Annotated in this window: 99 protein-coding genes, 5 pseudogenes and 1 CRISPR repeat array (1 of these 105 running past the window's edge); of the genes and pseudogenes, 64 read left to right on the forward strand and 40 right to left on the reverse strand. The window is 36.1% G+C overall.

Annotated elements, in window-relative coordinates; all coding sequences use genetic code 11:
- The 10 genes from SAGCYANO_RS41615 to rpsN all read left to right on the forward strand — a co-directional run.
- Nucleotides 1–423, forward strand: partial view of a transposase gene (locus tag SAGCYANO_RS41615; protein ID WP_202225371.1) — the 3' portion only. It extends 366 nt beyond the left edge of the window; the window shows 423 of its 789 coding nt (coding positions 367–789); its start codon lies beyond the left edge, outside the window; its stop codon occupies nucleotides 421–423.
- 81 nt (nucleotides 424–504) lie between these two features.
- The gene (locus tag SAGCYANO_RS41620; RefSeq protein ID WP_202225372.1) at nucleotides 505–1,068 is read left to right on the forward strand and encodes a hypothetical protein; all 564 of its coding nucleotides are present in this window, start codon (nucleotides 505–507) and stop codon (nucleotides 1,066–1,068) included.
- Nucleotides 1,069–1,702: 634 nt separating this feature from the next.
- The gene (locus SAGCYANO_RS48690; RefSeq protein WP_255502895.1) at nucleotides 1,703–1,837 is read left to right on the forward strand and encodes a hypothetical protein; all 135 of its coding nucleotides are present in this window, start codon (nucleotides 1,703–1,705) and stop codon (nucleotides 1,835–1,837) included.
- Nucleotides 1,838–1,974: 137 nt separating this feature from the next.
- Complete coding sequence (locus SAGCYANO_RS41625) at nucleotides 1,975–4,509, forward strand: GAF domain-containing protein (RefSeq protein WP_237397207.1); 2,535 nt, start codon at nucleotides 1,975–1,977, stop codon at nucleotides 4,507–4,509.
- A 97-nt stretch (nucleotides 4,510–4,606) separates the two neighbouring features.
- Complete coding sequence (locus SAGCYANO_RS41630; RefSeq protein ID WP_202225373.1) at nucleotides 4,607–5,005, forward strand: response regulator; 399 nt, start codon at nucleotides 4,607–4,609, stop codon at nucleotides 5,003–5,005.
- Nucleotides 5,006–6,224: 1,219 nt separating this feature from the next.
- Nucleotides 6,225–6,710: a response regulator gene (locus SAGCYANO_RS49810; RefSeq protein WP_202225374.1), complete on the forward strand. Its 486-nt coding sequence runs from the start codon at nucleotides 6,225–6,227 to the stop codon at nucleotides 6,708–6,710.
- A gap of 62 nt (nucleotides 6,711–6,772) precedes the next feature.
- On the forward strand, nucleotides 6,773–7,555 hold the full coding sequence (locus SAGCYANO_RS49815) for an adenylate/guanylate cyclase domain-containing protein (protein ID WP_307786318.1): 783 nt from the start codon (nucleotides 6,773–6,775) through the stop codon (nucleotides 7,553–7,555).
- Nucleotides 7,556–7,638: 83 nt separating this feature from the next.
- Entirely contained in the window at nucleotides 7,639–8,736 is a 1,098-nt protein-coding gene (gene rseP, locus SAGCYANO_RS41645) for an RIP metalloprotease RseP (protein ID WP_202225375.1), read from the forward strand.
- A gap of 751 nt (nucleotides 8,737–9,487) precedes the next feature.
- Nucleotides 9,488–10,150 carry an endonuclease III gene (gene nth, locus SAGCYANO_RS41650; protein ID WP_202225376.1) on the forward strand — a complete coding sequence of 221 codons (663 nt, stop codon included), beginning with the start codon at nucleotides 9,488–9,490 and terminating at the stop codon, nucleotides 10,148–10,150.
- A 739-nt stretch (nucleotides 10,151–10,889) separates the two neighbouring features.
- Nucleotides 10,890–11,192, forward strand: coding sequence for a 30S ribosomal protein S14 (gene rpsN, locus SAGCYANO_RS41655; protein WP_202225449.1), 303 nt, complete (start codon nucleotides 10,890–10,892; stop codon nucleotides 11,190–11,192).
- 262 nt (nucleotides 11,193–11,454) lie between these two features.
- On the opposite strand, the gene SAGCYANO_RS41660 is transcribed toward rpsN, so the two are convergent.
- Nucleotides 11,455–11,784: a hypothetical protein gene (locus tag SAGCYANO_RS41660; protein WP_202225377.1), complete on the reverse strand. Its 330-nt coding sequence runs from the start codon at nucleotides 11,782–11,784 to the stop codon at nucleotides 11,455–11,457.
- A gap of 40 nt (nucleotides 11,785–11,824) precedes the next feature.
- Here SAGCYANO_RS41660 and aat point away from each other — a divergent pair, with 40 nt between their 5' ends.
- Nucleotides 11,825–12,406 carry a leucyl/phenylalanyl-tRNA--protein transferase gene (gene aat, locus SAGCYANO_RS41665; RefSeq protein ID WP_202225378.1) on the forward strand — a complete coding sequence of 194 codons (582 nt, stop codon included), beginning with the start codon at nucleotides 11,825–11,827 and terminating at the stop codon, nucleotides 12,404–12,406.
- A gap of 201 nt (nucleotides 12,407–12,607) precedes the next feature.
- Nucleotides 12,608–12,739: a hypothetical protein gene (locus SAGCYANO_RS48695; RefSeq protein WP_255502896.1), complete on the forward strand. Its 132-nt coding sequence runs from the start codon at nucleotides 12,608–12,610 to the stop codon at nucleotides 12,737–12,739.
- Nucleotides 12,740–14,456: 1,717 nt separating this feature from the next.
- On the opposite strand, the gene SAGCYANO_RS41675 is transcribed toward SAGCYANO_RS48695, so the two are convergent.
- Entirely contained in the window at nucleotides 14,457–15,308 is an 852-nt protein-coding gene (locus tag SAGCYANO_RS41675) for a DUF3598 family protein (protein ID WP_202225380.1), read from the reverse strand.
- Nucleotides 15,309–15,747: 439 nt separating this feature from the next.
- Complete coding sequence (locus SAGCYANO_RS41680) at nucleotides 15,748–16,140, reverse strand: DoxX family protein (RefSeq protein WP_202225381.1); 393 nt, start codon at nucleotides 16,138–16,140, stop codon at nucleotides 15,748–15,750.
- A 1,005-nt stretch (nucleotides 16,141–17,145) separates the two neighbouring features.
- Here SAGCYANO_RS41680 and SAGCYANO_RS41690 point away from each other — a divergent pair.
- From SAGCYANO_RS41690 to SAGCYANO_RS41710, 5 genes are all read left to right on the forward strand, one after another.
- Nucleotides 17,146–17,613: a hypothetical protein gene (locus SAGCYANO_RS41690; RefSeq protein WP_202225383.1), complete on the forward strand. Its 468-nt coding sequence runs from the start codon at nucleotides 17,146–17,148 to the stop codon at nucleotides 17,611–17,613.
- 200 nt (nucleotides 17,614–17,813) lie between these two features.
- Nucleotides 17,814–18,275 (forward strand): hypothetical protein, encoded by a 462-nt coding sequence (locus SAGCYANO_RS41695; protein ID WP_202225384.1) that lies wholly within the window; start codon nucleotides 17,814–17,816, stop codon nucleotides 18,273–18,275.
- Nucleotides 18,276–19,309: 1,034 nt separating this feature from the next.
- Nucleotides 19,310–20,575 carry an aspartate aminotransferase family protein gene (locus SAGCYANO_RS41700; RefSeq protein WP_202225385.1) on the forward strand — a complete coding sequence of 422 codons (1,266 nt, stop codon included), beginning with the start codon at nucleotides 19,310–19,312 and terminating at the stop codon, nucleotides 20,573–20,575.
- A gap of 319 nt (nucleotides 20,576–20,894) precedes the next feature.
- On the forward strand, nucleotides 20,895–21,152 hold the full coding sequence (locus SAGCYANO_RS41705) for a type II toxin-antitoxin system ParD family antitoxin (RefSeq protein WP_202225386.1): 258 nt from the start codon (nucleotides 20,895–20,897) through the stop codon (nucleotides 21,150–21,152).
- Nucleotides 21,143–21,562, forward strand: coding sequence for a type II toxin-antitoxin system VapC family toxin (locus SAGCYANO_RS41710; RefSeq protein WP_202225387.1), 420 nt, complete (start codon nucleotides 21,143–21,145; stop codon nucleotides 21,560–21,562). Before SAGCYANO_RS41705 ends, SAGCYANO_RS41710 begins: the two co-directional genes overlap by 10 nt.
- A gap of 60 nt (nucleotides 21,563–21,622) precedes the next feature.
- Here SAGCYANO_RS41710 and SAGCYANO_RS48700 read toward each other — a convergent pair whose 3' ends face one another.
- Complete coding sequence (locus tag SAGCYANO_RS48700) at nucleotides 21,623–21,745, reverse strand: hypothetical protein (protein ID WP_255502897.1); 123 nt, start codon at nucleotides 21,743–21,745, stop codon at nucleotides 21,623–21,625.
- 252 nt (nucleotides 21,746–21,997) lie between these two features.
- Between SAGCYANO_RS48700 and SAGCYANO_RS41715 the strand changes: the two genes are divergently transcribed.
- The gene (locus SAGCYANO_RS41715; RefSeq protein WP_237397208.1) at nucleotides 21,998–23,296 is read left to right on the forward strand and encodes a glycoside hydrolase family 10 protein; all 1,299 of its coding nucleotides are present in this window, start codon (nucleotides 21,998–22,000) and stop codon (nucleotides 23,294–23,296) included.
- A gap of 247 nt (nucleotides 23,297–23,543) precedes the next feature.
- On the opposite strand, the gene SAGCYANO_RS41720 is transcribed toward SAGCYANO_RS41715, so the two are convergent.
- Nucleotides 23,544–23,780: a hypothetical protein gene (locus SAGCYANO_RS41720; RefSeq protein ID WP_202225388.1), complete on the reverse strand. Its 237-nt coding sequence runs from the start codon at nucleotides 23,778–23,780 to the stop codon at nucleotides 23,544–23,546.
- Between the two features lie 890 nt (nucleotides 23,781–24,670).
- On the opposite strand from SAGCYANO_RS41720, the gene SAGCYANO_RS46920 reads away from it, so the two are divergent.
- From SAGCYANO_RS46920 to SAGCYANO_RS41790, 13 genes are all read left to right on the forward strand, one after another.
- On the forward strand, nucleotides 24,671–24,931 hold the full coding sequence (locus SAGCYANO_RS46920) for a hypothetical protein (protein WP_237397209.1): 261 nt from the start codon (nucleotides 24,671–24,673) through the stop codon (nucleotides 24,929–24,931).
- A gap of 327 nt (nucleotides 24,932–25,258) precedes the next feature.
- Nucleotides 25,259–25,468 (forward strand): hypothetical protein, encoded by a 210-nt coding sequence (locus tag SAGCYANO_RS41735; protein WP_202225391.1) that lies wholly within the window; start codon nucleotides 25,259–25,261, stop codon nucleotides 25,466–25,468.
- A 495-nt stretch (nucleotides 25,469–25,963) separates the two neighbouring features.
- Entirely contained in the window at nucleotides 25,964–26,587 is a 624-nt protein-coding gene (locus SAGCYANO_RS41740) for a hypothetical protein (RefSeq protein ID WP_237397210.1), read from the forward strand.
- A 365-nt stretch (nucleotides 26,588–26,952) separates the two neighbouring features.
- The gene (locus SAGCYANO_RS41745) at nucleotides 26,953–28,755 is read left to right on the forward strand and encodes a tetratricopeptide repeat protein (protein WP_202225392.1); all 1,803 of its coding nucleotides are present in this window, start codon (nucleotides 26,953–26,955) and stop codon (nucleotides 28,753–28,755) included.
- 346 nt (nucleotides 28,756–29,101) lie between these two features.
- Nucleotides 29,102–31,090 (forward strand): LamG domain-containing protein, encoded by a 1,989-nt coding sequence (locus SAGCYANO_RS41750; RefSeq protein ID WP_202225393.1) that lies wholly within the window; start codon nucleotides 29,102–29,104, stop codon nucleotides 31,088–31,090.
- Between the two features lie 21 nt (nucleotides 31,091–31,111).
- Nucleotides 31,112–31,756 carry a discoidin domain-containing protein gene (locus SAGCYANO_RS41755; RefSeq protein WP_202225394.1) on the forward strand — a complete coding sequence of 215 codons (645 nt, stop codon included), beginning with the start codon at nucleotides 31,112–31,114 and terminating at the stop codon, nucleotides 31,754–31,756.
- 119 nt (nucleotides 31,757–31,875) lie between these two features.
- Nucleotides 31,876–32,025 carry a hypothetical protein gene (locus SAGCYANO_RS41760; RefSeq protein WP_202225395.1) on the forward strand — a complete coding sequence of 50 codons (150 nt, stop codon included), beginning with the start codon at nucleotides 31,876–31,878 and terminating at the stop codon, nucleotides 32,023–32,025.
- A gap of 11 nt (nucleotides 32,026–32,036) precedes the next feature.
- A complete protein-coding gene (locus SAGCYANO_RS41765) occupies nucleotides 32,037–33,344 on the forward strand; it encodes a discoidin domain-containing protein (protein WP_202225396.1) in 1,308 nt (435 codons plus the stop codon).
- A gap of 119 nt (nucleotides 33,345–33,463) precedes the next feature.
- The gene (locus SAGCYANO_RS41770; protein ID WP_202225397.1) at nucleotides 33,464–34,165 is read left to right on the forward strand and encodes a hypothetical protein; all 702 of its coding nucleotides are present in this window, start codon (nucleotides 33,464–33,466) and stop codon (nucleotides 34,163–34,165) included.
- Between the two features lie 45 nt (nucleotides 34,166–34,210).
- On the forward strand, nucleotides 34,211–34,942 hold the full coding sequence (locus tag SAGCYANO_RS41775) for a discoidin domain-containing protein (RefSeq protein ID WP_202225398.1): 732 nt from the start codon (nucleotides 34,211–34,213) through the stop codon (nucleotides 34,940–34,942).
- The gene (locus tag SAGCYANO_RS41780; RefSeq protein ID WP_375340096.1) at nucleotides 34,897–35,610 is read left to right on the forward strand and encodes an FkbM family methyltransferase; all 714 of its coding nucleotides are present in this window, start codon (nucleotides 34,897–34,899) and stop codon (nucleotides 35,608–35,610) included. The genes SAGCYANO_RS41775 and SAGCYANO_RS41780 overlap by 46 nt, the downstream gene beginning before the upstream one ends.
- Nucleotides 35,611–35,747: 137 nt before the next feature.
- Nucleotides 35,748–36,905: an FkbM family methyltransferase gene (locus SAGCYANO_RS46925; RefSeq protein ID WP_237397211.1), complete on the forward strand. Its 1,158-nt coding sequence runs from the start codon at nucleotides 35,748–35,750 to the stop codon at nucleotides 36,903–36,905.
- A 149-nt stretch (nucleotides 36,906–37,054) separates the two neighbouring features.
- Nucleotides 37,055–38,635: a discoidin domain-containing protein gene (locus tag SAGCYANO_RS41790; protein WP_202225400.1), complete on the forward strand. Its 1,581-nt coding sequence runs from the start codon at nucleotides 37,055–37,057 to the stop codon at nucleotides 38,633–38,635.
- Nucleotides 38,636–38,820: 185 nt separating this feature from the next.
- Here SAGCYANO_RS41790 and SAGCYANO_RS41795 read toward each other — a convergent pair whose 3' ends face one another.
- Both SAGCYANO_RS41795 and SAGCYANO_RS41800 read right to left on the reverse strand, forming a co-directional pair.
- A complete protein-coding gene (locus tag SAGCYANO_RS41795) occupies nucleotides 38,821–40,137 on the reverse strand; it encodes a tetratricopeptide repeat protein (RefSeq protein ID WP_237397212.1) in 1,317 nt (438 codons plus the stop codon).
- Nucleotides 40,138–40,157: 20 nt separating this feature from the next.
- On the reverse strand, nucleotides 40,158–41,276 hold the full coding sequence (locus SAGCYANO_RS41800; protein WP_237397213.1) for a protein arginine N-methyltransferase: 1,119 nt from the start codon (nucleotides 41,274–41,276) through the stop codon (nucleotides 40,158–40,160).
- Nucleotides 41,277–41,432: 156 nt separating this feature from the next.
- Here SAGCYANO_RS41800 and SAGCYANO_RS46930 point away from each other — a divergent pair, with 156 nt between their 5' ends.
- From SAGCYANO_RS46930 to SAGCYANO_RS41810, 3 genes are all read left to right on the forward strand, one after another.
- On the forward strand, nucleotides 41,433–41,603 hold the full coding sequence (locus SAGCYANO_RS46930; protein WP_237397214.1) for a hypothetical protein: 171 nt from the start codon (nucleotides 41,433–41,435) through the stop codon (nucleotides 41,601–41,603).
- 2 nt (nucleotides 41,604–41,605) lie between these two features.
- Nucleotides 41,606–41,992: a hypothetical protein gene (locus SAGCYANO_RS41805; RefSeq protein ID WP_202225402.1), complete on the forward strand. Its 387-nt coding sequence runs from the start codon at nucleotides 41,606–41,608 to the stop codon at nucleotides 41,990–41,992.
- Between the two features lie 400 nt (nucleotides 41,993–42,392).
- Entirely contained in the window at nucleotides 42,393–42,950 is a 558-nt protein-coding gene (locus SAGCYANO_RS41810; protein WP_202225403.1) for a Uma2 family endonuclease, read from the forward strand.
- A gap of 30 nt (nucleotides 42,951–42,980) precedes the next feature.
- Here the strand turns inward: SAGCYANO_RS41810 and SAGCYANO_RS41815 are convergent, their stop codons facing one another.
- Together SAGCYANO_RS41815 and fabG are read right to left on the reverse strand one after the other, a co-directional pair.
- Entirely contained in the window at nucleotides 42,981–43,607 is a 627-nt protein-coding gene (locus SAGCYANO_RS41815) for a Uma2 family endonuclease (RefSeq protein WP_202225404.1), read from the reverse strand.
- A 533-nt stretch (nucleotides 43,608–44,140) separates the two neighbouring features.
- On the reverse strand, nucleotides 44,141–44,908 hold the full coding sequence (gene fabG / locus SAGCYANO_RS41820; RefSeq protein WP_202225405.1) for a 3-oxoacyl-[acyl-carrier-protein] reductase: 768 nt from the start codon (nucleotides 44,906–44,908) through the stop codon (nucleotides 44,141–44,143).
- A 240-nt stretch (nucleotides 44,909–45,148) separates the two neighbouring features.
- On the opposite strand from fabG, the gene trxA reads away from it, so the two are divergent.
- The 6 genes and pseudogenes from trxA to SAGCYANO_RS41840 all read left to right on the forward strand — a co-directional run bounded on the left by trxA (nucleotide 45,149) and on the right by SAGCYANO_RS41840 (nucleotide 48,850).
- Entirely contained in the window at nucleotides 45,149–45,466 is a 318-nt protein-coding gene (gene trxA, locus SAGCYANO_RS41825) for a thioredoxin (RefSeq protein ID WP_202225406.1), read from the forward strand.
- 222 nt (nucleotides 45,467–45,688) lie between these two features.
- Nucleotides 45,689–45,919 carry a helix-turn-helix domain-containing protein gene (locus tag SAGCYANO_RS51165; protein ID WP_375340097.1) on the forward strand — a complete coding sequence of 77 codons (231 nt, stop codon included), beginning with the start codon at nucleotides 45,689–45,691 and terminating at the stop codon, nucleotides 45,917–45,919.
- Nucleotides 45,906–46,085, forward strand: a complete 180-nt coding sequence (locus SAGCYANO_RS51170) for a hypothetical protein (protein WP_375340098.1) — start codon at nucleotides 45,906–45,908, stop codon at nucleotides 46,083–46,085. The genes SAGCYANO_RS51165 and SAGCYANO_RS51170 overlap by 14 nt, the downstream gene beginning before the upstream one ends.
- A 192-nt stretch (nucleotides 46,086–46,277) precedes the next feature.
- Nucleotides 46,278–46,631, forward strand: a complete 354-nt coding sequence (locus SAGCYANO_RS51175; protein WP_375340099.1) for a transposase — start codon at nucleotides 46,278–46,280, stop codon at nucleotides 46,629–46,631.
- A 137-nt stretch (nucleotides 46,632–46,768) separates the two neighbouring features.
- Nucleotides 46,769–46,948, forward strand: coding sequence for a zinc ribbon domain-containing protein (locus SAGCYANO_RS51180; RefSeq protein WP_375340100.1), 180 nt, complete (start codon nucleotides 46,769–46,771; stop codon nucleotides 46,946–46,948).
- 919 nt (nucleotides 46,949–47,867) lie between these two features.
- Nucleotides 47,868–48,850, forward strand: a pseudogene (locus SAGCYANO_RS41840) (hypothetical protein).
- A 159-nt stretch (nucleotides 48,851–49,009) separates the two neighbouring features.
- Here SAGCYANO_RS41840 and hpsU read toward each other — a convergent pair.
- From hpsU to SAGCYANO_RS41880, 5 genes and pseudogenes are all read right to left on the reverse strand, one after another.
- Entirely contained in the window at nucleotides 49,010–49,585 is a 576-nt protein-coding gene (gene hpsU, locus SAGCYANO_RS41845; protein WP_202225407.1) for a hormogonium polysaccharide biosynthesis acetyltransferase HpsU, read from the reverse strand.
- A gap of 1,799 nt (nucleotides 49,586–51,384) precedes the next feature.
- Nucleotides 51,385–51,639 (reverse strand): type ISP restriction/modification enzyme, encoded by a 255-nt coding sequence (locus SAGCYANO_RS51185; protein ID WP_202225453.1) that lies wholly within the window; start codon nucleotides 51,637–51,639, stop codon nucleotides 51,385–51,387.
- Between the two features lie 206 nt (nucleotides 51,640–51,845).
- Nucleotides 51,846–52,463, reverse strand: a pseudogene (locus SAGCYANO_RS46935) (type ISP restriction/modification enzyme).
- A gap of 896 nt (nucleotides 52,464–53,359) precedes the next feature.
- Nucleotides 53,360–54,310, reverse strand: a complete 951-nt coding sequence (locus SAGCYANO_RS41875) for a glycosyltransferase family 2 protein (RefSeq protein ID WP_202225411.1) — start codon at nucleotides 54,308–54,310, stop codon at nucleotides 53,360–53,362.
- Nucleotides 54,311–55,999: 1,689 nt separating this feature from the next.
- Nucleotides 56,000–56,917, reverse strand: coding sequence for a glycosyltransferase family 2 protein (locus SAGCYANO_RS41880; protein ID WP_202225412.1), 918 nt, complete (start codon nucleotides 56,915–56,917; stop codon nucleotides 56,000–56,002).
- 546 nt (nucleotides 56,918–57,463) lie between these two features.
- On the opposite strand from SAGCYANO_RS41880, the gene SAGCYANO_RS41885 reads away from it, so the two are divergent.
- The 5 genes from SAGCYANO_RS41885 (at nucleotide 57,464) to SAGCYANO_RS41905 (ending at nucleotide 60,195) form a co-directional block, all read left to right on the forward strand.
- Nucleotides 57,464–58,033 carry a reverse transcriptase domain-containing protein gene (locus SAGCYANO_RS41885; protein ID WP_255502899.1) on the forward strand — a complete coding sequence of 190 codons (570 nt, stop codon included), beginning with the start codon at nucleotides 57,464–57,466 and terminating at the stop codon, nucleotides 58,031–58,033.
- Nucleotides 58,005–58,538 carry an HNH endonuclease gene (locus SAGCYANO_RS41890; protein WP_202225455.1) on the forward strand — a complete coding sequence of 178 codons (534 nt, stop codon included), beginning with the start codon at nucleotides 58,005–58,007 and terminating at the stop codon, nucleotides 58,536–58,538. The genes SAGCYANO_RS41885 and SAGCYANO_RS41890 overlap by 29 nt, the downstream gene beginning before the upstream one ends.
- 110 nt (nucleotides 58,539–58,648) lie before the next feature.
- A complete protein-coding gene (locus SAGCYANO_RS41895; protein WP_202225414.1) occupies nucleotides 58,649–58,909 on the forward strand; it encodes a hypothetical protein in 261 nt (86 codons plus the stop codon).
- 100 nt (nucleotides 58,910–59,009) lie between these two features.
- Nucleotides 59,010–59,573, forward strand: a complete 564-nt coding sequence (gene cobU / locus SAGCYANO_RS41900; protein ID WP_202225415.1) for a bifunctional adenosylcobinamide kinase/adenosylcobinamide-phosphate guanylyltransferase — start codon at nucleotides 59,010–59,012, stop codon at nucleotides 59,571–59,573.
- A gap of 172 nt (nucleotides 59,574–59,745) precedes the next feature.
- Nucleotides 59,746–60,195: a hypothetical protein gene (locus tag SAGCYANO_RS41905; protein WP_202225416.1), complete on the forward strand. Its 450-nt coding sequence runs from the start codon at nucleotides 59,746–59,748 to the stop codon at nucleotides 60,193–60,195.
- A gap of 469 nt (nucleotides 60,196–60,664) precedes the next feature.
- Here the strand turns inward: SAGCYANO_RS41905 and SAGCYANO_RS49820 are convergent, their stop codons facing one another.
- The 6 genes from SAGCYANO_RS49820 to SAGCYANO_RS46945 all read right to left on the reverse strand — a co-directional run bounded on the left by SAGCYANO_RS49820 (nucleotide 60,665) and on the right by SAGCYANO_RS46945 (nucleotide 67,430).
- Nucleotides 60,665–61,975 (reverse strand): hypothetical protein, encoded by a 1,311-nt coding sequence (locus SAGCYANO_RS49820; protein WP_307786315.1) that lies wholly within the window; start codon nucleotides 61,973–61,975, stop codon nucleotides 60,665–60,667.
- The gene (locus SAGCYANO_RS49825) at nucleotides 61,962–63,521 is read right to left on the reverse strand and encodes an alpha-amylase family glycosyl hydrolase (protein ID WP_307786316.1); all 1,560 of its coding nucleotides are present in this window, start codon (nucleotides 63,519–63,521) and stop codon (nucleotides 61,962–61,964) included. The genes SAGCYANO_RS49820 and SAGCYANO_RS49825 overlap by 14 nt, the downstream gene beginning before the upstream one ends.
- A 545-nt stretch (nucleotides 63,522–64,066) precedes the next feature.
- Nucleotides 64,067–65,890, reverse strand: a complete 1,824-nt coding sequence (treZ, locus tag SAGCYANO_RS41915; RefSeq protein ID WP_202225417.1) for a malto-oligosyltrehalose trehalohydrolase — start codon at nucleotides 65,888–65,890, stop codon at nucleotides 64,067–64,069.
- Between the two features lie 259 nt (nucleotides 65,891–66,149).
- Nucleotides 66,150–66,380 (reverse strand): transposase, encoded by a 231-nt coding sequence (locus SAGCYANO_RS46940; RefSeq protein ID WP_237397215.1) that lies wholly within the window; start codon nucleotides 66,378–66,380, stop codon nucleotides 66,150–66,152.
- Nucleotides 66,296–67,258 carry a transposase gene (locus SAGCYANO_RS41920; RefSeq protein WP_237397216.1) on the reverse strand — a complete coding sequence of 321 codons (963 nt, stop codon included), beginning with the start codon at nucleotides 67,256–67,258 and terminating at the stop codon, nucleotides 66,296–66,298. Before SAGCYANO_RS41920 ends, SAGCYANO_RS46940 begins: the two co-directional genes overlap by 85 nt.
- The gene (locus tag SAGCYANO_RS46945) at nucleotides 67,146–67,430 is read right to left on the reverse strand and encodes a helix-turn-helix domain-containing protein (RefSeq protein ID WP_237397217.1); all 285 of its coding nucleotides are present in this window, start codon (nucleotides 67,428–67,430) and stop codon (nucleotides 67,146–67,148) included. The genes SAGCYANO_RS41920 and SAGCYANO_RS46945 overlap by 113 nt, the downstream gene beginning before the upstream one ends.
- A gap of 126 nt (nucleotides 67,431–67,556) precedes the next feature.
- Between SAGCYANO_RS46945 and SAGCYANO_RS41925 the strand changes: the two genes are divergently transcribed.
- The gene (locus tag SAGCYANO_RS41925; protein ID WP_202225418.1) at nucleotides 67,557–68,099 is read left to right on the forward strand and encodes a DNA-binding protein; all 543 of its coding nucleotides are present in this window, start codon (nucleotides 67,557–67,559) and stop codon (nucleotides 68,097–68,099) included.
- A 173-nt stretch (nucleotides 68,100–68,272) separates the two neighbouring features.
- Here the strand turns inward: SAGCYANO_RS41925 and SAGCYANO_RS41930 are convergent, their stop codons facing one another.
- From SAGCYANO_RS41930 to glgX, 7 genes are all read right to left on the reverse strand, one after another.
- On the reverse strand, nucleotides 68,273–71,506 hold the full coding sequence (locus SAGCYANO_RS41930) for an SPFH domain-containing protein (RefSeq protein WP_202225419.1): 3,234 nt from the start codon (nucleotides 71,504–71,506) through the stop codon (nucleotides 68,273–68,275).
- A 50-nt stretch (nucleotides 71,507–71,556) separates the two neighbouring features.
- Nucleotides 71,557–71,904, reverse strand: a complete 348-nt coding sequence (locus tag SAGCYANO_RS41935) for a hypothetical protein (protein WP_202225420.1) — start codon at nucleotides 71,902–71,904, stop codon at nucleotides 71,557–71,559.
- 531 nt (nucleotides 71,905–72,435) lie between these two features.
- Complete coding sequence (locus SAGCYANO_RS41940) at nucleotides 72,436–73,344, reverse strand: GUN4 domain-containing protein (RefSeq protein ID WP_202225421.1); 909 nt, start codon at nucleotides 73,342–73,344, stop codon at nucleotides 72,436–72,438.
- A 182-nt stretch (nucleotides 73,345–73,526) separates the two neighbouring features.
- Nucleotides 73,527–74,159, reverse strand: coding sequence for a hypothetical protein (locus SAGCYANO_RS41945; RefSeq protein WP_202225422.1), 633 nt, complete (start codon nucleotides 74,157–74,159; stop codon nucleotides 73,527–73,529).
- 70 nt (nucleotides 74,160–74,229) lie between these two features.
- Nucleotides 74,230–75,327, reverse strand: coding sequence for a helix-hairpin-helix domain-containing protein (locus tag SAGCYANO_RS41950; protein ID WP_202225423.1), 1,098 nt, complete (start codon nucleotides 75,325–75,327; stop codon nucleotides 74,230–74,232).
- An 82-nt stretch (nucleotides 75,328–75,409) separates the two neighbouring features.
- Nucleotides 75,410–76,075 carry a VWA domain-containing protein gene (locus tag SAGCYANO_RS41955; RefSeq protein ID WP_202225424.1) on the reverse strand — a complete coding sequence of 222 codons (666 nt, stop codon included), beginning with the start codon at nucleotides 76,073–76,075 and terminating at the stop codon, nucleotides 75,410–75,412.
- 416 nt (nucleotides 76,076–76,491) lie between these two features.
- The gene (glgX, locus tag SAGCYANO_RS41960; protein ID WP_202225425.1) at nucleotides 76,492–78,615 is read right to left on the reverse strand and encodes a glycogen debranching protein GlgX; all 2,124 of its coding nucleotides are present in this window, start codon (nucleotides 78,613–78,615) and stop codon (nucleotides 76,492–76,494) included.
- A 647-nt stretch (nucleotides 78,616–79,262) separates the two neighbouring features.
- Between glgX and SAGCYANO_RS41965 the strand changes: the two genes are divergently transcribed.
- Both SAGCYANO_RS41965 and SAGCYANO_RS46950 read left to right on the forward strand, forming a co-directional pair.
- On the forward strand, nucleotides 79,263–79,757 hold the full coding sequence (locus tag SAGCYANO_RS41965; protein WP_237397218.1) for a transposase: 495 nt from the start codon (nucleotides 79,263–79,265) through the stop codon (nucleotides 79,755–79,757).
- 816 nt (nucleotides 79,758–80,573) lie between these two features.
- Complete coding sequence (locus tag SAGCYANO_RS46950) at nucleotides 80,574–82,763, forward strand: protein kinase (protein ID WP_237397219.1); 2,190 nt, start codon at nucleotides 80,574–80,576, stop codon at nucleotides 82,761–82,763.
- Between the two features lie 383 nt (nucleotides 82,764–83,146).
- Here SAGCYANO_RS46950 and SAGCYANO_RS48705 read toward each other — a convergent pair whose 3' ends face one another.
- The 11 genes and pseudogenes from SAGCYANO_RS48705 to SAGCYANO_RS42020 form a co-directional block, all read right to left on the reverse strand.
- Nucleotides 83,147–83,278 carry a hypothetical protein gene (locus SAGCYANO_RS48705; protein ID WP_255502898.1) on the reverse strand — a complete coding sequence of 44 codons (132 nt, stop codon included), beginning with the start codon at nucleotides 83,276–83,278 and terminating at the stop codon, nucleotides 83,147–83,149.
- A gap of 884 nt (nucleotides 83,279–84,162) precedes the next feature.
- Nucleotides 84,163–85,923 (reverse strand): AarF/ABC1/UbiB kinase family protein, encoded by a 1,761-nt coding sequence (locus tag SAGCYANO_RS41975; RefSeq protein WP_202225427.1) that lies wholly within the window; start codon nucleotides 85,921–85,923, stop codon nucleotides 84,163–84,165.
- A 78-nt stretch (nucleotides 85,924–86,001) separates the two neighbouring features.
- Entirely contained in the window at nucleotides 86,002–86,319 is a 318-nt protein-coding gene (locus tag SAGCYANO_RS41980; RefSeq protein ID WP_202225428.1) for a DUF6825 family protein, read from the reverse strand.
- 458 nt (nucleotides 86,320–86,777) lie between these two features.
- The gene (locus tag SAGCYANO_RS51190) at nucleotides 86,778–87,044 is read right to left on the reverse strand and encodes an RNA-guided endonuclease InsQ/TnpB family protein (protein WP_375340101.1); all 267 of its coding nucleotides are present in this window, start codon (nucleotides 87,042–87,044) and stop codon (nucleotides 86,778–86,780) included.
- Between the two features lie 272 nt (nucleotides 87,045–87,316).
- A complete protein-coding gene (locus tag SAGCYANO_RS51195; protein ID WP_202225457.1) occupies nucleotides 87,317–87,556 on the reverse strand; it encodes an HNH endonuclease signature motif containing protein in 240 nt (79 codons plus the stop codon).
- A 258-nt stretch (nucleotides 87,557–87,814) separates the two neighbouring features.
- The gene (locus tag SAGCYANO_RS41995; RefSeq protein WP_237397220.1) at nucleotides 87,815–88,255 is read right to left on the reverse strand and encodes a group II intron maturase-specific domain-containing protein; all 441 of its coding nucleotides are present in this window, start codon (nucleotides 88,253–88,255) and stop codon (nucleotides 87,815–87,817) included.
- Between the two features lie 186 nt (nucleotides 88,256–88,441).
- Nucleotides 88,442–88,916: pseudogene (locus tag SAGCYANO_RS42000) on the reverse strand (RNA-guided endonuclease InsQ/TnpB family protein); the annotation flags it as partial.
- A gap of 130 nt (nucleotides 88,917–89,046) precedes the next feature.
- Complete coding sequence (locus SAGCYANO_RS42005) at nucleotides 89,047–89,589, reverse strand: hypothetical protein (protein ID WP_202225429.1); 543 nt, start codon at nucleotides 89,587–89,589, stop codon at nucleotides 89,047–89,049.
- 29 nt (nucleotides 89,590–89,618) lie between these two features.
- A complete protein-coding gene (locus tag SAGCYANO_RS42010; RefSeq protein ID WP_202225430.1) occupies nucleotides 89,619–90,611 on the reverse strand; it encodes a serine/threonine-protein kinase in 993 nt (330 codons plus the stop codon).
- Nucleotides 90,612–90,865: 254 nt separating this feature from the next.
- Nucleotides 90,866–91,147, reverse strand: coding sequence for a hypothetical protein (locus SAGCYANO_RS42015; RefSeq protein ID WP_202225431.1), 282 nt, complete (start codon nucleotides 91,145–91,147; stop codon nucleotides 90,866–90,868).
- Nucleotides 91,148–91,395: 248 nt separating this feature from the next.
- Nucleotides 91,396–91,992 carry a transposase gene (locus tag SAGCYANO_RS42020; RefSeq protein WP_237397221.1) on the reverse strand — a complete coding sequence of 199 codons (597 nt, stop codon included), beginning with the start codon at nucleotides 91,990–91,992 and terminating at the stop codon, nucleotides 91,396–91,398.
- Between the two features lie 451 nt (nucleotides 91,993–92,443).
- Between SAGCYANO_RS42020 and SAGCYANO_RS46960 the strand changes: the two genes are divergently transcribed.
- The 5 genes and pseudogenes from SAGCYANO_RS46960 to SAGCYANO_RS42035 all read left to right on the forward strand — a co-directional run bounded on the left by SAGCYANO_RS46960 (nucleotide 92,444) and on the right by SAGCYANO_RS42035 (nucleotide 97,078).
- Nucleotides 92,444–92,635 carry a hypothetical protein gene (locus SAGCYANO_RS46960; RefSeq protein ID WP_237397222.1) on the forward strand — a complete coding sequence of 64 codons (192 nt, stop codon included), beginning with the start codon at nucleotides 92,444–92,446 and terminating at the stop codon, nucleotides 92,633–92,635.
- A gap of 326 nt (nucleotides 92,636–92,961) precedes the next feature.
- Nucleotides 92,962–93,464 (forward strand): annotated as a pseudogene (locus SAGCYANO_RS51200) (RNA-guided endonuclease InsQ/TnpB family protein).
- 27 nt (nucleotides 93,465–93,491) lie between these two features.
- Nucleotides 93,492–93,770: a transposase gene (locus tag SAGCYANO_RS46975; RefSeq protein WP_237397224.1), complete on the forward strand. Its 279-nt coding sequence runs from the start codon at nucleotides 93,492–93,494 to the stop codon at nucleotides 93,768–93,770.
- 297 nt (nucleotides 93,771–94,067) lie between these two features.
- Nucleotides 94,068–94,823, forward strand: a complete 756-nt coding sequence (locus tag SAGCYANO_RS42030) for a WecB/TagA/CpsF family glycosyltransferase (protein ID WP_202225432.1) — start codon at nucleotides 94,068–94,070, stop codon at nucleotides 94,821–94,823.
- A gap of 854 nt (nucleotides 94,824–95,677) precedes the next feature.
- Nucleotides 95,678–97,078 carry a hypothetical protein gene (locus tag SAGCYANO_RS42035; RefSeq protein ID WP_202225433.1) on the forward strand — a complete coding sequence of 467 codons (1,401 nt, stop codon included), beginning with the start codon at nucleotides 95,678–95,680 and terminating at the stop codon, nucleotides 97,076–97,078.
- Between the two features lie 1,207 nt (nucleotides 97,079–98,285).
- Here the strand turns inward: SAGCYANO_RS42035 and SAGCYANO_RS42040 are convergent.
- Nucleotides 98,286–98,456, reverse strand: coding sequence for a hypothetical protein (locus SAGCYANO_RS42040; RefSeq protein ID WP_202225434.1), 171 nt, complete (start codon nucleotides 98,454–98,456; stop codon nucleotides 98,286–98,288).
- A 259-nt stretch (nucleotides 98,457–98,715) separates the two neighbouring features.
- On the opposite strand from SAGCYANO_RS42040, the gene SAGCYANO_RS42045 reads away from it, so the two are divergent.
- From SAGCYANO_RS42045 to SAGCYANO_RS42055, 3 genes are all read left to right on the forward strand, one after another.
- Complete coding sequence (locus SAGCYANO_RS42045) at nucleotides 98,716–99,891, forward strand: pentapeptide repeat-containing protein (protein WP_202225435.1); 1,176 nt, start codon at nucleotides 98,716–98,718, stop codon at nucleotides 99,889–99,891.
- A gap of 402 nt (nucleotides 99,892–100,293) precedes the next feature.
- The gene (locus SAGCYANO_RS42050) at nucleotides 100,294–101,115 is read left to right on the forward strand and encodes a pentapeptide repeat-containing protein (protein WP_237397225.1); all 822 of its coding nucleotides are present in this window, start codon (nucleotides 100,294–100,296) and stop codon (nucleotides 101,113–101,115) included.
- 576 nt (nucleotides 101,116–101,691) lie between these two features.
- Nucleotides 101,692–103,014 (forward strand): pentapeptide repeat-containing protein, encoded by a 1,323-nt coding sequence (locus tag SAGCYANO_RS42055; protein ID WP_202225436.1) that lies wholly within the window; start codon nucleotides 101,692–101,694, stop codon nucleotides 103,012–103,014.
- An 805-nt stretch (nucleotides 103,015–103,819) separates the two neighbouring features.
- On the opposite strand, the gene SAGCYANO_RS42060 is transcribed toward SAGCYANO_RS42055, so the two are convergent.
- Complete coding sequence (locus tag SAGCYANO_RS42060) at nucleotides 103,820–105,199, reverse strand: aminopeptidase P family protein (RefSeq protein ID WP_202225437.1); 1,380 nt, start codon at nucleotides 105,197–105,199, stop codon at nucleotides 103,820–103,822.
- Between the two features lie 944 nt (nucleotides 105,200–106,143).
- Between SAGCYANO_RS42060 and SAGCYANO_RS46980 the strand changes: the two genes are divergently transcribed.
- From SAGCYANO_RS46980 to SAGCYANO_RS42100, 8 genes and pseudogenes are all read left to right on the forward strand, one after another.
- Nucleotides 106,144–106,434, forward strand: coding sequence for a hypothetical protein (locus tag SAGCYANO_RS46980; protein WP_237397226.1), 291 nt, complete (start codon nucleotides 106,144–106,146; stop codon nucleotides 106,432–106,434).
- Between the two features lie 72 nt (nucleotides 106,435–106,506).
- A pseudogene (locus SAGCYANO_RS46985) lies at nucleotides 106,507–106,722 on the forward strand (SMP-30/gluconolactonase/LRE family protein); the annotation flags it as partial.
- A gap of 133 nt (nucleotides 106,723–106,855) precedes the next feature.
- Nucleotides 106,856–107,281: an SMP-30/gluconolactonase/LRE family protein gene (locus SAGCYANO_RS42070; protein WP_237397230.1), complete on the forward strand. Its 426-nt coding sequence runs from the start codon at nucleotides 106,856–106,858 to the stop codon at nucleotides 107,279–107,281.
- Nucleotides 107,282–108,650: 1,369 nt separating this feature from the next.
- Nucleotides 108,651–109,541, forward strand: a complete 891-nt coding sequence (locus tag SAGCYANO_RS42075; protein WP_202225438.1) for an alpha/beta hydrolase — start codon at nucleotides 108,651–108,653, stop codon at nucleotides 109,539–109,541.
- Between the two features lie 179 nt (nucleotides 109,542–109,720).
- Nucleotides 109,721–110,179, forward strand: coding sequence for a DUF5684 domain-containing protein (locus tag SAGCYANO_RS42080; protein WP_202225439.1), 459 nt, complete (start codon nucleotides 109,721–109,723; stop codon nucleotides 110,177–110,179).
- 52 nt (nucleotides 110,180–110,231) lie between these two features.
- A complete protein-coding gene (locus SAGCYANO_RS42085; protein WP_202225440.1) occupies nucleotides 110,232–110,426 on the forward strand; it encodes a hypothetical protein in 195 nt (64 codons plus the stop codon).
- 198 nt (nucleotides 110,427–110,624) lie between these two features.
- Nucleotides 110,625–111,110, forward strand: coding sequence for a DUF2752 domain-containing protein (locus tag SAGCYANO_RS42095; protein WP_202225442.1), 486 nt, complete (start codon nucleotides 110,625–110,627; stop codon nucleotides 111,108–111,110).
- 393 nt (nucleotides 111,111–111,503) lie between these two features.
- Complete coding sequence (locus SAGCYANO_RS42100; protein WP_202225443.1) at nucleotides 111,504–112,292, forward strand: DUF3598 family protein; 789 nt, start codon at nucleotides 111,504–111,506, stop codon at nucleotides 112,290–112,292.
- Between the two features lie 251 nt (nucleotides 112,293–112,543).
- Nucleotides 112,544–113,026: direct repeats of the CRISPR family, unit length 36 nt; unit sequence GTTTCAATCCCTAATTAGGGATTAGGGTTCGGAAAG.
- The last annotated feature ends 47 nt before the right edge of the window (nucleotides 113,027–113,073 follow it).

Raw genomic sequence — 113,073 nt, forward strand, 5'->3', positions numbered from 1 at the left:
CAGGCTGATGCATTAGCTTTAGCTGCTTATGCCTGGAAACATTGGGAACAGTCAGAATATTTTTTAGATTTCCAGCCTAACCCTATTGCTGAGATTAGAAATTTGTATTATCAAATGAATTCTTTGATTAGAGTTCAGTCGCCGCTGATTAACAGAATTAGGCAGCAATTGGCTGAGGAGTTTCCTGAAGCTGCAATTGCCAGCTTAGAAACTTCTCTCATAGATGGCTTACAACCATTACTTGCTTGGATAGCTGGTTATCCTAGAAAAACACTCAAAACAAATAGCGCTTGGAAAAACAGGTATAACAAAAGCTGTTTACTAAAATATGATGTAACAATCTCGCAATTTACAAAGGATTTTAGTTGGTTACTTTGCCGGGTGCATGAGTTAGAGTTTAATTACCGTTCAAGGTTAGTTTAGTAAGTTTACAATGAACTTGTCAAAAACTATAACTTAGTCTTTGACCAATTTAATTTCAACTACAAGCTCCGAGCTATTATCTTGATTCAAATTTATCCTCTTACTAGATTTTCCAGTCGGGCTGCTTTTAAAAGACGACTAGGAATGGGGAAAGACCAGTACCAATCTGGAGATGTTCAATATTTTAGAAATTCTGGCAGTTCTGAGGCTAGAAGTCAATTGTTGTTGTGGTGTCGGCAGTGCATTGTTTATTCTCCACGTCGTCCAACCTCTTTAGTTGGCAAAGAGTTGGGTGCTAAATATAATGAGTTACTGGCTAAATATTCTAGTGATGGAAACTTGGGGAAGATTCAGGCTATTGCTAAATACTTTGATAAGCAGATTGAGGCGATCGCTAAAATCGAAAGTTCAATGGCTGAAACTCCTAACAGTCCGGCACTTTTGCAAATTAAGGCTGTTAAGTTAGCCACAATTCAAAGCAAGGATGCTTTGATTTTGGCTGCTCAGTCTGGAGTTAATGTAGATTTACCAAGTGATGGAACATCTCAAAAAGCTAAAGGATTTAAGACTTTAATTGCCTTTAAAGTTATTTCTTTGGCCCTTAGAAGATTGTGGCCAATGCTTCAAAAGGCCAATTGTACTTAAAAGGCGATCGCTACAATTGTCCCTGATAGTTTAGGAGATAAGTAAAACTTTTTCTCCTTTTTTCTTCAGAGTGAAGCTAATAATTCTCAGACAGAAGAGCAAAGAGTTGGAGAGCGTATTTTTCAATATTTATTTGGTTAATTAAGTTGTCAATTTTTATAGTTTGAGTTATTATTAAATTGGAGTACAAATTTAATCTCAAACTTTAGTTTAAACCGTACAAATATTATAGTGTCAGTTCGATTCTGACCTTCATTCCATAAACGAAGTAGCCCAAGTAAACATCTGCGACAATTCACTTGAGAGCCTTACGAAAAGGTAATCTAATCTTTAATGTCCGGAGAGATACAACTAGGTAGAGGCGATACTTTGTACATTTTCAATATGAAGCTATTACTCCAAGCTGAATATTCATCACTGTCGCGAGAACGAATTTCGAGGAAAAATATCATTGAAATGCTGGCTCGCATCCGGCTCCTGGCTTCAATATTGTACGCAAGTTTATATGCCGGGATAGTTTAACTGGAAAAACCCAATGATGAAAAATTAAAACCGAGAATTAAAAGCGATCGCGTGTACAATTGAGTGATAACATGAGGCCCTAAGTAAGGACAGAACTTAGGGCTTCACTTTTATGGCAGAAGGAAGAAGGAAGAAGGAAGAAGGAAGAAGGAAGAAGGAAGAAGGAAAAACGGTAGTGCGTCAAGGAAGTGTGGGGAGGGTGGGAAGTGTGGGAAGTGTGGGAAGACGCTCGAAAGTAGGAGGATAAAAAAAGAAGATTCCGTATTTTCGTAGCCTCCTTATTGCAAAAGGTACTGATAACTGATAACTGATAACTGATAACTGAAATGACTCCTGACTGCTCCATAATAAATAATAATCAGAATTAAGATCGTAAAAATGAAAATGTGGGAACTATTAAAAACAATTTTTTCTCCAACTCAATATATGCCTCACGGTAGTTGTTATTTATGGCAAACTTCATTAGTATGGCTCCATCTTTTGAGCGATCTACTAATAGCGATCGCCTATTTTTCTATACCAACAATGTTGCTGTATTTTCTCTATAAACGTAAAAATGAAGTTCCATTTTTAGGGGTATTTATTTTATTTGGAGCATTCATTATTTTATGTGGGTTTGGTCATTTATTAGAAGTCTGGACCTTGTGGCATCCTGCTTACTGGTTTTCAGGTGTGGAACAAGCATTAACTGCTTTAGTTTCTTGTTGTACAGCTTTACAAATGGCGACACTTTTGCCTAAATTTCTGGCTTTAAAAACGCCGGAACAACTAGAAGCAGTTAATCGAGAATTACAACATCAAATAGTAGAACGTCAACAGGCGGAACAGATATTACAAAATATTGTTGTTGCGACTTCTTCTGTTACAGGGGAAGAATTTTTTCCAGCTTTAGTAGAAAATTTAGCAAAAGCTTTAGATGTTACTTATGTAATTGTTAGTGAAAGAATTAAGGACTCTTTTGAGTTAAAAACATTAGCTATTTGGGGAGAGGGAAAAATTCGAGATAATATTGAATATAATTTCCTAAATTTACCCTGTGGATCGGTTATTAATGAAGAAGAATTATTCTGTTATCCCCAAAAAATTCAGGAAATTTTTCCTGACAAAACTATTTTACAAAATATGAAAGCTGAATCTTATCTAGGAATGCCATTGTTAGATGAAAATCAGCAAGTAATTGGGGTGTTGTATGTGGTTAGTAATAAAATTTTAGCTGACCCAGAAAGTGCCATAGCAATGATGAAAGTTTTTGCTACTAGAGCAACTTCTGAACTACTACGCCAAAGAGCAGAAATAGCACGCCGTCAAGCTTATGATGAGTTAGAAATTCGGGTTCAAAAAGCTACAGAAGGGTTGCATTTGCGTACTGCTGAGTTAGTAGAAGCAAATACTGTTTTAGAAAAAGAAATCAAAGAAAAAGTTGCAGCAGGTTTGGCAATACAAGCTAGAGAAAATCGTCTCAAAAAACAACAAACTGGATTGTTAAAACTAGCTAAGAGCAAAAATTTATATGAAGGAAATTTGCAGGCTGCTTTACAAGAAATTACAGAATTAGCAAGTAATATTCTTAATGTAGAAAAGACAAGTGTGTGGTTCTACAATGAGGATAAATCAGAACTTAAATGTGCAGATTTATATGAAATATCGACTACACAACATAGTCAAGAAAATTCACTATTTACTGGGGAAATTTCTCTGTTATATCAAAATGTTAACGATCGAGATATAAATCTGGAAGATAATATTGATAACCACCTCAATACTCAAGAAAAATTAGTAGATTATTTTTCTCCTATCTCAGTTAGCAGCACTTTGAATATCCCAATTAATTTTAAGGGACAAATAACTGGTTTTATTTGTCTAGATAATAAAGGATATTATAGAAATTGGGAAGTAGAAGAACAGAATTTTGGCAGTTATTTAGCATATATGACTGCTCTGGCAATGGAATCTCGCGATCGCCTGCAGGCGGAGTTAAATCTACGTCAAAAAAATCAGGAGTTAGCTACTACTCTTGAGCAACTACAAACAGCTCAACAAGAATTAATTCAATCAGAAAAAATGGTAGCTCTCGGACAATTAGTGGCTGGAGTAGCTCATGAAATTAATACTCCTTTAGGAGCCATTAATTCCTCAATTAATAGTATTGCTAATTTCTGGGAAACTTATCTAGAAAAGTTACCTATTTTTTTCAAAGAACTTTCTCCTGAGCGACAGGAAGACTTTTTTGGTCTACTTAAAAAATCAAACTCTGGACGCATTTCTTTATCTACTAGAGAGCAGCGTCAAATTAAAAGAAATTTAGTTAGTCAACTCAAGACACATTTAGTAGAGCGGGGTACTACTATTGCTAACTATTTGCTAGGAATAGGAGTCTATGATAATTTAGAAGAATTTTTACCATTATTGAGAGACTCAAACAGTGAAGAAATTCTCAAAATTGCTTATCAATTTGCTAATGTTCAAACCAGTAGTAAAACTATTCGTACTGCCGCAGAAAGAGCTGCAAAAGTAGTATTTGCCCTCAAAACTTATGCTCGTTATGACTCTACAGGGGAGAAAATAAAAGCCAATATTCTAGAAGGTATTGAAACAGTTTTAACCCTATATCATAATAAAATTAAGCATGGTGTCGAAGTTATTAAAGAATTTGATAATTCTTTGCCTCTTATCCAATGTTATCCTGACGAGTTAAATCAAGTTTGGACAAATTTAATTCACAACGCTTTACAAGCAATGGAATATCACGGTAGTTTAACTATTCAAGCAACTCAGTCAGATGCAGATATTAAAGTAAGTATTACTGATAGTGGTCAGGGAATACAACCAGAGATTATGTCAAAAATATTTCAACCATTTTTTACAACTAAACCACGAGGAGAAGGTAGTGGTTTAGGATTAGATATTGTGAAAAAATAATTAAAAAGCATGATGGTAATATAGAAGTGAAATCTGTGCCTGGTCAAACTACTTTTACAGTATATTTACCGAGAAATAGAATGGAGATAAAGTTAAAATGAGTGAAATGGCGATTGTATGTGTGGATGATGAATTATCAATTTTAAAAAGTTTAGAAATAGAACTTATAGAAGCCTTTGAAGATCGATATATTTACGAATTTGCAGAAACAGCAAATGAAGCTCTAGAAATTATTGACGAATTAGAAAGAGAAGGAACCAGAATTTTTATCATAGTTTCTGATTGGTTAATGCCAGGAATTAAAGGAGATGAACTTCTGATTAGAGTTCATAATAAATATCCTCAAATTATCAAAATAATGTTGACTGGACAAGCTGATGAAGAGTCTATTGAAAGAGTGATAAAAGAAGCTAATTTATATCGTTGCTTGACTAAACCTTGGAATAATGAGGAATTAGTATCAACCATTGAAAATGCTCAGATTAATACTAATTAATTTAAGCATTTCCTACGGAATGCTGCGCAAACAGCCATTAGCTATCAGCTATCAGCTAGCCTCCTATAATCGGAACTACCTTATCAGCTAATTTAAGCATTTCCTACGGAATGCTGCGCAAACAGCCATCAGCTATCAGCTATCAGCTAGTCTCCTATAATCGGAACTGCCTTATCAGCTAATTTAAGCATTTCCTACGGAATGCTGCGCAAACAGCCATCAGCTATCAGCTATCAGCTAGTCTCCTATAATCGGAACTACCTTATCAGCTAATTTAAGCATTTCCTACGGAATGCTGCGCAAACAGCCATCAGCTATCAGCTATCAGCTAGTCTCCTATAATCGGAACTGCCTTATCAGCTAATTTAAGCATTTCCTACGGAATGCTGCGCAAACAGCCATCAGCTATCAGCTATCAGCTAGTCTCCTATAATCGGAACTGCCTTATCAGCTAATTTAAGCATTTCCTACGGAATGCTGCGCAAACAGCCATCAGCTATCAGCTATCAGCTAGCCTCCTATAATCGGAACTGCCTTATCAGCTATTGAATAGAAGAGGAGGTCATTTCAGTTATCAGTTATCAGTTATCAGTTAGCCTCCTCCGGAGGAGCTACGCTTTTTCCGTTTGTCATGCTCCGCAAACATGTCCCGGAGCGTTAACGTTTGCGCCCTTCATTCCGTTAGGAAAGTTCTGCGCTAGCAAAACAGTACCTCTGCAATAAGGAGGCTTGACATTAGGAATATGCTCTTTTTTTGTCCCCTTAAAAAGAGGCTTTAGACCAGAATTTTTTGGTAAAAGCAATTGAAAAATTGAGAAAGAATTAAAAGTTACTACCAATGTACGATCCTTCAACCTTAGAAAGAATTATTCATTATTTGTTGTTTGCGTAGCATCCCGCAGGGAAGGGCTGACTGCTAAGAGCTGAATACTTACTAATACCATGCATGAAAAAAGAATGTTACGAATAATAAGCATGAGAAAAATACTTTACAGCAGGTCTTCCTTTGACAAAAAATAGAATTTACTAGCTCAAAACTGGTATTGAAGTTATTCCCATACGACTCCTGACTCCTGACTTCCCCTCCCCTCCACGGTCGGGGTTAGGGGTGGGTTGTGAGGGGAGAGGCGAGGGGTGGGTTGACTCCTAAGAAATAGCCTAACTATTTGTAGCAAACATTTATCAAATTGGTATAATTAACTAAAAAAAAGCAAAGGTGATGAATCAAATAGTTATTATCTGCGTTGATGACGAACCTATGATTTTAGATAGTCTCCGCATAGAATTAGAAGGAAATTTAGGAGATGATTGTTTGATTGAATTAGCCCAAAGTGGAGAAGAAGCTTTAGAAATATTTATAGAATTACGAGAAGATAATTATAAAATTCCAATAGTAATTGCTGATTATATTATGCCGGATATGAAAGGAGATGAACTACTTAAACGTATTCATTCTATATCTCCTCAAACTCTAAAAATAATGCTGACTGGTCAAGCAGATGTAGCAGGAGTAGGAAATGCTATTAACTATGCAAACTTATATCGTTATATTCCTAAACCTTGGGAATCTGAAGACCTGAAATTAACAGTAAAAGAAGCTTTGAATAGCTATTTTAGAAAACAGGAAATCGAGCAAAAAATGCAGATTTATATAGAATTAATCAGGAACTACTTCAGGCTAATCAGAATTTACAAAAAGCTTTAGAAGCTGAATCAAAATTAACTGCTGCTGCAACTAAATTTGTACCTCATCAATTTTTATCTTTGATGGGGTATCAAAATATTACAGATGTCAAATTAGGAGATAGTGTCGAGCAGAAAATGTCAGTTTTATTTGCTGATATTCGCAACTTTACCACAATTTTAGAATCCATGACTCCAGAAGAGAGTTTTAAGTTTATCAATGGATATCTCTCAATCATGGAACCGGCAATAATTGAAAATCAAGGCTTCATTGATAAATACATTGGCGATGCAATAATGGCACTATTTCCTAGTAAACCAGATGACGCTATTCATGCAGCTATTTCAATGTTAAAACGACTAGATGAATATAATAAAACTAGACAAAGACCAGAAAGACAACCATTAAAAATTGGCATTGGAATTAATACAGGAGATTTGATTTTAGGTACAGTAGGAGGCGCTCAAAGAATAGATGGTACAGTTATTGGCGATACAGTAAACTTAGCATCTCGTTTAGAAGAATTAACCAAACAATATGATGTGTCTTTATTCATAAGTAATTCTACATTTATATCATTAGAAAATCCTGGAAAATATTCTATTAGATTAATTGACAGAGTTAAGGTAAAGGGAAAAGCAGACATGGTGACAGTATTTGAAGTTTTTGATGCAGATCCACCTGAATGTTTAGAGGGTAAAACAATGACAAAACATATATATGAAGAAGCAATAATATTGTATTATCAAAGAAAATTCAGTCAAGCTGCTCAACGATTTCAAGATTGTTTGAATAAAAACCCTAACGACCGAGTAGCTCGAATTTATTTAGAACGTTGTCAACAAAATTTAGAATTTAGAATTTAGAATTTAGAATTCTTAATTCTAAATTCTAGATTGATTTATAATAAAAATTTAACCTCAATATAATTGGAAACTTAACAGAACTAATGTCCGTATTGTTAGCGATCGCAGTTTTAGGCGCACTCATTGTAGTTCACGAGTTAGGCCATTTTCTGGCAGCTCGACTCCAAAAAATCCACGTTAATCGTTTTTCCATTGGTTTATTTGGCCCGATATTATGGAAGTATCAAGGGCCAGAAACAGAATATGCTATCCGCAGCTTTCTATTTGGCGGTTTTGTGGGTTTTCCCGATAATGACCCCGATAGTACAATTCCCAAAGATGACCCAGACCTATTACGCAACCGCCCTATCCTCGACCGAGCGATCGTTCTCAGTGCGGGAGTCATTGCTAACTTGATATTTGCTTACTTTCTATTAGTTACTCAAGTGAGCATCATTGGCATACCAGAATTTAACTATGCTCCAGGAGTAACAGTTCCAGCAGTTGCTACAGAAGTTAGCTCTGCAGCTACAAAAGCAGGCATTAAAGCAAATGATATTATTTTATCCGTTAACGACCAACAATTAGGCCCAAACAAAGAAGCTATTACCACCCTAGTAGAAACAATTCAAAATAGTCCGAATAAACCTTTGGATATGGAACTTGAGCGTGACGGACAAAAGCTATTTGTTGAAGTTACACCAGACCTAGGAGATGATGGCAAAGGTCGTATTGGAGTACAACTAATATCCAATGGAGACGTAGTGCGACATCGCCCTGACAATATTTTTGCAGCTTTTAGCGTCGGTGCTAATGAATTTCAAAGGATTGTAGTTTTAACACTTCAAGGTTTTGGGCAACTCATTAGTAACTTTAGTCAGACAGCAGGACAACTTGCTGGGCCTGTGGCCATTGTAGATATGGGGGCCAAAATTGCTGAAGATAATGTGGGGGAATTATTTCAATTTGCTGCATTGATTAGTATTAACTTAGCAGTGATTAATATTTTACCTTTACCAGCTTTAGACGGCGGTCAGTTAGCATTTTTACTAATAGAGGGAGTAAGAGGTAAACCCTTACCTATGAATATTCAGGAAAATGTGATGCAGACAGGTTTAGTTGTATTGTTAGGTTTAGGAATTTTCTTAATTATTAGAGATACTGCTAATCTGGAAGGAGTGCGGTCGTTACTCCAAAGATAAAAGATAGTATCATGTCCGGTTGAATATTTAGGAGAATTTAGAATTTAGAATTCAGAATTTAGAATTTAGAATTCAGAATTTAGAATTTAGAATTTAGAATTTAGAATTTAGAATTCAGCAGAAGAAGAACCTATCCCACTATTTTTAACAAGCTTATTTGTTTAAGTAGAATGTGTTGAAAAAGCTGAATTTTTGGTTTTTAACTCTCAAAATATTTAGGATTTTGAGCAAAAATATTATTAGTGGGATAGGTTCAAAGTTTTTGTTCATAGCGTAAGCGGAACGGAGTTCTATCGCGCAATTAAACGGATTAGAATTTAGAATTTAGAATTTAGAATTTAGAATTCATATCAAATCCGGTTAAATACCCTCACAATCAATAGCTTAAAACCCTGATTATTACCTTATTGGATCTATGTGTAATTAGGCGGGTTTGATATCAGGAGAAGAAAGTTTTTGTTCATCGCGTAAAGTTCTTGAGTAAACAAGTAAAGATATAGATGGAAAAAGTGGTTGATTTTTCTTTCCTTCCTGCCTCTTCCTTACTTATATAATGTTCGGTAGAAAAGTTATAATCAGGCTCGTAGTTGGGCTTTGCCCTCATATAAGTATTGCAAAGGCTCAAGCCCAACTACAAACAAAAAATTTATTATAAGTAATTATCTTAACTAGATTATTACCTCTTCCTTCTTCCTTCTACTATAAATTATTCCTTCCTTCTTCCCTCTTCCCTCTTCCTTCTTCCTTCCCAATGGTAACAACTCGTAAATTTTCAGTAAAGCGACAGCGATCGCTCGAAATACTCCTTCGTCTCAAACGTCTATATCCAGATGCCACCTGTACCCTCAGTTATCAAACCCCAGTACAGTTACTTGTGGCGACTATCCTTTCTGCTCAATGTACAGATGAACGAGTGAATAAAGTTACACCTTCCCTATTTGAAAAATTCCCGGATGCTGTAGCACTGGCAAATGCAGATATTGAAGAATTAGAAAACCTAGTACGCTCCACAGGATTTTATCGTAATAAAGCCAAAAATATTAAAGCTGCTTGCCAAATGATAGTTGAAAAGTTCGACTACCAAGTGCCAAAGCAGATGGAGCAAATGTTACAACTACCAGGAGTAGCAAGGAAAACAGCTAATGTCGTTTTAGCTCATGCCTACGGAATTATTGTAGGAGTAACAGTAGATACTCATGTTAAACGGTTAAGTCAAAGATTGGGTTTAACAGAACATTCCGATCCAATTAAAATAGAGCGAGATTTAATGCGGTTACTACCTCAACCTGATTGGGAAAATTGGTCAATCAGATTAATTTATCATGGCCGGGCAGTTTGTAAGGCCAAAAATCCAGCCTGCGATAAATGTTTATTAGCTGACTTATGTCCTTCGGTCGGAGGAGTAGGGGAGTAGGGGAGTAGGGGAGTAGGGGAGTAGGGGAGTAGGGGAGCGGGGAATAGTAAAATTTCTAGCAATACTAAACGTTTAAGGGTTTAACATCCTCTACTGACTACTAATACCAACTTTATAAATGTTTGTTACAAATGGTAGGGACGTTGCATAGTCCGTACGAAAGAAGGAAGAAGGAAGAAGGAAGAAGGGGAAAATATTGAAAAAAAGGGAAAAACGATAGAAATAACTATCTAAAATGAACTGGAGCAGCTATTTTTCAGCATATCCGATCAATACCTACCTTTTTGTAGCATTCTTTTTTAAAATTGGTATAACTATTAGACATCTGGTAAAAATCAAAAATAAAATCAATTCTTATCCATAAATTATCAATTATTCCCCTCTTGGGAGGGGTTAGGGGTGGGTTCCCTTTTGCCAGAAGAGCTGTTGCCTGTTGCCTCTTTTCTGGAGATGTCTATTGACTACTACATTTATAGCAATGTGCGCTGGCATATTTACAAATTGCAGGAGATGTCCAATAGCTAAAAGTCTTATATTATCGGTTTTTTATTCCCCCAGATGAGCTGTTGCTTTCTGGAGCTGTTGCCTGCGCACAGCGCTATAAGTGAGGTTGTTCAACCGGACATGATATAACTCAATGTTTGCCATGCCCGAAAAAATCTATGGTACTATTAGAGATTGGGTAAATACCTTAAAAATTAAAAATATCAATTATCTGGAGCAATTACAGAAACTAATCATGGCAAAAAAGAGCATGATCGAGCGTGAGAAAAAACGCAAAAAATTAGTAGAAAAATATGCTGCTAAACGTGCAGAACTTAAACTTCAATTTGAAGAAGCAGAAGACTTAGAGGAGAAAATAGAAATCCATCGTCAAATCCAGAGATTACCTCGTAACAGCGCCCCTTCTCGCGTGCGAAACCGTTGTTGGTTAACTGGGCGTCCAAGAGGTTATTATCGAGACTTTGGACTATCTCGTAACGTTATCCGAGAAATGGCTCACGAAGGTCTCCTACCAGGAGTTGTTAAATCTAGCTGGTAGTTACCAGTTTTGGGTGGGTTTAATTTAGTCGATTATTCAGCCCACCATTAATGCAGTCAGAAGTCCGTAGGGGCGAATGGCCATTCGCCCGCACAGAAGTCAGAAGTGATTTTTGTAATGGGGATGTTGAGTAACCCTACAAAAATATTTCGCCTTAAAAAAGGGGAAGTTTATATCATGTTTTGATATAACCGCATTCTCTGTCCTAGTATTACGGGGTAATAGCCATTCACCCTGACTCCAGACTCCAGACTCCTTTCAATTATTGCCCACAACAGCGCTCTATTCCCAGACTATCTAATAGCAAGTCACTAACAGCATTAGCGATCGCGAACTCTCCGTAAAAACTTTGAGAAAAATCAAAGGCTTGCATTTCTGTCACAATAGCAATTACCAATGAGCCTAAATCATTTTCTCCTTCCATACGATGGCGAACAAATATTTGAGCCGCTCTTTGAGCAATATCCTCATTTACTTTTTCCGGGATAAACTCTTGATTAAGCCATTTGTGTAAAGAAGCTCGCAACCATTCCCCTTCCTGTTCGGGGTTTTCTGCTGTGGGTAAAGTAATTGGTTTTATTGGTTCAGCCATGATTCTAAATTTTCTATTATAAATTGTAAATAGTCATTCCATGATAGAATACGATATTAACTCAATCATACAAGGATATGCTCAAGGCTACTTCCTCATGGCCAATGATGGAGAGAATAGTTTAGAATGGTATGGTAGTCGTAAACGAGCTTTGATTCCTTTGGATGAAAGATTTCGCTACCCACGGTCCCTACGTCGTGTGATTAATCAAAATCGTTTTACTGTTGCTGTTAATCGGGATTTTGAGGCAGTAGTTGAAGGTTGTGCGGATAGAGATACAACTTGGATTTCTGGGGAGTTGAAACAGATTTATAAAGCACTGAATTTAGCAGGATGGGCGTATAGTTTTGAGACTTGGCAAGGAGATGAACTTGCTGGTGGAATTTTGGGTATTGTCATTGGTGGTGGTTTTATTGGAGAGTCAATGTTTTTCAATATTCCAGATGGGTCGAAGGTGGCGATGGTAAAGTTAGTGGAGCGACTACGAGAGAGAGAGTTTGTGTTTTTTGATGCTCAGATGAATAACCCTCATTTGGAAAGATTTGGAGCTTATACTATCAGCGATAAAAAGTATAAAGCACTTTTGAAATTGGCGTTAAGTCGTCGATGTAATTTAATGTAGGGTGATGTTCAACAATTAATAATTAACAATTAATAATTAATAATTACCTCTTTTTAATAAAGAAGAGAATTGGCTAAAAGGTTTTTTTCTTCTCTTGGTCGATTGGATATGGCGAGGGGACCTCGCCATCCCTCGACCGCTTTTTTCTCCATTAATTTTTCGGTACATTTTGACATACTCTCCGACCTAAAGGTTTCGTCATTGAATATATATAGAAGAGATACTCACACCATCAAAGCACCAGAAAAATTATCATCCTGTGAAGTACTCAAAAAAGATGTGGCGACACCGAAAAATTTTCACCCCATCAACAGATCGATATTACTCATGTAGAAGCGATGTAGCTAACGCACTTGCTCCGCCAACGCTATCTTCACAAATCAAAAAAATCATCATCCTGTGAAGCTCAAAAAAACGGCAAGAATTTTCCCCTTGCATCCCCAAAAAGCGAGTGTGTAATTCCGAGGTCTCCTCGGAATGAAAGACACACTCAAGACAAATCATGATAGTATGTAATTATTGGGATTTACTCGCCCCTACACATGACTTTTTATTCAACCCCAAAACAGCATTTAGCCACTGAATACATATAGAAGGGATGCTCACACCATCAAAACACCAGGAAAAATTATCATCCTGTGAAGCTCACTTAAAAATTTTTACCCCATCAACAGGCAACAGACATATTTACAACCCCCAATCATCATTTTGTGAAGCTCAAAAAAAACAGCAAGAATTTTCCCCTTGCATCCCCAAAAAAATCATGATAGTATGTAATTATTGGGGTGTATTCGCCCCTACGCATGACTTTTTATTCAACCCCAAAACAGCATTTAGCCACTGAATACATATAGAAGGGATGCTCACACCATCAAAACACCAGGAAAAATTATCATCCTGTGAAGCACTTAAAAAGTAACCACACCGAAAAATTTTCACCCCATCAACAGATCGATATTACTCATGTAGAAGCGATGTAGCTAACGCACTTGCTCCGCCAACGCTATATTGGCAACCCCAAAATATCATTTTGTGAAGCTCAAAAAAAACGGCAAGAATTTTTCCCTTGCATCCCCAAAAAAATCATGATAGTATGTAATTATTGGGATGTACTCGCCTCTACGCATGACTTTTTATTCAACCCCAAAACAGCATTTAGCCACTGAATACTTATAGAAGGGATACTCAGAAATCAAAACACCAGAAAAATCATCATTCTGTGAAGCTCACTTAAAAAAGAAGTGGCGACACCGAAAAATTTTCATCCCATCAACAGATAGATATTACTCATGTAGAAGCGATCACTATATTGGCAACCCCAAAATATCATTTTGTGAAGCTCAAAAAAACGGCAAGAATTTCCCCCTTGCATCCCCAAAAAAACCATGATAGTATGTAATCATTGGGATGTACTCGCCCCTACGCATGACTTTTTATTCAACCCCAAAACAGCATTTAGCCACTGAATACTTATAGAAGGGATACTCAGAAATCAAAACACCAGAAAAATCATCATTCTGTGAAGCTCACTTAAAAAAGAAGTGGCGACACCGAAAAATTTTCATCCCATCAACAGATAGATATTACTCATGTAGAAGCGATGTAGCTAACGCACTTGCTCCGCCAACGCTATATTGACAACCCCAAAATATCATTTTGTGAAGCTCAAAAAACGGCAAGGGAAAAATCCTTGCATCCCCAAAAAAACCATGATAGTATGTAATTATTAGGATGCACTCGCCCCTACGCATGACTTTTTATTCAACCCCAGAACAGCATTTCCCCACCGAATAGATATAGAAGGGATAGTCAGAAACCAAAGCACCAGAAAAATTTTAGCGTTGCTTAAATGTAAGAGTAAGTAGCTGAAGGTCATTTCAGTTATCAGTTGTAAAATTGAAAAACCTATGTTTTGCATTAATACTTATCAGCAGCCAATTTTTCGGTAATGGTCGTGCATTGTCCGACAATGTTTGTTATCAGAACAGTAGAAGCATCTTGCTCCCATGCCAGGTATTCCTTTTAGCGGTATACCATTACGCGAGCAGGACTACCCATTAATTTTATGTTCAGTAACTAAAGTTAAACTAACCCATTCACCTTTGTCATTGTAAGTACGAATAAGTCGTTGACGAAGGTCAGGTTTAATTAACCAACCAGCTTCAAAAAATATAGGTTTTCTCAACTCAACTTTAATCGGCAAAGTAGCAGAAGCACCATCAGGAAGAAGTAAGACTTTTACAGGTTGAGAACCTTGGTCGAAGTGCAAAATAGAACCTTCAATTATCGCAGTAGAAGTAATTATTTTCTGATTAGAATTACCAAAAGTAATTTGGTGAAATAATCTACCTGTATTCTCAATCTTTAACTCCATTTCAGTTGGATAAATATCTGGTTTCCGCAAATCAGGATAAATAGTAATAGCTTCTCCCTGCCACTTTCCTAATAAAGCATCTACTGTGAGATTCGTATTTTCTAAAGCATTTGTACCTGCTCGTTTTTCTCTAATTAAAGTTAATGTTTTAAAACTTCCATCCTGGTTAAATAATTCTACTAAACGGAGACGACGATTTTGATGAATAAAACCGAACTCAGCACCATTAATTGAAATTGGTGATATTTGAATTGAACCTTGAGAAAAAGCGCCATCTTCAAAAAACATAATATCTTTGCCAAGGGTTTGATATTCTCTGACTAATTCATTAACTTTTTGCTGAGAACTATCCCCTGAAGAAGTAAAGCGACGAAGAGTGAGACGAACTGTTTTATTCTGCTCATCCAAACTTTCTAAAATCAGAATACTAGGTGTATCTTCAACTATCTCTCCTTGAGCAGAAATTTGAGTAAATGAGCCATGCCATTCACCAAGATTTTGTAAAAAATTTTCCCATTGTGTTTTCATATTTTCTAACAAATTTATTTATAGAAGAAGGAAGAAGGAAGAGGGAAGAAGGAAGAAGGAAGAAGGGAAAATTTGACTTTGTATGAATTTTCAGCTTTTGATATAGCAATTTACCGAAATATTGTGGTTTAAAGCGTCCCCTTGATCGGGGATAATAAATAAAAATTTTCATAATTAGTCAATCCTCTTCTTTTCAAGGAGAGGTAATTCTAAATTCGCGCATTCTAAATTCTAAATTCTGAAATACTATATTTGTGTATAAACCTAGGAAATTATTAAGTTTATTTTTTACTTTTTTCCTCAATAAATCTAGTATTATCTTTTCTTTTGCGAGTTTAATACCCCACCGTCAACAGGGGTGCTTAAAATTGTTTGCGGTTATAAAACACGAAGTGACCTGTCGGAGACTATTCATAAGCAACTAGACCTTCTGCCTTATTTAATCATAATTAATATTTTTCTCATCAAAACTAATTGAACCAGGACCAAAAGAATAAACTATTAACAATCCTCCGATTAATCCAAGATTTTTCATAAAAGCAATTTCCTGGGAAGGATCTGCAAAAAGATTGTGGAAAATCAGAGTACTTGGAATTAAAAATCCTATTAATAAAAGTGCGCCATAACGAGCTTTATAACCTACTAAAACAGATAATCCACCTATTAATAAAACAGCAATTGTCGGAAATAAAAGCCAACCAGGAATTCCTGCAGATGCCATATATTGTTGATTACTTGCTGGGTCGAAAATTTTACCAATACCTGACTTGATAAAAATCGCAGAGAGGAATATTCTGCCTAAGAGTGAAGTCCACGGTTGTAAATTATTCATATTGCTTTGGCTAGTATATTTTTTCGTTTACTATTTTATTTGATATTTCCAATATTGATATTTATTTTTTGTAAAACTTCATACAATATATAGGGAATAGGAAATTTAGAAACATCGCAACAATATTAGGGTAAGCATTTCCTGCGGAATGCTGCGCAAACAGCTATTAGCTGTCAGCTCTCAGCTCTGATAAGGAGATTTTAATATATAGACTTTAAAACTAGCTTTTAGGCGTAAAATTTAATTCTCATTCAATTAGTAAAGCTTTTATCTAGAACTAAAAGCTGATGGCTGATAGCTGACGGCTGAATGCTTACATATTAGGAATGATTTATATCATGTCTGTTTGAATACACACTATACAAAATTTAAGGAATAGGGAACAGGGAATAGGAAGAGATTTATCAGAGAAAACATTTTTATTATGGCTAATTAATGAGACTTGATATTAGGATTGTTATTTGAAGAAGCAAGAAAGAAAAAGTGTCTGGGGATACTAATAAAAATGGCCATTATTTTACCGATATCAACTTTATAGAATTACAAGAATTGGTTAGGACATTTTTCAATCCTAAAACCCTTTTACAGTTCGCTATTTTCTGTTCCCTAGCCCATAGCGCTATAGATTTTTTTATCCTTGATACTGTTAATTATCTAACACTAATTATCTAGAGAATATAATATAGTGGTAAGCATTTACCAGGGAATGTTGCGCAAACAGCTATTAGCATTCAGCAAACAGATTTTAAAAGTACAATATTTAGTAAAGTTAGCTAAAGGCGACCAATTTATTCATAAGTTTGAATTTTCCTTGGAGACTAATTCCTCTTGAGCGTGCGATCATCAGTTAATAACTCATAGCTGAAGTTAATAACTCATAGCTGATAGCTGACGGCTGAATGCTGAATGCTTACATATAGTGTAGGTTTATTAGAGCTAATATATAAAAAGCTTTAGTCAATCTGATTAAGTACTGATTAAGTATTAATTCACTACATTAAGAATATGAAAAAAATTGCTATTTTTATATCTATTGCTACAGTTGTTTTGAGTAACAACCAGGCTTTAGCCGGAGAACATGGCGCTCACTGCCTGAATATTATTAGTGGTGAAATGAAACAGTGTAGAGTTATTATCTCAGACCGAAATAATAGCCTAGAAATGAATTTTAAATCTGAAAAATTTCAAGATGTTAATATGAAGTTGAGAGGTGATCAGATTACTGAAATTTCAACTGGTGAATATGCTAAAAAAAGAGCAAAAGAAACTATTGGGGCAAGTTTAGTTCTCGGTCCTTTAGGAGCATTAGTTGGTCTCTTTGCTAAACAGGATAGGACTCAGTTAGCTATTGAATATGTAGATGTTCAAAACAATAAAAATGTCACGATGATTGATATTCCTACAAAACATAGCGAACCTCTAATGAAAGATTTAGAAATTTTGACTGGTTTACAAATTCGTAGTTCTGAATAAGATCAAATCTCAAAAACTTTGTTGGGGTTTGTAGACTGGGAGGGGCAACTTTTCAGTATCTATTTCTTCCTTCTCTCCTAGATAACTAATATCATGTCCGTTTAATAACGTGATAAAAAACTTTCTTCTTCTCTTCCTTCTTTCTTCCTCCTGACTCCTGACTCCTGACTCCTCCTTTGTTAATTAGTATGGCTAAAATTATGCAAAAACAATTAATTGCTTTTGTCTCTATTGCTTCATTATTTATTCCAGCTAATATTGCCTTAGCTAGAACTCATGGCGCTCATTGTTTAAATAATAATAATGGGGAGTTAAATCAATGCAAAGTCAACGTAGATATTTCGGGTAAGCGTCTGGATATAGCATTTGATAAAGAAGAATATCAAGATGCTAACTTTACTTTAAAGAAAGAACAAATTACAGAACTTTCTACAGGAGATTATGCAAAAACTCAAGTCAGAAAAAGTATTGCTAAAGGTATTCTTTCTCCTGTAGGTGGAATAATTAGTGCTATAGATAAACAAGCTAGGATTCAAATAGCAATTGTTTATTTGGATGCACAAAATAATGAAAATGTTACCTTGGTTGATATCCCTAGTCGATATGCTTTATTGTTTAGACAAGAACTTGAAACTATGACTGGATTAAAAGTTAGCAAATAAGAAGGTGTTCAATAATTAATAATTAATAATTAATTATTACCTCTCCTTGAAAATGGATAGGATTGACGCAAAAGGGAAAATTTTTTATTCTCTTGGTCGATTGATATGGCTCCGAGACCTCGCCATCCCACCCTACGGGAAGCTCCGCTAACGACCGCTTTTTTATTCTTTAAAGGAGAGGCTTTAAACCTTAATTATTTGGTAAGGTGATAGGTGATATATTTGATACCAATTTCATAAAATACTGCTACAGTCATGACACAGGGAACAGGGAACAGGGAAATAAAAACATAAGAAAAAAGATGAAAAAAGGGTTTAATTTTTATATTTTATCGCATTTAGATTTTTTCTTATAGGAATAAATCACAAATTAAGATGTAACTACCTTTTTTGAATTTGGTATTAGGTGGTGAAAAAAAACTTACTTCTGTTTGTTACCGAATAATTATTAATTATTAATTAAATTCAGCTAATTGCCTACCCTTGGCTGCGCCGCGAGCTGTCGCTCTACAAGGGGGAAAAAAAGAAATAATATTTCCTTATGTTCAATTCCATTTCTGTTACAACCAGAGGTAATTATCCATTATCCATTATCCATTATCCATTAATGAATCCCCCTACTCTCCCGTTCAAAAAAGAAAGTTTAAAAGAATCTAAAAAAACAAGGCAAAAGCAATAAAAATCAATATGGCGAAAAACTTTAGAGAAAATATTATAGCAGTCGAAGCAAAGGGCGCGGACATATCAAAAGCTTAAAAATCAGACAACGCAAGATTTTTCCTTCTCCCTTCTTCCTTCTTACCAAAAAACGAGGTCCAAAGCCTACTCTTTTAAGGGGATGAAAAAATATTCAGTTCAGTATTTTCTTGCCTCCGGCTTTAGTGGTCGGTACTGATAACTGATAACTGATAACTAATAACTGAAATGACTTCTCCCTTCTTCCTTCTGCTATATAAATTAAAAAAACCTACAAATTCCATAAGTTCTTTTGAAATCAAATTAATATTGAGGTTAATTTTGAGGATTTATGATTTATGACCCCTGAAACAATAATCAAGCAATCTTTAGGAACAACAGGCGGATATACAACATTTAGTGCTGACAACTTCAACACTTATGTAATGAACACTTACGGGCGTTTTCCCATTGCCCTCGAACATGGTGAAGGTTGTCGTGTTTGGGATACCGAAGGAAAAGAATATCTAGATTTTGTGGCCGGAATTGCTACCTGTACCCTCGGTCACGCTCACCCCGTAATGATGGCAACAGTCTCCCAACAAATTCAACGACTACACCATGTATCCAATCTATACTATATCCCAGTTCAGGGAGAATTAGCACAGTGGTTGACAGAACATTCCTGTGCAGACAAAGCATTTTTCTGTAATTCTGGAGCAGAAGCTAACGAAGGAGCAATAAAATTAGCCCGCAAATATGCTCACGAAAAATTAGATATTGAAAATCCGATAATTTTGACTGCCAATGCTAGTTTCCACGGAAGAACTCTAGCAACTATTACCGCAACAGGGCAACCAAAATATCATAAAGGTTTTAGCCCCTTAATGCCAGGATTTTATTATGTCCCCTACAATGATATTGCTGCTATAGAAAGCGCGATCGCCGAACTAGACAAAGACAAACGACAAGTTGCAGCTATTATGCTAGAACCACTCCAGGGAGAAGGAGGGGTTCGCCCTGGTGATGTAGCTTACTTTCAAAGAATTAGAGAAATTTGTGACGAGAAAGGCATTCTTTTAATATTAGATGAAGTACAAGTAGGGATGGGTCGTAGTGGCAAACTTTGGGGATATGAAAATCTGGATATTGAGCCAGATATTTTTACTTCCGCTAAAGGACTAGGTGGAGGTATTCCCATCGGAGCAATGTTATGTAAATCTCACTGTGATGTTTTTGAACCAGGCAGTCATGCTAGCACTTTTGGTGGAAACCCCTTTGTTTGTTCAGTAGCGCTCGCTGTTTGTCAAACTTTGGAACAGGAAAATTTGTTGACAAATGTACAGCAGAGAGGCGAACAGTTACGAGTAGGGTTAAATGCTATTGCCACTAAATATCCCGACCTATTTACCGAAGTGCGCGGTTGGGGTTTGATTAATGGTATGGAGTTGAAAGCAGATGTAGAGTTGACTTCTATTGATATAGTCAAAGCTGCCATGAATGAAGGTTTATTAATCGTACCTGCGGGTCCGAAAGTATTGCGTTTTGTGCCTCCACTTATTGTAACTGCTGCCGAAGTTACTATAGCTGTGGATGCCTTGGCAAGAGCGATCGCTAGGGAGTAGGGAAGTAGGGGAGTAGGGAAGTAGGGGAGTAGGGGAGTAGGGGAGTAGGGTGTGTGAGCGGAACGAAGTGGAGTATCACGCACCATTTTTCCCACTAGACATCTCCAATAATCAAAAATAAAATCAATTATCCCACTGTTATTGATCAATTCTTTTTCCCAACTCCCTCTTTTGGAAGAGATATCTAATAGGAGTAGACGTGGGTTACGCTGTCGCTAACGACTGTAAAATCTTTTAATCACTCTTATTATTCAAACATATTATTTTTTAAAATTGGTATTGTAGAATTATAATATTAAGTAGCTTATGAAATGTAACTATGAATATTACTTTAAATCCAGAACAAGAAAAATTTATTCAATCCCAAATTGCTAAGGGAAAATATACTAACATTCAACAAGCAGTCGATGCAGCTTTAAAGTTGTTAGAAAAACAAGAGATTACTCCTACAGAGTTAGAGAAAAAATCAACTCATCAACTGGATAAGTTAGCTGGAACTTGGACAGAAACTGATGAAATTGAATTTTTAGAGAATACTAAGCCTTTTAGAAAGATTGAGACAAATTTATGGAAATAAAACCGATTTTATTAGATACTAATGCTTATACTGCTTTTAAACGTAATGTATCTGATGCAGTAGAAGTTATTAACAATACTCCTTTAATCGGCCTTAATAGTGTTATTTTAGGAGAATTATTAGGAGGATTTGCTGTAGGAACGAAAGAAGCGATAAATCGCGATGAATTAAAACTATTTCTGAGTATTGAGAAGGTAAAAGTTTTTGTTATTGATAATGATACTGCTGAATATTATGCCATGGTTTATCGTAGTTTAAGAACAAAGGGAAACCCTATTCCTACCAATGATATGTGGATTGCATCCACAGCATTACAGCATAATTTATCATTGTTTAGTTATGACAAGCATTTTCAAGCTGTAAATGGATTAGTTACAGGTACTTGTTTATCTGATTTGATGGTTAAATAAGTTTTGAAGAAGAAAGTTTTTCCTAATTAGAAAAGATTTATTTACTAGAGATATGAGCAACTAACTAATTGTTAAACAGTAGTAGGGTGTGTGAGCGGAACGAAGTGGAGTATCACGCACCATTTTTCCCATGAGACATCTCCAATAATCAAAAATAAAATAAATTATCCCACTGTTATTCATAAATTTTTTCTCCCTGCTCCCTACTTCCTACTCCCTTTTTTGGAGGAGATGTCTAATAGGGGTAGAGGTGCCTTACGCTGTCGCTAACGACACCCTACTCACTTCTTTTCAAGGAGAGGTAATTCTAAATTCTAAATTCTAAATTCTAAATTCTTGAAACATCTCCAATAATCAAAAATAAAATTAATTGTCGTACAGAAATCATAAATTATTGCCACCTACTCCCTACTCCCTACTCCCTACTCCCTAATAATGAATAAAATTAATCATCAATTCAAACAATTAAAAATCTGGCTAGGAATAGGAGTAGCGATCGCTTTTCTTTCTATTTCCCTATACGCAATAGTAAGCTCACCAAAATTAGTCACTGCAAAAGCTATACCTGAAAAAAAAGAGGTGCGTGGAGTCTGGATAACTAATGTTAGTAGTACCGTATTATTCGCTCCCTGGGGAATAAACCGCGCTCTCCGTCAACTTTCTCAACTCAACTTCAACACTGTTTATCCCGTAACCTGGAATAGAGGTAACACATTTTATCCCAGTGACCTTGCTCGAAAAGTTACAGGTCAACCTCAAGACCCTACCCTTGCCACATTTCGCCTTGGTGGAGATGTACTCAGAGAAATATTTACACAGTCGCACCGCCAAGGTTTACGAGTCATCCCTTGGTTTGAATATGGTTTCATGGCACCAATAAATTCTCTGTTAGTCAAACGCCATCCCCACTGGGTGACAACCAGTCTTGACAAAAATAGAAATTTTTCCGAAGACATATTTGAATTAGAACTTAAAGACCTGCTCCCAGAATCAGATGAACAGTCCTTATTAACAATACTAAAACAGTCTCTCTCTATCAATAATGTTTGGCTTAACCCCATTCACCCCCAAGTACAAAAATTTTTTATCGACCTGGTATTAGAGGTTGTCAAAACATACGATGTCGATGGAATTCAAATAGACGATCGCTTTGCCATGCCAGTACAATTAGGCTACGATCCAATTACAGTCCGCCTCTACAGGGAACAACATCAAGGTAAAATGCCACCAGAAGATTTTACAGACCCAGAATGGATGCAGTGGCGGGCAAATCAAATAACCGCTTTAATGGAAAGACTTTATAAAGCTGTCAAAGCAGTAAAACCTAATTGTATTGTATCCTTGTCTTCTAATCCTGATGACTTTGCTTATAAATTATATCTGCAAGACTGGCCAACTTGGATAAAGCGAGGTATAGTAGACGAATTTGTTTTGCAAGTGTATCGAAATAATTTACCTTCATTTTTAGCAGAATTGGAACAACCAGAGGTAAAATTGGCCAAAAGTAAAATTCCTTTCAGTATAGGTATTCTCACAGGTACCACGAAAACACCCATAAAAATAGAGCAAATTCAACAACAAGTAAAAGCAGTACGCGATCGCCACTTTGCAGGAGTATCTTTTTTCTATTGGGAAACCTTGTGGGGTTATATGACTCCAAATTCACCCCAAGAGCGGCGGACTCGTTTCAAGCAAATGTTTCCGACCTCCGTATCTCGCCCTAGAGGGGAGTAGGGGAGTGGGGAGTGAGGGAGTGGGGGAGTAGGGGGGTAGACCGTAGGTTGGGTTGACGCAGGAAACCCAACAAATTTAGATAGCTATCAGTATTTTCCGTACCGGAATGCTCTGCAAACAGCACTCAGCTTTCAGTCAGTCCAGTAGGGTGCGTTAATGAAATGTAACGCACCGTCCCACAGAACGTGGTGCGCGAGGTGTAAAACCGACCATTATTCCAGAAATAGAGTTAGTCCAGTAGGGTGCGTTAATGAAATGTAACGCACCATCCCACAGAACGCGGTGCGTGAGGTGTAAAACCGACCATTATTCCAGCAATAGTAACCGTAACATCACACACTCTACTTAATCTTTTGTTTTTGACATCCTCCCGACGCTGACCTGACGGTACAGCCAGGGATTCCCATCCATCACTCGAACAGACTGTAGGGGCGAACGGCCGTTTGCCCCTACTGAAATGACTCAGGGCGGGTTGACACCTCACTGGAAAATGCTGGCAAAGCTAGTGCAACATTTAACCTACTCAAAGCTATATACCTTGAATCTGTATAGCATCACCAGTTAAAGTGATGGCTGTTGCCCGCAAAGTCTTGTTGTCAAGCAACAAGACGCATAGTTTTTTTAAGGTTTGGAGGCCCGTAGCCTACTCGTTCCCCGCACTGTGGCGTCTCACAGTCCATTATTTAATGTCGCTTAACATCAGACCATTTATCTTTGGATAAATTTTAGTTCTTGGCCGGGCGGGAGCGTTCGCTTGTTAAACAAGTTACTAGCCATAGGAGATTATACTTTATTTAATAGTTTTTGTCAAAGAATTGATTGAGCTTTCGACGAACCCAATTAATGCTACATAACTACATATAATAAGCCTTGAAAAGGCTTATAGAGGTTTTTAGTCAACTATTACTCCTCTAACACTTCCTCCGTGTCCGTTTAACTTCTCCGAGTGCCCCTCGGCGACTTGATTGAACAGTTACAGTAATCTTAACCTTGGTTTTTGGCCAGAGCAATATTTGTATGTTAACAGATTATCTGTAAAACCGCAACATTGATTGGCATTCATCCCGACGCTCCCCTACGGGAGAACGCGGGTCTGCTGCCAACATTTTGATCAACTCCCGAAAATTTGTGTCCATTATCGAAAAGCGACGTTGAAGGCCCCCGTGTTTTAACCGGTGGATGAAAACAAGGGAGTCGTTTAGACTAGACAACTTTAGTTGTCCTGTGCTATTATTATCTGTAATAACTTTTCGGTCTGCCCGTTTCAAATGTACTGTTGTCAGCAAGTTTTAGTAGGTAAAAATCCTGAATTAATTCCCATTTTAACATTCTTGTGCGAACAGTCTCACAAACTCACTAACATGGGCATATATTATGGTCGGCAATTATATTTTAAAGCCAGGATTGGCATGGGCAAATATGACTTGGAAAAAGTCTATAAACACAACTATCATTACAAAGTTTTATATTCGCTCTTCAGCACAACAAATATTGAGAACAGTAGCTGAATCATTTCGCTCTTATTATGGTCTTATTATTGCCTATAGTCAAGGAAAAATCTCAGACAGACCAAGGATTCCTAACTACAGAAAAAAAGGGGAATGGCTACAGTTAGTTACCCAATTCATGCATTAAAACTTAAAGGTAATCAAATCAGAGTACCATTAGGGAATACTTGTAAGCCCTGGTTTGGTTTGGATTGCTTTTTAATTCCCATGCCTAGTAATCTAGAATTCTCTACTCTCAAAGAACTGAGGCTATTACCGAGAAACAAATGTTTTTATTGGGAATTTATCTATGAAAAAGAAGTGGTAATTAAACCCCAATAAAATCAAGAAAATGTATTAGGAATAGACCATGGTTTAAATAATTGGTTGACCTGTGTATCGAATGTAGGTACAAGCGCGGGTTGTAGATGGGAAACACCCACCCCTATCCCCTCCCGGGAGGGGAACTAAAGGGGTGGGTTGGTACAACAAACAAGTATCAACTCTTAAAGAAAATCAACCGACTGGATTTTGGTCAAATAAACTAGCTACAATTACAGAAAAGCGTAACCGCCAAATGCGTAACGGTATAAATAAAGCAGCCAGAATAGTCATTAACCATTGCTTAAAAAAATCTATTGGTACAATTGTTTTGGTTGGAATAAAGGTCAGAAAAATCAAATAGAATTAGGAAAAAAAGTAATTCTGAGTTTGTACCAATTCCGACAGCTAGACTCAAAGAAAGAATAGCTCAATTATCTGAAGAGTATGGAATTGTATTTATAGAAACTGAGGAAAGTTATACTTGTAGGGGCGAATGGCCATTCGCCCCTTCATTTTTAGATGGTGACGATCTACCTAATTATGGTGAGAAACCCAATGATTGGAAACCGTCAGGAAAAAGAATAAAGCGATGCAGCGCGGTCTTGGGGGTTCCCCCCATGAGCGACTGCATCAAGAAGCGTGGTTTGTATAGGAGTGGTAATAATTGTTTTGTGAATGCAGACTGTAAGGTCGCTGCAAATATCATCGCAAAAGTAAGCAGAAAGCTAGGGTTAAACTTAAGCCGACTGTGTAGGGGCACTTTGACTTGTCCCCAGAGAGTGTATCTTTGGTCAGCGCTCGAAAAAACGAAGCAACATGGATTTATCCTGTTGCGTAGTATCAACTTAGAATCCCCGTGACTGACCTCCGGGGAGTAGTCAATAAACCATACTATTATCCATCCCATACTAAATCCAAAACTATCGGCTGGGGTTTTTGGTTGCAGTGGGTATTTTTCACCGTTGTTGGCTTTTTGGTCAGTTTAATATTTGTAGAAATAGGTGTTAGACCTTATATTGGTGCTTTTTCGGGAGTGATCGGCGGTGGCATCATCGGATTGGCCCAATGGTTAGTGCTGAGAAATTATATCTTCCGAAGTAGATGGTGGGTTGTAGTAAATATTGTGACATGGTTATTAATCGGGGCCAGTAGTTTAGGAGCATTAGGTTGGGTGGCCCCGCGAACAGAACAAATTTTAGTCAGGCTATTTCATGGGTTGATTAATGGAGCTATTGTGGGGGCAATTTTAGGATTAGGCCAATGGTTTGTACTCAGGAAGCAAATTTATTGGGAAGAATGGTGGATAATTACTAATATTATTGCTTGGGCTGTAGGTTTATCCCTTGGTTGGGCAGTGGGTGGATTTATTTATAGGGCGATCGGTCTATTTATTAGTGAAGTAATAGGTCTGTTAGTGACATGGTTGTTTGTAGCTGTTGTTACTGGTATTGCTTTGGTGCGATTATATTCAGGTCGCTGAAGAATTAACTAGCTATCAGCTACTAGCAGTCAGCGCGGATAGTTCAAATAACGCGCTACATCTAAAAGCTTGGGTTGAAATTCCCCTTCTAATATCAAATCCTTTGACTACGGTTCCCGAGAAATCGGAGTAATATAATTCCGTCGATCTTTATAAAATGTGTAGGGGCATACAGTGTGTAAGGGCGAATGGCCATTCGCCCCTACAGCTTTTAATAATTAATAATTACCTCTCCTTGAAAACGGATAGGATTGACCAAGAGAAGAAAAAAAATCCTTTTAACCAATCCTCTTACCCTTATAAGAAGGGGTAATTCTAAATTCTTGAATTCTAAATTCTAAATTCTAAATTCTAAATTCTTGAATATGGTTCAAACTAATTTCAAAACTGCTAATCAATTGTTACGGGAGGGCAAGCTCGATGATGCTGTAGCTGCTTACCGTGAGGCGATCGCTCTTAATCCTGGTTTTTCCTATGGTCATCATAATTTGGGGGAGGCTTTAGTTAAGGTGGGGCGGATAGAAGAGGCGATCGCTGCTTTTCGTCAGGCTGTGGCCATAAATCCTCAAGCTTCCTGGTCTCTCTACAAGTTAGGAGTTTTGTTACGGGGTGAAGGTCAATTTCAGGAGGCTGTGGGTTATTTTCGTCGGGCAGTGGAGCAGAAGACCGATGTGCCGGAGTTTTATCTTGGTTTGGGAGCGGTGTTGCTGAAGTTGGGGCAATGGTCGGAGGCAGAGCAGTGTCTTGACAAAGTGGTAAATATGTTGTATCCAAATGTGGGTAAGTTCCATGGAACGTCCCTACAGACAGAAGCTTATTATTATTTGGGGGCGGCTAAGTCTGGGCAGGAGCAATGGTCTGAGGCGCTGGAGTTTTATCGTCGGAGTTGGGAGATGAGTCCCGGTGGGGTTGATTGTTGTTTGGGTTTGGCTGAGGCTTTGGGTAAGTTGGGGCAATGGTCGGAGGCGGTGGAATTTTATCGTCAGGCGGTGGTTTTGTCTGGGGAGTCTGGTGAGGTTTTGTTTGGTTTGGGTCAGGCTTTGGGGCAGTTGGGTAGATGGGAAGAGGCTGTTGTTGAGTATGGGCGAGCGATTAGTTTGGGTTTTGCTGGCGCTGAGGTGAGGCATCATTTGGGGTATGCTTTGGGGCAGTTGGGTAGATGGGAGGAGGCTGTTGTTGAGTATCGGTTGGTGGTGGAGGTTAATCCTAAGTCTGCTGTGGTTAGGCATCAGTTGGGGTATGGGTTGATGCAGTTGGGTAGGTGGCGGGAGGCGGAAGTTGAGTTGCGGAAGGCGGTGGAGTTGCATCCTGGGTCTGCTGTGGTTTGGCAGCAGTTGGGGGACGTTTTGCGGGAGTTGGGGAAGAAGGATGAGGCGGTTGAGGTTTATCAGAGGGCGATCGCTCAGAACCAAAATTCTTATCAACTTTACCACAATTTGGGAAAAGCCCTCGAGGAGTTGGGGCGTTTTGATGAAGCCATTGAGTCTTATCAAGGTGCGCTCAAACTTCAACCGGAGGCGACTGAAACTGTTCTACAACTGAATAGAATCTTGCAACCGGCGGTAAAGTTTGAGGATGCTGAAAACCTATACCCGAATCTTAAAAATAAGAAGATTATTGTTTACACCTGTAACTTTGGTAATTATGAGTCTATCAAAGAGCCACTAGCTGTAGACCCTAGAGTTGAATATATTCTGTTTACAGATAACACACATATTAAGTCAGAAATCTGGAATGTTATTCACATTAACGAATTAGCAGAAAATCCGAGGCGTGCTTCGAGGTTAGCAAAAATTTTACCTCATAAATACTTACCTACACATGACATTAGTGTCTATATAGATTCGAGTTTTACACTCAAAGAAAGTGATGTTTATAAAATGGTTAATCAGTGCATGGAAGAAAATGATATTGCACTATATAAACATAGCGAAAGAAACTGCGTTTACGATGAAATTGATTTTTGTGAGCAGTCAGAACTTAGAAATGTAGATTCGGAAATCTGCTCAAAGGTGCGGTTAAAATATGAATCTATTAACTATCCCCAAAATAATGGTTTGTTTGAAAACGGATTTATTTTTAGAAAAATACTTCAAAAATTCAAGATCTTAATGAGTTATGGTGGGATGAGTATTTATCTGGAGCAGAAAGAGATCAGTTTAGTTTAATGTATTGCTTGTACGTTTTAAATATTCAACCAAATTCCATTAAAATTGGTAGACAAATGCGAAAAAATCCATTTGTGAAATGGACAAAACACCAATATAAGGATTACAAGGATTACATTGACACCAGTGAGTTTTATATTGTATACATGGACAAATTTCACAACTGGGGAACAACTAGATTGAGAGGAGAGCAAGTATATGAACGATTAAAAAATATTTAAACTTACAAATGATTCCCTACTCGAAAGCAGTCAATCTTTACAACAAACATATGCTTTTTTTAAAGATTTATGACTATAACGTGCTTATTCCAATAATTAAAAATAATAATAAGGTCTATCTTGATATGGTAGACTGTAACTCAAAATATATAAATCCTAAAATACAAATTTTTAAAGGCGTAGAGTTCGGAATTTTTACAACAAAAAGTTCCCTAGATTTTTATAAAAACCTATTCAAACATCCTGACAAGTGCAAAACAATTTATCATCATTGGGATATTACTCTAGAAAAGTTTAAACCTAACGATACGAATACAGTAAAAATAGGTTATTTTGGAGTCCAGCCAAAGGGTTTTCTCTATGGGGAAATTCCAGGAATAGATTTTTATGAGGTAACTTCAACGAATTTTGATGATACTCTTAAAAGTAAAATGAGTAACTATAATGTTCAATATGTTGTGAGGCCACTTGAAGAACAAAAAGAGTTTCCTGCTTTAACTAAGATATCAACGGCAAGTGTTTTTTCTGCTCCTGTGATTTCTTCAAAAACTAATGAAATGGAGTTACTCGGTGAGGATTACCCTTATTATATTGATGATTTGAATCTGGAGTCAGTTTTAAAAACGATTGAGAAAGTCAAAACTACTTTCCAAAAAGAAGAGTGGAATCGTGCTGTTGATATTATGAAGTCTATTAGGGATCAAACATCTATAAATTCCATCGTGGAAGACTATCTTAATGTGTTTCAAAATTTAGAAGAAATTCCCTCTTTTTATACATACGCAAAAAGCAAAAAAAGAGCTATATACACAGCCAATATAGGGGGTTACGATCGACCTATTCCTCTCGAACCTGAGCTAACAGAAGGTTGGGATGCTTATTATTTTTCAGACAACCCTAATTTTGAATGTCCGGGTTGGAAACATATTTATGTTGACACTGAAAAAATTAGACTAGACTCTAAAGTTGCCTATGCAAGAGAGATTAAAGCTCGTCCCCATCTACACTTGCCTAATTATGATGTTACACTTTGGATTGATAGTAACTTCACTGTCAAAAGAAAGCTAAATGATTTTTTAAAAAATCTTCCAGATGAGGATTTTATTGTGACAAAGCATCCTAAAAGAAGCTGTATCTATGAAGAGTTACAACAACCCAGAGTAATTGTTAAAACTGGACAATCTATTCTTGATGAAGTTAAAGCCAAGCTTGAAAGACAGTGCTTTCCCAAGAATTTTGGTCTTCAGGAAACCAACTTTCTTTTGAGAAAGAACAGGGAGTCATGCAGAATAATAGGGGAGCTTTGGTGGGATTATATGGAGACATATCATGCTTATAGAGATCAGCTTTGGCTGTCTTATGTGCTATTTAAAACAGAGTTAAATATCAGTTGTGTTCACAGAGAAGTTAGAAATCGATATTTTAATATTAAGGAACATCCTAACCTAGTTACAACAACAAAAAAATATGCTTTAGACTTTGCGCCTAATAATCAAGCCTATGTGGAAATTCCGCATCAGAAAGGCTTATCATTAACAGGTGACTTAACAGTTGAATTTTGGCTAAATCTCAAGGAATGGCCTACGACATGGACTAATATTATATCAAAGCAGCTAGACGACCATAGAAATGAGTTCTGTCTCCGGATAAAAAGTACCAAAGTAGGTCAGTTTTATTACACTTCTGAAAATGAACTTGTGGTGTTAAATTGGAATCCTAAAAATGTTCTAAAATTAAGCTCCTGGACACACATTGCCTGTGTACGAAAAATAGGTGAGTTCCTAAAAATTTACTTTAATGGGTCACTAATGGCCGAAATCGACACTCCGCAAAAGAGAAAAGCAACAGAGACAGAAGTTCCTATTTTGTTGATGACCAATGCGCAACATAGTCAGTTTGCTAATGCTCAAATGTGCGATCTTCGTATTTGGCGCAAAGCTTTGAGCAATGAGGAGATTGTAGCTCAAATGAATGAGAATCTTCGAGGGAATGAAGAGGGTTTAATTGGGTATTGGAAATTTGATTCAGGTGAAGGAAATCAGCTAATTGATATTAACTTATGTTATGACGGCCTCATTCACAAAGCAACCTGGAAAAACCTTGGTTTTATTTAATTAATAATTCAAAAAACAAGCATGAATATCCTAAATTTTCAACAAGAATCTAATCTCAACCGAGCATTAAACAAACCAACGGCCCAGAGTTCAGTTTATCAACCCGAAAAATATGGTTACAATCCTCATGGTGCTTGTAACGGTCAAAAAACAGGAGAATTTGGCTTTTGTACTCTGAAAGAAAATAAGCCTTGGTGGCAAATTGACTTACAAGGAAACTATGAGATTTCTGAGATAGAGATTTATAATCGCATAGATTCTTGTCAGGAACGCGCCTCAACATTAAATGTATTGTTGTCTCAAGATGCGCTAAATTGGGAATTATGTTACTCAAATCCTCAAGAAAATATATTTGGTGGCATTGATGGGAAACCTCTTATAGTAAATGGTAAAAACAGATTAGCACGTTATATACGATTGCAGTTACGAGATAATGAGTATTTTCATCTGGATGAAGTGGAAATCTATGGTATTCCTTTCTCAGCAAAAGGTTCAAACTTCAAATTTAATCAAGATGAAACTACTCTGTCTGCTAACTTTTATGGTGACTTACTAGATGACTTAGAATTAGAGAAGCGGTTTGCAGTACAAACTGGATTAAGTTTTTTATCAATGAAGAGTTTAGTTGGCAACCCAAAATCTAAATTATCTAAAAAAACAAATTAAAGGTATTAAAGTTACTTCGGTTTGTAGATTTTGACCAACTGAACAAAGAGCGCCTGATCTGTGACATTACGGCAATAAGTATTGAAAGAGCCGGAAGATTTGGTAATAGTATACGGCAATTGTCTCATGCATACCATATTGCTAAATCAATAGGAGTAGATAGAATATATTTACCACAATTTTGGTATATAAAAGAAGGTGAATTAACTACACCATCAGGAATACTAATCGTCAATCTCAATCAGCCTAATTTTTTAGGGAAAAAATAGTATTAGAAGGGATGTTTTTTAATCACAAAACTTTGGCTCCGCTGTCTAAAACCACTCCAGAACATTATCTAAACATGATTGATTTAATAGGGGCAGGAGCATTTAATTTTCAACACTCTGAACCATTAGGCGAGCAAGATTTGGTAATACACATACGTTCTGGCGACATTTTCAAAAATAACGTACACTTAGGTTATGGTCAACCACCGTTTTCCTTTTATGCAAAGATAATAGAACTTCAGAGCTGGCATTCAATTTCGTTGGTTTTTGAAGACAAATCAAATCCCATCATCGATCCACTAATTGATTTTTGCAGGCGACGTTGCTCCCAGGTGCAGGAAATTAGTGGCGATCTAAAGTCAGATATAGAGTATTTGCTCAGAGCCAGAAAATTAGTAGTTAGTAATGGAACTTTTTGTCCTGCCATTGCATTAATTTCCAAGAGTTTAAATACAGTTTATTCTTTTGAAAATGAGTTTTCAATCAAGTATAACCCAAACATTTCCCAGATCGTAAGAGTTGTCGATCGACAGGGTGTTTATAAATCAGAAATCTTAAGCAGCAACTGGCAAAACACTGAATTGCAGCGAAAACTTATGCTTGAGTATCCAACAAATGTGTTGGATTTTGATTCAGATAACGACCAGCAAATCAAACCTACTAAAAAAACAAACATAGGCAGCATAAACATCGATCAAAATGCCAATACTAACTTAGCACTAAACAAACCAACGGTTCAAAGTTCGATTTACGGAGCTGAAAAACATGGTTACGACCCTCATGGTGCGTGTAATGGCAAGAAAACAAGAGCATTTGGCTTTTGTACTATGAAAGAAGATCGACCTTGGTGGCAGATTGACTTGCAACGAAACTATGAGATTTATGAGATCAAGATTTATAATCGCATGGATTCTTGTCAGGAACGTGCCTCGACATTAAATGTGTTGTTGTCTCAAGATGCGCTAAATTGGGAATTATGTTACTCAAATCCTCAAGATAACCTATTTGGTGGGATTGATGGGAAACCTCTTATAGTAAATGGTCAAAATCGGTTGGCACGTTATATACGATTGCAGTTACGAGATAATGAGTATTTTCATCTGGATGAAGTGGAAATATATGGTATTCCTTTCTCAGCAAAAGGTTCAAACTTCAAATTTAATCAAGATGAAACTACCCTGTCTGCTAACTTTTATGGTGACTTACTAGACAACTTAGAATTAGAGAAGCAGTTTGCAATACAAACTGGATTGAGTTTTTCATCAATGAAAAGCTTAGTTTGCAACCCAAAATCTAAATTATCTAAAAAAACAATTTAGATATGTTAAAATTACTTCGGTTTGTAAACCTTGACCAATTGAACAAAGAACACCTTATACATGATATTACGGCAATAAGTATTGAAAGATCCGGAAGATTTGGTAATAGTATACGGCAATTGTCTCATGCATACCATATTGCTAAATCAATAGGAGTAGATAGAATATATTTACCACAATTTTGGTATATAAAAGAAGGTGAATTAACTACACCATCAGGAATACTAATCTTCAATCTCAATCAGCCTAATTTTTTTAGGGAAAAAATAGTATTAGAAGGGGTGTTTTGTGATTACAAAACTTTGGCTCCGCTGTCTAAAACCACTCCAGAACATTATCTAAACATGATTGATTTAATAGGGGCAGGAGCATTTAATTTTCAACACTCTGAACCATTAGGCGAGCAAGATTTAGTAATACACATACGTTCTGGCGACATTTTCAAAAATAACGTACACTTAGGTTATGGTCAACCACCGTTTTCCTTTTATGCAAAGATAATAGAACTTCAGAGCTGGCATTCAATTTCGTTGGTTTTTGAAGACAAATCAAATCCCATCATCGATCCACTAATTGATTTTTGCAGGCAACGTTGCTCCCAGGTACAGGAAATTAGTAGCGATCTAAAGTCAGATATAGAGTATTTGCTTAAAGCAAGAAAATTAGTAGTTAGTAATGGAACTTTTTGTCCTGCCATTGCATTAATTTCAAAGAGTTTAAATACAGTTTATTCTTTTGAAAATGAGTTTTCAATCAAGTATAACCCAAACATTTCCCAGATCGTAAGAGTTGTCGATCGACAGGGTGTTTATAAATCATAAATCTTAAGCAGCAACTGGCAAAACACTGAATTGCAGCGAAAACTTATGCTTGAGTATCCAACAAATGTGTTGGATTTTGATTCAGATAACGACCACCAAATCAAACCTACTAAAAAAACAAACATAGGCAACATGAACATCAATCAAAATACTAATACTAACTTAGCGTTAAACAAACCAACGGCTCAAAGTTCGGTTTATCAACCTGAAAAACATGGTTACGACCCTCATGGTGCGTGTAATGGCAAGAAAACAGGATCGTTCGGCTTTTGTACTACGAAAGAAGATCGACCTTGGTGGCAGATTGACTTGCAACGAACCTGCCATATTTCTGAGGTCAAGATTTATAACCGCATAGATTGTTGTCAGGAACGTGCCTCGACATTAAATGTGTTGTTGTCTCAAGATGCGCTAAATTGGGAATTATGTTACTCAAATCCTCAAGAAAATATATTTGGCAGTATTGATGGGAAACCTCTCACAGTAAATGTGCAACATCAGGTCGCACGGTTTGTGCGGTTACAATTGCGAGAAAACGATTACCTTCATCTCAATCAAGTAGAAATCTATGGCATTCCTGTCGAAACTGATGGTTCAGAGCCAGACCATAATCAGGATGAAGCAACTCTATCTGCTAATTTTTATAGTGGTAGTGAAGTAAGTTTACTTCGCTTTTCCCTAGACCCCTCAAATAATTTTGTTAATTATAGAGGCCAATTGCGTCAAGACAAATGGTGCGTTATGATGACCAAAGGCAAGCAAAGGGCGTTTTTCTAGAAATAGGCTCTACGGATGGAGTGGGACTCAATAATACTTTTTGCTTAGAAAAAAACTTTTCTTGGTCTGGTATTTGTGTAGAGCCTAATCCAGATTTTTTTCAAAGACTTTGTGTAAACCGCACTGCTATAACTCTTCCGTATGCTTTTTATAAGCAATCAGGTCAAATAGTAGAATTTGTACCTCATGCTACTTTGGGAACAATTTCAGATTTTTTATCAACTGATAGTCACGCTTCAGCCAGAGAAAATTTTATTTCTCAAAAGGGCACTATTAAGGTTATAACAGCATGTCCAGAAGATATTTTAAATCTTTACAAATTTCCTGAAAATTTTGACTTTCTAAGCTTAGATGTAGAAGGTGCAGAGCTTGATGTTTTGGAATCTTTCAATTTATCTAAATACCGTCCTGCTTTGGCTTGCATTGAACATAACCATGTTGCTGATAAGCGATTAGCTATTTTTCAACTTCTTTCTAGCCACGGCTACCAGCGTATACAGTGCAGGTTTGATGACTGGTACTATAACTTGGATATTCTTCAAACTTTGAATCCTGAAATTCCTCTCAGTCACTATCAACAAGTATTAGAGTATTTTTGCACCTATCACAACTGTAAATTCGTTGATAAAGTGAGTCTTGATACTGGTAAATTAGCAAAAAAAAAGTAAATGATGCAGTAATAATAAATGAAATTAATCCTGACTCAGCTTCACCTCCAGCCAGCTCAAATTCTACTTTTTCAGATATTAGCAAAGATGGCATCAATCTTAACTCAAACCCCAATATTACTAAGATAAACTTAGCCTTGAATAAACCAACAGCTCAAAGTTCCATTTATCAACCCGATAAATATGGTTACGATCCTCAAGGAGGCTGTAACGGAGAGAAAACAAAAGCATTTAGCTTTTGTACTATGAAAGAAAATCAACCTTGGTGGCAAATTGACTTGCAAGGAACCTATCACATTTCTGAGATCGAGATTTATAATCGTATGGATTGTTGCCAGGAACGTGCCTCGACGTTAAATGTATTTTTGTCTCAAGATGCCCTCAATTGGGAATTATGTTACTCAAATCCTCAAGAAAATATATTTGGTGGCACTAATGGGAAATCTCTTATAGTAGATGGTCAAAACCGACTAGCACGTTATGTGAAATTACAATTGCGGGAAAATGAATATCTTCATCTGGATGAAGTGGAAATCTATGGTATTCCTTTAAAAGCTAATGGCTCGGATTTCAAATGTAGTCAAGATGAGGAGACTCTATCTTCCAACTTTTATGCTCAAGCCACCAGTTTGTCATTCTGTCCATCTCCCGAACAAATTAAGCAAATTGCCTTAAAATCATCCCAGGGCATTATTCATGTCGGAGCCCATAAAGGTCAAGAGGCTGAATTTTATGCAACTCATAACAAGTCAGTAATATGGATTGAAGCTTTACCTAAAGTGTTTCAATTCCTACAAAAAAAGATTGCTAAGTATCCAAGCCAAAAAGCAATTAATGCCTTGGTAACAGATACTGATGGTAAAGAGTATAAGTTTAATATTTCTAATAATTCTGTTTCTTCCTCTTTATTTGAATTTGGTGATGCTAAAGGTAAGTTATATCCTAGGTTAACAATGGTCAATTCTGTATATTTAATTGGTAAAACACTCGGCACAATTTATGGCGAATTTAATATAGACGCGAGTGAGTTTGATTTTCTATTGTTGGATGTTCAAGGTGCTGAATTAATGGTACTAAAAGGTGCTGAATCTGTTTTGCATAATTTCAAGTATATTCTGACAGAAGTCAGTACAGTCGATATTTATAAAGACGGAGTATTATGGGATGAGTTAAAAGCTTTTTTAAACAATAAAGGCTTTAAAGAGGTTTTATCTGGTGTTCCAAGGAGGCATTGCGACGTATTATTTGTGAATGAAACAAAAGAATCAGACAATTTTTATCAGCAATATTCCTAAATTTGTAGGTAGCAAACACATTCACCAAAACGATATCGCCTATTCAGTCAGTAAAGCCAAAACTAGGTAAAAAATCAACAGTCTACTTTCTCCTACATCCTGAGAATAATTTTGTAAGATGTTTATTAAGTTTAAAGTAATAAGTAGGTATGAACGGCAATAATCTTCAACATACTAATGTTAACTTAGCATTAAACAAACCAACGGCTCAAAGTTCTATTTATAGTCCAGAAAAATATGGTTACGATCCTCATGGTGCATGTAATGGCAAGAAAAATGGAAAATTTGGTTTTTCCACTTGTAAAGAAAATCAGCCTTGGTGGCAGATTGACTTGCAAGGAATGTATCAGCTTTCTGAGATTAAAATTTATAATCGCCTTGATTTTGAAAAACGTGCCTCGGCCTTGAATATCTTATTGTCCCAAGATGCAATGAATTGGGAGTTATGTTATTCCAATCCTCAAGAGAACCTATTTGGTGGCATTGATGGGAAACCTCTTATAGTAGATGGTCAAAACCGGTTAGCACGTTATGTGAAATTACAATTGCGGGAAAATGAGCATTTTCATTTAGATGAAGTCGAAATCTATGGCATTCCCTTCAGAGCAGATGCTTCAGAGTTGACACCTAATCAAGATGAAGCGACTCTAGCTGCAAACTTTTATAGTCAAGCTAGTCTACCCTCCTCTCCTCCTATTATTAAAATGATTATCTCGCGACGGATTGATGGAATAGGCACAAGATTAATGTCTGTTTTGTCAGCTAGATATGCGTGCCAATACTTTGGTTGCAATCTGTATATAACTTGGCCGAGCATTAAGAGCAGGTATTACTCTTCAAATATCCTTCAAGCTGACAGTATTGCAGAGATTTTTGATGGGGGAAAAGTATTCAAAGATATTGATGCTCATATACTAAGTGAAGAAGAATTTTCCAAATTAAATACAAGATCGTTGAGTAACCTTAAAAATGGGTTTAAGCGGAAAGGATACTTTTTTATTTTAAATCAAAATGACATTGAAAATTTTTCCCAGTGTGAATTCCTGACTTACGATGAACCTTGGGCAATTCTCCCCTATGGCATTCAATATAAGCAAGTCTATAAAAAAGTCAAAGAATACTGGAAACAATTAAACTGGCATGAGTCTATTGTTAATAGCATTAAAAATTTTGAAAAGCAAATACATGGTAAGCCTTATGTCGTAGTACACATAAGGCGAGGAGATATTATTGATAGACTTCTGTATGATAACATTAAACTTTTAGATCGGGATATGTCGGCGATATTTGGACGGTTTCTGCCAATTGCAACTGCTGTTAGATTAATCCTAGATTGTGGTTTTAAAGATGTTGTTCTGTGTTCTGAGTGCCAGGAATCAAGTCAAATAATTGTAAAACGTGTTAATCAATACAGTAATGAATTTAATTTTTATATAACATCTGAGCTTACGCAATCTCTTAGTGAAACTCAGGTAGCAACTTTCGATCTTATTATCATGTCTGCTGCTATCAAGATACTTACATCATCCAGCAGTAGTTTTTCAAAGTGTGCAGAATTTGCTGGCAATGCTCATAGATTCAGCAATGACACAGACTGGGAGAATGTTGCCCAGGAATTAATTGCATACCTTGATAGTAATGATAATGAAATGACGGATGAGAGAAAAAGTTTAGTTTATCTTAATATAAGTAAAAAATTCAAAACAAAGAGCTTGCTGATTATTATGTAAGTCTTTCTAAACAATTTTCATCTGATACCTTTGCGAGGTTTGGTAGATGAGTTTGGCAAAGTTGAGTAGAGCTTACCTATCTGCCCATTTTCACTTTCAATTGTGAGACACTGAGAAACCTTGATTGCGGTAAGCCTCAAGAGCTAATTTACTTTGCTACCTTGTATTTAAGTTTTCTGTAACTGTTATTTTCCAACAGCTAGATGCTTTTGGACAAAATTAGCAAACTGATAGTAATTTTTATGAGTTATGTTATCCATTAAAGTTAAATAATTTTTGGCTTGTATTGGCAATTTATGATAAAGTTCTTGAAACTCTCTACTTTTTGTAATTTCTACAAATTTTTCCAAGAAAGAAGGACTTATCCCCCATCCAGGTCTAACCCCTTCTCCACGATCTTTGAATATACCAAAAGGGTTTCTATGAGGGCTAATATGAATACCGTGAACTGGACGGTAAGAAGCACTTTCAGGAACCATTATGCCTTTTCTGCTCATTATAGTGTACAATAACTGCTCGTCGTTCATTGTGAGAACTGGCAAATCAGAAACGTCTGGTAAAGGATACTGAACATCCCAACGTGCAAAGTGTAGTCCTGTCAAGTGTGGTATTTCGTTGGAAAGCGTATGAGATCTAATTACATTGCTAAAGGGTAAATTGTTACATTTAATGTTCTTAATATGTTGTTTTCCTATATTTTCTTCTAAAATCAAAATGTCTATATCCCCTATATAAACATAATCGCACTTGTACTTGACCGGAGTTTCAATGAATCGAACCGAGTGTGGCAAAGTGTTGGTGAAATTGTTAGTGCTTCTTAAATGAAAACGATTGGGAAAAATTTCGTTTAAAAACTTAATACAATCCCTGTTTTCCTCTATAAATCTATCGCTATCTTCTAAGCAAATTTCAACCCACGCATTATGATTGTGGTAAAGAGTAAAGAAAATATATAGGGGGGCAAAATGTTCGTAAGGTTGGTTAGCTGCTGTGAAAAATAAAACGGAGTATGGTTCTTTATTAATTGGATCTGCTGTTCTAAAATTCCGTGGCTTTTTCTTATCGCCTCCTAATAAATCTGGACTAATTTGATAAGCTTTCTGGTAATAATCCATAGCTTGGTCTAGCTGTTTTTTCTCAGCTAGCACCTCTCCTAGATTGTAGTAAAACCAGGCAGAGTTTGGGTTAATCTCTATCGCTCGATGATACGCCTCAACTGCAGCATCAGCTTTTCCTTGGCTAGCTAAAGCTTCTCCTAAATAAAAGTAAGCCCAACTAAATTGAGGATTAATTTCTATTGCCTTTCTGTAGCAAGCGATCGCCTCATCCAACTTCGCAGCTCGCTTCAACTGATTTGCCTGTTTTAAAAGTCTATCACCATTCATATTTCTTTCCTCCGTGTTAGTGTAGTTATTTGCTATTCTATCAGAGTTCATAAAATACTCCTTAAATCGAGCTAAATTACCATAATTTGGTAGTTGCCACTTATGTTGACACCACAAACATACTGCAATCTTCCGCCTCAAGCAGAACCTAATAGCTTTCTATTTACCTGAATTGATTTTAAAACATTTTCTCTTATCGTCTTGTAATCGCTTGCTTTTCCATGAATACCCATATCTTGACTGTCCCACTCTTCAATTTCAATCAAATTTTGAAGTTGGGTGGTTAATCTATCATGCCTTTTCTTAGGAATATTCACTTTCCGCCAATGAAACTCGCAGTATAGTTTATCAAGGTAACGAACAGTTCTTTCTTGCAGCATCTTTTCAAGGATGTCATATTCTGCACCTTCTACGTCCAACTTTAAGATAATATTAGAATAGATTTGGGATACTTGAGAAATAAAGGCAGATAAATCAATACAATCAATAGTCAGTACAGGACAATCTGCATTACTGACCTTTCCATAAAAATCAATTTTTTTGTCTTTCAATAACGAACTACCATCACCATCTAGAGGATCGACCGTAAATTCAATTTGGCCATCGTATGTGAAAACTGCTTTTTTGATTAACTTTGTTGGGAGTTCTTTATAGTAATCCCATAGATCGGGGTTAGGTTCAAAAGTAATACAATCATAGTTTAAGTGGGTCATTAAAAACTTGATAGCAGAACATCCGTCATATCCCCCACAATCAATAAACAAGCATCGTTCTTTTCTTGAAGCTTTATTATTTTGAATGCTATATTTTTCGTCAATAAGACTTAGATAGTTTTTCCCAAGCAACCTATCTCTTTCTGCCAATACTTGACTTAAGCTTCTCTGTAGTTTCCTAATATTTGGTTGAGTCTCAACAGCCTTTTGTAAATACTCAACAGCAACTTCTAAATCTCCTTTTTGTGTAAAAACGCTCCCCAAGCTATACAAATATAAAGCTGAGTTAGGGTTGATTTTTAAACTTTCTAAATAGCAAGCGATCGCCTCATCCAACTTTCCCTGTTTAACAAAAGCATCACCTAAATTAGAATATAACCAAGCAAAATTCGGATTAATTTCAATAGCCTGATGATAAAGAGCGATCGCCTCATCCAATCTCCCCGCTCTCTTCAACTGATTAGCCTGCTTCAAAAACTGGCCAGCACTCGTACCTTCATTACCCATAACAACCCAACCAATAAATCTACTCAAAAACATCATTCTATCCCAAAAATTACCGTTTCATCTCAGTCAAAGAAACTTTCTTATTTCAGGAATAGAGAATAGGGCATAGTCTTTAACTTCCATTATTTTTAATTTACTAAAATTTTAAAATGCTATATGATAGAAAGTTAATAGAAAAAATTAGCTCTATACATGACTAAAAAAGAGGAAAATCGTCACTCTGCCACCAATAAAGAACAATGTAAAAAAATGGCAAAGTTGAACGGGTGGAAACTAATTAGAATAGAAGAAACAAAAGACAAAATACTCAAAGTCGATTGTATTTTTGAAGGTGAACAAACAACTTTCACGGAGGAAAAATAAAAATGAGTGAAACATGGATAATCTTTATTGCTGAACCAGACCAACCCGGATGGGAAAATCGCAAACTACCAATGGGTGGCTTAACAGACATTTTAGACGAACAATGGGATTACACCAGCACAGGAGCAAAGCCTAAAATAGGCGATCGCCTCAGACAATTTTTGCAAGTAGAAGAATTCATCGACCCCAAATTCCCTGGAAGTTCTACCCACGTTAGAGAAGGAGACTGGGTAATAAGTAGAGTAGAAGAGTACCTTCCTGGTGGGGACGATAGCTCGAAAAAAGCAATAATCCTGTGTTATTGTCGCCTCGATCCCATCATTTCTCCCTTGGAACCCTTATCAAGGGCAAGCCAGGAGATAGAGAGTGTGGGAGGTTTAGGCAGATAAAGATCCTAAATCAATATTTTGCAGCTACAAACTAAAGAGCAATGTAGCTGCCGAACTTGCTCCGCCCTCTTCAACTGATTAGCCTGCTTCAACAACTGACCAGCACTCATACCCTCATTACCCATAACAACCCAACCATAAATCTACTCAAAAATATTATTCTACCCCAAAAATTCCCGTTTCATCTCAGCCAAAGAAACTATTATCTGCAAAAAAGTTAAAAATTAAACAACACAATCTAATTCTAGCCATAAAATTTCAGCTAAAATCAATAATAATAGGATTTTCATCATTAAACTTAACTCTCAGTCATTTAGTTGGCAGTAGGGGAGCAGGGGAGTAGGGGAGATTAAAGTCTTGAAGTAATTATAGAAATTATCAAAAACAGGAAATTAAACTAATGACAACAAGCAAAATTCGTTTGTGGACAGTAGCAGAGTATCATCAAATGATAGATTGTGGTATTCTGACACCAGAATCCTATGTCGAACTATTAGAAGGTCGTATTGTCGAAATTAATCCCCAACGTGCCCCTCATGCTGCAACAACTCAACGGACATCAGATTATTTAAAATCTCAATTAACTCAAGAAGCTCATATTAGGATGCATTTACCAGTTACATTATTAACTTCAGAACCAGAACCGGATATTGCGGTAGTTCAGATCGACCCGAAAGCTTATGGCGTTCACCACCCTACTCCAGAGGAAATATTCTTTTTAATCGAAATTTCTGACACTACCTTGAGAATAGATCGACAAGAAAAAGCACTTATTTATGCTCGGGCAAATATTCCCGAATATTGGGTTTTAGATGTAAGCGATCGCCAAGCTTATATATATCGTCATCCTACACAAGAAGGTTATAAATCTGAAACTGTTTTGTCCGATAGCGGGAAGATCGAACCCTTGAATTTTCCATCAGTTTCTTTATCCCTGACAGAAATGTTTTTGCCTTGATATTCTGCTATTGATAATAACTATTCTCAACTACTTCCCCACTTGAAATATTTGTTTTGCACTCAAATTAAGTTCTGGAAAAGTCGGGGAAACTACCACATCTTGACCTCTAAATAAATTAATCACATATTCACTTTCAACTAAATTATAAACCGAAATAGTTGGTTGCTTCGGGTCTCCAATATAGCGCCGACCTCCTAACCCTAAATAATCAACTATCCAATACTCATTTATCCCTAATTTTTCAAACTCTCCCAACTTCATTAAATAATCATCTTGCCAATTGGTACTTACTACTTCTATAGCTAATTTAACACTCGTACCTTGAGTAATAGTCGATCGCTTATTCCACATTGGCTCGTTTTCCATAGCATTATCATCCAATACCATCACGTCTGGAATATAAGCTGATTTATCCGAATCTATGGCTTTAATTAATCCCTGTCGAGGGATAAAAAATGGCAAATTCAGACGCTCAATATAAACTGATAGTTTTGATGCCAGAAAACCAGCTACTTTTTCGTGAGTTCCAGTAGGTTGCACTTCAAAAATTTCTCCATTATGTAATTCAAACCGACCATTATCATCAGGATACCAGTCCCAAAATTCCTCTAAAGTCATTAACTTAATATCTTGTTTTTCTGCGGGAATAAGCATCTTAAATACTCCTAATAATTTCTAATTTCGGTTCTAACTCTATCGGGTTGCATTGTTAATTAGGGCTTGCTGATTAAATATCAAAGCATTGACTGATATTGGTTTTATGCTTTTTATGCCTTTAATAAAGTATGAGCTTTTCGGTAGCTTAGGTTAAAAAAGTGAGGATTTTCACCGAAGCAAAAGTTGAAAAATCACTCTGACAATTCTTACTCCTACCTCCTCGCTCATTCCCCGTTCCTCCTGTCTCCCCCTCCTGGGAGGGGTTAGGGGTGGGTTGTCTCCTACCCCAGCAAAAAGACTTTAATGAAGTTATGTGTAAGTCATTTGAGAGGCTTTTTCCTCAGAAAAGTGTATTGAAAAATATGTTTTTTTGAATATTCTTACTCCCCACACTCCCCACCCTCCCATCAAGGTTTCAGGAGTTCCTTATAAGGGATACATCATCGGGGGGCTGGGGGAGATTTTCCGCTGCCTTTTAACTTTTGATTTTTTTTGACTTTTGCCTTTTAACTTTTAACTTTTGACTTTAATTAAGCCATCACCATCCCCCCATCCACATTAAATACTTGACCTGTAATATAGTTAGCCGCACTATCAGCAGCTAAAAATTTAATCATACCTGCTACTTCTTCTGGTGTACCATAACGACCGAGAGGAATAAACTTGATAATTTCCTCAGAATTTTTCAAGTCCTTAGTCATATCAGTCTCTATAAACCCAGGGGCAACCGCATTTGCTGTAATACCACGATTAGCAAGTTCTTTTGCTACACTTTTAGTAAAGCCAATAACTCCTGCTTTAGCTGCGCTATAATTAGACTGACCGGGATTACCCATTTGTCCAGTTACTGAAGCAATATTAATAATACGACCACTCTTTTGTTTGAGCATAATTTTGCTAACCGCACGGGTACAAAGAAAAACCCCCGTCAAATTTAGGTCTATTACCGACTGCCAGTCATTGGGTTTCATCCGCAAAAGTAGAGTATCCCGGGTAATACCAGCATTATTAACCAAAATATCAATGCGACTCCATTTTTCCATCACTTCTTTGACGAGGGTATCAACCTCCTCAGCTTTAGAAACATCTGCTTGAAGTGCCATCCCATTGCCACCCGCAGCAACTATTTCTGCCACTACTTCCACAGCCGCACCACTAGAGTTAGCATAGTTAACAACTACATTTGCCCCTTCCATTGCTAATGCTAAAGCTGCTGCCCGACCAATTCCTCTAGATGCACCTGTGATTATTGCTACTTGTCCCTTCAAACGCTGTAATGTTTCGGGTAATGCCTCCATAATCAAATCCTTTCCTATATGGTTTAAACTTATCTATCTTAGGGGATTATGGCTTGTTGAGTTAAGCTAATATAGCGCTACGCGCAAGGCAACAGGCAACAGGCAACAGGCAATAGGGGAATACAACAGGGTTTTCCTACGGAATGCTGCGCAAACAGCTTCTATTCATGTCAAACACCTTAATCCGTAGCGCTATAATTTATAGATTAAGTATAGATTAAGTATATATATTTTCTCAAGATGGCAATTAAAAAGCAGTTTAATAGTTTTGATGAATTACTCGCTAATTCAGAAATGCCTGTTCTGGTAGATTTTTATGCTACTTGGTGTGGCCCTTGTCAAATGATGGCCCCTATTCTGGAACAGGTCAATCAAAAAATGAAAGACCGACTGCGGATAGTTAAAATTGATACAGATAAATATCCCCAGTTAGCCTCAAAGTATGGCATTCAAGCTTTGCCAACTTTGGTCTTGTTTAAAAATGGTCAGGCAGTAGAAAATATAGAAGGGGTTGTACAAACACAACAGTTAGTTGAACGCTTAGATAATATTGTCTAATTTTAATTAACATAATGTCGGGCAGAATTCCCTTATCCTCTACAGGTTAGCTAAACCGCCCTTGAGCCTCACACCATAATTTTAAAGAGGAGTGTGAGATGAATCGGCGGCCAATTGAATAGGTTCGATGCCCATTCAATTTGCCAACATCTCAGCATAAGCTTTTGCCCTAGTTGAAAAACTTGTATTATTATCTTGCTATAACCCCGGAAATTTTCCACCATGGGGACTGCCTACCAATATAAATTAAGGCCCAATAAAAAACAGTTAGCCATCATAGAAATGTGGTTGGAATTGTTGCGTCGGCAGTACAACTATCGGTTAGGTGAAAGATTCTCATGGTGGTCAGAAAATCGCTGCCCAGTTAACGCCTGCCCCAAGGTGCATGCCAATTCCTCAACTAAGAGACCATCCAGATTATTACTCTCAAAAAAAAGATTTGGTCAATACTAAAGACAAGTTTCCTGACTACAAGTTAATTCATTCTCAGGTGCTACAAGATTGCATAAAACGGGTAAAACTTGCCTTTGATAGATGGTTGAAAGCCGACAAAAATGGAACTAGATTAGGAAAACCAAGGTTTAATGGAAAAGGACGTTACCGAATAATTAATAATTAATAATTAATAATTAAATAATTCTGGTTTCAAGGGGATGAAAAAGCGGTCGAGGGATGACTCCGAAACCTGCGCCATATCCAATCGACCAAGAGAAAATCAAGTTCAATATTTCAGTCCCTATGCTTGACCTTTGTCATGCTGCGCAAACAGCCAGAGGTACTGATAACTGATAACTGATAACTGATAACTGAAATGACTTTATCCCTAGAAGAAAAATCAGTTCCAGCTTTAACAACTAAAGTTGAACCTACATTAAAAAATACTCTGGGAATTGATATGGGACTGAAGGAATTCTTAGTAACAAGTGAAGGAGAATCAGTCCCCATCCCTCAATACTATCGAAAATCTCAGCAGGGATTAAAGACTCTACAAAAACGCTTATCCCGTAAAAAGAAAGGTAGCAAAAGATGGTTAAAAGCTGTCAAAGCTTTAGCGAAGCAACATAAAAAGGTTGCCGATCGACGTAAAGATTTTCATTTCAAAACAGCCAATGAATTATTATTAAAAGCTGAAGTTATTGCCCAGACGCGGAGCGGCGTGCCGTAGGCAAACTTAAATATCAAAGGGCTAGCAAAGACCCGTTTGAGTAAATCAATTAACGATGCGATTTGGGGGACAATTCCTGTCTATTTTGACTGTCAAAGCTGTTAGCGCAGCTCCGACCCAGGAGGCAAATGCTGGAGGTGAAAACTATAGCAGTGAACCCCAGAAATACTAGCCAAGATTGCTCAAATTGTGGTGAAAAAGTCCCTAAAGAATTAAACATACGAACTCATTCTTGTCCGCATTGCGGTGTTGTAATAGACCGCGACTTGTTTGCGCAGCATGACAAACGGAAATGCGGCGATAAATATCAAAAATAGGGAGGCAGGGCCCAGACGTCCTTAAAGCACGCGCTTGCCCGACGGAATACCGGGGCTGGGAAACGAGAGAGCTTACACTATAGCGCCAGCGAGCGTGTGGGAGTATGTCACGTTAGTAGAAGATTTATGCTTACATTAGAGGCCAAAATCTGCTAAGATACCAGCTAAGTAGTCGTGTAAAAATAACTTGAACAGTTTTTTTAATGGAAGCTATATTTCACAATTTATCCCAGATAAAATTTGTACAACTTATTCTTACATGGCTCCTAAGTTGATAATAAAAGGTAATAAAGCTGATAGCTGATAGCTGACCGCTGAATGCTTACGTAGAAAGATATTATTTTTAAGTGAAAATTGCTTATTATCAACTATACAAATGTTCATTATTCGCTCTTTAACTACTACTGATGAGATTACCATATCTAAATTTAATAAATAGTTACGAGCTGATTGAACTTATCAGAAAATAATCAATATGGCTATTTACTCCTGGAAGCAATTTAAACTCTCTGTTCTGAGTGCTAATGAGTGGTTTCGACAAACTCCTGAAAGAGCTTTGGATATGGCTTATGATGCTGCTCTCAATATTAAGGCTATGGAAGAAAAACATTTTGGAGGCCAAAAGATTTCTTTAGCATCAGCTAGTTATGGTGATAGTGTTAAGTCTTATTTTAATTCTGAATTGAAGCGATATTTAAAAGTTATTCAAACTAGATTAGCTGAGTTTAATACCAGTGTTTCAGTTGTAGGTATTTTTGAGAAAAAGAAGTTTGCCGATGGGGAGAATAAACTCAATAAATATTATCAGCAAGAATTTCAGGACCGACCATCAATTATTTTGGAAAAATTAGAGTTTATTGATGAAGTAGCTAGTCGATATCGTAAACAAACAAAATCTCCAATTCAAAAATCTAATTCAATGGTAGAAGTGCCTGATGCTTCACCCTCTTTGGCTATAATATCTAGTCAAGATAATATTAATAATTCTATTAATAATATATCCTCTAATTCTTCTATAGATACTACAGAAACACTAAAAAGAGATCAACCTGAAACTAGCTTTTTACCCCGTTCATTATTAAGTACTTTCAAAAGAATCAAGAAAGAGTTAGACCCAGAAGCAGAAGAAGATGTAATTAAAAAATTCAGAAAGTCTAAAGTTAAGACTATTATTTCGGTTAGATTTATTTTACTATTGATTTTGGTGCCTCTACTAATTCACCAACTATCAAAAATAACTTTTGTGGGTTTTTTAGTTGATCATTTTATGCCAATCTCTAGTCAACAAGAAGAGATTTTTATTAACCATGACTTGGAAGAAGAAGCTTTGATGGAGTTGCGTAAATATGAGGAAGAACTCCATTTTCAAATTTATTTAGGCCATGCTCCTGAATTATTCCCAGAATTATATGAAGCTGGAAAAGAAGTTTCAGAAATACCCAAGCTTGAAAGAGAAGAATTGATTGAGCATAAAGTAGAAGAAAAAGCTCAAGAAATAGCTTCGGAATATAAAAATAGAAGTAATAATGCTATTAAAAATATTTTTGTGACCTGATATCTTTGATTTCTTTTGTTGGCATTATTTCTGCTAATAGAAGAGATGTTGAAATTTTAAAGTCTTTTATGGATGATGTGATATATGGTCTTAGTGATAGTGCTAAGGCATTTATTCTGATTTTGTTAACAGATATGTTTGTGGGGTTTCACTCCCCTCATGGTTGGGAGGTGATTTTGGAAAATGTTGCTAAACATTTTGGAGTAGCAGAAAGTAGAGATTTTAATTTCTTATTTATTGCAACTTTTCCAGTGATTTTAGATGCTGTTTTTAAGTATTGGATATTCCGTTATTTGAACCGTAGTTCGCCTTCTGCAGTGGCAACTTATAAAAATATGAATGAGTAGTTCAATAATTAATAATTAATAATTAATAATTAACAATTAATAATTAATAATTAATAATTAATACTATGTTCAGATGAATAAGTATAATAAATTGGTTCTCCCCTACTCCCCTACTCCCCTACTCCCCTACTCCCCTACTCCCTCTTTTGGAGGAGATGTCTAATGTTTAATTTCTCTTGGGTAACGAGGTTGACAAGGAGTTCCTAAACAAACCTGACCTGCTGGCATATCTTTAAAAACACTACTCCTAGCACCAATAACTGCATTAGCACCAATATTAACCCCTGGAGCAATAAAACAATCTGTAGCAACCCATGCACCATTACCAATATTAATACTTGCTGTTTGTAAACCAAATGTGTGGTCTTCCATATCATGACTTCCAGTGCAGAGGTAACTTTTTTGAGAGATAATGCAATGTTTACCTATTTCTATACGGTCAAGACTGTATAAAACTACGTCGTCTCCTATCCAACTATAATCGCCGATCGCTATTTTCCAAGGATAGGTAAATCTGGCGGTGGGGCGAATTAAAACTCCTTGACCAATTTTTGCCCCAAAGAGATTTAATATTAATCGTCTCACACTATATAAGGGTTGGGGAGTTAAGGGAAAGGTAATTGCTTGTACGAACCACCACAGTAATACAAACCAACCTGGTTTACCTCGGTCATACCAAGATTGGTTGTATTTACGAAGATCGACCCAAGATTCTGTTTGTTGGTTATTTGTCATTGGGAGTTAAATTTTTTTAGGCTTGACTTTAATTCAACAATTTTATAGCATTGAGATGTTTATTGTAGATAAATAGTCATTTTTATAATCTTACCAAAAGTTGATAATAATATACCATTTTATCTTTCTAAGTATTTTACTACAAAATAGTTAATTTTAAAAGGCTTATTCAATTTATTTTGACTGTGTAATAGATTAATGAACTGAGTCAGAAAAAGAGCAAACCTCCAGAATAATTTTATCTATTTGTGTCATTAGTCTTCCACTCTCTCTGGTGACAAGAATAATTTTTGCTGACTTATTGTTTGTGGGATAGGTAAATAGTTACTTGGGAAAGTTGAGAGAATTTTGGCAAATTTTCCTAGCTCATCTCTAGGTAGATGAGATGACAACTATATATAGATAAATCAATTTTTTATCCTCGGTTTGACTCTGTGAATATCTGAGGGGGAAAGTCGGACAGAATTTTATCTATTTGTGTCATTAGTCTTCCGGTTTCTCTCAGGGCAACAATAATAATTTTTGCTGACTTATTGTTTGTGGGATAGGTAAATAGTTACTTGGGAAAGTTGAGAGAATTTTGGCAAATTTTCCTAGCTCATCTCTAGGTAGATGAGATGACAACTATATATAGATAAATCAATTTTTTATCCTCGGTTTGACTCTGTGAATATCTGAGGGGGAAAGTCGGACAGAATTTTATCTATTTGTGTCATTAGTCTTCCGGTTTCTCTCAGGGCAACAATAATAATTTTTGCTGACTTATTGTTTGTGGGATAGGTAAATAGTTACTTGGGAAAGTTGAGAGAATTTTGGCAAATTTTCCTAGCTCATCTCTAGGTAGATGAGATGACAACTATATATAGATAAATCAATTTTTTATCCTCGGTTTGACTCTGTGAATATCTGAGGGGGAAAGTCGGACAGAATTTTATCTATTTGTGTCATTAGTCTTCCGGTTTCTCTCAGGGCAACAATAATAATTTTTGCTGACTTATTGTTTGTGGGATAGGTAAATAGTTACTTGGGAAAGTTGAGAGAATTTTGGCAAATTTTCCTAGCTCATCTCTAGGTAGATGAGATGACAACTATATATAGATAAATCAATTTTTTATCCTCGGTTTGACTCTGTGAATATCTGAGGGGAAAGTCGGACAGAATTTCATCTATTTGTGTCATTAGTCTTCCGGTTTCTCTGGTGACAATAATAATTTTTGCTGACTTATTGTTTGTGAGATAGGTAAATAGTTACTTGGGAAAAGTTGAGAGAATTTTGGCAAATTTTCCTAGCTCATCTCTAGGTAGATGAGATGACAACTATATATAGATAAATCAATTTTTTATCCTCGGTTTGACTCTGTGAATATCTGAGGGGGAAAGTCGGACAGAATTTCATCTATTTGTGTCATTAGTCTTCCGGTTTCTCTGGTGACAATAATAATTTTTGCTGACTTATTGTTTGTGAGATAGGTAAATAGTTACTTGGGAAAAGTTGAGAGAATTTTGGCAAATTTTCCTAGCTCATCTCTAGGTAGATGAGATGACAACTATATATAGATAAATCAATTTTTTATCCTCGGTTTGACTCTGTGAATATCTGAGGGGGAAAGTCGGACAGAATTTCATCTATTTGTGTCATTAGTCTTCCGGTTTCTCTGGTGACAATAATAATTTTTGCTGACTTATTGTTTGTGAGATAGGTAAATAGTTACTTGGGAAAGTTGAGAGAATTTTGGCAAATTTTCCTAGCTCATCTCTAGGTAGATGAGATGACAACTATATATAGATAAATCAATTTTTTATCCTCGGTTTGACTCTGTGAATATCTGAGGGGGAAAGTCGGACAGAATTTCATCTATTTGTGTCATTAGTCTTCCGGTTTCTCTCAGGGCAACAATAATTTTTTGATACTGATTAATCTCTTCATCGGATAATTCCTGGTTAGATTTTTTTCTGTCTTTAAGCCATTTATCTAAAACTTGGTAGCTACCAATTTTAAATTCCCATATTTTTTGACTTACCCCTGTGAAATAACAATTTTTGTTAATCCATATTTTTAACTTGTCGGGTCATATTTAATTTCTTTGACTAGATTTTTACCATCCCCTTGATAATCAATGGTTGTTTTTTCTTCCTGATGGAAAACTGGTAAATTTTTGAGTAAATTTAGATTAACTAATGCTTCTCCTTAAGTTGTTAATTGTTCAAATAATTGATTATTGCTTGTGAGTGGAAGACGCGGAAAGTCTATTTGTAAAAATTAAACATATCTTTGTCTATAAGTAGGGGAATGAAATATGGCATAAGCGTAATAAAAGATATTTTCTGGTGTGGAGATATATCCTAATTTTTCTTGGATGGTAGTTAAAAATTTTGAGGATAAGTTGGCTGTTTTTTCCACAAATAAGTTTGTTTGCCCGCTTTCGGTGTCGGGGTAAATGTAGAGAGGAAAATAATAACTTCTTTCTCTTGAATGAATTGAAATCCAGTTTCCATCTCCTATATTTTCAGTCACTAAACAATGTCTAAACCCTACCTCTTTTTATTGGCGGCATAAAATTAACCCTAGATTATCTGATTGTAAATGTACCATCACTTCATTCCTCGAATATTCAACAATATTTTGATGATAAAAACAGAATATTTTATCAAAAGGACGATATAAACAAGTAGTTAAATAACTTTTCCAGTTTGGATTATTAGACAATAACTTTCTATTTACTTCAATTTTCCAATCACGGGTATTTTTAAGATTATATCTATGAGATAGTTGTTCATCAGTTATGGTTAAATCTCGAAAATCCTGGATTCGTTTGAGAAGAACATTCCTATCAAAATCTATGACAAAATTATCTCTATGAGTTTGTAAATCCTGTATAGTTAATTAGTCGCTTAATGCCTAAAATCGTTAAAAAGCGTTTCAGTCCGGAAATGATGTTTGCGGAGCATTCCAATACGGAAAATGCTGATAGCCAGTTAATGCTATAAAAATCAAAATAGGGAAGTAGAAAATAGGTTAACTTTCCTTTTTCTACCTCCCTTAAATGTTCGGTTAACTTCAGATTAATTAGCTAAATTTTGGCACTACTGATTCTAGCTATCAACTCAAGTATGAGGATAAATTTAGAGTTATCGATATATCAGAATCATCAGCATTGACATCCTCCCGATGTTGCGCTTACGCGACAACATGGGATTCCGTTCTTAGAAACCTATGATTATCTGTAAAAATCTATGATTTTATATAATAAATAATCTGTTCTATTCCTGCTTCAACCTGGCAACGTCGGCGTTATCCAGTCCACAGGCTGTCACGGTCGTTTGCTTTTGCTTTTGCTTTTGCTTCGCAAAGCTGGCGCAACGCAAAGCTGGCGCAACGCAAAACTGGCGTAACGCAACGCTGACGCGAAACGCGCTAGCGTTGCGGAGCAAACTGACCGCCATAGCTAAATTTAACGCTGCATTCAAGTCTCGTTCGCGCTAGCGTTGCGGAGCAATCACAGCTAAAATTACAGTGTTCGCAATTGAAGACGCGCTCTGATAAAAACAGAGACTCACGATTCAGTTCCACACCTACTGCAAGTCTTAGAACTAGGAAGTAAATATTTTTGGATATTTTGCTTGCCGAATAATTAAGGTAAAAAGCCTCTCCTTTAAAGGAGAAACAAGCGGTCGAGGGATGGCGAGGTCTCGGAGCCATATCCATGAGACTAAAAGAAGAGGTAATTGTTAATTATTAATTATTAATTATTAATTATTAACTTCGCCTAACTACTAACTACTACTGGCTGAATCTACCTGAGCAACTGACCGAGGTTTAGCAGTTTTTTCTATTTTCTGAACAGTATTTAACTGACCACCACAATCTTTAAGTTCATAAAGTTTAACGCCTATTTGATACTCATATTGACTCAGTAACCTACCATAAATATATCCTGCTTTACCATCTAAAAATCCTAATTGAATGAAGTAAAATAAAATAAACCTCAACATCGGTTTAAATGGTAACCTTACCCATATCTTCTTCAGAAAACGTTTACGCTGTACCGCATCCCCAAACAAACTTGCACCAATAGTTCCATCATCATCCTGACCAGTCAATATATTATAATGTACTCGTGCCTCCCAATTAGAATAACGATTATGTCTTTCCAACCAGTGAAATAAATCGCGAAAATCTTCGTGAAGCATATCATTTTTCAGATAGCCTACCTTTCCATTTAAAACAACGTGTTCATGGACTTCATTATCCCCCGTATTGGGAACTCCCTCAGTTCCTAAATTCTCGTAGCGACCCTCTTTATGCTTAAATAAACGCAGATTCCAATCAGGATATTTACCGCCATAACGAATCCATTTACCTAGAAAAAATACTCGTCTATTAAGGTAGTAACCATTGTAATTTTGGTCTTGAATAGCTACAGCAATTTCATCCCATTGCTCAGGAGTAATACGTTCGTCACAATCAACAATAAGTACCCACTCATTCCGAAATGGCAGATTTTCTAAAGACCAATTTTTCTTTTTTGGCCATTGACCATTAAAATGAAATTGTACTAAATTTGCTCCATAACTTTCTACAATTTCCCCAGAGCGATCGCTGCTTTGAGAATCTACTACAAATATCTCATCTGCTCTTGCAACACTATCTAGACAAGCGGATAAATTTTTTTCTTCATTCTTAGCCGGGATGAGAACTGAAACTGGTACCTTAGATGATGTCATAGTTCAGAATTTTATAGATGGGAATTACCTTATTTTATTATCGCTATCCTCTGAAGGCACTAGGGGTTTTGTATTGAGTTGCCGTGATGTCCTCCCTCGTTATAGCGCTATAACGAGGGCTTCCCTCCCTCACGGAAAAGGGCTTCCTGTTTTGCTGGCGCAACGCTGCGCGAACAAAGGTTTAGCATCCTCGCGCGCGTCCACTGGCAGCAACGATGAGGCCCACCGCCGTTTTGTACTGTCCAGTTCTGTACTCACCTAGCTACCTTCAAGATTTTACCTTCTCACGGAAATTACTAGGACTTCTGAGTTGAACCCCATATCTTGAGTTGTCTCGGTTCTGCTTTCAGGTGCGTATTACCGCTACTCCTAATAACACTAATCATAGCATAATTCTTGTTACTTTGCTGTAGAGATGAGTTTTTTTGCAGGTCGCACCCTCCCATTCAATCCTATCTCTTACCCATAAGTTTTGAAACCCTTGTGGGGAGAGGGGGAGCAAGGAGCAGGGGAGAAAGGAGAAAGAATCATAGTAGCTAAGTAAAACTACTGAAATTTTCAAAAAAAATGTATGGGAAAATACATTTTTCTCCCGAAAAAGCCTAACCAAGACTCACCCATGACTTGTCTATTTTGTCAAGTTTTATATTAAGCAAAGATGTGGGTAATGGATAGCGTTAAATCGGAGATTATAACGGGAGGCCCCTCGCGACATTTAGTTGGGTTAGCCTTTTGTTCAATAATTAATAATTAAGTAGGGTTTGCTGAAAAAGTCTTAGAGCTGATTTATAAAGTAAATATTAAGAGGCTGAATTTCTTACAGGACACAGGTTTTGCCGATTTTGGACCAGTAAACCAGAAATTCCTGAGACCTAGATAGCATAAGAGTTTTAGCTCAGTTTATAAATCAGCTCTGATGGGTGAGGGTAGGAGACAACCCACCCCTGCCCCTCCCAGGAGGGGAGACAGGAGACAACCCACCCCTAACCCCTCCCAACCCACCCCTAACCCCTCCCAACCCACTCCTAACCCCTCCCAGGAGGGGAGGGGGAGACAGGAGGAACCGGGAATGAGCGAGGAGGTAGGAGCTAAGTTTTGTCAGAGTGATTTTTCGGCCCAACTATGCCCCTAAAATGCTAACTTTTTGACCGTGAAGAGCTGAAAACCAGGCACTGCAATTCGACCCCAAAAAGGCACTTACCTTTATCTGTAAATACTTTTAGATTTAATCAGCAAGCCCTAAGTAGGTACACATGAAAAAGCCTAACTATATTAAGTTTTGTAAACTAATTCCAAACTACGACCTATAGTTGATTTGAGGGTGAATTTACATTTTGTTACATAGCGACAAATTTTAACACCGACCTATTAATTATTAATTATTACCGAAAAGCGACGTTGAGAGCAAGCGTGTTTTAACCGGGGGATGAAAACAAGGGAGTCGTTTAGACAAGACTTCTTTAGTTGTCCTGTGCTATTATCTGGATATACAAACGTTTAGACAAAAGTAAGCAGAAAGCTAGGTCTAGACTTAAGCCGACTGTGTAGGGGCACCGCGGAAATTGTCCCCAAAGAATATATCTTTGGTCAGCTAAGGAGTAACGAAGCAACAAGGATTTATCGGTGTTGCGTAGTATCAACTTAGAATCCCCTCGGCAAAAGCTGCGGGGAGTAGTCAACACCTACCAACTACTTCGTAGATATCATTCCCTGAATAGCTGCACCTAGATAGCCTATTTGAGCATAAGCATAGACAAAATTATCAAAACGTTTAGCCGGGTCTGCTATATTTTTGAGAGACTTATACACACCCCTAATCATTCTCTCACTTCCCTTTCCTAACTGCCTAAGACCTGCTTGACCAGCTAGTTGTTCGCGATAACATTCGCTAATGCCTTGCCACCAACCTCTTTCAATAAACCAGGCAGGTCTAACCCTTTCAGGAGCTACATTATGAGCAACAAGAGCTTCAGGTAAATAAGCCACTTGCCAACCTTGCTTTATTGCTAATTCTGTGGTATGCAACTCTTCATTAGACAATAGCTTTTTGCCCACTCGACCTAAGTTAGTATCAAAGCCACCAATTTGTTCGAGAAATGTACGACGAATAGAATAATTTAAACCTCTAGGAGTTAAACCAGGCTGATTAATATAAACTACAGAATCACCAAGGTCATAGTAACCGAGGTTTCCTGATAACTCTGGAGACAACCATTTGGGGGGACTAATTCCTTCTGGCCAAATCAAAGTAACTTTACCACCAGCGATCGCTAGTTTTTCATTACTTTGAAAAGCTTCTTCCAATACCCTTAACCATTGGGAACTAGCCACAGCATCATCATCAAGATAAGCTAAAATTTCCGCACTGGCTGCTTTTGCTCCTGTATTTCTGGCCACAGATAATCCTGTGACTGGCTCATAGACATATTTGAGATTAGGACTAGGGGATCTTGCTTCTACTACTTCGCGGGTGCAGTCGGTTGAAGCATTGTCTACTACTACTACTTCAAAGCTACCAGGAAAATCCTGTCCAAGCAGGCTATCTATTGCAGCTCCTAAGTAATTGTCCCGATTATGAGTACAGATAATAGCAGATATTTGGGCCATAGTTAATTGTTACTATTTTACTTTTTTTGTGGTTTTAAGGGAGGAAAGAAAGAGTGAAATGTCCGTGAGTGGACTTGCCTCAATTGTGGAACTTTTCACGATAGAGAGTGCGATTCGTTCAGTCGAAACCAGTAATGGAAGGATGATTGACATCTGTATAGTAACTAATATTAGTTGAGTAAGGACTTAAAGTCCTATACAGATGATAACTGAGTAACCATGTAGGTGAGAACAAGTATCCTAGAAAATTCAAGTCCTACTCTCCAAGTGCAGGAGTTAAAGCATATTCCCCTATGGTAGAGAGTGGTCTTCAATCCATAAAGCGGGGGTAAAAGGTCGCTCATTACACCGAATCTCATGGTCAATGCAGACTGAGCAAGTCCAGATGGATAACGAAAGTGAAGGGACATTTGAACCGTCTAAACGTGAAACTAGCGAAAGAGATTGATACGCTAGCTGAACCAAAATGGTCATAAACATAGGAATCAACAGAATTCTCTTCTAGTTGATAAGCACCTCCTAAAAAGGCGGAGAGTTCCATATTCCATCAGGAATTTCCCCGCCCGCAACCTCATCAAACAATGGCTAAAGGCAGGATACTTGGATAAAGGACAACACCACGACACTCCCAGCGGTACACCACAAGGAGGCACGATTAGCCCTCTTTTAGCAAATATTGGACTACATGGCCTGGAAAACTTCCTCAACCAATTCCAGAAGAACAAAGGTAATTACAAATCCAATCGATATGGCTTTATTCGGTACGCGGATGATTTCGTCGTAACCGCTACCTGTCGAAAAGACCTTGAAGAAATCCTGCCCCAAATTGAAGAATGGCTAGCACAAAAGGGACTACAACTGAATAGAGAAAAAACCCGCATCGTACATATAAGCGATGGATTCAACTTCCTAGGGTTTAATCTCAGACAATATCAAGGCAAGCTTCTGATCAAACCGCAAAAGCAAAAAGTTCTAGAATTCCTACAATTAATTAGGGATTGGCTCTCGACCAACCGGGCGGTCGAACAGAAAATTGTCATTGAACAACTCAACCCTAAACTTCGCGGTTTGGGGAACTATTATCGTCATGCAGTCAGCAAAGAAGTGTTCAATTAATCTTCGTTCAGAAGTATGGATAGCACTTTGGAGATGGGCCAAAAGACGACACCCTAATAAGGGGAAAAGGTGGATTGCGAACCGATACTTTCAAATTCGAGGCAAAGGATGGGAATTTGCTTGTCAGGTCAAAGACCGAAAAGGAGTTTCAAAAGAAATCATCCTATTTAATATTGCAAGTATCCCCATTGAACGCCATATTAAAGTCAAGGGAACCGCACCCCCGGACGACCCCAACCTACAAGAATATTGGGCAAAAAGAGCCATGAAATCTGGCAAAACTATCTGGGATAAAGGGTCAAAATATTACAAAATCGCCCAAAACCAGAACTGGAAATGCCCAATTTGTGGGGAAAAACTACATAAGGTCGAAGCTCTAGAAACTCACCACATCATAGCTCTGGCGAAAGGTGGTACAGAGGATATTGACAATCTTCAACACCTACACAAAATTTGCCATAAAACCATACACAGTGGTAGACGTTCTTTTAAAGCGGAGGCTTGAGCCGGATGATGCGAAGAGTGTCAAGTCCGGTTCTCAGGGGAGGGAGATACGGTGATGTATGCTCTCTTACCCGACAGTCTCACGTCCGGTTTTGGAGAGCAGCGGTTCTCGTGAGGGAGTCGCTGACTTTAATCATAAACGCTGCTGTAAATATTTTAGAAGTTGTTCAACCGAAAACCAAGGTGGAAACAGCAAAAACAAAAGTAGCAGAAACGTCTGTACAATTATCACTTTTTAATGAAGTCGCCGAAGGTCAAAGGTCGATTATTTTCGGACGAGGAGACATGGTAAATCATCCCCTAAAAAGGATGTTCGTGTCAGTGAGTCGTCAACCCGCCCTGAATCTTTCAAGCAGCGATTTGTCTGTTTGATTGATGGATGGGAATCCCGCGCTGTCTCGTAGAGCAGCGTCGGGAGGATGTCAATATCCTTTATTTTTCAGTTTACACTGGATTATTTGTTTGCATTCCCATGAATTCTCTTCAAGTCACTTCTAAGAAAATAATTTTGGTAACAGGTCCTGCTCGCTCTGGTAAAAGTGAGTGGGCTGAAAATTTAGCTATGGGTTCTCACAAACAAGTGATTTATATAGCTACCTCTCTAGTTGATGATAAGGATCTAGAGTGGCAAACTCGAATTGAACAACATCAAAACCGTCGCCCTCGTGATTGGACTACCTTAGAAATACCCGTGGAACTATCAGAAACTTTGACTACTTATGCACATGAAGACTGCTGTATTTTGGTAGATTCTTTAGGTACTTGGTTGGCTAATATTTTAGAACAAGATGAACAAGCTTGGAATGAAACTTTAGAAGTTTTAATTGAAGCTTTATTGAAAGCTACTGGTGATGTTATTTTAGTGGGTGAAGAAACAGGTTGGGGAGTAGTTCCTTCATTTCCTATCGGACGGCTATTTCGCGATCGCCTTGGTCATCTGATTCGTCGAGTTGGAGTAATTTCTCAGTCTGTTTATCTAGTTACAGGAGGTCATGTTTTGAATCTTAGTGCTTTAGGCACACCTCTGAACATTTAATTCTTAATTTATTCTAAAGGAATAAAATATTAGACTCACTGCCCCATTTTAATGATGGAAAAGTTAGAATGTAAGTAAGCATTAGGAAATGCTTACAGAATTAAGGTAGATGAACGAGGCTATTTATTAGCTTTGAAGTTCTATTAAACGGAAAATATCGGAGCTAAAAGTTATGGCATCCCACGATCGAGTCAAACAATATATTGCCTATTGGTTTCAGTTAGGCAAGAAAGTATTAATCAGGAATGGCAAAGCAGCTATAAAACCTCAAGTTGTACTTTTAGGCGCTCGCTACAGTCAAGATTTTGAATCATGCTGGCAACAAATTTTATCTTCTGAATCGGGAGATTGTTTTTTAGAGGGGACACATCAAACAATTACAGAATTATTATCTCCAGAGTGGGAGATTAGTGATTGTGCCCGTTGTTCGATGCCTATCCCATCTCGTGTCAAAGGAATGCCCCCAGATACTTGTCCATGTTTCGATTTACCTCACTGGCCTGATAATGAAAAGCCATTGCCGCGATCGCCCATCAATAATAAATCATATTTATTAGGTATTTGTGAGCGGTTATTCAATAAAGAGGACAATATTACTGCCGATACTGACTTTTCTAAATAGACATCTCCAGAAAATAAACTTGCCCTTTATTGGTTATAAACTAGAGTGTAATAACTTAAAAATCATTTTTCGTGTTTTTTTCCTAAAAATATCTTCCCTGTTCCCTATTCCCTACTTTTACAAAAAGTCTATATCTTTTTCACATCTATGTCTAATAGACATCTCCAATAATAAAAATCAAATCAATTATTATCCATAAATTATCAATTATTTCTCCCTACTCCCTACTCCCTTTTTTCTGGAGATGTCTAATAAAAGGAGTTTATACCATGCATGAAAAAAGAATGTGTTCAAATAATTAAGTACAGTAAAGGCTTTCTGGCCATTTGCTAACCTAGAGCTTCCGCAGTCCGCCCCTACTTTACCTAATAATTAATAATTATTAATTAAATAATTCAGCTTTCTAAAAGTTTTATGGCGGGCTAAATTTTATCTTGAGAAAATCTCAAAATTCAAAATCAAAGTATACTTAATTTTGAGAATCTACTATTAGTTCAGAATCATTATTTGTTTCACCTTGCTCATTAATTAATAATGCTACAGGGAAATGAGTCAATACATCTCTAATCCATAAAGTATCTTCTCGTTCTCCTTTTAGTTGTTGTTGAGTAATTGCATTTTTCCACACCAAAGAAGAACCTGAAGGTAAACATATTCTAGTCTCACGCCATACTTGTTCGCCTAAAGGATTTTCTCCTTCATTAACTAATTTAGTTAATAATCTGGGAGCTATAATAATCGCCGTACTATCTCCCCATTTTCTAGAAAAAGCAACTATATGATCTTTCAAACTACCCATAACAATTAACTTTTGGTAATTTCCTCGTTGAAATAAATCCAAATAATCTCGGCGTGCCTGTAAAGCTTGGTAAATTAAAAACATTTTAATTTTACCAGTCTCTGGAGTTTGCAAAATTTCCTCAATAAATCCTAAAATATCTGACTCTATTTTTGTCTTAATTTCCTTCAGAAACTCTGCTCTTTTTTCAAAATCAACAGGACGACGGTTATCAGGGTCAACCAGACTCAAATCCCACAATTCTGTACCTTGATAAATATCAGGAACTCCAGGAGAAGTAAGTTTCAGAACAGTCTGAGATAAAGAATTAAAAACACCGTAATATTGAACCTTATGTTGTAGAGGTCGGAAAGCTGGTAAAAATTCATTATCTTCTGATTTATTAAGTAGATGTTCTACAAACTTAATAAGTGAACTTTCGTAATCATCATCCGGTCTTAACCAACCTGTATTAACTTTTGCTTCTCGAATTGCTTTAATAATATACTCTTTAATCCTTTCGACAAAAGTTGGATATTCACTTTCATCAACAGGAAAAGCACCTAACAAAGTCTGATATAAAAAGTATTCATCATTAGGTGCAGGAACATCTAAACCCCCTACACAATCTTTTTGAGGAGCATTAATTTCCTGCCATTTTTGTAGATAACTTTCCCATTCTTCAGGAATTTCTGATAGTACATTAATTCGCGTTCTGACATCTTCCCCACGTTTTGTATCATGAGTAGAACTTCCACTCATAGTATGAGGCCAATACGCAATACGATGTTGATTAAATCCATGAAAATCTTCAACTGAAACTCCAAATTTACTAGGAGTTGAACCAACTTCATTGAGAGAAATAAGTCGATTATAAATATATAAAACAGTATCTTCTACACCCTTTGCCATTAAGGGTCCAGTAAATTGTTGTAACCGCATCACAAAGTGTAGCCATTTATCTTTATCTTCCTGGTTTAAATGCTCATCAAATTCTAACAAAAAACTTTTCAATAAAACTCAATTCATTTAAAAGTTCATTGATAAAGAAAGGAATTTTCTCTTTCGTTTTAGCAATTACTCTCTGAATACATTCTCGATCTGCCTTACTAACTCCTTCTTTACTAACATAAGTCCGATACACCGGAAACACCGACATAACTTCTACTAAAGCAGCTTTCAAGCCAAAAATAGTAAAATCGCTGGCATATCGATATTTACTAGAAATATCTTTAAGTAAGTGAGCTAAATTATCAATATCTCCGGCTAAATGTTTATTAATAATCAGCCTTTGATTTTCATCAGCTAACTGCCCATAGTTAGAAGTACCTTTAATAAACCGAGAATAAATCCGATCGAATTCTTCCTCATTAAAATGGTCACAAAAAAGACCATTAACATAGTTTAAAAAATCGTAACCTGTAGTTCCTTGAACTGGCCAATTAACAGGTAAATCTTCGCTGGGTTCAAGAATTTTTTCGACAACTATATAGGGAGCATTTGCTTTTTCTCTTATTCTGTTTAAATACTGAGCAGGAGAGTACAGTCCATCAATATGATCGATTCTCAAACCTGTAAATTTTTTCTGTTTTAACATTTCTAAAATTAGAGCATGAGTAGTATTAAATACTTGCTCGTCTTCTACTCTGACCGAAATTAAATCATTTACTGTAAAAAATCGTCGGTAGTTTAATTCTTCATTACCCACTTTCCAGAAAGATAAGCGAAAGTATTGCTCGGATAATAATTTATCTAATAGGTCAAAACTTTCTGGCTTTCCCGGAACCCCGTTAAAAGTCTTTATATTTTCTTCAATGAATTCTTTAATATGTGGATTTTCATTCCATAATTCCCACAACATTCCTTTGATGAAGCTAATTTGATCATACCTTTCTCTACCCTCAGATCCAGAAGGGATATATTTTAAACTATAGAGAACTCCTTGTAACTTAACAAAATCCTGATTTTTTCTGCCTAATTTATTTCTTAATTTGCCGATATTGTAGGTTAAAACTTGAGTATAAGAATCAATTCTAATGGGAAATTGATGGTCATAATAGTTAACAGTTAATCCATTTTGACCATAATTAAGTTTTAACTCTCCACTTTCCAAACAATCTCCATAAAATTTACCTAAAAAAGGTGCTAAAACTCTACCTTTGATACCTTCATAAGGATGATTCCAGTCAATATCAAAATAGTCACGATATTGAGATTCAGGACCATTTTCTAAGACATCTACTAGAATATGATTTTGGCTGCCAAATGCCATGTGATTAGGCACAATATCTTGTAGCCATCCCATTTCATTACTTTTGATTTCTGCTGCTAATGCAGTAAATTTTTCTTGGCCTCCTAATTCAGGATTAAGTATATTAGGATTGACTACATCATATCCATGTTCGCTACCTGTTTTTGCTTTAAATATAGGAGAAGCATAAATATCAGAAATTCCTAGTTCAGCTAAATATTGAACTATAACTTTAGCTGATTCAAAGCCAAAATTAGGAGTGAATTGAATTCTATAAGTTGTAATGGGAATTCGCATAATTAAATAGAGATAATTAAGTGGTGATTAATTGACTGTTATAGCAGAAGGAAGAAGGAAGAAGGAAGAAGGAAGAAGGAAAAATATTGTGTTATCTTAGTTTTAAGATCTTGATCTATCTGCACCCTTTCCTTCGACTGCTATAACAGTTCATATATTTTACCTTTTAACAAATTTTTTTGAGTTCTCAAGCTAGAAGTTTGAGTACTTTTAGATAGGTTCGTTTTATCCTAAATAAAATTATATAGCGTTTCCCAAAGTCATGAGGTACAGTTATCTTTCTGTCTTTTTATTCCCTGTTCCCTAAAGCCTACAATTTTGTACCTCACGAGTATGGGAATTGCTATAAACCGATTGATATTAGCTTGAATTTAACAATACAAAACTATGGTTATATTCATTAATTTTTACCACAAATTCATCAACTCACTTCCATTCCAAGAGGAGAGTTGTCAAAGATAGGTTATATAACTTTAAGTCCCTATAATATCATAACCTTCAATAACTGATTAGATTAGGGTCTTTCTGCCAAACATTAAATTAGACTATCCCTCATAGAGAGCAAAGCTTAAAGGATTAATTGTCAAAGTTTGTCCAGATAATAATTTTTCAGGTAAAACAGCATTTTCTCCCATCCATTCTCGATCTGAGGAATTAATTAGCTTTTGCCAATTTCCTGTAGGTAGTTGAGGTTCAAATGTCACAGAATGCTTTTCAAAATTCATCAGACTCAATACACTACTTTTTTCTCCCCACCTGTGAAGCAATAGGACATTTTTATCGGCCAAACTTTGTACTTCTATTTGAGTGGTGTCAAGTTTAGCTAATACTGGAATTTTTTTCCGTAGTTCAATTAACCGTTGATAAAAAGAACGTAAAATTCCATATTTACCTTCCCTAGATTTTTCCCAATTTAATTTAGAGTCCATAAATACTTTTTCACCTTGAGGATCGGGTACTTCTCCTGACCAATTGAAAGACTTAAATTCTTCTGCCCTACCTTTTCTCACTGCTTCAACTAAGTTAGGATCTCCATGACTAACAAAATACAAAAAAGGATTTTCTTCTCCATACTCTTCTCCCATAAATAACATTGGTACAAATGGAGAAATTAAAACTGCTCCTGCTGCTAATTTTAATCCTTCAAAATTTACTAAAGCTGATAATCTTTCTCCAATTAACCTATTACCTATTTGGTCGTGGTTTTGAATACAGACTACAAATTTTTCTCCTGCAAAACCTAGAGTTGAATTACCATGATTTCTCTGACGGTGAGGTGAATATTCTCCAGTATAAACATATCCTTCTTTGTAAGACTTTTTCAGAGATTCTATACTCTTAAAATCAGAATAATATCCAGAACTTTCTCCTGTTAAAAGACTATGTAAAGAGTGATGAAAATCATCACACCATTGAGCATCGTGACCAAACCCTCCATTTTCTTTTGAACGTAAAACTCGCACATCATTTAAGTCACTTTCCGCAATTAAATAACGTTTCCAACTACCATTTTTACTAAACTCTTCTACTCGGTCAGCTAACTGTTGTAAAAAAGGTTCGGCACTCATGTCATAAATGGCATGAACAGCATCTAAACGTAAACCATCAATATGATATTTATCTAACCAATACAAAGTATTTTCAATAAAAAAATTACGGACTTCATTACTATATGCGTCGTCAAAATTAACAGCATTACCCCAAGGAGTATGATATTTATCCGTAAAATAAGGACCATAATCCCAGAGATAATTTCCTTCTGGACCAAAATGATTATAAACAACGTCCAAAATTACAGAAATGCCTACTTGATGACAAGCATTGACAAGTTGCTTGAGACCATCCGGTCCACCATAAGAATCTTGGACACCATAAAGATAAACTCCATCGTAGCCCCAGTTGCGATCGCCTGGAAATTGAGCTACGGGCATTATTTCTATAACGTTTATCCCTAAATCTTTTAATTCTGGCAACCTCGGAATAATTGCTGCAAAAGTTCCTTCGGGAGAAAAAGTACCGACATGAAGTTCATAGATAATCATTTCTGCCAAAGGGATACCTTGCCAAGAAGTATCATTCCAGGTAAATTTTTGATGGTCTACTATTTTTGAGGGACCATGTACTCCTTGAGGTTGCCAGTTAGAGGCGGGGTCTGGTCGGTCAGTTTCTCCGTCTAGTTGGTAAAAGTATAGAGTTTCCGGTTCAATGTCTTTTGCTTCTCCTTGCCAATATCCCCATTCATCTTTTTGCAGACCTATTAACTTTTCTTGAGGATGTACAATATGTACAGCTAACTTTTCTCGTAGAGGTGCCCAAACATTAAATTGGCATTGTTTTTTTTCTGCTGAATAATGGCTACCAACTCTCATAAATTGAAATTTCCTTAGACGGTTAAGTTTTGGATCAAATATTATTTGAGAATATATATTTTTTATGATTATTCAAACAATTATAATTGAAATTGATGAAATTGGGTTTTCAGTTTCTCCGTCTAATTGATAAAAGTATAGAGTTTCCGGGTCAATGTCTTTTGCTTCTCCTTGCCAATATCCCCATTCATCTTTTTGCAGACCTATTAATTTTTCGTGAAGTTCTCTCCCCTTAAATCGGAGATTATAACGGGAGCTTCTAGAACAAAGATAATTGAACCCCAGTTTCAGAAGTTTCTTGTCTCACAGGCTGACCAACGTCTAAGCCTCCACAAGCAGACAAGATGATACCCACCTCGTTTAATGCTTTATTTAATATGTTAATTGCAGCGTTCTCGTCTCTATCTAAAACCGTTTTACACTTAGGACAAGAATGAGTTCTGACTGATAAAGTTTTAGGTACTTTTTGACCACAATTACTACAATGCATGTGATGTATTGTGAGGGTGTACGGGCGAATGGCCATTCGCCCCTACTTACATGAACACCGCGTTTTACCGCTACTGCATTCAATTTTTCAATAAAAGCTCCCCAGGCTACATCGTAAATTGATTTTGAGAGTTTAGTATTTTTAGCTAAACCTTTTATATTAAGGTCTTCTACAGCAATTAAATCATACTCTTTAACTAATTTATGAGCAGTTTTATAGTGGAAATCTTCTCTTTGCCTGGCAATATGTTGATGTAGTCTAGCTATTCTATTTTGTGCCTTTTTCCAGTTGTTAGAACCAATTTCTTTTCTAGCTGCTTTACTTTGTTTTCTAGCTAAATTAGATTGTGCTTTTCTATAGAAATTTGGAACAGAAACAGTCTCACCAGTATTAGTAGTTAAAAACTCTTTTAAACCTACATCAATACCTACAGAATTTTTGATATTATCTGTAGGAATTAAACTAGGAACTGACTTATCTTCCAAACTAAAACTAATATAATAGCCGTCAGCTTTTTTAGTTATAGTTGCTGTTTTGATAACAAACCTATCTGGAATTGGTCTATGAACTATGACTCGAATCGCACCAAACCTCCTAGTAATTATTTGTTTTCCATCAAATTTAATTACTGCTTTGGGATGATTGACTCTACTGAAACAAAATGACCTTAACTTTCCTGATTTTTTAAATCTTGGTCGTCCTCCACGTTTACCAGTTTTATCAGGTATTAGCCAACGCTTCCAGGCTTTATCTAACCTTTGTAAGTTAATTTGTTGAACTTCGTATGGAGATTTCTTTATAGTCAGGAAATAGCTTTTTTGTCTGTTTAAGTGCTGATTGCTGAAAATAATAATCTGGCAACTCTTGAATCTCGCCAATAGGACATGAAATTAATGAACAACGGTCAACTTGACATCTAGTTCTATTTAACCAATCTAGTCTTTGACCTAAAGCATAATTCCAATGCCGTCGTAATAGTTCCAGCCAATAATCAATTTTGACTGACTGTTTTGGGGTTAGCTTGATTTTATAGCAATGAGTAATTATCATAATTTTTATTATACACTTTACTGCTATTGTTAATTTCTTAACCCCTTAAACCTAATTACTTTAAAAAAAAATTCTAAATTCCACTTCTTGTATTAGTTACATTATTAAAACCCCAACGTTATAGTTATGGATATCTCATATGTCAGTACAACGGAAGGAGCCTTTCTCCTAAATATTTCTACAGGTAGATTACGATTTCTACTTAACAGTGGCCGAGTTATCGGTGCGAAAAAAGTCAAAAGACTTTGGCAGATTCCCCTAAATCAGAGGGGAATGCCAGAAATTACGCCTGGTCGTCGTGGTCCAGAACCAACTTGGAACAAAAATCAACGCACAGCCAATACTTTTATTCATGTTTTGCGAAAGACCATAGACTATAACCGAGACCATGGAACTTCTCACACAGCAGTCGCCGTCAAAGTAGGAAGTAAAAAAGATTATTGCCACGCGGTAAAAATTCATGGGCCTTGTCAAATAGTCTATCAACCCCATCAACCTAATAATAGTCAAGCCGGAGGTGCCCGTCTATGGATTGAAGTAGAACCGGGAAATATAGTAGAGCGAGTATATTTTAGTAATGGAGATTATGGTCCGCCTCCGGAAGTGCTTCAGCAGCGGGCAAAACAAAAAAGTCGAAAGGCTAAACGCTGTGTATCTGCAACGTTATAGTTTTTGACTACTATATATAGTGTTTTTAGGTGAATTTTGGGAAAGGTGTGGCGATCGCTCCTCCTTAAGTAGAAATCCTCTTGAGGAAAGATAAGAGGATTAAAGCGGTTTTCATTTTGGTAGAAACAGTAGGAGCGAATGGCTATTCGCCTCTGTAGAATAGTGTCTAACAATTAATACTCATCTTCCGCCCATTCTGTAACAGGCAGAATTGAAATAGCAGCACCTGGTTCACTATTGGCAACTGTTTTGAGAGTCTCTGCCAGCCAGTAGAATAATTCACGGAATTTCAAACTATTGAGCAACTTAGGTGGTGTGTTTAAAGGAGCAATTTCTCCCAAGCTAATCATATCTGCTCCTTGAACAGCAACTACAAAAAAGTTGAGTTTATTCATTTCTACAGCTTGTCTTATACGCTGTGCCGATTTTTGCCAATTGTCAGTTGGGGGGCTACCTATAATCAAAAATACCCAGGGTTTTTTAGAATTCTGATAATTTTCTATTTCCTCTAATGCTAAGTCAATTCCTTTGCCTATGGTAGTTGTACCTTCGGCTTTCAGGGAAGATGGAACAAATTTATCCATACTGACAAATTCTTGAACTGTTCGTCCGTTACTATTACAGGTAATGATGGCTAACTCTATATTCTGGGATGTGTCAGTGTTGGGTTCAAATTCTCGTTTAAAAGAAGTAATTCCAGCATTTAAGGAATCTATACGCTGACCATACATTGAACTAGATGTATCCAATAGCAAGACGACTGGAATCTTAGGTTTAGCTGATAAACTTTTCTGTTCTTGGTTTTGGGAAAGATAATTTTTTGTGCCTGCAGTGGAAAGTAATGGTGTCGATGTTCCTGGATTAAGGCGATTTCTCAGTGCTTCTAAATGATCTAATTGCAATAACTGAAAATAATTTGATGTTGGATCTCCAGAACTACTATTGCCACTTCCAGTCATCATAATTTGAGGATAATTGATTTCCATTTGAGCCATTGCATCCGCCCATTTTCCTTGTGTTTCTATTTGGGTATAAAGTTCAGGACTAAGAGCATTAACCCTGGCACGAAAAGCATTTATATCTATTTCAGCAAATTTTTTCCTGCGATTTATTTCATCATCGGTATGCAGTTTATTTGCCTTTACTATTGCCTCCTGTTCCGCAAAATGAGCTTCGCCTTTCTTTTTAGCAATATATACGTCTGTCTCAGCCTGAGTTCGTTTTTCTAGAGCTTTTGTTTCTTCCTTTGTTTGAACCAGTTGTTGGTTTATTTCTTCAGTTCGTTTTTTTTCCTCAGCCAACTTAGCCTCTTCTTTAGTTTTGATTTGTTCTTGTTTTAAATCTTCTAATTCTTGCCTGCGTTTATCTAAATCCTCTGGTAAATCAATTGCATTAATATATGTGCCCTCTCCTTCCACACCATTTTTCTTAAGAACATCCTCAATATAAGCTTGAGCTGCATCTTGAGAATTAACTATTGTTTCTTGAAACTGAATCGCTGTTTTACCAGTAGCAGCTTGTTTAAAGTGACCTTCAACAACTCCGGTTAATACACGAACCACAAGATTTCTAATAGCCGGATATTTCTTAATAGTTTTACCATCATCCATTGTTATTTTTTCTACTTCTGCTACTTGCGCTCCAATTTGGCAAACCATCTTCGGTGCATTTTCAGGAGCAATACGAATCATCTGGGTAAACTGAACTTGGAATTCACGGCCATCGGATGAAGTTAGCTTCAATATTTTGAGCTTGGCGTCATAATTCAAAGGATGTTTTTCTTCATCTGACCAATTCAGTATGATTTGAGTAGTTGGCACTAACTGCACTTTTTTAATTCTGGTGTTAATAGGGTAGTCACCAACCAGAAGAGGTTTTTTTTCAACCCCCTGGTATCCTCCTGGAACTAATTGGTATGTAGATTTATTCTCATCAACAGATGTATTCTGATTATCATCATTTTTGTCATACTTTTTCCCAACATAAGAGATAACAACTCCCACCTCTTCATTCTCAATTCTAGTTATTGGTACTTGTTCAACTTCAACAAACCAAGGATTTAGTTTCCATTCTCCTTCTTTGATAACCTCTTCTTGTAATCCTATATATCCTCCTAAATCTAGGAATTTTTGTGCATTTTGATAATTATCATGTCCCTCAATGATCGGTCCGGCAATTACATCTTTAGGGAGTGTTTTCCCCACATTTGTTGTCACAATACCAATTTTACCAGAGCTAATTTTGTAAATTTTTAGTTTCTTTGGTTCTTCCTTATATTCATTGGCATTTGCCGTCGTAATGACAGTAAAAAAATCGGTATTTATTTTATAGTCACCTTCACTCAAAATAGCAAGTTGCTTACCTTTTTGTCCTCCATTTTTCAGAAATGCTTCAGCATCTTGAAAATTATTACATTCCACCACTTTACCTAATGTTTGTTCATCAGACTTAGAAGCTCCTTCGTTGGCAATTACCAGTCCTATTTCTCCTTGAGGAATCCTAATAATAGGAACTTTACGAATAGTGAATATTTCAGGATTAATGTAATAGGTTCCTGTTTCTAAAGTAGCAATTTGTTTACCTGCTTGCCCCCCATTATCAAAAAAGGCTTGTGCATCCTGAAAATTATTACAATCAACTTTCTTAGCAAAGTTTTTTCCCTCTTCTAGAGGCTTTCCATATTTTGTTTCTACTAACCCAATTTCTCCAGGACTAATTGTCGTAGCAGAGACTTTTTTAATCTTAAATATATCCGTGTTAATGTAATATTTACCTGCTCTTAGAGTAGCAAGTTGTTTACCAGCTTGACCCCCATTATCAAAGAAAGCTTGTGCATCCTGAAAATTATTACAATCAACTTTCTTAGCAAAGTTTTCTCCCTGTTCTAGAGGCTTTCCATCTTGCGTTTCTACTAAGCCTATTTCTTCTGCAGAAATATAAGTAATAGGAACTTTACAAATCCTAAATAGTTCGGTATTAATTTGATAGGTTCCTTCCGTTAAAATAGCAAGTTGGTTACCTCTCTGACCTCCTTTTCGGATAAACTCACTTCCATCCTGAAAGTCATCACAATCAACCACTTTTTCAAAGCTTTCTCCTGGTTTTAAAGAGACTCCATCTTTAGCTTCTACTAAACCTATTTCTTCTGTTCCAATTGATAATTGTTCGACTGGAGTAATCTTAAATAGGTCAGTATTAATTTTGTAAGTTCCTGGCAGTAAAATATCTATTTGTTTGCCAACTTGACCTCCATTATCAAAGAAGGCTTGCGCATCCTGAAAATTATTACAATTAACTTTATGACCAAAATTTTTACCAGGTTTTAAAGGAGAGCCATCTTGAGCTTCTACTAATCCTATTTGATGGGCTTCAATTCTAGTAACTTTAACTTTCCGACACTTAAACATTTCTGTATTGATTTGATAAGTACCATTGGTTAAAATTGCTCGTTGTTTGCCTATTTGACCTCCATTATTAAAAAAGCTTCTATATCTTGAAAGTTATTACAATCAACTACTTTCCCAAAGTTTTGTCCTAGTTCAAGAGGATTACCATCCTTAGCTTCTACTAATCCAATTTCTTCTTGACTAATACTTATAACTGGTACTCTAGTAATCGTATACTGCCCAGGAAAATATCCAAAATGCGGTCCTGGTTCAAGAATTTTAGCTTGAATGCCTGGTTCTCCATTCAAAGCAATAATTCGACCAGGAGGAAGGCGAAGGGAAAGATTTCGAGCCCATTTTTTGTTAACTATTCCAATTTCATTATTTTCAATCAAAATAAATCCAGTCAACTTCGGCATTTTAGTTCTCCAAACAAAGAAAATTAGGACATAAGTATTCAGGTGCTGGGGTTGACAAATAATTATATCTATGTATTTATCGCTTTCCAGAAACCTTTTAGTCTCATTTATAGATTTTTTTAGTATCCATTAGATACAGTTTTCAGTTCTGAAACACTGAATCTGGACAAAATGAAGAATAATGTAACCTCAAGACCTGAGTGCTTACATTAAGACAACACTACCTATGAGCACAATTACGAAAATTAGTATCATAATTTTTCCTAGTAAATCCTGCTATAACTAGGGTGAGAATGAAATTTTAAAAAGCTTCTGAGTTTCTGATGAGTTTCCGAGTAATTAGAGTTGAATAATTTATAATTTAAGGCTTTGATGGAGTAGTATCTTCATTGAGAAATACTATAAAAGTATCCTCTATCAATGTCTGTGTTTGAGATTTATTTGCCAAAATTAAAAGAAGTAATAGTAGCCATTATAAGGAAGATGGCTAATTTTCTTAGCATTAGCTGATATTTCATTTTTTGTTATTCATTAATAGGCTTGATTTACAAGTTTAAATAAACGCGGGAAAAGACACTTAAAAGTTTCTTGCCAGCTTCTCCAACTTATTTCGTTAGTATTTTGCTTTGGAAAGCTTAAAGAAGGAAGATGTCCTGGTTTTGCATTTCTAGAAAAATCCAAGTTATCATACCTTTCGATCCAGCTTCTCCCGTCAGACCAACCTACTCTTGTAGCAAATTTCTCTCGGTAAATTTTTAATTCAAATGGCTTCTGCTTTCCCCAACATTCATCCCAAATTTTTGCTTGAATACTAAAGCCGAAACGATCGTTACTGTATTCTAGCCAGAGTCGATCTATGGTTTTTAAGGCTTCATCAGGTATTTTGTTAATATCTTTTTGTTCTAACCATGTTATTCTTTCTCTATCGTTAGGAATTTCAATACTGTCAGCAATTTCCATCATTAATCTCATTGTTTCTAGATCGGCTTTTTTCCACTGTTCATTTGCTAGATATTCTTCTAAATTTTTATAGATTGGGTATAAAATTTGGTTAGTATTATCAGTAGACATCTCCGAAAATGCCGATTCGTGAACAGCAGTATCAGGATGTGAAGAGCTTTTCTGGAAATGTTTAGTTGAATTTTCTGGGGTAGGGGGATTACATTGAGAATTCTTTCTTAGTAATTGAGGTATTAAGTTCTTTGGTATTCCTGCTATCTCAATTGGAGGATATGGATGTTGATCTTCTCCTCCTACTGGTTTGGGGGGATAATTAGTTTTTTCTAGTTCTAATTTATCCCTAATTTCTTTTAACAAAGTAAAGCCTTTGTTTTCCTCATATAATTTACTAAAAATTTTTGATAATTCATCTAAACTTAGAGCTTCGCATCGACTTAAAAATTCAGGTATAATTACTGACAGAGGTTCATAGATATTCAAATTTGCAATATTAAACCCTCCCAGTTTTATAACATTTATCAACAGTCTGGGATTACTACCATAAAATCGTGAAAGTTTATTAATGATTTCTTCGTAAATATCTTCATTTTCACCGATTTTCCGTCTCTCTTTTAATCTCTTCTAGAATTTCTGGAAATGATAAACTAGCCATAAATATTGTCTCATCCCCCTATTTGATTAATAACTTGTTCTTGAAGTATTAAGCTTTTTTCCTTTAAACGTTTACTACCTTTATTTTTTTGACTTAAAGTATTAAATATTTGAAGTTGTTGCTTTAATTCCTGAGCAGAACACCTGGTTAAAAAGTCATAAATAATAACTGGTAAAGCTTCATTATGGCGAAGTTCTTCCACAGGAAAATTAGTAGAAATATGTCTTAAAAAAAGTCGGGAATCTGTCTTATAAAATTTGCAAAGCTCATCAGCTAAAACTTCATCTGTAATCAACCCACTTGTTTCTAACTTTTCCCGATATGGTTCCATCAAAAAAGGAAGGTTTTCTTCTAAATCTGGACTAGATAGTAATTTCCTGTTTTGAGCCAGAATAGAAAAACAAATTTCCATTCCCAAGATAAATTGTTCCCTTAATTCCTTTATATCGGTTCTAGCTTCAAATATTTCTCCAAGAGTTTCACGACTCACGTTTTGCACTTCGTTAATCATTGCATCTAATTCAGCTTGACGCTTTTCTGTTTGTTCATCTTCATAGAGACTAAGAACACCTTCAAAAGGAGCGGCTAGAGGACCAGCAAATACACGAACTGCCTTAGCTGAAGCTTTCAGATAGTTTACCATTATCAAATACCTAATTGTTTTAACTGTTTTATTCTCAATAATAACTATTATTTTTAGCTATTTATTTTCTTTAAATTTTCACATCTTTTCTCTTAAAATTTTCCCTTTTGAACCAGCCAACTTTAATTAGCCATAATATTGCGGGTGAACCTTGAGGAACAAATATATCAGAACCTATTTTCTGTTTTCTTTCACACCAGTAACATTTTCCATAACTTTTTGCATAATAATGTGCTGCCTCAGTAGAACAGAGACCTAAATTTTTTATCGCCTCATCAAGTGCCTTCACCCAGTCCTCTGCACTTGGTCGATTATTCGGATTATTATGTCCGTCATCAAAACATTGATAAAAACATTGTTGAAGTTGAAAATGTAAAATTTCTAAAGGCATTGATAGTTTTCCTGGACGGAGTTGAGAATTGATTCCATAGATCCAATTTCCCTCTTGGATTAGTTTGTTAATATTAGGTGGATTTCCCTCTCCTATCCATTGCCCAGAAAAAGGATGGTAGGCAAATAGTAAAAGCCAAATAATAACAGTTAAGGCAAAACGATCTTGAAGCTCAGAACGTGCCACATTTTGCACAACTTCTCCTAAATCTTCTGGTGCAGTATATTCTCCAGAAGTTACCGGACAGAGATAAGTTTTTCCCGTGTCTGAGTCAAAAACTTGAAATGAGTCTGTATCAATAATAGAAACAAATCCTTGCTCATTAACTAGCAGGTTATCTGGTTTTAGGTCACCAATTACATATTTTTGAGCGTGTAAATATTGGATTATTGATGCAAAAATCAAGGCGATTTGATGCAACTTGTACCAGGTAAATTTAGGAAAATTTTCTTTTCTTTTGCGAGGATTATAAGCATTAATTATTGGCAGACTTTTTTTGATTTCAGGCATAATAAATCCACAGCACTGATTATCAGAATCTATTAGTAAATCTTTTGGCCAAGCAATTGCAATACGATCGTCAGAAGAAAGATTTTGAGGTGAGCTTTTCAGCATTACCTTCAGTTTATTAACCTTTTCTCGGCTAATTGAATTATCATAAATTTTAGCTAGAAAACCTACCTTATTAGTTCGATAAATCTTGGCTTCTCCACCACGACCAATTTCTTGATGAAGCTCAATTCGCTCTTGATTATTTAGAGTTTGAATACTAACCATAATGCGAAGCAAAGTATATAGACATTTTTACCCGTGAGAAAAACTGTCATCCTTTTTTCCAATTTATTTACAAACATTATTTCTATGCTCGAACCTGTGCCCATCCATCAATAGGAGGCAAATTAATTTTGTCATCAACTTGACTTGTAGAAACTCTTGTCAACGAAGCAGAAAGCCAACTAAACAATTCTTGAAATTTTAATCCATCAAGCATAACGGGTGGAGTATTAGGATGAGCGATATTCCTGAGAAAATTCAGGTTAGCACCTTGAACTCCCACTATAAAAAAGCTAAGTTTTCGCTCGTCAACAGCTTTTTTCACAAGTTTAGCTGCTTCCTCCCATTTATCTGTGGGAATACCATCTGTAATTAAGAATACCCAAGGTTGATAATAGGAAATGCCGTATTCTTTATAGATAGATTTGCGAGCTTCTAGCTTATTAAGTGCTAAATCAATTCCTTCTCCCATAGCAGTTGAGCCAGATGCTATTAGTTTTGGTGGAATGAATTGGTCAATGGTAACAAAGTTTTGAACCATTTCCGCTGAATTATTAAAAGTGATAATGGCCACTTCAACCCTCAGAGATGCGATGGTATCCTTTTCAACTTCCTGTTTAAAAGCAGCTATTCCGCTATTTAATTTTTGAATTCGCTCCCCCGACATTGACTTAGATGTATCTAGAAGTAGGATAACTGGGCAGCGTGGTTCAGGATTGTCAGGAAAGTTAATGTCTTCTTCTAGAGTCATACTATTGATATCTCCTTACGCTAGTGAATTATCGTTTATTCATTAAGTAGCTGTGCCAAATTAATTGGATATAAATGTACCTAAAAAACTTGGTTCACAAGGGGTAAATATATAATCTCAGAACAAACTCAGAGACTTTCCTTTTCACTACAATAGTCTTGGGAAAGTTTCAGGGAAGTTTTTCCACTTAAACACCCAAACAGGGATTTTTTTACAAAAGTTAACGATTAGATGTTTAGTAGCTTGTGTATCTCCAAACTTTATTCTTTATACTAAATAGCATCCAATATAAAATCCCCATTTTGCCATCTCTTTTTTTGCCATCTCTTTGTTAGGATTTATTTAAAGAAGTTTTCTTTATTATACCAAAATGATAAATTCCTAAAATCAAGATATACTTGGAAGTTTCTTCAACTTCATAAACGCTGTAAAACAACAATTGAACGTTCCATAACAGGAATAGGAACCTCACCTTGATATTGCTTACCATTTTCCACAAAACGAGACTTACTCGTATCAACAATAACCATCCAATTTCTATCCTGAAACTTAGGAGGAATTGTAAACTCTATTAATTCATAATGAGCATTAAAAAAGATCATAAAACAATCATCAATAATCCTTTCCCCACGCTCGCCACTAGCAGGAATTTCCTCTCCATTTAAAAAGATACCAATAGATTTAGCAAAATCAATATTCCATTGTTCTTCAGTCATTTCTCCACCATCGGGATTATACCAACCTATATCACTCACATCCGAACCATGAATAGCACGACCTTCAAACCATTTACGTCTATGAAATACTGGATGTTGACAACGGAAATAAATTAATTGTCGAGTAAAATCTAATAAATCTGAATTTTCTACTTGTAAATTCCAATCCAACCAAGAAATTTCATTATCCTGACAATAGGCATTATTATTACCTTTTTGCGACCGCCCAAATTCATCTCCACCTAATAACATTGGTACGCCCTGAGACAACATTAAAGTCACCAAAAAATTACGCCTTTGACGGTTCCTTAAATCCAACACTTCTTGGTCGTCAGTTTCTCCTTCCTCTCCAGAATTCCAAGAACGATTATGTTCCTCTCCATCATTATTATCTTCCCCATTTGCCCCATTATGTTTTTCGTTATAACTAACTAAATCATTCAAAGTAAAACCATCATGAGCAGTTACAAAATTAATACTCGCATGAGGCAACCTACCATTAGAAGCATATAAGTCAGAACTACCCGTAAAACGATAAGCAAATTCAGCTAATGTTTCCTCTTCTCCTCGCCAAAAATCTCTAACTGCATCTCTATATTTACCATTCCATTCTGACCACAATAGAGGAAAATTACCAACTTGATAACCACCTTCTCCCACATCCCAAGGTTCAGCAATTAATTTCACATTGGAAATAACTGGGTCTTGATGAACAATATCAAAGAAAGCTGCCAAACTATCTACTTCATATAACTCTCGCGCCAAAGCAGAAGCTAGATCAAATCGAAAACCATCAACGTGCATTTCCGTCACCCAGTAGCGCAGACTATCCATAATTAACTTCAATATTTGGGGGTGACGAACATTGAGAGAATTACCACAACCAGTGAAGTCCATATAGTAGCGGGGGTCATCTTCTACTAGACGATAATAAGCAGCATTATCAATACCTCTAAAGGATAAAGTCGGACCGAAATGATTACCTTCTCCTGTATGGTTATAAACCACATCCAATATCACCTCAATACCAGCCTTATGTAAAGCCTTGACCATTTGTTTAAATTCTCGAACTTGTTCCCCTGCTTTACCACTAGAGCTATAACCACAGTAAGGAGCAAAATAATTAATCGAGTCATAACCCCAGTAATTAGATAATTCCTTATCAACTAAATGTCCTGGGTATCGGAGAAAATGATGAACTGGCATTAACTCTACTGCCGTAATACCTAGAGATTGGAGATAGGCGATCGCTTTTGGATGTGCCAACCCAGCATAAGTACCCCTCAGATTTTCTGGAATGTCAGGATGCAGTTTAGTAAACCCTCTGAGATGAATTTCATAAATTATTGTTTCGTGGTTGGCAATATTTAATAATTGGTCATTTCCCCAATCAAAACTTTCATCAATTACCACAGCCTTTGGCATTAGATGAGCATCATCATCTAAGGTGCAGGCTAAATCTTTTTCTGGGTCATCCCAAGAATAAGCAAATATTTCTTGACCATAGAGTATATCCCCATCAATTGCTTTTGCGTAAGGGTCAATTAGTAATTTATTGGCATTAAAACGATGACCTTGGGATGGTTCGTAGGGGCCATGTACTCGAAATCCATATCTTTGACCTGGACCTATACCTGGTACATAGCTATGCCAGACAAAGTTACTAACTTCTGTCAGAGTGAAGCGTGTTTCTTTATTTTGCTTGTCAAATAGGCAAAGTTCAACCTTAGTAGCATTTTCAGAGAATATAGCGAAGTTAGTGCCTTTACCATCCCAGGAAGCTCCTAGAGGATATGGTTTTCCAGGCCAAAGGGGTACATACATAGATAAATTGAGAATTCTCCAGAATTAGAGGGATTTTTTTATATTTATAACAGCAAACGGTGGGAGTTATCCAATGGGAGCCATCCATTGCGAGCCATCCAGTGCGAGCTTCTAGCTCGCCAGAATATAATTAAAATTGTCAGAATATAATTAAAATTGTCAGAATATAATTAAAATTGCCAGAACATTATCAAAATTGTCAGAACATTATCAAAATTGTCAGAACATTATCAAAATTGTCGCCTGGTTTGGTATTATTAATACGCGAGCAAGATGCTCGCACTAGGTAGCAAAAAATCACCATCAAATTCCCAGAATATAATTATTTTTTTACCGATTTGATATTATTAATACGCGAGCAAGATGCTCGCACTGGGTGGCAAAAAATCACCATCAAATTCCCAGGATATAATTAAAATTTATATCAATTTTGTATTATTAATACGCGAGTAATATGCTCGCACTGGGTGGCAAAAATCACCATCAAATTCCCAGGATATAATTAAAATTTATATCAATTTTGTATTATTAATACGCGAGTAATATGCTCGCACTGGGTGGCAAAAATCACCATCAAATTCCCAGGATATAATTAAAATTTATATCAATTTTGTATTATTAATACGCGAGCAAGATGCTCGCACTGGGTGGCAAAAATCACCATCAAAATTATGATAAAATCTCCAGAATTTCAATTTATAGAACCTACTTATTTCATCACGTTTGTCACCTGGGAAAGATCAGAATTAACCCCAGAAGCACGGGAAATTGTTTTAAATTCATTCCTATTTTTTCATCAACAAAGATATCAAATTTTTAGCGTCGTAATTATGCCAGATCATGTACATTGTTTAATCGTACCTTTTCTGAAAAAAGAATCAGAATATTGGTCAATTGGAAGTATTATACACAGCATTAAAGGCTATAGTGCCAAGGAAATTCCTAAAGTTATGAAGCACATTGGTAAAGTTTGGCAAGATGGCCGACACGAGAGATTAATTAAAAGTCAAAAAGAAATGATAGATGTCTGGAAATACATCAGACAAAACCCGGTCAAAGCTGAACTGGTAAATAAACCAGAAGAATATCCTTTTTTCTGGGAATTAGACAGAAATTTATCTCCATATTTTCAGAATAATTAAAATTCTTATCCAGGGCGAGCTACCCAGGGCGAGCATCTTGCTCGCCAGAACACAATTTCAATTTCCAGAACATAATTCAATTCCCAGAAGATAATTCAATTTCCCAGAATATAATTTCAATTTTCCAGAATATAATTTCATTTTCCCAGAATATAATTTCAATTTTCCCAGAATATAATTTCAATTCCCAGAACACAATTTCAATTTCCCAGAATATAATTCAATTCCCCAGAAGATAATTCAATTTTCCCAGAACATAATTTCAATTCCCCAGAACATAATTCAATTTCCAGAATATAATTTCAATTCCTAGAAAATAATTCCAATTCCTAGAAAATAATTCCAATTTCCAGAATATAATTTCAATTTCCCAGAACATAATTTCAATTCCCCCAGAACATAATTCAATTTCCCCAGAACATAATTCAATTTCCCCAGAACATAATTCAATTTCCCCAGAACATAATTTCAATTCCCCCAGAACATAATTCAATTTCCCCAGAACATAATTTCAATTTCCAGAATATAATTTCAATTTCCCAGAATATAATTCAATTCCCCCAGAAAATAATTCAATTTCCCAGAATATAATTTCAATTCCCAGAATATAATTTCAATTTCCAGAATATAATTTCAATTCCCAGAATATAATTTCAATTCCCAGAATATAATTTCAATTCCCAGAATATAATTTCAATTTCCCAGAACATAATTTCAATTTCCCAGAACATAATTTCAATTTCCAACAGGTTTGGTATTATTATTAAATAGGCGAGCAAGATGCTCGCACTCGATAGCTGATAACCGATAACTGAAATGACTCAATGTTTAAATCCTGACTGTTTAAAACCTAACCCCCCACAAACAAAATTCTGTCAAAGCTGTGGTGAAAAATTAGTTTTAGCCGAACGTTATCGCGCTCTAAAAATTATCGGGCAAGGAGGTTTTGGCAGAACTTTTCAAGCAGTAGATGAATATAAACCTTCAAAACCTTTTTGCGTAATTAAACAATTTTTTCCTCAAGCACAAGGAACTAAAACTTTAGAAAAAGCTGCCGAATTATTTGCTCAAGAAGCTGAACGTTTAGATGGTTTAGGTAGACATCCACAAATTCCAGAACTTTTGGCATATTTTACTCAGGATAATCGACAGTATTTAGTACAAGAATTTATCGACGGGCAAAATTTACAACAGGAATTAGAAGAGTCGGGAGCTTTTGATGAAAGTCAAATCTTAGAGTTATTAAGAAATTTGTTACCTGTCTTAGAATTTATTCATTCTCAACAGGTAATTCATCGAGATATTAAACCAGAGAATATTATTAGGAGAAAGAATGATAATCAATTAATATTGGTAGATTTCGGGGCGGCTAAATATGCCACTATGACTGCTTTAGCTGTGACGGGAACTGTTATTGGTTCTGCTGGATATTTTGCACCAGAACAAGCTTTAGGAAAAGCAACTTTTGCTAGCGATATTTATAGTTTGGGTGTGAGTTGTATTCATTTATTAACTCAAGTGGGAGTTTTTAATTTATTTGATGTGACTGAAGGTAACTGGGTATGGCGAGATTATTTAAAGTCGAGTGTGAGTGATGAAGTTGGAGAAATATTGGATAAAATGATTGTCGGAGCAACTAAAAAAAGGTTTACAAATGTAAGAGAAATTTTGTCTCTTATTCAGGTTTCTACCCAAGTGAATGATTTGGAAAAGCAACTGAGGAGTGAGCAACCCAGAAGACAAGAAGTTGAAAGAAGGTTAAGGTCGGGACAAATTCCACTAGATTATTACCGAATTTTAGGTTTACCAATTCAGGCTAGTGCTGAACAGTTACGGCAGGCATATCGAGACCGGACTCAGCAGTTTCCTAGAAGGGAGTATTCTGAGGCCACAATAGTTGCTCATAAACAGCTCATAGATGAGGCTTATGCTGTTCTTTCCGATCCTGAACAACGCCAAACCTACGATAGCTTTTTAGCTAAAACTTATGAGCCAGAATCTGAGTTTCACCCCAATACTCCCACCATAGAAATAGAAAATTCACAATTTGTGGGAGCAATCCTGATTTTACAGGAGCTAGGAGAATATAAGCTGGTACTAAAACTTACTTATCCTTATCTTACTAATAATAGTATTGCGATTAAAGATGGATATTTTGGAGACCCAGCATTAGTTTTGCCAGATATTTTCCTCACAGTTGCTCTAGCTAATTTAGAACTCGGCAGAGAGGAATGGCAACAAGGACAATATGAAAATGCAGCCACAGCATTAGAAGCTGCTCAGGGATTATTGCTCCGAGAAAATCTGTTTGTCCAAGTGCGAGAAGAAATACAAGCTGACTTTTATAAGCTACGTCCTTACAGAATAATGGAGCTAATAGCACTACCAGAGGAAATGGCTCTAGAGCGTCGCCGTGGACTAGAAATTCTTCAAGATATGTTGAATGAACGAGGAGGAATTGATGGTCAAGGTGAAGATAACTCTGGACTTGGGGTAGAGGATTTTCTGAAGTTTTTTCAGCAGCTACGTCAATACTTAACTATAGCAGAGCAAAAGAAATTATTTGAGGCTGAAGCTCGTCGTCCTTCGGCAGTTCTTACATATCTAGTAGTTTATACTTTTCTAGCTCAAGGATTTGCTCAAAAACAACCAGCTTTGATTCGTAAAGCTAAGTTGCTGTTGATGCAGTTAGGTCGGAGTCAAGATGTAAATTTAGAGAAGTCTGTCTGTGCTTTACTTTTAGGGCAAACTGATGAGGCTATTCGTACATTAGAACTTAGCCATGAAAAGGAACCTCTATCTTTTATTAAGGAAAATTCTCAAAAATCTCCAGATTTATTACCAGGTCTATGTCTTTATGCTGAACATTGGTTGACAGAGGAGATATTTCCACATTTCCGTGATTTGTCTGACAAGTCAGCTTCTTTGAGAGACTATTTTGCAGATCAGCAGGTTCAAGCTTATCTAGAAGCTTTACCAATAGAAGCAGAGGCAGCTAGGAGCTAGTTCTGACCTGGTAGTCCTATAAATATAGTGATACAGCAGTTTCCGAAGCCATGAGGTACAGTTGTTTTTATTCTTTTCAGTTAAGTGTTCCCTATTCCCTGTTCCCTCAAACCTAAAATTTTGTACCTCATAACAACGGAAAGCGCTGTATTTATAAGTAAAATCCTTACCTGGACTTTGGGATTTTTTACACTGAAAGTGGCTTCAAACCCAGTATTGGCAAGGGAAATACCTGAACTTGCTTAAAATAGCTCAAACCTAGATATATCAAGAAAACGTCTAATTTCAGGTAAAAATATTGCTGTATAAGGGTTTGACCTTATTGTTAACCTGTTTTTTCCTAAAGTCCAGTTACTCAGATAAAATCTTCTGTAAATAACAAACTAATAGACATCTCTAAAAATTAAAATTATTCCACAAAGATATACATCACAACCTCTGGCAAAGGAAAATCTTACTCCCACTTCTTTTTTTCTGGTGGCGATCGCTCCTTCTATGACATTACCTACTCTCATTTTATGAAGCTCAAAAAAATCAGCGATGGATTTTGCCTTGCACTCCCTAAATAACCATGATATAGTTTTATTGTTGGGGGTTGCTCGCCCCTACGCATGACTTTTTATTCAACCCGGTAAAAGTATTTTTTCAGACTAATAATCTCTTTTGTCATAGAAATAGCTACCCAAACCTAGACCGCCAAAAATCATTTTGTGAAGCTCAGGAAAAATAAACCGCTGATGAATTTTTCCATGTTCGCGTCCTCTCAGTGTCAATCAACTGAAAAATTCTAGAAGCGATCGCTATCTATCTATAAAACCCACAGCAAAAATATTCATTCTCTGAAGCTCCAAAAAAAATCGGTAATGGGAAAGATTGTTGCCTTGGCACAAAAATTCTGATACAATTTTATTATTGGGGGTTGTTCGCCCCTGCGCATGACTTTTTATTCAACTAAAAAACACCAAAAAGCTGAAGAACTAACCAAAATAAAGACTAATATCTACCAAAATCACAACCCAAGTATCACAAAAAAGTAGAGAGGTCAAATCCCATAAAAAAGAGAAGAGAAAAATTAGTTATCAATACTAAAGGAAGAGAGGAGCGATCGCCCGACAAAACAACGAAATAATAGGTGTTTACAGCTTTAAAATCTATTCAAGTAATAACTAACCGCTGGAATTTATCACTGTTCATAGCTTACTACAGAATTGAACAAAAGTGCTAAAAATATTGAAACTTCGTTAGCCAATAGAGAAAACTTCAACATTTTTTTGTCAGAGATCCATGACAAACTTTAAAATTTTCAAACAAAAAACTAAAACCTATAACTAAAACTTAAAAACCCACCAAATATAATTTACTAGGTGGGCAAACTCTAATTAAAAATAGAAAAAATTTATCACATCATTTTGTCCAATCTATTAATACGCTTCAACAATCGTATAAAAGCAAACCCCATAACAACAACCACTAAAATCAAAGCAAATGCTAGACCAGGCTGATTATTAACATAGAGAATAGTCGCCGACAAAGTAAAACCACTAATAAGCAAGGCATAATTAGTACCCATTTGCACATTACTAACCCGCCGAACCAACCTATCTGTTTCCGTAGCCCGAACCCGAACCCTAATATCCCCCTGCTCCAACTTATCAATCGCATCCTCAATACGACGAGGCAAACCCAAAGCAGTAGAACTAACCTGAGCCGCTTGACGACCTAGTTCATTAAAAATAGTATTTTGAGAATTTCCATCAGACATCAAATCCATGGCAAACGGTTGTGCCACCTCCATAAAATTAAACTCTGGGTCTAAACCCTTACCAACCCCCTCCAAAGTAGAGAAAGCTCGCATCACAAAAGTAAAAGTTGCCGGAAAACGGAAAGGTTGGTCATAAGCAACCTCATACAAATCATCACTAATAGCTGTAATTGACTGAGCTTCAAACGGCTTATCCATAAAATTATCCAACATATATTGGATAGACCGTCTCACAGGACCCATATCTCCAGTAGGAGTTAACGCTCCTAAATCTATTAGAGAGACAACCACTCTTTCAGCATCCTTTGAAGCAATGCCATAAAGAGTTCCCATGAGTTTTTCCCGGATATTAGACTTGATTTGTCCCATCATGCCAAAATCGTAGAAAATTAATCCCCCTTCCGGACTAACAGCAATATTACCCGGATGAGGATCGGCATGGAAAAACCCATCATTCAAAAGTTGCCTTAAGTAAGCTTCAGCCCCCATTCTAGCCAAAGCCTTGCGGTCTTGACCTGATGCTTCGAGAGCTTCATAATTACTAATTTTGATACCTGGAACATATTCTAAGGTCAGTACCCGTGGTGCTGAATACCGCCAATAAACTCTGGGTACTTTTACCCAGTCACATTTTCGGAAGTTACGGCGAAAGGTATCAGCATTGCGACCTTCGTTGAGATAATCTATTTCTAGCCATAGAATTCTGCAACATTCTTCATAGATACCCAACCAATCTCGGCCGCGACCCCATTCCGGGTGACTTTGAAAATAACGAGCTACCCCTTTAAGAATAGTTAGATCGATTTGGAATAGTTTTTTCAGCCCTGGTCTTTGTATTTTGACTACTATATCTTCACCGGAGTGAAGTTGTGCTCTATGAACTTGACCTAAACTCGCCGCAGCTAGGGGTACTGGTTCAAAGCTATGGTATAGTTCGTCTATCTTTTTTCCCAGGTCTTCTAAGATTATTGTTTCTACCTGTTCGTAGTTGAAAGCGGGGACTTTATCTTGGAGTTTTGAAAGTTCTTCGACGTACTCAACAGGAAATAAGTCTGCACGAGTAGAGAATAGCTGTCCCAACTTGATGAAGGTTGGACCTAGTTCTAGCATTGTCTCTCGTACCCAAATTGCTTGTTTGCGACGTCTGAGATTTTTCTTTTCTTCTGTTACTCCCCCTCGGTAGCTCCAATTTTTTTTGTCTACCCATAGCCAGGTTAGCCAGGTGAGAAAAAAAGCCCAAATATCAATGTAACGACGCTGGCGAGAATAATTTTCTCTATTCCAGCGATAAGCTTTATCACTATAGGATTTTGTGGAGGCTTTGGTCATTGAGCCTCCAGTTGTATAGTTAGCTTGTCCCTTGCGGTTAATGATGTTGTCATCAAGGAGAACAGACACAGCAGCAGTATATAATAATTTGTGATATGATTAAAGTTTAACTGATAGAAGTGAACAAAGTTAGTGGTCGGATTGTCTTTAGACAGAACCACTACGATATTTTTGTAGTTCCGATCTAACTTGAGCGACTTCAGCTCTTAAGTCGTCGATTATAGCTTGTAGGTCTTTGGGTTGATCGTTTAAGTTGCTGGAGTTACTGATATTATTTTCTGTTTGAGCTTCCCGGTCTGCTCTTTCTAATGCTTCTTCAATGAAACTTCGCAAATTCTCTCTTTGCTCTGCATCAAATTTTCCTAGTGTACTAAGAGAGTTGGTAACAACGTTTTCTAGTTGTTCGTAAACTCCTTCTGCAATAGCTCTACCAACGAAAAAGGCGTGAAGTGGTGATTTACTCATAATTAAAGTTGTCTATCTTGTAAAATTTACTAATTAATTTTGATTGATATTTTCTGGAAAAGCAAGTCTAATCTTTTTTCTATTTACTTAACAAGCTTTCTATTGATTTTTCAATTATGCTACTTATGGTTAAGCAAGTTTTAATGTTTTATGATTGATTTATTTAATATATGTTTACTATAAAAATATCTTAATCACCACCCTTTTAAAACACTTCTAATTATTTACTTTGTTTGTTAATCTTTTCCAGTTTTTGAGACCTAATTATCTCAGTTGGGGATTAATACTCTCCTAATTGTAAAGTATTGTATCACATCATCTCTTGACATCCTCCCGACGCTGCTCTACGAGACAGGGCGGGATTCCCATTCCATCACTGGTAGGGGCTTTCTGCTGCCTCTTGACAGAGGAGCTGCGCTAACATAGCACCCGCCTTCGAGGATTTACTCCCTTCAGGTCTAAAGGCGCGCTCCACAGACTGACACTGCTCCTCCCGCAGCCAAAATATTAATACTTGCATTTATGTCCCTATCATGGTAACTACCACATTCTGGACACTCCCACTCTCTTACACTTAAAGGTAATTTTTCTACTACATGACCACAATTAGAACAACGTTTAGAACTAGGAAAATATCGGTCAATCTTAATTAATTGACGACCATACCATTCGGCTTTGTATTCTAGCTGCCTGACTAACTCTCCCCAATTAGCATCACTACCCACCCCTCTTGCTCCCCTCCCGGGAGGATGGGGGTGGGTTATGATTCTTGACCATATTTTTTACTGCCAAGTCCTCAACTACTATCGTTTGGTTTTCTCTAATTAGTTGGGTGTTAGAGTCGAAGGAAGCCTTCGGAGTTCCAACTCTCCTTCAAAACCGGACGTGAGACTTTCACCTCATCCGGCTCCTCAATAACTCCATCCTTGTCATGGACACGAGAAACCAACGGGTTATCGTTATAGCTCCTGAAGTTGGAACCATCTGATGCCGTTTTTTAGTCGTGGCAATGTCTATGTAGAAGTTGTAGGTTACTGAATGTATCCTTTCCACCCTTGCTTTTAGGTATGATGTGGTCAACTTCTAGTAGGTCTTCCCTTGTAAAGTTTAGACCACAGTGTGTGCAAATTCCCTTTTGTTTCTTAATTAATTTGGCTACTCTTGAAGGAGTACCTGGGTATTCTCCACGTCGCTTACTCCAGTAATTCCAATCACCGTTGTATGGAGACGCAACTATTAACCAAAAACCTTGTTAAACCTATCCATTTCCTTGATTTTTGAGCGTTCAAAATCTCAAAAATAAACTTAAATCTGGTAAGATATAGGAAATAATGCCTTTTGGAAACAGTTCGGTAGATTTTAGCTGCCAGGCGAAGTTAGCTCGGATACCAGCACTACCTTTCTGAAAACGATTCTTCTGTTATCAAAGGAGAAAAAAGGTCTCGGACGCGCTAGTTCTTTAAGGATTAGCTTTGCAGCTCATCTGCCTTTACTGTTACGGTAATGCCATACTATTATCAAAGATGTGAGCGTGATGAATAGATTTGATAAGGTTAAATGTTGCACTAGCTTCACCTTTGACTTTTGTATGTCTGATTATAGGTGTACTAGCATGGGTTATTAACTCCATTCCATCTTCGGTGCAGAAGCACCATTTACGATTTCCTACCGTTCTCCAGTATTTATCTTTGTTGATGCGACCTTGTCCCCTGCGGTTAGCCCAGGCTCTGAGTTTTTCATAAACAAGTTTGTCCAGTTTACTGAACGTTTTCTTGCTTACTACGGTTGAGTAATAGTTTGACCATCCTCGGATTATTGGGTTCAGCTTACTTATTAAGGCAGCTTGGGGGGCGGTCTTATGAGCGTCTATTTCGTCGCCGATATGTTTCAGGTGTGCTTTAACCTTCTTTTTAGAGGGTTTGATTAGTGTGTTCATTCCTAGTGGGATTCCTTTGGTGTTCTTTGCACTTCTGTAATTTCCTGATTTGTGCTGTTGAACGTGAAATCCTAAGAACTCAAACCCTGCAACTCCATCCTCTGTTTTGAAGGTGTGGGTTAATCTTGTTTTACTAGGTTTTAATCCTAAACCCCATGTCATTGAGCCACTCTTCAATTATTTTCTGACAGTCGTTGGTACACAACCAAGTGGCAGTTGCCTACTCCACCTAATTGTTAATGGTTCAGAGCATTTGGCTAGATAGACTTGACCATCTTTCCACTTAAATGCAGATTTTGTGAACTCTGCGCTATTACCATGACGCTTTTTCTTAAAGTTGGGATATTTGGCACGTCCACTAAAGAAGTTAGTGTTTGCGCAGCATTCCGCAGGAAAAGCTGTTTGTAGATGTCTTAAACCTTGCTGCAATGGTACACTGCTTACAACTGTCAAGAAAATCTAAATCTTCCTGCTTTTTCCAGTGAGTCAGCATAGCTGAAGTTTGCTTGTAACTCACTCGTTGCTTTTGCTTATACCAAGCTTGAGTTCTAGCAGCTAAAGCTTTGTTGTAGATTAAACGTACACAACCCAAAGTTCTCCTCAACAAATTTTCCTGTTCTGGAGTAGGGTAAAACCTAAATTTGTACGCTTTCTCAACCATCTACCAGTTAACTTATTATTTTCTTTACTTTACAGTTTAATATATTATATGTAAACCCCCATGGGAATGTGATAAAAGACTGCTAAAAACATTTTTATTCAGAAATTTAATTTATCTGTCAAGAATAAAATTAATAGTAGTCATCAGGATACTGATTTTGTTGTTGATATTTTTGATAGTTATACTCAAGAGATTTAGATGGATAGTCATCAGGATAGTCTAATTTTTCTGGCAAATAAATTTCTTCATTGACAGAATAACTGTGGCTAGGCATTTGAGTTTTCAAATCAGAAGAATAATATAGTTTTCCTGAATCATAATTCTCCCCATAATAGTTAGACCAACTATGACGAAAAACTTCATCTCTGTCAACATAAGGTTTAGGTAATTTGTTCAACTTTGGTGGAGTTGTAGAGTAAGTTTTTACCGAAGGAGAATCAAAAAGAGGACTAGATGGATCGTGTTCTCTGAAAGCATAGTCTGACTCATTCTTCAGAGTTTCTAGTAAATTACCTGAAGTCAAAGATACTGTTTTTTTGTTAGTTTTTGCATGACTATAACGAAGGGTAATATCAAAGCCTATCCACCCAAAAATTACTGCTGTAAATAGAAACACTAAGAAAATAGTCAATTGCAGACAAAGTTGATTAATCCAATTAAAATTATTTTCCAAAGAACAATTTTTTAAAATATGAATTGGTGCTATATTATTCTTGATTTTGATTTGTTGGTAAGATTATTAGCAACTTTATCATTCATACTTGAATTAGAGTAAGTATCCATCAAACCATAATTACCATTAATTTCACTACAGTTTTCTTTTGTCCTATCTTGTTGTTGATTTACCTCGGAAATATCTGACTTATCCAAAAGTAGTGCAAACCAATTTTCCAAATTTTGAGGTCGTTTTTGAGGATCTATTTCCAATCCTTTGATAATAGCATTCTCAATCTTTGGAGAAAGATTCGTTTCCAGTAATCTTAGTTCAGTTTTAGATACTATAAGTGTTTGAGGAATAGCTCCACTAAGCCTTAAAGCTGCAGGAGTAGGAGCTTTACCAGTAATTAAAGAGTATAATGTAGCAGTCAAAGCATAAATATCTGCTGCGGGGGTTAACTTTTGTTGTAAATCGCACTGTTCGGGTGGTGCATATCCCACAGAAAATAAATTAGCGTAAGTTTGCCTAATTCCAGTAGTTAAGTCACAGGTAATGCCAAAATCAGTGAGTATTACTGTATCAGTTCCTGCTTGCCTAATAATATTCTTAGGTTGTATATCCCGATGTAAGAAACCATTTTTGTGAACTACTGATAGGGCTGAAGCAATTTGATGTATATAATTAATAGCTTCCTTGGGATGAAGTTTATGGCCAGACTTGATTAGATCGGCTAAATTATGACCAGGAATATAGTCCATTACCATGAAGAAGAGCTGCTCTTCCTCAAAAAAGTCCCACACTTTAACAATGTTAGGATGTCTAGAGTTTGCTAGAAGATGAACCTCATTGATAAATTGATGCTGAAATTTAGCAAAATCTTGATGATGGCGTAGACTTTCATTCAGGGTTTTCAGGACAACAATTTGATTGTGTTGATGATGAATAGCTCGGTAGGTTATACCAAAGCCTCCTTGGCCTAAAATACTATCAATAGTATATTTTCCTTTTTGCAGGACAACTCCTGGTTTAAGATTCATAAACACTAATTTTCAGAAAAGCCTTACTTGTCAGAATACAACAATATTTTTGTATCGCACTACGCATTAAGGTGTTTTACATGAATAGAAGCTGTTTGCGCAGCATTCCGTAGGAAAACCCTTTTGTATTCCTGTTGCCTTGCGCATAGCGCTATAGTTGATTCTGCTCGATTGATTATAGTTGACATTCCACGGGATAAATCCACGCGGATTCTTAAGCAGAATAAATTTGCCGGGATAAATCCACGTCAAACTTAACCCTTAACGGCATAGCCAAAGATGCCTAAGCGTCTGTCTGGGGTAAACCCATTCAGCTTACTTTTTAATCCAATATTTGCTGCTCCATTGCAGTCAGCATTAATCAATTTATTTTGCTTCGTTTTGTACAAACCACGTTTGATTCTTTTGCCACTAAAGCTATATTCAGTTGAATTATGAGCATGATAAACAGGTATATTATCTCTATCCAAAAAACTAGCCTTAGATGTGTAAGACTCCTCTTGTTCTAAATAAGTTAATCCATATCTTTCACACATAGCTTTTAACTTTAATCTCAAACTATAGTGTGGTATTTGTACAAACTTTTGGTTAGCTTTCTTACCTAAATTGATATTTTTTTCATTCCTGGATTAACACCTACAACAATAGTAGATATTTGATTTTGACTACACCAGTTAATTAAAATACCTAACTGCTTTATTCAGATAATCCCTTACTTTATTGTTTCGATTGACTGTAATGTTAATCTGTTTCTTAGTCAACCCTTTGATACCTTGTTTATCCTTTAATGACTGTAATAAGTGCATTTTCGCGTTTTGTACCACTGGTTGATTGATTTAAGTTTTCTTCCGTCCAAAATGAATGACGACCCAGTATTTGATACACAGGTAGCTAAATTATTTAAACCAATGTCTATAGCTAAAGCTTTATCAGTTTTTTTAGCTGGTTGTGATTCAACTTCAGTAATAAATTCAACTTCAAAAAACCTAGCATCATACCGAGGAATTACCCGGACTTCCTTAAGATTTTTATCTATTAATCGCTCCGGAAAAGGGATTTTTACTTCCCCATACTCAGCCTTAAATTTCCTAGACATTGGGATATTAAAATATCCATCTTTGACAATAATTCGAGGTATAATCAAAGGAAAATACCCCTCTTTATTTAAGTATCTAGGCATTCGTATTTGTTCAAAGCGATACAGCCTCTCATTGGCAGCTTTTATTAAGTTGAAAAAAGCTCGAAAAGACCTATCAACAACTTTTAATGTTTGTTGTGCAATATCGGTTTGAAGTAGCTGGTAATTTTCATTATCTTTGCAGTGATGATAGTTGGATTCGTATCTGAGATACCCACCTTCTGCAAAATAAAACTGTCTCACAGCAGTATTGGCCTACATTGTACATATTTTTGGATAATCTGCACAACTGTCTGAGAGCTTTAAACTCTTGAGTGGACAAGTTCCTGATTTTGTTCTTTTGGGTCAGATACATTTCAACTATTATCGCCATATAGTATAAGTATAGCGAAAACAATTATGAAAGGCAATATTTAGACGACAGGTTAAAACCTGTTAGTTAGTTTTCACCCAGGCGTTAAAACTACCTGGTTTCCAACTTGATACGGTCTCGGGGTCTCCCGTTATAATCTGCGATTTAACGGGAGGGAATACCGAGCTGCAAATTAAATAGGTTTCGATTGCTGTTCAAATCTAGCGCTAAAGAGTAGTATAAAAATTATGATAATTACTCATTGCTACAAAATTCAGCCCACTTGTGAACAGTCAGTCAAAATTGATTATTGGCTAGAGCTCCTGTGAAGACATTGGAATTATGCACGCTTGTCAAAGACTAGATTGGTTAAATAGAACTAGATGTCAAGTTGACCGTTGTTCATTAATTTTATGTCCTATTAGTGAAATTTCTAGTAGACCAGATTATTATTTTCAACAATCAGCACTCTTACAGACAAAACAGTTATTTCCTGACTACAAAGAAATCTCCATACGAAGTTCAACAAATTAACTTACAAAGACTAGATAAAGCTTGGAAACGTTTCGGCTAAGAGCCGACATGAAAGGCTAATACCCGATAGTTCTGGTAAACGTGGAGGAAGACCAAGATTTAAAAAATCAGGTAAGTTAAGGTCATTCTGTTTTAGTAGAGTTAATCATCCCAAAGGAATAATAAAATTTGATGGAAAACAAATAATTACTACGAGGTTTGGTGCTATTCCTGTAATAGTTCATAGACCTATGCCAGATGGATTTACGATTAAAACTGCAACTATAACCAAAAAAGCGAGTGCGTAATTCTGGGAAACCCCAGAATGTAAGACACTCAAGACGCTGATGGTCCTGGATGTGAGTTTTAGTTTAGAAGATAAGTCAGTACCTAGTTTAATTTATACAGCAAATATCAAAACTGCTGTAGGTATTGATGTAGGCTTAAAAGAGTTTTTAACTACTAATACTGGTGAGACTATTTCTGTTCCTAAATTTTATAGAAAATCCCAATCTAATTTAGCAAGAAAGCAAAAAAAGTATCTAGAAAAGAAATTGGATCAAACAACTGGAGGGCAGCACAAAATATAATAGCTAGATTACATCAACATATTGCTAGACAAAGAGAATATTTCCATTACAAAACTGCTCATAAATTAGTTAAAGAATATGATTTAATTGCTGTAGAATACCTGAATATTAAAGGTTTAGCAAAAAACACGAAACTATCAAAATCAATTTATGATGTAGCCTGGGGTAATTTTATTGAAAAGTTGAATGCAGTGGCGGCAGTTCGCGGTGTTCATGTAAGTAGGGGCGAATGGCCATTGGCTAGCGCCAAGCTCCGCTAACGCCCGTACATCCTCACAATACATCACATGCATTGTAGTAATTGTGGTCAGAAAGTGTCTAAAACTTTATCAGTTAGAACTCATTCTTGTCCTAAATGTCAAACAGTTTTAGACAGGGACGAAAATGCAGCAATTAACATTTTAAATAAAGCGTTAAACGAGGTGAGTATCATCTTGTCTGCTTGTGGAGGCTTAGATATTAATCAGCCTATGTTTCGCTTTGCGACATGTAACGCGCAGCGTTGCGTCAGCACTCGCAAGAAACTTCTTTGTTTGAGAAGCTCCCATTATAATCTCGAGATTTAACGGGAGAGAACTTCACCATCCCTAAATTTTTACGATGAAGTTTCTCAAATTGGAAAATTTTGATATGGCATCAGGATGAAAGAAAGTAGTTAAGCACTAGCCGGAAAGAACGGAATCAGCTAATCTAAATCAGTAAGTATTAAGGGTGGTCATTTCAGTTATCAGTTATTAGTACCTCTGCAATAAGGAGGCTACGAAAATACGGAATTCTCTTTTTTTTATCTCCTTAAAAGGGGAGACTTTAGACCATGATTTTTCGGTAAAACAAGAAAATAAATCAATAAAATCAATACAAATATGAGTGAACAAAATTCTGAGTCTTTACCTGGTCTACCCGCAAAAAATTTTGTCTTAGGTTTACCAATACATTGTATTGATGACTACTCTGGTTATTTACTTTCTCGATTAGAGAAGGGACTGGGAACTCATGTAGTGACACTAAATGCTGAAATGGTTATGCAGGGAGAGAAAAATCCCGTCTTGGCTGAGATAATCCGTCAAGCTGAGTTGGTAGTTCCTGATGGGGCAGGTGTTGTTCTATACTTAAGACTTAAGGGTAAATCTGTACAGCGTTGTCCTGGTATTGAATTAGCAGAGAGTATTTTATGGCAAGTACCAAGACAGAATCCAGACAACTTGGTATTTTTCTATGGAGGAAAACCAGGGGTAGCTATGAAAGCAGCAGACATTTGGCAACAAAAAGTGTCACAGTTAGCGATCGCTTGTCAGCATGGTTATCTATCTCCAGCAGAGGAAACAGAATTGCTCAATACTTTAGCAAAATTACAGCCGAAACTAATATTTGTAGGTTTGGGAGTACCTCGTCAGGAGTTATGGATTGCAGAACATAAACATATTTGTCCTCAAGCAGTCTGGATTGGTATTGGCGGTAGTTTGGATATATGGGCTGGGGTGAAGGAAAGAGCGCCTGCTTGGTTTTGTGACAATTCTTTGGAGTGGTTGTATAGACTTTATCAAGAACCTTGGCGCTGGCGACGAATGTTGGCTTTACCACATTTTGCCTTGAAGACTTTAATGGATGTAAAATTTTAGTAAGGGTTAAGCCGATTATAATATTTATAGTGGCTAATTTAACCTAATTTGTAGTTGAAAGTCAACTATACCCCGTAGTGTAAGTCAAAAGTCAAAAGTCAAAAGTCAAAAGTTATCCCTGACTGAGTTTGAGGACTTATCAATGTCTGCGCTCTATTTGTGTAGTGCTATATTAATTTTCACTTATACCGATCATTTTGATCGGGAGCAAAAAAGTGTGATTGAAATTTTGTGGAATTTATCAGTTTTATGAAGTACAGATTTATCAATTTTAGAAAGTAAGGAATAGTTCATTAATTGATAATTGATAATTGATAATTACCTCGGGTTTTAACCGTTACGGAATTGAATATAAGGAAATATTATTTCTTCACAGGAGTCGATTGGATATGGCGAGGGGACCTCGCCATCCCACCCTTCGGGAAGCTGCGCTAACGACCGCTTTTTCCCCTTAAAAGGGGAGGTTTTAAACCAGAATTATTTAATTATTAATTATTAATAATTAATAATTCAGTAATAGTTCAAACATATGAGGGTATTTGGTATGAAAATTAGTCGTTATTTTTGCCTATTCTGGAGCTTTCAGTATTTTTATTGGTCAAGTTTTTAAGAATTAAATTATCTGCAAAGCTATAAAAAATTGAGATAGGGAAAGCTGGGCAAAAAAATCAAACAAACTGTACAACTTATGTCATATTATTTTGGTGAATTAGTATCAATAATGCTATTTCCTAGAGCTAAATAAAAAACTGTAATCAAACAACCAACCATAGGAAAAAATCTAGCGGTCTATCTGAGAAAGGAAAACTTAGTAAAGTACAAAATTTTATTCATCAACCAGGAGTAACAAAATCATGAGTTTTGAATATGAATATGAGTATCAACGATGCTTAGAAAAACTGAAATGGGCAACTGGGAAATTACAAGTAGAGGTTCAATCAGAAAAACTTGCTGAAATTGCTGAGTTAGTTGTCCAACCGATGATGAGTCCCTGGCGTTATTTTCATACTCCGGATCATATTTTTGAAGTGGGAGGTTCACAGGATGCGATCGAAGTATTAGCTGCTTTATTCCACGATCTAGTGTATCTACAAATAGATCGTAGTGTGAATTTTAATCTCAGTTATTATATTACTCCTTATATTAAGGAGGTACAAGGAAAGTTAAAAATCAGGGAAAAAAATGAATTACCAAAAGATAGGAATTTTGAGATAATAGCATCTGTTTTTGGTTTTGTTGCTGGTCAGATTTTATTACCTTTCGGCGGACAAAATGAGTTTATGAGCGCTGTTGTTGCAACCAAAGCAATGGAAATATTTTTGACAACTAAACATCTGTTTAAAATCGCTGCTTGTATTGAAGCTAGTATTCCATTTCAACCTATTTCAGAAGATGGCTTAACTGCTACTGAAGGTCTTTATCAAAGACTTAAAGAAACTAATATTAAGTGGAATATTAATTTAACTGATGCTGAACTATATCAAACAATAAAAAAATCAGTTAGACTATCTAACCGAGATGTTATTGGCTTTGGTTCACCTAGCTCAATATTTCTAGATAATACCTGGAATTTATTGCCAGAAACTAACCACAATCTTATCAATGGTAATTCATACACTATTTCTGAGTACCGAATTGCCTTAGAAAAAACTGAAGATTTTCTTAAATCTTTAAATCCCGATTTAATTTTTCGCAAATTTGATGGAGAACCCGATGAAAAAACTTACATAAGTTGGGTTGATCGGGCAAAGAAAAATCTGGAAATTGCGAAAATTTATCTGGGAAGTAAAATTTTTACTCTAGGTTTTATTGAGGCATTATCTATGCGATTAGGCTTAAATATACCTCTTTCAACAATGATTGGAGAGTTGCCGACTCAAGGATTTGATCCGGCTCATTTAGAGAGTTTTTTACCAGAGATTCATCATCCTTATCAACCTAAAAATAGTTTGGAACGTGAAGTATTAACTTTGTTGGCAGATGGGCGATGTCAAAATGCCACTTATGATATGAGAAACTCACCATTGAGTACATTTATAGTTAGATATATAGGATTTGAAGAAGTAAAAAAACAAAGGGAAAGAACTAAGGAATTATTTCAAAAAAATATTTCTCCTGAAGATTTTATTGATGGCTGTAACCAAGATTTAGTGAAAATGATTATTGATGGAATTTTAGAATTATTTGAGAGTCGTAAACAGGCAATTAGTGGAGTCAAAAAAGGCAATTTTATTCACTGGAATAAACATGAATAATACCAGTAATATCATGTATATTTTCATCATAAAAGTTTGAGAGAATAGGCAATAGGCAATAGGCAATAGGCAATAGGCAATAGGCAATAGGCAATAGGGAACATGGAGAAATTTATTAGAGATAAGATTTTTACCAAGAGAAAGAGAACATTCTTTATCTCCAGTCTCTTGCTTTCCTAGGTCATGCTGCGCAAACAGCTATAGATACTGATAACTGATAACTGATATGACCCTTGACCAATTAATGAGACTTGATATAATATATCCCTCTAAAAAACCAAAATAAAATCAATTATTATTCATAAATTATCAATTGTACAGTGTCCGGATGATTAAGTATAATAATACCAAATTCACCCAAGGGTAGTTACCGAATTATTAATAATTAAATAATTCGCGCCTTGAAGCCTCCCCTTGATCGGGGAAAAAGCGGTCGAGGGATGGCGAGGTCTCCTCGCCATATCCAATCGACCAAGAGAAGAAATAATATTTCCTTATATTCAATCCTCTCGGTTAAAACCCGAGGTAATTATCAATTATCCATTATCAATTATCAATTAATGAAATACTAATTTGCAGTCTATTCCTGCAATAAAAACTACAATACAAAAATTATAAATTACCATACAGTGCTTTTCAAATTGATGAACCAAATCGCCATAACCAAAATATTGTAGGGACGTTGCATGCAACGTCCCTACTGTGGTCTACCGAAATGAAAACCGCTGTAAATTATAAAAATTACCGAATTATTAATAATTAATAATTAATAATTAAATAATTCGCGCCTTGAAGCCTCCCCTTGATCGGGGAAAAAGCGGTCGAGGGATGGCGTTTGCTACCGCAAAGCTTTCCGTTCCGGAATGCTACCGCAAACGCTAAAAGCGGAGCGGCTCTGTCAAGAGCGGGTCCCCTCGCCATATCCAATCGACTCCTGTGAAGAAATAATATTTCCTTATATTCAATTCCGTAGCAGTTTTAACCAGAGGTAATTATCAATTATACCAATTTGAAAAAGAATGTTACGAATAATAAGCACCATAAAAAGACTTTCAGATAAAGTCTGTTTCACGAAAAAGGTAATTGGCAATATCAAAAATGGTATTAAATCTATCCCCGCGTGCATTATAAATTCGCGCATTCGCGCATTAGAATAAATACCCTAACTATTTGTAGCAAACATTTATCAATTTGGTATTATCCATTATCAATTATCAATTAATGAAAGCGCTTTTGCTGACTGATGAACCACATCGTCATAGCCAAAACCCTGTAAGGGCAAATGGGTATTCGCCACTACTAGACATCTCCAAAAATCCAAAATAAAATCAATTCTCGCACAGAAATTATCAATTATTTCTCTGTACGGACCTTGCATGGAACGTCCCTACTGCCTACTGCCTACTCTCTCTTTTCTGGAGATGTCTACTGTGGTCTACTGAAATAAAAACTGCTGTAAATCTTATTTCCTGATTGTGTAGATGAGGGAATAAGGTGTAGAGGAAATGACAAGCGAGTATTTTTGATAACAGGATTTAGTATAATCAACTCTTTCGCATACTATATTGTAGAACTAAACAGAAATTAAACTAGGGTAATATAGTCTTTTTAAAGAACTGTAAAAAAACTGTAAAAATATGACTGAAATAGCAGACAAACTGCTCAAACAGGGGATTTCTCAATATCAAAATCATGAATTTGAAGCAGCTTTAGCATCTTGGCAACAGGCATTAGTTATCTACCAAAAAATTTCCGACCGCCGTAAACAAGCTGCCACTCTAGGAAATATAGGTGTTGCTTATGACGCATTATTAGATTATCACTCAGCCATAGAATATTATCAACAACACTTAAATATTGCTAGAGAAATTCAAGACCGAGAAGGAGAAGGAAAAGCCTTAGGTAATTTAGGAAATGCTTATTATGCTCTAGATAATTATTCAGAAGCAGTTGTATATCAACAAAAACGTTTGACGATCGCTCAAGAAATGCAAGACGAATTTGGTTGTGAACAAGCCTACTCCAGTTTAGGGATAGCTTATCATGGTTTGGGAGAATTTGCCCAGGCCAAAGAATGTTATCAACAACAGTTAATTTTTGCTAAAAAAATAGGTAATTATACTAGCCAAGGGGATGCCTTGTTTAATCTCCGGTTAGTATACCAATCAATGGAGGATGGTAGAAAGGCAGAAGAATGTAGACAACAACAGATAGCGATCGCCAAAGAATTATTATCAAAGCAAGTGGGCAATAATTTTATAGAAATTGCTCAAACTCTAGCTCTAGATGTTACGGCAGATTTTGCAGGTAGCGATTTAAGTAGGATAGACCTCCAATATACTAATTTTGTTGGGGCGAATTTACAAAAGACTAATCTCAGTGGCGCTAACTTAACTCTTGCGGACTTAAGTGGAGCTAATCTTAATGGTGCGAATTTAAGTCAAGCTAATCTCTGTAATGCTAATTTACGAGATGCTCAACTTGTAGAAGCTTATCTCAAAGATGCAGATTTACGGACAAAATTACCTCGTGCCGATTTAACTAATGCTAACCTCAGTGGTGCTGACTTGAGTAGTGCTTATCTGCCCAATGCTAAATTAGTCAATGTGGATTTAAGTAATGCTTCTTTACAAAATGCTGACCTCAGTGGAGTTAATTTAAGTGGGGCCAATTTACGGGGAGCTAATTTAAAACGGACAGATTTAAAAGATGCAATTTTAGACAAGACAATATTTGCTCAAAATATAGGTATTTCTGAGCATCAAAAACAGGAGTGGGTAGAACGAGGGGCATTGTTTGAAATTTCAGAATAGAAAATAAGCCTTGCTATATTTACTACTCCCCCACTCCCCCAGCCTCCCACTACCCTACTCCTGTACGGGCGAATGCCATTCGCCCCTACGACTTCCGTATCCGTGTATCCGTGCCATAATTCGTGTGAGCCACTCCCCCACTCCTGTACGGGGGAATGCCATTCGCCCCTACGACTTCCGTATCCATGTATCCGTGCCATAATCCCTGTGAGCCACTCCCCTACTCCCCCACTCCCCTACTCCCCTACTCCCCTACTCCCCTACTCCCTGACCTATCCCTGTATCCGTGCCATAATCCCTGTGAGCCACTCCCCTACTCCCCACTCCCCCACTCCCCCACTCCCCTACTCCCCTACTTCCCCACTCCCCTACTCCTCCACTCCTGAATTCTGACTCTTAAGAGTGAAAACTGCTATAACAATTAAAAATATAGCTGAGAAAATTGTAGATTCTATGACTGCTATTGAAGGATTATGGCCTCATAATATTAGCCCCAACCGACTCGCTGTGTTAGAAAGAAAATTGGTGCTTTGGTTGCGATCGCAAAAATTTAACTCTAATTTAACTTCTGAGTCGTTGCAATACAAATCTTCAGAGGAATTACAAACTTTGATATTATCTGCAACTTCTGCAGGTTGTGATTTTTCAGAGTTTAGAATGATAATTAAGAGTGTGGTTGAAGCTGAGACAGAAAATTTACTGGAGTTAGCAAATATCGCTGGTATAAATCCTGCTTTAGATTTTGCAGGAGCTAAGTTATTAGGAGTTAATTTATGTGGTGTTGATTTGAGTGGTACAAATTTGTATGGAGCTTATCTACGGGGTGCAGATTTAAGTGATGCAGATTTGAGTGAAGCTAATCTTGGTAAAGTGAATTTAGGAGGAGCAGATTTGAGTGGAGCATTGTTAAGTAATGCCGATCTAAGTGAGGCAAACTTGCACCGTGTTAGTCTAGCTTTAGCTAATTTGAGTGGGGCAAATTTGAGTGGGGCAAATTTGAGTGAGGCAAATTTGAGTAATGCAAATTTAAGTGATGCAGATTTGAGTAATACTAATTTAACTAATGCCGATCTAAGTCAAGCTGGATTAGCATTAACAAATTTAACAGGAGCTAATTTTCAGAATACAAAAGTAGAGAATGCTAGGTTATGGCATGATTCTGGTTTATCTGATGAAATGAAGCAAGATTTAATTACTCGTGGAGCATTTTTTGAGGATAATTAGAATCAGAGAAAAAATCATTGGCGTTATTATTTAGGAGTCAGGAGGGAAGAAAGAAGAAGAAACAGGAGTAGAAGGAGAAAGTTTTTTGTTTGCTGGCGCACAACTTTCCTGTCGGAATACTATTCCAAATGTTAACACCAAGCGTTGCGTCAGCATCATCGCAGAGCGCGGAATGAAGTTCTATAGCGCTCTTATCAGGACATGATATCATACCTCAAATCACCAACGCCAAATCATCTAATTAATAATTATCAACCTTATTGATTTTGTATTTTTTCTGAGATGCTTCTGTTTATCCTAGCTGATAATTTTTTAGTAATTTTTGAGAGTACAGATGAAATGGTAAAAATTAGCCATGAGAAAGTTTACTAGGTTATAATTATATTAGTCAAAGTGTAATTATTCACAATTATACTTGACTAAATTATAGCAGTTTTCATTAACATAGAATACAGAGATTTTGCCTTAAAGACAGAGGACAGAAGTTCTGTAGTCAACATGAGTGAAAACCACTATAATTCCAGCGATCGCCTTTAAATAACATCCTATTAATATAGTGTTAAAGAATAACTTTATATGGCTAATCAAAAATCACTTGATAAACTACAGAAACTAATTAATAATACTGCTCAAACTAACAATCAAAAATTGACTAACAATTTTACTGGTATAAGTCTTGAGTGTGCTGACCTAAGTCTTTGCGATCTAAATGATATTGACTTCACTAAAGCTATTCTTAAAGATGCTTATCTACTTTGTGCCAACCTGAAAAGAGCTAATTTTAGTCATAGCGATCTGAGTCATGCTAATCTGAGTGGGGCAATAATGTGGTTTGCCAACCTTAATCATGTTAATTTAAAGAGTGCAGACCTCAGAGGGGTAAGTTTGAGAGGTGCTAACCTCAAGGGTGCTAACCTAGAGAGTGCTAACCTTTGGCGTAGTGAAATTACAGATGCACAATTAATTCAAGCCAATCTTACTCAGGCTGATTTAATTCTTACTAATCTCAGAAATACTAATCTCACAGATGCTAATTTTAGTTATGCTCAACTTGATCAAGCAAACATCAGCGATGCTAATCTCACAAATGCTAATTTTAGTCATGCTAATTTGACAGATGTTAACCTAAGAGATTCTAATTTAAAAGGTGCTAATTTATCTAAAATTAACCTGGTCAGAGGTCAATTAAATCGAGTTAATCTAGAGGGTGCTAATCTAGAAGGTGCTAATCTAGAAGGTGCTAATTTAAGTGATGCAAATCTTAATTACGCAAAGTTGATGAATGCTAACTTAAATCATGTTAATTTCAGGGGAGTAAAAATTAATTATGCAACAGAATTAGATGATAAGTGGTATCTTGTTTGGGATATTGTGAATCATGGTGCTTATGGTAGAACTTTAAATAATGTTGACCTTGAATATGCCAACCTTAAAGGCGCTAATATAGGAAATGCTAATTTAGCAGATGCTAACCTCAGATATGCTAATTTGAGATATGCTAACTTCAGCAATACTAATCTCTCCAATAGTAAATTAACTAATACTAATCTGAGAGATGTTAACTTGATCAAAGCCAATTTGTCTAATTCTAATATGCAAGGTGCTAACTTGAGCAATACTTTATTATTTAATGCTATTTTAACAGGAGCTTTATTAAATGAAGCTAAATTACTAAAAGCTCAACTTTGTGATGCAGAATTATCAAATGCAAAATTAAAAATGGCAAATCTGATGGATGCTAACTTGAAAAATACTAAGTTATTGAAAGCTGATTTAAGAGGTATTAACCTAGAAGGTGCAGAATTAGAAGGTGCTATATTTGGTAAAAATTTAGGAATGACTGAAGAAATGAAGCAGGAGTTAGTTAAACGTGGAGCTATTTTTCAGGATAAAGATTAAAGTATAATTCAAAAATATATCGCATTTACATTATTTAAGTAGACCACAAAATTATTTTTGGGTAGGGAGTAGGGAGTAGGGAGTAGGGAGTAGGGAGTAGAAAAATGCTTTTGTGTTCTCCGTACTAACTGTAGCCTATCTATGTGAAAAGCGCTAAGTAGAACATGGTAAATTTTGGGCGCTATGTATGAAATTGTAAATTCGCTCAAAAGTTTATATTTATTGCCTTTAGGGTTTTTTTGACTAAAAATGCAAAGTCTTTTTTTTAGCTTGCTCTACTTATAATCAAATAGTTAGTTGGAATAATAGGGAAATTTTTCTGTTTTTCTAGAACTTTTTCTAACTAAATTTGTAGTATTACCTGCACTGTCTAGAGCATATTCATGACGGAAAAAATCCGTCGATTCATTATTAATAACTAATCGTAATTTATTATTTTATCCTAGTCTTGTTACTCCGAAAAATTCACCTTGAGAACTACCACAATAAATCAATTTAATATCATGTTCGGTTGAAGACTTATAAATAACTGTTGTGAGCAGTCAGGAGTCAGGAGTCAGGAGGGAAGAAAGGAGAAAAAGAGCAAATATTGGAGAAAAGTAAAGGGGTGCATCTCAATGTTGAATAAAGCAAAAATTTATATCTTTTAGGCAACAGGCAACAGGCAACAGGGAATAGAGAATAGAGAATAGGAAATATATAGGAAAAAAGTATTTTTGCAAATATGAGATGCACTCATCCACTTTTTCCTTCTTCCTTCTTCCTTCTTCCCTCTTCCTTTTTCCTTCTTAAATGACCTAAAAAATTATCCGACTAAATTTTCAATTGAATCAATATCGCTAGGCAATTCTTGAGTCAAAACTTCAGCACCATTTGCAGTTACTAAAACATCATCCTCAATTCTAATACCTCGAACATCATCAAATTTTTCTAGCTTTTCCCAATTAACAATATTTTGATATTTTTGACACATTTCTTTGTTATTTAAAATGTCTGGTACTTGATAAAAACCAGGTTCAATTGTGACTAACATTCCGGGAATTAATGGACGATTTAATCGTAGAAAACCTAAACCAAAACGACTACTACGTTCCCTACCTATTTCATATCCAGCTAAATCTCCCAAATCTTCCATATCGTGAACATCTAAACCTAATATATGACCGATTCCATGAGGAAAAAATAAGGCATGAGCATCCATTTCTACTAAGTCTTCTGCTTGACCTTTTAAAATTCCTAAATTTACTAATCCTTCTGCAATAACTTGAGCTGCTAATAGATGAATATCTAAATATTCAACACCAGGTTTAACTTTAGCAATACAAGTATCATGGGCAGCTAAAACTACATCATAAATATCTCGTTGAGTGGGAGAAAATTTACCAGAAACAGGCCAAGTTCGAGTCACATCACTAGCCCAACCTAAACTTGTTTCTGCTCCCACATCTGCTAATAGTAAATCTCCTGTTTGTAGGGGGTGATGATATTCTCCATTGTGCAAAATTTCTCCATGTACAGTCACAATACTGGAGTAAGCACAAGTCATATTATGGGAGATAATAATACTCTCCATTGCGGCTCGGATATTAGACTCGAATTTAGCATTTTTGGTGCTTGCCATACCAGCTTTATGAGCTTCTACAGTTACTGCTACTGCTTGTTTTATTTCTGTTAAAGCTGTGGCATCATGGCTAAGTCTTAAAGAGATAATAGCTTTTGTTAATTCTAAATCAATTTCTTTAGGGTTATTAGGTGCAGAAATATCTCTATTTAAAGTCTGAAATTGTGTAGTTTGAGTAGGAGAATTTTGCACAGAAATAGTCGCCGCATTAGTGGCACGAGATTTCAATTCTTGCATAGGAAAAGCAGCATCAGCACCAATAATTTCAGCTAGGCGATCACGGGTGGGCATTTCTCCATGCCAAAGTTGACTACTTGGTGGTGCATTATCCATAAATAGTTCTAATTTTTCTTCATCTAAATGTATAGCAGCATCTTTAATAGGTAGTCCGGCAAAATAGAGAAAATGACTGCTAGGACGGAAGGGAAAAGTATTAGCTGGAAAGTTACGGGGACTACTACTTCCTGACCAAAGTATGACGGGAAAATTGATTAATTTTGCTAATTTTTGTCGTCGGTTACGGAGTGTTGTTGCTAGAGAAGTTTGTAAGTTAGGAATGTGCATGGGAGTTATTTATATAAAGTAAGGAAGAATTCAAGAATTTAGAATTTAGAATTTAGAATTTAGAATTACCGAAGAATTAATAATTAAATAATTAAATAATTCAGGTTTAAAGCCTCCCCTTTCAAGGGAAAAAAGCGGTCGAGGGATGGCGAGGTTTCCTCGCCATATCCAATCGACCAAGAGAAGAAATTTTTTCCTTATTGGTCAATCCTCTACCTTTTAGGGAGGAGTAATTATTCATTATTCATTAATGAACTCTCCTTTAAAAGAAGAGGATTAACTCAAAGGAAAATTTTTCTTTTTATCCTCTTAAAATAGGAGGCCTTCAACCACAATTTTTCGGTAAGAAGGAAGAAGGAAGAAGGATATAAATCAATAGTTTCTAATTTCCTTTTTGCAGTATGATTTTTGATGATTTGTATCACAAATGATAGAGAATTTGAAAAATTTTCTAACTTACTATTATAGCAGGTTAAAAAGGAAGAAAGAAGAAGAAATTAAGAGAAAGTCAACAATGATATAAATAAATAGTTTCTAGGATTAAAGAGAAGTCAATTCTCGGCCAAATTTTCTAGTTTCCTTTTTGCAGTATGATTTTTGATGATTTGTATCACAAATGATAGAGAATTTGAAAAATTTTCTAACTTACTATTATAGCAGGTCATTTCAGTTATCAGTTATCAGTTATCAGTACCTCTGCAATAAGGAGGCTTGACATAAGGAATATTCTCTTTTCTCTTGGTCTCATGGATATGGCGAACCTCGCCATCCCACCCTACGGGAAGCTGCGCTAAGGACCACTTTTTATCTCCTTAAAAGGGGAGGCGCATACCCACAATTTATCGGTAAAAAATTTACCATAATACTTAATTACTGGGAAAGGTCTATTCTCTGATATTTCCCCTAGTCAATACAGCAAAAGTAAAATCAACTAGAAATAAAAAATGTCAATTATAAAAATTTTAATGATTACGTCAATCTTCTTATTAACAACAGTAGTTAGTATATTTAATGATAGTAGAACTGAAGCTAAAAATAATAAGAGTCTTGTCTCTCAAAATAATTATTTCCAATTAGCTGAAGCTAACTCAGTCGAAAATTTACAGGATATTGTTGGGGAAGATGCACAAGTAGAAAAAGTAGTAGAAGGTTTCAAATTTATCGAGGGACCTGTCTGGCATCCTGACGGTTTTTTACTATTTAGTGATATTCCAGAAAATACAATTTATCAATGACAACCTAATCAAGAAGTCAAAGTATTTCGTCGTCCTTCTGGGAATGCTAATGGTAATACATTAGATTTACAAGGAAGATTAATTACTGGCGAACATAATAATCGTCGGGTGTCGAGAACTGAAAAAGATGGCAAAATAATTACACTTGCTGATGAATATAACGGTAAACGTCTGAATAGTCCGAATGATTTAGTTGTCAAATCAGATGGCAGTATTTATTTTACCGAAAAATTGTGGTTTAAAGCCTCCCCTTTTAAGGGGATAATAAATAAAAATTTTCATTATTAGTCAATCCTCTTCTTTTCAAGGAGAGGGAATTATTCATTATTCATTATTCATTATTCATTATTCATTGTTGAACAACCCTCCTTATGGAATTAAATCATAACAATAATAATTAGGTTTTTATGGTATTTATAAGATTGCACCAGATGGTAAGTTAACTTTATTAGTTGATGATTTTACTCGTCCTAATGGTATTCTTTTATCACCTGATGAAACTAAACTTTATGTTAATGATTCGGAAAAAGGTCATATTCGTGTTTTTGATGTTAAGTCCGATGGAACTCTAGAAAATGGCATGATTTTTGCTGAGTTAAAAGACTCAAATAAACGAGGTGTACCTGATGGAATGAAAGTAGATTTGCAAGGAAATGTTTATAGTACTGGACCGGGAGGAGTTTGGGTTTTTTCTCCATCAGGAAAGTTATTAGGAATTATTGCTGTACCAGAAAAAGTTGCTAATTTAGCATGGGGAAATAATGACTATAAAACTCTTTATTTAACAGCTAGTAAAAGTCTCTATCGAATTACTCTTAATGTTGCTGGAGTTAGACCGTTTCACTAAAGTCAAAAGTCAAAAGTCAAAAGTTAGAAGTTAGAAGTGATATTAATGGAACTTAAAACTTCTGCTCTTTCACTAAAGTCAAAAGTCAAAAGTTAGAAGTTAGAAGTGATATTAATGGAACTTAAAACTTTTACTCTTTCACTAAAGTCAAAAATTAGAAGTGATATTAATGGAACTTAAAACTTTTACTCTTTCACTAAAGTCAAAAATTAGAAGTGATATTAATGGAACTTAAAACTTCTGCTCTTTCACTAAAGTCAAAAATTAGAAGTGATATTAATGGAACTTAAAACTTCTGCTCTTTCACTAAATTCAAAAATTAGAAGTGATATTAATGGAACTTAAAACTTCTGCTCTTTCACTAAAGTCAAAAATTAGAAGTGATATTAATGGAACTTAAAACTTCTGCTCTTTCACTAAAGTCAAAAATTAGAAGTGATATTAATGGAACTTAAAACTTCTGCTCTTTCACTAAAGTCAAAAATTAGAAGTGATATTAATGGAACTTAAAACTTCTGTTCTTTCACTAAATTCAAAAATTAGAAGTGATATTAATGGAACTTAAAACTTCTGCTCTTTCACTAAAGTCAAAAATTAGAAGTGATATTAATGGAACTTAAAACTTTTACTCTTTCACTAAAGTCAAAAGTCAAAAGTTAGAAGTTAGAAGTGATATTAATGGAACTTAAAACTTTTACTCTACAGTAATTTCAGCTTATTATTTTACTTCATCAGTTACCAACTACTTGTGACATTTTTTAAGTGAATTGGTATTAGAACTGGTTGAAGAAGGAAGAAGGCGTTTAGTTATCTAGGCAATTAGTTATAGCAGTCGCCACTATAGTTAGGATATCGGGTAATTATGATGATTTATGATGCGAGCAAGATGCTCGCACTAATTGTCAAACACCAACCTGGCAGTTGCTATATCTAGTAGAAAAGTAAAAATCTTGTGTTGCCTAATACCAATTCATAAGCATTAATGCTATATTTATACCATTTATAAATAGTAATGCTATGCTTGATTACCAATGGATAATTGATAATTAATCGAATCTAGGTTTAACACCTCTCCTTTTAAGGAGAAAAAAGCGGTCGAGGGATGGCGAGGTCTCCTCGCCATATCCAATCGACCAAGAGAAGAAATCAGATTTCCTGATATTCAATTCCGTAACGGTTTTAACCAGAGGTAATTATCGATTATTCATTATCCATTATCAATTAATGAATATCTCCCCTTAGACAAGTTAAATATTCACAGCTAGATTAATGTTAAATAGACTTCTCCGATAATCAAAAATAAAACCAATTCATAGTACAGAAATTCTCAATTATTTTCCCCATAGTCCCTACTCCCTCTTTTCCAAAGATGTTAAATAATTATCTATCTAAAGCATCATATCAAGCAGTATTTCTTGGCTATAACTTTTTACCAATAATTACTTGGAAAGTATTGTCAAATCCTGCTGCTGAAATTGTGGCATTTTTCAACAACTATCGTATTCATAAACAGATTACATATTTGACTGTCAATAATTACGATTTAAAATTAGACATTTACCAGTCTCTCAAAAACAAACCTCACCCAGTAGTTATTTTTATTCACGGTGGTGGTTGGGTAGACCGCCCAAAAGAAGTCGAACTATTTTTTTTATTGCCATATTTGAAAATGGGTTTTTCTGTTGTGAATGTGGGGTATCGTTTGGCAGCAGAGTCCTTAGCACCCGCAGCAGTAACAGACTGTCAGTCTGCTTTACGTTGGACGATAAAAAATGCCCAAAAGTATAATTTCAATCCTGAAAAAATCATTATCAGTGGCTATTCTGCTGGAGGCCATTTAGCTATGACAACTGCTATGTTACCTACTTCTGCTGATGAGGAATTGAAAGTAGCTGCGGTAGTCAATTGGTATGGCATTACAGATGTCAAAGATTTACTTGAGGGGCCGAATGTTCAAGATTATGCTCTGGAGTGGATGGGCAACCAGAGCGATCGCTTGGAAATTGCCGAGGATGTTTCTCCTATTAATTATGTACATTCTGAACTCCCACCAATTTTTACTGTTCACGGCGATGCCGACTTAAGTGTCCCATATAATCATGCTGTGAAATTTCACGAAGCACTTAATCAAGCTAATGTACCGAATCAGTTATTAACTATTTCAGGAGGTGGACATGGAGGATTTAGTTATAGTCAAAATCTGAAAGTTTATGAAAATATTGAAGCTTTTTTCATAAAAAATGATTTATGGGGTGATTAACAATTAGGTGGTCGTGAATAATAATGGTTGAGGCCAGGTTGAGGATTTTTAGCAACTCCCAATTCCCAATTAATATTTCTTTACTATTAATTTCTACTACCACCTAATTAACTGCCAAAATGGCTGGAAAAACCAGAAAAAACTGAGGCAGTGTTGTTAACCTTAATCAATTAAGACGAATGTTATATCTGAGTGAATTTTCAGTAGCTAATTCAGCAGTTGGTATGATATTACCAATTTTTTTTGCACAGGAAACAATAACTCCACCAGCAGAAATAGACCCAGCTGTGGTTGATGGTTTTATGACTGCTATCAACTTAGTTTCTATTGTGGGATACTTAATAATGGCGTTTTTCTGTTACAAGATTTTCCAAAAGTTAAATGTTGAAGATGCTTGGTTTGCTTGGATTCCGATTTTAGGTACATACATTACTTTCAAAGCTGCTGATGAGGAAAAACCTGTACTATGGACAATTTTATCTTATATTCCATGTATTAATATCATTGCTGCAATTAAATCAATTATGGCTTGGGTGAGAATCTTTAAGAAGTTGAATAAATCTCCCTGGTTACTGTTGATATGCTTAATTCCGTTAGTAGGAAGTTTATTAGTATTTGGATATGCAGCATTTACCTAAAGTTTTTTCAACAAAGGAAGTAGTAATATTAATTACAGGAGTAATTTGAATAATGCTCAAACTTAAATACAGGAAAGTAATTTTTTTGATTCTTATTGCTATTCTGGCAGGGGGATCGATGGCTGCTTACTCTCAATCGGAGACTAATTTTTTACTCAAAACTGTAGAATTAGTTATGTTTCAACAAGCAGCAACAATTGTAATTTATCTCAGTTGTTTTGGTTGGGATATATTGCGTAGTCGTTAATGAAGTCAGAAGTTAGAAGTCAGAAGTCAGAAGTTAACCCACCCCTAACCCCTCCCAACCCACCCCTAACCCCTCCCAACCCACCCCTAACCCCGACCGTGGAGGGGAGGGGAAGTAGAGGATTTGAGGAACTCTCCAAAAATATTTCGCCTTAAAAGGCGGGGTTTTAGACCCAATTATTTTGATAAATAAGTTGAAATGCAAAAGTTTTCTGAATTCCTATCTGATAGAGAGCGATGTCAGCGATATATTTATCTGGCGATCGCTCTTCTTCCTATTATTGGTAGTTACTTTTTGAATTTTGGGCTGAAGATACCATTTATAGGATGTCCACTGTTACGTTATATAGGTATTCCTTGCCCTGGATGGGGGTTGACCCGCTCCCTAATGGCAGTTGCACAAGGAGATTTGAGTCAGGCGATCGCTTATCATTTATTTGGACCTATATTTTTTGCTGCGTTTGTAATTGCAATTTTACATATTGTTTTGGAATTAATAAATAATCGAAAAATCCGCACATTTTATGTACCTTTAATTCAAAATCATCATTTTCAGATTTTTTGTTTTCTAGTTTTATTTTGTTATCATGGAACACGACTACAACAGTTGTGGAAAACTGGAGAAATTTATAATTTTTTGATTCATTCCACCCTGGGAAATTGGTTATTTGGGTTTATTAGTTAAGTGTAGTGACCCACCCTAACCCTTCCCAGGAGTGGAATGTGGGGAGATGGGGAAATAATGAAGATGAAATATAAAAAGAATGCTACGAATAATTTAGCTGGTTAAAAAACTTTACCGAAAAATCCTGGTCTAAAGCCTCTCCTTTTTTTATTGCCATATTTGAAAATGGGTTTTTCTGTATTAATTAGTCGTGAATAGTAATGGTTGAAGGTTGATATTGCAATCTTAGCTCCTGAGACTTATGGCACTGCTCCCACTACTTCAGCTTAATTACATTGGAGAAGTTTCATCAATTATTAAATACTGAATATTCTTTATTAAAAAAATTATTTCAACGGAAGTAATTTGCTATTTGATATAATTTCTCTAGTCAAACAAAACAATTAATTAGCAATGAATCTACAAGAACAAAATTGGACTAACCTATTCGGAAATCATACCCCAGAAGGAACAGCTTGGTATGGTATTTGGACTAGATATTCTCCAGAATTAGAAGTTATAAAATCTTTTCAAGGAATCAGAAAATTCTCAGCTAATCAGGATAAAACAGTAATTACTCACCATAATAGTTATACTTATGCTGATGGTAGTACGGAAGAAAAACAATGGCAAATTGAGAAAGAAATTGTTAATAAACCAGATGGAATCATTCATCCAGCATTTGAATCAATGAGGACATTATCTTTCAGTAAAGAAGCCAAAACTTGGATGTGTCTACAATTAAAAATAGGGAATCTTTTTGGTTGTGAATTATTTTTCCAGCATCAAAATTTTCGGACTAGCGTTGCTTCTATGTATGGAGAGAATGGAGAACTAGCAGGATTTACACAAATTCGCGAGCATCTTAATAGTTATCCAGACCAAAAACCAGGAGCAGAATTAAAGAATATATCGGGAAATTGGGTGGGGCAAAAACAGTCCATGACTCCTGATTTACAAATTTCTCAAGAACCAGAACTGACAGAACTTAAGTTAGATCCAACTGCAGGTAAAAATCCAACATTTTTTCTGCCTGATGGTATAGTTATTAATGTTCCTGAAAAGGTAAACATAGGAGAAGAATTTGAACTTGTAGTAGGTAAGATGATGATAGAAAATAAGTATAAACGAATGACTATTAAATATGATAAAGATGGCAAATTTATTCAGTTAATTTCTGAAGTTTTTGACAGGAAAGATTAAACCTACATTCCGCACGACAAAACGTACCATAAAAATATAAGTCAAAAGTCAAAAGTCAAAAGTCAAAAGTAAGAAGTAAGAAGTAAGAAGTAAATTATAGTTGTCAATAGTCCAGTAGGGTGCGTTAGCGGAACGAAGTGGAGTGTAACGCACAATTTTTGATGTTGTGTGATGCGTTACGCTATCGCTAACAGCACCCTACAGGTGACTCTAGTTCTACTGGAGCAAAATGTTTTTACGTAGATATTTTTGTTTCAATCCCTAATTAGGGATTAGGGTTCGGAAAGTAATGGGTTTGGGTAAAATATACATGGAAGCTGTTGAGGTTTCAATCCCTAATTAGGGATTAGGGTTCGGAAAGCATATCAAATAAAGCTTATCCAAGCTTATAAAGCTACCCTGTTTCAATCCCTAATTAGGGATTAGGGTTCGGAAAGGAAGACGCTGTGTATGAGTTTAGTTACGAACCGGGTAGTTTCAATCCCTAATTAGGGATTAGGGTTCGGAAAGTATTTATGGAGAAAAATCCAATGTCCAAGTCTTTTATTGTTTCAATCCCTAATTAGGGATTAGGGTTCGGAAAGCCAGCATATCCAGTGGCAACAACGAGTTTCTATTTATGTTTCAATCCCTAATTAGGGATTAGGGTTCGGAAAGTCCCTGCCTTTTTAGCAGTTGGAGAAGAAATCAGGGTTCTTGTTTCAATCCCTAATTAGGGATTAGGGTTCGGAAAGGCATCAGCGTTCCTGATGATGATGCAGGCTAATGATCCAGGTTTCAA

The sequence above is a fragment of the Okeania sp. KiyG1 genome (assembly GCF_014132355.1).
Lineage (GTDB): Bacteria > Cyanobacteriota > Cyanobacteriia > Cyanobacteriales > Microcoleaceae > Okeania.

What these genes read in the sequence shown, in the direction of transcription:
- SAGCYANO_RS41700 (WP_202225385.1), top strand. Translation starts at nt 19,310, where the DNA reads ATGACCCCTGAAACAATAATCAAGCAATCTTTAGGAACAACAGGCGGA.
- SAGCYANO_RS42035 (WP_202225433.1), top strand. Translation starts at nt 95,678, where the DNA reads ATGAGTTTTGAATATGAATATGAGTATCAACGATGCTTAGAAAAACTG.
- SAGCYANO_RS41945 (WP_202225422.1), bottom strand. Translation starts at nt 74,159, where the DNA reads ATGGTAAACTATCTGAAAGCTTCAGCTAAGGCAGTTCGTGTATTTGCT.
- cobU (WP_202225415.1), top strand. Translation starts at nt 59,010, where the DNA reads ATGAATTCTCTTCAAGTCACTTCTAAGAAAATAATTTTGGTAACAGGT.
- SAGCYANO_RS46975 (WP_237397224.1), top strand. Translation starts at nt 93,492, where the DNA reads ATGCATTGTAGTAATTGTGGTCAGAAAGTGTCTAAAACTTTATCAGTT.
- SAGCYANO_RS41950 (WP_202225423.1), bottom strand. Translation starts at nt 75,327, where the DNA reads ATGGTTAGTATTCAAACTCTAAATAATCAAGAGCGAATTGAGCTTCAT.
- SAGCYANO_RS42040 (WP_202225434.1), bottom strand. Translation starts at nt 98,456, where the DNA reads ATGCAAGGTCCGTACAGAGAAATAATTGATAATTTCTGTGCGAGAATT.
- SAGCYANO_RS46945 (WP_237397217.1), bottom strand. Translation starts at nt 67,430, where the DNA reads ATGATAATTACTCATTGCTATAAAATCAAGCTAACCCCAAAACAGTCA.
- SAGCYANO_RS42045 (WP_202225435.1), top strand. Translation starts at nt 98,716, where the DNA reads ATGACTGAAATAGCAGACAAACTGCTCAAACAGGGGATTTCTCAATAT.
- SAGCYANO_RS41790 (WP_202225400.1), top strand. Translation starts at nt 37,055, where the DNA reads ATGAACGGCAATAATCTTCAACATACTAATGTTAACTTAGCATTAAAC.
- SAGCYANO_RS41745 (WP_202225392.1), top strand. Translation starts at nt 26,953, where the DNA reads ATGGTTCAAACTAATTTCAAAACTGCTAATCAATTGTTACGGGAGGGC.
- rseP (WP_202225375.1), top strand. Translation starts at nt 7,639, where the DNA reads ATGTCCGTATTGTTAGCGATCGCAGTTTTAGGCGCACTCATTGTAGTT.
- SAGCYANO_RS41780 (WP_375340096.1), top strand. Translation starts at nt 34,897, where the DNA reads ATGGTGCGTTATGATGACCAAAGGCAAGCAAAGGGCGTTTTTCTAGAA.
- SAGCYANO_RS41705 (WP_202225386.1), top strand. Translation starts at nt 20,895, where the DNA reads ATGAATATTACTTTAAATCCAGAACAAGAAAAATTTATTCAATCCCAA.
- fabG (WP_202225405.1), bottom strand. Translation starts at nt 44,908, where the DNA reads ATGGAGGCATTACCCGAAACATTACAGCGTTTGAAGGGACAAGTAGCA.
- SAGCYANO_RS41935 (WP_202225420.1), bottom strand. Translation starts at nt 71,904, where the DNA reads ATGCCGAAGTTGACTGGATTTATTTTGATTGAAAATAATGAAATTGGA.
- SAGCYANO_RS46940 (WP_237397215.1), bottom strand. Translation starts at nt 66,380, where the DNA reads ATGCATTGTAGTAATTGTGGTCAAAAAGTACCTAAAACTTTATCAGTC.
- SAGCYANO_RS41630 (WP_202225373.1), top strand. Translation starts at nt 4,607, where the DNA reads ATGAGTGAAATGGCGATTGTATGTGTGGATGATGAATTATCAATTTTA.
- SAGCYANO_RS41905 (WP_202225416.1), top strand. Translation starts at nt 59,746, where the DNA reads ATGGCATCCCACGATCGAGTCAAACAATATATTGCCTATTGGTTTCAG.
- SAGCYANO_RS49825 (WP_307786316.1), bottom strand. Translation starts at nt 63,521, where the DNA reads ATGCGAATTCCCATTACAACTTATAGAATTCAATTCACTCCTAATTTT.
- SAGCYANO_RS41815 (WP_202225404.1), bottom strand. Translation starts at nt 43,607, where the DNA reads ATGCTTATTCCCGCAGAAAAACAAGATATTAAGTTAATGACTTTAGAG.
- SAGCYANO_RS41755 (WP_202225394.1), top strand. Translation starts at nt 31,112, where the DNA reads ATGAATATCCTAAATTTTCAACAAGAATCTAATCTCAACCGAGCATTA.
- SAGCYANO_RS41775 (WP_202225398.1), top strand. Translation starts at nt 34,211, where the DNA reads ATGCTTGAGTATCCAACAAATGTGTTGGATTTTGATTCAGATAACGAC.
- SAGCYANO_RS41805 (WP_202225402.1), top strand. Translation starts at nt 41,606, where the DNA reads ATGAGTGAAACATGGATAATCTTTATTGCTGAACCAGACCAACCCGGA.
- SAGCYANO_RS42030 (WP_202225432.1), top strand. Translation starts at nt 94,068, where the DNA reads ATGAGTGAACAAAATTCTGAGTCTTTACCTGGTCTACCCGCAAAAAAT.
- SAGCYANO_RS49815 (WP_307786318.1), top strand. Translation starts at nt 6,773, where the DNA reads ATGGGGTATCAAAATATTACAGATGTCAAATTAGGAGATAGTGTCGAG.
- SAGCYANO_RS41750 (WP_202225393.1), top strand. Translation starts at nt 29,102, where the DNA reads ATGGTAGACTGTAACTCAAAATATATAAATCCTAAAATACAAATTTTT.
- SAGCYANO_RS41625 (WP_237397207.1), top strand. Translation starts at nt 1,975, where the DNA reads ATGTGGGAACTATTAAAAACAATTTTTTCTCCAACTCAATATATGCCT.
- SAGCYANO_RS46930 (WP_237397214.1), top strand. Translation starts at nt 41,433, where the DNA reads ATGACTAAAAAAGAGGAAAATCGTCACTCTGCCACCAATAAAGAACAA.
- treZ (WP_202225417.1), bottom strand. Translation starts at nt 65,890, where the DNA reads ATGAGAGTTGGTAGCCATTATTCAGCAGAAAAAAAACAATGCCAATTT.
- SAGCYANO_RS41955 (WP_202225424.1), bottom strand. Translation starts at nt 76,075, where the DNA reads ATGACTCTAGAAGAAGACATTAACTTTCCTGACAATCCTGAACCACGC.
- SAGCYANO_RS41675 (WP_202225380.1), bottom strand. Translation starts at nt 15,308, where the DNA reads ATGAAAACACAATGGGAAAATTTTTTACAAAATCTTGGTGAATGGCAT.
- SAGCYANO_RS41930 (WP_202225419.1), bottom strand. Translation starts at nt 71,506, where the DNA reads ATGTTTAAGTGTCGGAAAGTTAAAGTTACTAGAATTGAAGCCCATCAA.
- SAGCYANO_RS46950 (WP_237397219.1), top strand. Translation starts at nt 80,574, where the DNA reads ATGACTCAATGTTTAAATCCTGACTGTTTAAAACCTAACCCCCCACAA.
- SAGCYANO_RS42055 (WP_202225436.1), top strand. Translation starts at nt 101,692, where the DNA reads ATGGCTAATCAAAAATCACTTGATAAACTACAGAAACTAATTAATAAT.
- SAGCYANO_RS42100 (WP_202225443.1), top strand. Translation starts at nt 111,504, where the DNA reads ATGAATCTACAAGAACAAAATTGGACTAACCTATTCGGAAATCATACC.
- glgX (WP_202225425.1), bottom strand. Translation starts at nt 78,615, where the DNA reads ATGTATGTACCCCTTTGGCCTGGAAAACCATATCCTCTAGGAGCTTCC.
- SAGCYANO_RS41995 (WP_237397220.1), bottom strand. Translation starts at nt 88,255, where the DNA reads ATGAACACACTAATCAAACCCTCTAAAAAGAAGGTTAAAGCACACCTG.
- nth (WP_202225376.1), top strand. Translation starts at nt 9,488, where the DNA reads ATGGTAACAACTCGTAAATTTTCAGTAAAGCGACAGCGATCGCTCGAA.
- SAGCYANO_RS49810 (WP_202225374.1), top strand. Translation starts at nt 6,225, where the DNA reads ATGAATCAAATAGTTATTATCTGCGTTGATGACGAACCTATGATTTTA.
- SAGCYANO_RS51165 (WP_375340097.1), top strand. Translation starts at nt 45,689, where the DNA reads ATGGGGACTGCCTACCAATATAAATTAAGGCCCAATAAAAAACAGTTA.
- SAGCYANO_RS41925 (WP_202225418.1), top strand. Translation starts at nt 67,557, where the DNA reads ATGGATATCTCATATGTCAGTACAACGGAAGGAGCCTTTCTCCTAAAT.
- SAGCYANO_RS42080 (WP_202225439.1), top strand. Translation starts at nt 109,721, where the DNA reads ATGTTATATCTGAGTGAATTTTCAGTAGCTAATTCAGCAGTTGGTATG.
- SAGCYANO_RS42075 (WP_202225438.1), top strand. Translation starts at nt 108,651, where the DNA reads ATGTTAAATAATTATCTATCTAAAGCATCATATCAAGCAGTATTTCTT.
- SAGCYANO_RS41765 (WP_202225396.1), top strand. Translation starts at nt 32,037, where the DNA reads ATGTTTTTTAATCACAAAACTTTGGCTCCGCTGTCTAAAACCACTCCA.
- SAGCYANO_RS41880 (WP_202225412.1), bottom strand. Translation starts at nt 56,917, where the DNA reads ATGGCCCAAATATCTGCTATTATCTGTACTCATAATCGGGACAATTAC.
- SAGCYANO_RS46960 (WP_237397222.1), top strand. Translation starts at nt 92,444, where the DNA reads ATGCACGCTTGTCAAAGACTAGATTGGTTAAATAGAACTAGATGTCAA.
- SAGCYANO_RS42095 (WP_202225442.1), top strand. Translation starts at nt 110,625, where the DNA reads ATGCAAAAGTTTTCTGAATTCCTATCTGATAGAGAGCGATGTCAGCGA.
- SAGCYANO_RS46980 (WP_237397226.1), top strand. Translation starts at nt 106,144, where the DNA reads ATGTCAATTATAAAAATTTTAATGATTACGTCAATCTTCTTATTAACA.
- SAGCYANO_RS41810 (WP_202225403.1), top strand. Translation starts at nt 42,393, where the DNA reads ATGACAACAAGCAAAATTCGTTTGTGGACAGTAGCAGAGTATCATCAA.
- SAGCYANO_RS41710 (WP_202225387.1), top strand. Translation starts at nt 21,143, where the DNA reads ATGGAAATAAAACCGATTTTATTAGATACTAATGCTTATACTGCTTTT.
- SAGCYANO_RS42060 (WP_202225437.1), bottom strand. Translation starts at nt 105,199, where the DNA reads ATGCACATTCCTAACTTACAAACTTCTCTAGCAACAACACTCCGTAAC.
- SAGCYANO_RS41875 (WP_202225411.1), bottom strand. Translation starts at nt 54,310, where the DNA reads ATGACATCATCTAAGGTACCAGTTTCAGTTCTCATCCCGGCTAAGAAT.
- SAGCYANO_RS41980 (WP_202225428.1), bottom strand. Translation starts at nt 86,319, where the DNA reads ATGAGTAAATCACCACTTCACGCCTTTTTCGTTGGTAGAGCTATTGCA.
- SAGCYANO_RS41890 (WP_202225455.1), top strand. Translation starts at nt 58,005, where the DNA reads ATGCAGTCAGCAAAGAAGTGTTCAATTAATCTTCGTTCAGAAGTATGG.
- rpsN (WP_202225449.1), top strand. Translation starts at nt 10,890, where the DNA reads ATGGCAAAAAAGAGCATGATCGAGCGTGAGAAAAAACGCAAAAAATTA.
- SAGCYANO_RS48705 (WP_255502898.1), bottom strand. Translation starts at nt 83,278, where the DNA reads ATGAGAGTAGGTAATGTCATAGAAGGAGCGATCGCCACCAGAAAAAAA.
- SAGCYANO_RS42010 (WP_202225430.1), bottom strand. Translation starts at nt 90,611, where the DNA reads ATGAATCTTAAACCAGGAGTTGTCCTGCAAAAAGGAAAATATACTATT.
- SAGCYANO_RS41660 (WP_202225377.1), bottom strand. Translation starts at nt 11,784, where the DNA reads ATGGCTGAACCAATAAAACCAATTACTTTACCCACAGCAGAAAACCCC.
- SAGCYANO_RS41680 (WP_202225381.1), bottom strand. Translation starts at nt 16,140, where the DNA reads ATGAATAATTTACAACCGTGGACTTCACTCTTAGGCAGAATATTCCTC.
- hpsU (WP_202225407.1), bottom strand. Translation starts at nt 49,585, where the DNA reads ATGACAAATAACCAACAAACAGAATCTTGGGTCGATCTTCGTAAATAC.
- SAGCYANO_RS42085 (WP_202225440.1), top strand. Translation starts at nt 110,232, where the DNA reads ATGCTCAAACTTAAATACAGGAAAGTAATTTTTTTGATTCTTATTGCT.
- SAGCYANO_RS48700 (WP_255502897.1), bottom strand. Translation starts at nt 21,745, where the DNA reads ATGAATAACAGTGGGATAATTTATTTTATTTTTGATTATTGGAGATGT.
- SAGCYANO_RS41715 (WP_237397208.1), top strand. Translation starts at nt 21,998, where the DNA reads ATGAATAAAATTAATCATCAATTCAAACAATTAAAAATCTGGCTAGGA.
- SAGCYANO_RS46920 (WP_237397209.1), top strand. Translation starts at nt 24,671, where the DNA reads ATGGTCGGCAATTATATTTTAAAGCCAGGATTGGCATGGGCAAATATG.
- SAGCYANO_RS41695 (WP_202225384.1), top strand. Translation starts at nt 17,814, where the DNA reads ATGCAAAAACAATTAATTGCTTTTGTCTCTATTGCTTCATTATTTATT.
- SAGCYANO_RS41800 (WP_237397213.1), bottom strand. Translation starts at nt 41,276, where the DNA reads ATGATGTTTTTGAGTAGATTTATTGGTTGGGTTGTTATGGGTAATGAA.
- SAGCYANO_RS51175 (WP_375340099.1), top strand. Translation starts at nt 46,278, where the DNA reads ATGACTTTATCCCTAGAAGAAAAATCAGTTCCAGCTTTAACAACTAAA.
- trxA (WP_202225406.1), top strand. Translation starts at nt 45,149, where the DNA reads ATGGCAATTAAAAAGCAGTTTAATAGTTTTGATGAATTACTCGCTAAT.
- SAGCYANO_RS48690 (WP_255502895.1), top strand. Translation starts at nt 1,703, where the DNA reads ATGGCAGAAGGAAGAAGGAAGAAGGAAGAAGGAAGAAGGAAGAAGGAA.
- SAGCYANO_RS41690 (WP_202225383.1), top strand. Translation starts at nt 17,146, where the DNA reads ATGAAAAAAATTGCTATTTTTATATCTATTGCTACAGTTGTTTTGAGT.
- aat (WP_202225378.1), top strand. Translation starts at nt 11,825, where the DNA reads ATGATAGAATACGATATTAACTCAATCATACAAGGATATGCTCAAGGC.
- SAGCYANO_RS42015 (WP_202225431.1), bottom strand. Translation starts at nt 91,147, where the DNA reads ATGTGTGAAAGATATGGATTAACTTATTTAGAACAAGAGGAGTCTTAC.